Source organism: Microbacterium sp. NPDC012755 (genome assembly GCF_042901325.1).
GTDB classification, from domain to species: domain Bacteria; phylum Actinomycetota; class Actinomycetes; order Actinomycetales; family Microbacteriaceae; genus Microbacterium; species Microbacterium natoriense.
In genome coordinates, this window is sequence record NZ_JBIBCT010000001.1 from 2996613 (window position 1) to 3108531 (window position 111919).

Consider the following 111919-nt stretch of genomic DNA (forward strand, 5'->3'; position numbering starts at 1 on the left):
ATCCCCGAGGTGCTCGGACCCGTGGTGGAGAAGCGCGACGGCACCGAACGGGAGTTCGTCATGCCGGCGGACTGCCCGGAGTGCGGGACCCCGCTGCGTCCGATGAAGGAGGGCGACATCGACCTCCGCTGCCCGAACGCGCGCTCCTGTCCCGCACAGGTCCGCGGTCGCGTCGAGCACATCGGCTCTCGCGGCGCGCTCGACGTCGAGGTGCTCGGTGAGGTCACCGCCGCCGCTCTCACGCAGGCGGAGCCGCCGGCGGTCGCACCTCTCGACACGGAGGCGGGGCTGTTCTCCCTCGCGCTCGGCGATCTGGTGCCGATCTCGGTGGTCGTGCGCGACTCCGAGACGGGCGAGCCCAAGGTCGACGAGGAGACCGGTGAGCTCGTGCGTCGGGCGCCGTTCCAGAAGCTCGGCCCTGCGCAGTACCCGCCGGGCACGGAGGCGATGGATGCCGCGGAGCGCCGCCGCCTCGGAGTCAGGAAGGACTATCGCGAGGTGCTGCCGTCAGAGGCCGCCACGAAACTCCTCGCCGAGCTCGAGAAGGCGAAGACGAAGGAGCTCTGGCGTCTCCTCGTCTCGCTCAACATCCGCCACGTCGGACCGGTCGCGGCACGCGCCCTGGCGCAGTGGTTCGGGTCCCTGGATGCGATCCGTGCGGCTTCGCGTGAAGACCTGGCGGCTGTCGAGGGCGTGGGGGGCATCATCGCCGACTCGCTCCTCGCCTGGTTCGAGGTCGATTGGCATCAGGACATCGTCCGGAGCTGGGCGGACGCGGGCGTGCAATGGTCGACTCCGGGCCATCCGGGTCCTGGAGCCGCAGTCGTCGAAGGAGGTGTGCTCGACGGTCTCACGGTCGTCGCCACCGGCTCTCTCGACGGGTACACGCGTGACGGCGCGCAGGAGGCGATCCTCAAGGCGGGAGGCAAGGCCGCTTCGAGCGTCTCGAAGAAGACCGACTTCGTCGCCGCAGGCCCCGGCGCCGGATCCAAGCTCGCGAAGGCGGAGGAGCTCGGCATCCGCATCCTGGACGCGGCGCAGTTCCACCTGCTGGTGACCGAGGGCCCGTCGGCACTCGAGTGAAGCGCTACGGTCCACTGATCGCTCGAAGGCTCTGGTGAATCTCGCCGCCCGGCTCGCACGAGGCTGATGTAGCGCGACCGGGCGCTCAGGACTCCCTGAGCGCCCGGTCGGCGCCGATCAGGCCTTGTGGCGCGGCTTGCGGAACGGCTTGTCCTCGCGGGCCGGGCGATCGTCACGGAACGAGCGCTCTCCGCGGTCCTGTCGCGGACCGCGGTCGCCGTAGGACGGGCGGTCGCCGTCTCGGCGTGCACCGCCGCGCGGACCGCGGTCGGGCTTGATCTCGATGAGACGGCCGGAGATGCGCGTGTCGCGGAGCTTCTCCAGCACGGAGGCGTCCATGTTCGCCGGAAGCTCGACGATCGAGAAGTCGGGACGGATGTTGATGACACCGAAGTCGTCGCGGCCGAGACCGCCCTCGTTGGCCAGCGCGCCCACGATCTGGCGCGGCTCGACGCGGTGACGGCGGCCCACCTCGATGCGGTAGGCGGCGTAGTCGCCGCGTCCTCGACGCTCTGTGCGGGGCTCGCGCGCGTCACGCGCTCCGCGCTCGCGGGGAGGACGGTTGTCGGCCTCGACGGCCTTGGAGAGCGGGTCGTTCGACGGGTCGAGCAGCAGCGGCGTCTCGCCCTGTGCGACGATCGCGAGAGCGGCGGCGACATCGGACTCCGGCACGTCGTTGTTGCGCACGTAGTGGGCGATGATGTCGCGGAACTTCTCGATGCGTGCCGTCTCGCTCAGCGCCGCGGTGATGGCGTCGTCGAAGCGTGCGAGACGCGTGGTGTTCACGTCATCGGTGCTCGGCAGCTGCATCTGCGTCGGCTCCTGGCGCGTCGCGCGCTCGATCGACTTGAGCAGGTAGCGCTCACGAGGCGTGATGAAGCTGATCGCGTCGCCCTTGCGCCCGGCGCGTCCGGTGCGGCCGATGCGGTGCACGTACGACTCGGTGTCGGTGGGGATGTCGAAGTTGACGACGTGGCTGATGCGCTCGACGTCGAGACCGCGCGCCGCGACGTCGGTGGCGACGAGGATGTCGAGCTTGCCGTCCTTGAGCTGGTTGACGCTGCGCTCGCGCTGCACCTGCGCCACGTCGCCGTTGATGGCGGCGGCGGAGTAGCCGCGGGCGCGGAGCTTCTCGGCGAGGGTCTCGGTCTCGTTCTTCGTGCGGACGAAGACGATCATTCCGTCGAAGTTCTCGACCTCGAGGATGCGGGTGAGTGCATCGACCTTCTGCGCGTACGAGACCACGAGGTAGCGCTGGGTGATGTTCGTGCCCGTCGCGGTCTTCGACTTGATGCTGATCTCTTCGGGGTCGCGCAGGTACTGCTGCGCGAGCCGGCGGATCTGCGGAGGCATCGTCGCGGAGAACAGGGCGACCTGCTTCTCCTCCGGCGTCTGCGCGAGGATCTGCTCGACGTCCTCCGCGAAGCCCATCTTGAGCATCTCATCGGCCTCGTCGAGCACGAGGTACTGCAGCTCCGACAGGTCGAGCGTGCCCTTGGCGAGGTGGTCCATGATGCGACCGGGGGTGCCGACGACCACGTGCACGCCGCGACGCAGCGCCGACAGCTGGACGCCGTAGCCCTGACCGCCGTAGACGGGCAGCACGTGCACGCCCTTCATCTTCGACGCGTAGGACTCGAACGCCTCGCACACCTGGAGCGCGAGCTCGCGGGTCGGAGCGAGCACGAGCGCCTGCGGGGTCTTCTGCGAGATGTCGAGGCGCTCCAGCACGGGCAGGGCGAACGCAGCGGTCTTGCCGGTTCCGGTCTGCGCCATGCCGACGACGTCGCGGCCGGCCAGCAGGGTGGGGATCGTCGCCGCCTGGATGGGTGAGGGGGTCTCGTAGCCGAGGTCCTTGATGGCTTTGAGGACGGGCCCGGTGATGCCGAGCTCCTCGAATCCGGGGGTCGAGGGGGCGTCGGTGGGCACAGCGTCTTCTTCAGTCACTGACCAAGGGTAGCGTCTCCGACCCCATCGCGCCTGGGCGCGCAGTCAGGAACCGCTGGTCAGCGCCAGCAGCTTCTCCTTGACCTGGCGGCGGAGGACCTTGCCGATCAGCGATTTCGGCAGCTCGTCGACGACGAAGATGCGGCGCGGCACCTTGTACGGGGTCAGGATGCCGCGGGCGAACTCGCGGATGGCCTCGACATCCACGTCCTTCGCTCCGTCGACGACGATCGCGGCGACAACCTCCTCGCCGGAGTGATCGCTCGGAAGGCCGACGACGGCGGCATCCGACACATCGGGATGCTGCCGCAGGGCGTTCTCGACCTCGGTCGGCGCGACGTTGAAGCCGCCGGTGATGATGAGCTCCTTGATGCGGTCGACGATGCGGATGAAGCCGGCGTCGTCCACGGTGACGATGTCGCCGGTGCGGAACCAGCCGTCGACGAACACGGCGTCGGTCTCCTCCGGCTTGCCGTAGTAGCCGGAGAACACCTGCGGTCCGCGCACGATCAGCTCGCCGGGCGAGCCCTCCGGCACGTCCTGCGTCGGGTTCTCGGGATCGACGACGCGGCATTCCGTGCCGGGGAGCGGCAGTCCGACGGTTCCCGGGACCCGGTTCTCGGCGACCGGGTTCGCCATCAGCACGGGGGAGCACTCGCTCAGTCCGTAGCCTTCCACCAGATACCCGTGCGTGGCCTTCTCGAAAGGAACGACGAGCTCGTGCGGCAGCGCCATCGCGCCGGAGATCGCGACCTCGATGCCCTCCAGGGAGACGCCCTGAGCGTTCGCGGCAGAGAGCAGCCGGTCCGCGATCGGCGGGACGAGCGGGAGGAACGTCGCCGGATGCTTCTTCATGACGTCGAGCACGAGGTCGGGGTCGAACTTCGGGAACAGCACGAGGCGCGCACCCATCGACATCGCGAAGGTGAGGCACAGCGTAAGACCGTAGGCGTGGAACATCGGGAGCACGGCGTAGACGACGCAGCCCTTGCCGCGCTGGATCGACGGCACCCAGGCCTGGGCCTGTGCCGCGTTCGACAGCAGGTTCCGGTGCGTGAGTGCGGCCCCCTTCGGGGTTCCCGTGGTGCCGGACGTGTACTGGATGATCGCGAGGTCGTCGGTCTGCGGCTTCGCGTGTGACGCCGGGATCGGGGATGAGCCGACCAGTGTGTCCCACGTGATCGTGCCGCGCACGCTCTCCGTGAGGGCCGCGCGGGACTCGCGCGCCTTCGCGACGGGCAGACGCAGGGCGACGCGCGTGAGGAACGGCATGGCCCGCGTGACGTCGACGGAGATCAGGTTGGCTACGGCCAGATCGGCCGGGAACTCCTGCACGGTCGAGACGACCTTGTTCCAGACGATGGCGTGCTTCGCGCCGTGGTCCTCGAACTGCTTGCGCAGTTCCCGCGGCGTGTACAGCGGGTTGTGCTCGACGACCACCGCGCCCAGCCGGAGCACGGCGTAGAACGCCACGATGTGCTGGGGGCAGTTGGGAAGCACGATCGCCACGGGGTCGCCGGCCTTGACGCCGAGATCGCGCAGCCCCGCGGCGGCGCGGTCGATCGCATCCTGCAGCTGCGCATAGCTCGTCTCCCTGCCGAAGAACTGCAGCGCCGGGGCATCCGGGTAGTCCCTCGCGGATGCCGCGACGATGTCGATCAGCGAACCCTCGACGGGAGCGAGGTCTTCAGGGACGCCGGCTGCGTAGCTGGCGACCCACGGGCGAGGAGGCTGGAACGTGCTCACGTGCTCAGCATATGCCGGGTCCGCAGAGGGGCGCGGGAGCGGTGAGTGCGCTGACTAGACTTGAGGCGTGTCTGAAATCACCCCTGATCTTGTGCGCCATCTCGGCGTGCTCGCGCGCATCCAGCTGAACGACGACGAGGTGACGCGGCTCACGGGCCAGCTCGACGCCATCGTCGACAACATCGCGAAGGTGTCGGAGGTCGCCACCGCCGACGTCGCGGCGACGAGCCACCCGATCCCGCTGAGCAACGTCTTCCGCCCCGACGTCGTCGGGCAGACGCTCACGCACGAGCAGGTGCTCCAGAACGCACCCGACGAGGCCGACGGCCGTTTCCGCGTGACCGCGATCCTGGGAGAAGAGCAGTGAGCGACATCATCCGCCTTACCGCGGCGGAGCTCGCCGACAAGCTCGCCGCCCGCGAGGTGTCCAGCGTCGAGGCGACGCAGGCGCACCTGGACCGCATCGCGGCCGTGGACGGCGACGTGCACGCGTTCCTGCATGTGAACGAGGGCGCTCTCGCCGCCGCCGCCGAGCTCGACGCCCGCCGCGCCGCGGGGGAGGACCTCGGCCCCCTCGCCGGAGTGCCGCTCGCGATCAAGGACGTGCTGGTCACCACCGACCAGCCGACCACGAGCGGCTCGCGCATCCTCGAGGGCTACCGGTCCCCGTACGACGCGACCGTCGTCGCGCGTTCTCGCGCAGCGGGCCTCATCCCGCTCGGCAAGACGAACATGGACGAGTTCGCCATGGGCTCGTCGACCGAGCACTCGGCGTACGGTCCGACGCGCAACCCGTGGGATCTCGACCGCATCCCCGGCGGCTCCGGCGGAGGCTCCGCCGCTGCAGTGGCCGCCTTCGAGGCTCCGCTGGCGCTGGGTTCGGACACCGGCGGCTCGATCCGGCAGCCGGCGCACGTCACCGGCACGGTGGGAGTGAAGCCCACCTACGGCGGCGTGAGCCGCTACGGTGCGATCGCACTCGCGTCGAGCCTCGACCAGGTCGGACCCGTGTCCCGCACGGTGCTCGACTCCGGTCTGCTCCACGATGCGATCGGCGGACACGACCCCAAGGACTCCACCTCGCTGCGTGACCAGTGGCCGTCCTTCGCGGCAGCCGCTCGTGAGGGAGCCAGGGGCGACGTGCTCAAGGGCCTCAAGGTGGGTGTCATCCGCGAGCTGCCGGACAGCGGCTTCCAGACGGGTGTCGCCGAGTCCTTCCGTGCGTCGCTGGCGCTCATGGAGGCGCAGGGAGCCGAGATCGTCGAGATCGGAGCCCCGCACTTCGAGTACGGCGTCGCCGCGTACTACCTGATCCTTCCCGCGGAGGCGTCGAGCAACCTCGCGAAGTTCGACTCGGTGCGCTTCGGTCTGCGGGTCACCCCCGAGGGCAACCCGACGGTCGAGGACGTGATGTCCGCGACCCGTGACGCCGGTTTCGGCGACGAGGTCAAGCGCCGCATCATCCTCGGCACCTACGCGCTGTCGGCGGGCTACTACGACGCCTACTACGGCAGCGCGCAGAAGGTCCGCACCCTCATCCAGCAGGACTTCGCGAACGCCTTCGCGGAGGTCGACGTGATCGCCACGCCGTCGGCGCCGACCACGGCGTTCAAGCTCGGCGAGAAGATCGACGACCCGCTGCAGATGTACCTCAACGACATCACGACGATCCCGGTGAACCTCGCCGGGGTCCCCGGGATCTCGATCCCCAGCGGCCTCGCCGCCGAGGACGGCCTGCCCGTCGGCATCCAGTTCATCGCTCCGGCGCGTGAGGACGCCCGTCTGTACAAGGTCGGCGCGGCTCTCGAGGCCGTGCTGCTCGACTCGTGGGGTGCCCCGCTGCTCAGCCGTGCACCGCAGCTCGTGGGAGGGACCCGCTGATGGCCACCGCCAAGCTCATGGACTTCGACAAGGCGCTGGAACTGTTCGAGCCCGTGCTCGGATTCGAGGTGCACGTCGAGCTCAACACCAACACGAAGATGTTCTCGGACGCGCCGAACCCGGCGAACGAGGCCTATCACGCGGCCGAGCCGAACACGCTCATCGCGCCGGTGGACCTCGGCCTGCCCGGGTCCCTCCCGGTGGTGAACGAGACGGCCATCCGCTCGTCGATCAGCCTCGGTCTCGCGCTCGGCTGCTCGATCGCCGAGTCCAGCCGGTTCGCGCGGAAGAACTACTTCTACCCCGACCTCGGCAAGAACTACCAGATCTCGCAGTACGACGAGCCGATCGCGTACGAGGGGTCCGTCGAGGTGGAGCTCGAGGACGGGACGATCGTGCAGATCCCGATCGAGCGCGCGCACATGGAGGAGGACGCCGGCAAGCTGACCCACATGGGCGGCGCGACCGGGCGCATCCAGGGTGCGGAGTACTCGCTCGTCGACTACAACCGTGCGGGCGTGCCGCTGGTCGAGATCGTCACCAAGACGATCTTCGGCGCCGAGCACCGTGCACCGGAGGTCGCCAAGGCGTACGTCCAGACCATCCGCGACATCGTCCGCAGCCTCGGCATCTCGGAGGCTCGGCTCGAGCGCGGCAACCTCCGCTGCGACGCGAACGTCTCGCTGCGCCCCCGCGGTCAGGAGAAGCTCGGCACCCGCACCGAGACCAAGAACGTCAACTCGATGCGCTCGGTCGAGCGCGCGGTCCGCTACGAGATCCAGCGCCAGGCGCAGATCCTCGCCGACGGCGGGAGGATCACGCAGGAGACCCGTCACTGGCACGAGGACACCGGCACGACCTCGCCGGGCCGCCCCAAGTCGGACGCCGACGACTACCGCTACTTCCCGGAGCCCGATCTGCTGCCCGTCGAGCCCGCCGCCGAACTGATCGAGGAGCTGCGCGCCGCGCTCCCCGAGCAGCCGGTGGCACGTCGTCGTCGGCTGATGGCGGAGTGGGGCTTCACGGACCTGGAGTTCCAGGACGTCCGCAACGGCGGCCTGCTCGAGGTCGTCGAGGCGACGATCGCCGCGGGTGCGACGCCCGCCACCGCGCGCAAGTGGTGGACAGGCGAGATCACCCGCCTCGCGAACGCGCAGGAGAAGGATGCGTCCGACCTGATCAGCCCGGAGAACGTCGCTGCGCTCCAGAAGCTGGTCGACGCGGGCACGCTCACCGACAAGCTGGCCCGGCAGGTGCTCGAGGGCGTCATCGCCGGCGAAGGCACCCCGCAGGAGGTCGTGGACGGACGCGGACTCGCCGTGGTGTCGGACGACGGCGCGCTGATCGCCGCGATCGACGAGGCACTGGCCGCACAGCCCGACGTCCTCGCCAAGATCAAGGACGGCAAGGTCCAGGCCGCCGGGGCCGTGATCGGCGCGGTCATGAAGGCCATGAAGGGCCAGGCCGACGCCGCCCGCGTGCGCGAACTGGTCCTGGAGCGCGCGGCGCAGTAGTCGTCATCGTCTCCCGGGCCCGATGTCAGAGGCCCGGGAGACAATGGACTCATGGGACACGGCGACGGCAGAGGGCGCATCGTCTCGCCCGACGGCGCCGACGATACGGGCACGCGGATCCTCCACGTCGACATGGACGCGTTCTACGCCGGCGTCGAGGTTCTCGACGACCCGAGTCTTCGCGGTCTGCCGCTGATCATCGGGGCGCCGGACGGACGTTCGGTCGTCTCCAGCGCCTCCTACGAAGCCCGCAGGTACGGCGTCCGCGCCGCGATGCCCGTGTCGCAGGCGATCAGGCTCTGCCCGTCCGCACGCATCGTCCTGCCGCACTTCCACCGGTATCAGGAGGTGTCGAAGCAGGTGATGGCGATCTTCGAATCGTTCACACCGCTGGTCGAACCGCTGTCTGTGGACGAGGCCTTCCTCGACGTGCACGGCGTCAGAAGGCTCTGGGGGAGTCCCGCTCGCATCGCGCAGCTCGTGCGCGAACGCGTGCAGGACGAGGTGGGGATCACCTGCAGCGTCGGGGTCGCCGCGACCAAGCACGTCGCGAAGATGGCGTCGACGATGGCGAAGCCCGACGGACTGCTCGTGGTCGCCGCGGCCGACACCCTCGACTTCCTCGCGCCGCGGCCGGTCCGGGCGATGTGGGGTGTGGGGCCGAAAGCAGCCGAGGCACTGGAGGGGCGCGGCATCCGGACCATCCGCGACATCCGCGAGAGCTCTCAGGACATGCTGGACCGTGCCGTGGGGCCGGCGCTCGGCATCCGTCTCGCGCAGCTCGCTCGGGGCGAAGACGCGCGCATGGTCGAGACAGAGCGCATCGAGAAGAGCATCGGGCATGAGGAGACCTTCGAGACGGACGTGACCGATCGCGTGTTCCTGCGCGCGGAGCTGCTCCGACTCGCCGACCGTGTCGCCGCTCGCCTGCGACGCGCGGAGTGGGAGACCGGGACGGTGGCGATCAAGGTGCGCTTCGACGACTTCCGCACCCTGAGCAGATCGCAGACCCTCGCGGAGCCGACAGCGGTCGGTCAGCGCATCGGCGAGGCGGCGCAGACGCTGTTCGAGCAGATCGAGAGCCGGGATCCGGTCCGTCTCGTGGGGGTCCGCGCCGAGAAGCTGCGCCCCGCGGGCGGCGGAGGCATCGGCCTGTGGGATGACGATGAGGATTGGCGCAGGGTCGAGGGCGCCATGGACGACGCCGTCGCGAGGTTCGGCACGGCGACCATCACCCGCGCGCGCCACATCGGACGGGGAGAGGGGCGAGGAGCCGCGCGGCATCCGAAGGATCACGGCCTGGATTGAGGCCCATCCGTCCGATGGGTCGGCTAGCGTGGACACATGCCCCACATTGCACTGGAACTCGGTAAGCAGGCCGCCTCGTTCGGCGTGAAGAGCGCGTACGGCGAGCCCCAGGATGTCGACGGCGCGAGCATCACGCCCGTCGCCCTGGCCATCACCGGGTTCGCCGGCGGCAGCGCCGACGCGGGAGAGGGCGGAACGGGCGGCGGCATCGCGGTGCCCGTCGGCGTCTACATCCGCCGCGAAGAGGGCCTCCGGTTCGAGCCGAACATCATCACCCTCCTCGTCGTCGCCGGTCCGTTCGTCTGGATCGCCGGTCGTGCGATCACCCGCATCATCCGTGCTCTCAAGAAGTGACGATCCGGTAGCCGCTGCGCTCGACCGTGCGGCCGGGCTCATCGAGGCCGACATCCGCGCCCTCGCGGCAGCGAACCCCGTCGTCCTGATCGACGGCCGCAGCGGCGCGGGCAAGACCTCGCTTGCGCGTCGTGTCGCGTCGCGCTGGCCCGTCGCGGGGCCGGTGCAGCTGATCGCGCTGGACTCGATCTACCCGGGGTGGGATGGCCTCGACGCGGGCGCGGAACGCGCGCTCGAACGGATCCTGCGGCCGCACGGGCGGGGATACCACAGCACCTGGAACCGCTGGGACTGGGAACAGGGCGCAGAGGCCGAGAGCTACGCGGTCAACCCGGCACTCGGGCTGATCATCGAGGGAAGCGGCATCCTCACCGCGGCGAGCGCGGCGATCGCCGATGTGCGCGTGTGGGTGGAGTCCGCCGAGACCGGTCGCAAGGCCAGGGCGCTCGCGCGTGATGGAGAGACCTACCGTCCGCACTGGGAGAGGTGGGCCGCTCAGGAGTCGCGGCACATCGAGCGGGATGCTCCACGCGAGCTGGCCACGCGGATCATCGACGTTCCCTAGTCGGTCAGTCGAGAGACTCGTCTGCGGCCTCGATGAGCAGCTCGAGTCGGTAGCCCAGCCAGTCGTAGACGTGGAACCGTCGGTCCTCCGGATCGTGATGCTCATCGTCCACGATGCCGAGTCGGGTGGCGACGACGAGCCTCACCGCCGTGAGCGTCCGCAGCCACGCGTCGACGTCGCTCGCCTCGATGGCGAGATCGTGTTCGGCGAACGCCTGTTCCTCCGTGAGATCGGCGAACTCGGAGCGCAGCGGCTCCAGCGCGGCGCGGACGGTCGCGGTGTCCGCCGAGCGCCGGTCGAGCAGGTCGTCTCGTGTGGCCGCCGCGAACTCGTCAGCGGCATCCGCGTCGTCGGGGTACGCGTTCGGTGTCAACCGCACGACGGCGGGGTCGCTGAGGTCGCGCTGCCCGCCGACCAGATCGGCGAACTCGCCCAGGATCTCCGCGAGCTGGACCGCCTCGATCGGCGCCATGCTGATCCGCACCGTCGCCGCGCTCATGTGGGCGCCTTCCGGACCGTGGCCCAGAGCCCGAAGTCGTGCAACGCCTGCGCGTGCACCTCCATGGTCTCGCGAGGCCCGGTGGCGACGATCGCGTGCCCGTCGTGGTGGACGGCGAGCATGAGCTGGGTGGCGCGGTCGAGGGAGTAGCCGAAGTACGTGCGGAAGACGCGCACGACGTAGCTCATCAGGTTCACGGGGTCGTTCCAGACGACGACCTGCCAGGGCTCCATCGGAGCCGCGGACAGATCGAGCTGTTCATCGAGTTCGGGGGAGGCGGCAGGAGTGCTCATGCCCACCCCAGCTCGTGCAGCTGCTCGTCATCGATGCCGTAGAAGTGCGCGATCTCGTGGACGAGGGTCGTGTGCACCTCGTCGCGGAGCTCATCCAGGTCGTCGCACTCGGCGAGATGCGGCTCGCGGTACACGACGATGCGATCCGGCAGCTCTCCCATGCCGTACTGGCCGCGCTCGGTGATCGCGAGTCCGTCGTACAACCCGAGAAGGTCGAGGGTGCCGTCCTCGGGGCGGTCCTCGACGACGAACACGACGTTGTCGAGCCCGTCGACCATGTCGTCGGGCAGGCGATCGAGCTCGTCGATCACGAGCTCCTCGAAGGCGTCCGCATCCATCTCCATCTCGTCCAGCCTATTCGGCTAGAGGCGGATGTGAGTTCTCTCACGAACGGCGGCCTCTTTTCGGAGCGGATGGAGAAGCGCGGGGCGGAAGCTCGGTGCATGGTCGTTCTGGAGCGCGCAGCAGATGAGGTCCCGCGGATCCGTGATGCCGTCCGCGGTCCCCGTGCGCGGTGGCGCGCGCCGATCGCGATCGGCGTCGGCGTCACGCTCGTCACGTATCTGGGCGCCGGGGTGCCGTCCTACTGGGGAGACGAGGCCGCCAGCGTGCTGTCGGCCGAGCGCTCATGGCCGAGCCTCTTCGCCGAGCTGAGCACGGTGGATGCCGTGCACGGTCTCTACTACTCGCTGCTCCACCTGTGGATCGGCGTGTTCGGCAGCACCGAATGGTCGACGCGGGCGCTCAGCGCGCTCGGCATCGGTGTCCTCGCGGCCGGAGTCGTCGTCCTGGGCGAGCGCTGGTTCGATCGCCGCACCGGCGTGCTCGCGGGCATCCTGATCGCGGTGATCCCCCGGGCGGGGGTTCTCGCCATCGAGACGCGAGGGTACGCGATCGCCGCGGCCGCCGCCGTGTGGGTCACGATCCTCTTCGTCCGGCTCGTGGATCGAGACGGACGACGGCGCGGCTGGATCCTCTACGGCGTCGCCGTGGCCGTGAGCGCCACGTTCTTCCTTTATCTGCTTCTCATGCCCCTGGTGCACTTCACCGTCCTCCTCGTCGACCGCGCGTGGACGCGCCATCCTCGGGTCCTCCGCCGCTGGCTGGTGTCGATGGTGCTCGCCGCCGTCCTCGCGCTGCCGATCATGATGAGCGCCCAGCAGCAGAAGGGCCAGGTGGAGTTCCTCGCCCGCCGTGGGTACATGACGCCGACGGGCTGGTTCGTGACGCCGTGGTTCGGCCACGTCGAAGCGGCGGCGCTGCTGATCCCCGTGCTCCTGATCGGCATCATCGCCGTCGTGCTGCGGAGGCCGCGGAGGGAGGGCGCCGCCCCCGTCATCGTCTGGCTTCTCGCCCCCGGCATCGTGCTGGTGCTCATCGACGTCCTGATCTCGCCGACCTACAACCCCCGCTATCTCTCCTTCAGCCTCGGAGCCGTCGCGATGCTCCTCGCCTCAGGGGTCTGGGCGATCCTCGATCTGGCGCGTGGGGCGGCAGGCAGACGGGGCCTCCTGGGCTCGTCCGCAGTGTTGATCATCCTCGGAGCGCTCCTGCTCGCGCCTGAGTTCGTGCACGAGCGCGGCGTGTATGCGAAGGACGGCGGCGCCGACGGCAGGGCCGCCGCCGCGCAGGTCGCGTCGATCGGGCGACCGGGTGACACGGTTCTGTTCGGCACGGGCACCAGGCCCTCGCGTGCCCCGCGGCTCGTCTACCGCCTGTACCCGGAGGCGTTCCAGGGCATGAGCGATCCGCAGCTGATCACCGCCGCAGATGACACCGACGGGCTCTGGGATCGCCTGGCCACCGTCGAGTCCGTCGCTCCTGACCTCTCCGCCGGGACCGTGTGGCTCCTGGAGACCGGATCGACCGGGTCCGCTGACGCGGACGTCGCAGCTCTCCAGCGGGCGGGATTCACCGAGGTCTCGCGTACGGACATCAATCGCACCGTCGTCTACGAGTTCCAGAAGGGAACACCATCATGAACGAGCGCATCGTGGTCGTCCTGCCCACGTACAACGAGATCGAATCCCTTCCCGAGGTCGTCGGGCGGCTGCGTGCGGAAGCGCCCGACGTCGACGTGCTCATCGTCGATGACGCCTCTCCCGACGGCACCGGGGAACTGGCCGACCTGCTCGCGTCTCGCATGCCGCAGGTGAGGGTGCTGCATCGAGCGGAGAAGCAGGGCCTCGGCCCGGCATACATCGCCGGTTTCGCCGAGGCGGCCGCGCTCGGGTACGAGGTGATCGTCCAGTCGGATGCGGACGGCTCCCATCGCCCGGAGGACCTCCCTGCGATGCTCTCCGCGCTGGACTCGGCGGATGTCGTCATCGGATCGCGCTGGGCCGCCGGCGGCGCGGTAAAGCGCTGGTCCGCAGGACGGTATCTCCTCTCTCGAGCAGGGAGCCTCTACGCCGGCCTCCTCCTCCGCATTCCGAACAAGGACATCACGGGCGGCTATCGCGCATTCCGCACCGAGGCTCTCCGCCGCATCGCACCGGAACAGGTGACGAGCCGGGGCTACTGCTTCCAGATCGAGATGCTCGACCGTGCCGTGCGCACCGGATGCCGCATCGCCGAGGTTCCCATCACCTTCGACGACCGCCTGCACGGCGAGTCGAAGATGTCGGGTCGCATCGTGTTCGAAGCGCTGCGCCAGGTCACCCGCTGGGGCATCGAGAGGAGGTTCGGCAAGGGTGACCGCCTCGACACGACGCATGCGGAGGTGGCCCGTGTCTGAGGGCCGTCGGCCACGTCTCGGGGGACTGGCCGCGCAGATCGTGAAGTTCGCCGCCGTCGGCGGTGTCGGACTGATCGTCGACGTCGCCGTGTTCAACCTGCTCCTGCTGCATCCGATGCCGGTCGCGGCCTGGCCGATGGTCGCGAAGGTCGTGTCCACGGCCCTCGCGATCGTCGTGAACTGGGTCGGCAACAGGCTCTGGACCTTCCGGGATCGCCGCAGAGCGGATGCCGCGCGCGAAGCGGTCGAGTTCCTGATCGCCAGCCTCATCGGAAGCGGGGTCTCGCTGCTGTGCCTCGGTGTGTCGCACTACCTCCTGAACCTCACGACGACGGTCGATGACAACGTGTCCACGAACGTGATCGGCCTGCTCGCCGGCTCGGCCGTCCGCTTCGCGGCGTATCGTTGGTGGGTCTTCGCGGAGCGCGGAGATCAGACCCGGGAGGCCGTGAAGGTCACGACGACGGTCGCGCCGACGCCCTGACGGTTCTCGATGCGAGCTACCCCTCCCGCCTTCTGGGCGAGTCGGGCGACGATCGCGAGGCCCAGGCCGCTTCCGGGGTAGGTAGGTGCGCTTCCGCGCACGAATCGCTCGAAGGCGCGCTGTGCGACCTCCGGGTCGAATCCTCCCGCGTCGTCGCTCACGGAGAGCTCGATCGCGGCGAGAGACTGCGTGAGGGTGACGGTGACGCTCACCGGGCCGTCCGCCGCGCCGATCGAGTTGTCGACGAGGTTCTCCACGATCCTCCCGAAGTCGTCCGCAGAGATCGGGACGACGGCGGACTCCGCATCGACCACGACGTGGAAGTCGAGATCGAGCTCATGCTCAGGGCCGAGCTCCGAGGAGCGCAGACGCAGTCGGTCGATGCTGTCGGTCAGGGTCGAGGCGAGCTGAGACACGGTGGCCGCACCGGTGCCGTCGACGGAGTCGATCCGTGACAGCTGCAGAAGCGCATCGGCGGTTCTCGTCAGACGAGTGAGAGTCGCGCGGGCGTCGTCGAGGACGGCGGCGTCGGCGGCGGCATCGAACCCGTCGACGAGCTGGAGCTGCGCCTGCAGGACGGCGAGCGGGTTGCGGAGCTCATGGCTCGCGTCGGACACCATCTGGCGCTCCCGGTCGCTGGCCGCACGCATGCGTTCGAGGAGGTCGTTCAGAGTGCGGGCGAGATCGGCGAGCTCGTCGCGCGATGCTCCGACTGGAAGCAGCTCGCCGCGACGCGACACGACGAGGGACTCCGCACTGCGCCGCATCCTCTCCACCGGGCGGAGCGCGGCGCCCGTGACGAACCACGAGCCGAGAGCGAACACGAGCGCTCCGACGAGCAGGATGCCGGTCAGCAGGAGGATGACCTCGGAGAGCACGTCGTCGGCGATGTCCGCGTCCCTCGTCGCGAGCACGTACCAGGTGCCGTCTGCCGTCTCCACGGGGTCTACGTAGACGTAGAAGCCCTCCTGCGGCGTGCTGACGCTGTGCAGGCGGGGACCGTCGGCGATGAACTCGGCGACGCGGTCCGCGACGCCCTCGGGGAGCGTGTTCATCCGCTCGACGCCATCCGGAGCGACGATCGCGACGTGCTGGTTCGCACCGGGCTTCTCGAAACGCGCATCCGGATTGTCCTGGATCACCCCGCGGTAGACCTCGGTGATGCCGTGGAGGACCGCCTTCTCCTTCTGCTCGACGATGCCCGTCAACTGCGCGAACACGATGGCCGAGGCGATGGCGAGCACGAGCACGGCGGCCACGGTGGAGCCGATCGTGACCCTGGCGCGCAGGGAGAGTCGACGTCTCATCGATCGTCCTCTGCGAGCAGACGGAAACCGACTCCGCGCTCGGTCACGATCTGCGCAGCGGACCCCGCGGCCTCCAGCTTCCGGCGCACGTAGCCCACGTACTGATCGACCACGTTCGATTGGAAGTGCTCTGAGCCCCAGACCTCCGCGAGCAGCTCCGATCGAGCCACCGTCGACCCGAGCCGCTGGACCAGCGTCTTCAGCAGGTCGAACTCGCGCCTGCTCAGGAGCACCTCCTCGCCACCCACGGCGACCGTCCCCCGGTCGACGGCGAGCGTGAGATCGCCGGCCGTGAGGCGGAGCCGGAGGGAGGCGTCGCGGCGGGTCAGCACGCGGAGTCTCGCGAACAGCTCGGCGAAGTCGAACGGCTTGATCAGGTAGTCGTCGGCGCCGGAATCGAGGCCGTGCACGCGGTCGTCGATCGCGTTGCGCGCTGTCAGCATGAGGACCTTGATCTGCTCGTCATGCTGCTTCAGACGTCGGCACAACTCGAATCCGGTCATTCCCGGCATGTTCACGTCGACGATTGCGAGATCGAAACCCCGGGTCGAGGCCGCGGAGAGGGCGGCGATGCCGTCGGCGGCCGTCTCCGTCTCGTACCCTTCACGCTGGAGATGCCGTGCCACGAGGCCGGCCAGCAGAGGTTCGTCATCGACGACGAGCACCCGGGTAGACACAGCGCGAGTCTATGTCAGCGACCTCAGTGCAACAGCACCAGAAGCGCAGCGACCGCGATGAAGAGCACGCCGAAGACGGTGTTGAGCACGCGCTGACCTCTCGCGGACCGCGTGAGCCGCCGGAACGGACGGGCCGCCGCGGCGAAGAAGCCCCACATGACGATCACGTCGACGACGATCGATGTCGTGATGATCGTCAGGTACTGGGGGAGCTGGGGCTGGTCGAGACGGACGAACTGCGGGATGAAGGCGAGGAAGAAGACGATGGCCTTCGGATTCAGCAGATTGACCCAGAGGCCGCGACGGATCATCGACCAGCGGCCTTCGCGGGGGACCTCGGCGAGCGCGGCCTCGTCCTCGGAGGCGATCGTCGGCTTCGTCAGGATGAGCCGGATGCCGAGATACACGAGGTAGGCGGCGCCCGCGTAGCGGATGACGTTGAAGAGGATCTCCGAGCGGGAGACGATGAGGCCGACGCCCGCTGCGACGATCACCACATGGATGATGAGGGCGATCTGCTGCCCGATGATGCCCCAGATCGATCGCCGCCAGCCCTGACTGAGCGAGTTCGACATCGTGTTGATGGCACCGGCGCCGGGGGTGAAGCTGATCACGATGCACGCGGTGAGCAGCGAGATCCAGAGCGCGACAGACACGTCGTCATTCTAGGGCTCGCCGCCCACCGCGCTCCGCTCACCGCGACGGCTGCAGGTCTATGCGCCGGAGGAGCTGGGCGTTCAGAGCGACCACGATGGTCGAGAGCGACATCAGCACCGCGCCCACCGACATCGGCAGGACGAATCCCACCGGGGCGAGGGCGCCCGCGGCCAAGGGCACCGAGATCAGGTTGTATCCGGCGGCCCACCACAGGTTCTGCGTCATCTTGCGGAAGCTCGCCGCGGACAGGTCGATGACGGACTTCACGGTGCGCGGGTCGCTGCCCGCCAGGATCACTCCCGCCGAGGCGATGGCGACGTCGGTGCCTGCGCCGATGGCCAGACCGACGTCGGCCTGGGTGAGTGCGGGAGCATCGTTCACGCCGTCGCCGACCATCGCCACGCGCCGCCCTTCCTGCTGCAGTTCCCGAACGATCTTCGCCTTGTCCTCGGGACGGACGCCCGCATAGACACGGTCGATGCCGAGCTCGGCCGCGACGTGGTCGGCGACCGCCTGCGCATCGCCCGTGATCATCACGACCTGCACACCGCGAGCGTGCAGGTCGTCCACGGCCTGGTGGGACTCGGGGCGGACCTCGTCGGCGAGACGCAGCGCGCCGACGACCCGGTGGTCGACGAGAACGTGGAGGATGATCGCTCCTTCCGTGCGCCACTCGTCGGCGACCGGAAGCTCTGACAGGCCGTGCTCCTCCAGCAGGTGGGGACCGCCCACCTGGACCACGCGTCCGTCGACTCTGGCGCTCACGCCGATCGCGGGAGACGAGGAGAAGTCGGTGGATGCGGGCACAGCCAGCTCACGATCCTCAGCGGCACGGACCAGGGCCTTGGCGAGGGGATGCTCCGAGTCGCGCTCAGCGGCCGCTGCGAGAGCCAGCACCTCCTCGGAGGACAGGCCGCCAGACGGCGCGACTGCGGTCACGGCAGGAGTGCCCTTCGTGAGGGTTCCGGTCTTGTCGAACAGGACCGTGTCGATCGTGCGCATCGTCTCGAGTGCCAGCCGGTCCTTCACGAGGACCCCCGCCTTCGCCGCCCGCTCCGTGGCGATCGACACCACGAGGGGGATGGCGAGTCCCAGAGCGTGGGGGCAGGCGATCACGAGGACGGTGATGGTTCGCACGACGGCCTCGTCGGGCATGCCGACGGCTGTCCAGACCACCGCGGTGATCAGCGCGGCTCCGAGCGCGAACCAGAACAGCCAGGCCGCGGCGCGATCGGCGATGCGCTGCGCACGCGACGACGACGCTTGCGCATCGGCGACGAGCCTGCGGATGCCGGCGAGGGCGGTGTCATCGCCCACGGCGTCGATTCGCACCCGCAGCCCGGAGTCCGTCGCGACGGTGCCCGCCACGACACGGTCGCCCGTCTCACGGCGCACGGGCTTGGACTCTCCCGTGATCATCGACTCATCGATGCTGGCCGAACCCTGCACGATGATTCCGTCGGCCGGGAGGCGTCTGCCAGGACGGACGACCACGATGTCGTCGAGGCGCAGCTCTGCGGGCGAGACCTTCACGATGTGGTCGCCGTCGGCACGCTCCGCTTCGTCGGGGAGGAGAGCCGCGAGCGAGTCGAGCGCCGACGTCGTCTGAGCGAGAGACCGCATCTCGAGCCAGTGGCCGAGCAGCATGATGACGATCAGAAGTGCGAGCTCCCACCAGAACTCGAGTTCGTGGTGCAGGAGACCGAGGCTCGCACCCCAGGACGCGAGGAAGGCGACGGTGATCGCGAGCGCGATGAGCAGCATCATGCCGGGCTTCCGCGCCTTCAGTTCGGAGACTGCGCCGCTGAGGAAGGGGGCGCCGCCCCATACGAACATCACCGTGCCGAGGAGTGGGGCGATCCAGCGTGCCCAGCCGTCGATCTCGTAGCCGAGGATCATTCCGAACATGGGGGAGGTTGCGACGACCGGCGCCGCGACGACGAGCATCACCCAGAACAGGCGCCGGAAGCGCTCCGTGTGACCGGCGTGACCGGCGTGGGAGTCGTGGCCTCCGTGAGCGTGCTGGTCGCCGTGTGCCTGCTGGTCGGCGTGAGCGTGCTGGTCGTCGTCGGGCGTGTGGCTCTGCTCGTGGCGATGTGTGGGGGAACCGTGATCGTCCGGGGACTGCGGAGCCGAGTGATGCGTATGTCCCTGCGCGACATGCTCGTGACTGTTCATGCTTACTTCAACCGGAATACCCCAGGTGGGTATTCCGGAACAGAAGGAATCGGTAGGCTGACCCGATGAGCGTGAACCTGGACGACGGGCCCTTCTTCCATGGCACGACCGCGGATCTGCGGGTCGGAGACCTGCTCACCGCAGGCTTCCGGTCGAACTATCGACCGGAGATCGTGATGAACCACATCTACTTCACGGCCCTGCGCGACGGAGCAGGACTTGCTGCGGAGATCGCGGGGGAACTGGGCGACGGCAAACCGCGGGTGTACGAGGTCGAGCCGACGGGGGAGTTCGAGAACGACCCGAACGTCACCGACAAGAAGTTCCCGGGCAACCCGACGCGCTCTTTCCGCAGCACATCTCCGTTGCGTGTCGTGCGTGAGGTGACCGAGTGGACGCGACTGACCCCGGATGCGCTGCAGATGTGGCGCGAGCGTCTGGCGGCCATCCGCGCCGACGACCAGGCCGAGATCATCAACTGAGCGTCGAACAGGGAGCGGGAATGGCGAAGGCCCCGGCTCTATGAACCGGGGCCTTCGCAAGTGGGGTGAGTAACGGGACTCGAACCCGCGACATCCGGCACCACAAGCCAGCGCTCTACCAGCTGAGCTATACCCACCATGTGCCCGCCGTAGCAGGCAACCACTCGAGTGTATTACATGTTGGGAGCGAACTTTGACACGACGTCGCTCGCGATGTCGCGCGCCTCGTCGCTGGTGGGTCCTGGTTCGTCGATGAACACCGCTTCGCGGTAGTACTGGAGCTCGCGAATCGACTCGAGGATGTCGGCCAGGGCCCGGTGCCCGCCGTCCTTGGACGGAGCGTGGAAGAACACCCGCGGGTACCAACGGCGGGAGAGCTCTTTGATGCTCGAGACGTCGACGTTGCGGTAGTGCAGCCACTGGTCGATCTGCGGCATGTACTTCGCGAGGAACATCCGGTCGGTCCCGATGGTGTTGCCGGCGAGCGGCGCCTTCCGCTCCTGCGGGACGAACCGGCGGATGTACGCGAGCGTCTGCGCCTCGGCCTCGGCGAGGGGAACGCCCAGAGGGATCTCGTCGATCAGACCCGAGGTCTCATGCATCTTCGTGACGAAATCGTTCATGTTCGCGAGTGCTGCTTCGCTCGGCCGGATGACGATCTGGAAGCCGGGGTCCACCGGCTGAAGCTCGAAATCCGTGATGACGACGGCGATCTCGACGAGTTCGTCCACCGAGAGATCGAGTCCCGTCATCTCGCAATCGATCCAGACGAGTCGGTCGTTCTCGGAAGCAGATACCATGACGTCATCCTATCGACGGCACCGACATCGCCCGTCCGGCGCGGTACGGTAGGTGCATACGCCTCCGTAGCTCAGGGGATAGAGCAGGAGCCTTCTAATCTCTTGGTCGCAGGTTCGAATCCTGCCGGGGGCGCAACGATCCTCATCCGTTCCGGAGAGCGGCGACCGCATCGTCGGCACGCCAGAAGTCGCCGACGAGTCGAAACGATCCGGTCGCGAGGTGCAGCCGCTCGGCGCGATAGCGCATGCCGAGAGGGTCGGGCATGACCCTCAGGTGGCCGAGCACGCGCCCCGCGCGATCCTGCACACGCCACAGATGCGCGGAGGCTCGCACGAGGTGCTCCCTGGGGGACGCGAGTGCCGGGGTGGCGAACGGCACCTCGGGCAATGATGTGATCAGGCTGTGCGACATCGTCGACTCCTTTCTGAATCGAACATATGACCGACCTCGGACATTCGGTCCGGCGGCACCGGTCTGTGCGGCCCGCGCACGAGTCGAGTTCTCCTGCACATGAATGTGCGCTGCTCGGGTTCTCCACGGTTACTGGGTTTCCGGTGTCCGTCAGGGCGGAGGAGAGCGCACTCTGGAGCGATCCGGGCGATTCGACCCGGCGTACAGAGGAGACGACGATGACCGACACGCTGACCGTCATGGGGAAGGTCGCGACAGACCCGACTCACAGCCGGACCACGACGGGGATCCCCGTGACGAATTTCCGCCTCGCGACCACGCACAGGAGATTCGACCAGGCGACGCAGACCTGGGTGGATGCCGGTACCAACTGGTACTCCATCGCGGCGTTCCGCCAGCTGGGCGAGCACGTCAAAGCCTCGCTGAGGACCGGGGACAGCGTGATCGTGACGGGCAGGTTGAAGATCCGCGCCTGGGAGGCCAACGGCAAGCAGGGAACGAGCGTCGACATCGACGCGGAGTCGATCGGTCACGATCTGCGGTGGGGGACGAGTGCCTTCCTCTCCGCGTCACGGGCAGCCTCGGCTGAGCGCGCACGCGATCTCCCCGCCGGCGCAGCAACGCGCGGCGCGCTCGCACCGCCGACGGAGTCGGCGCCGGACGGCGACTCCGTCACCGATGACGGGGAGTGGGAAGCTCAGGACGGGGCTGACACGATGACTGTCGGGGCGTCGGTGCCGTTCTGAGCGGAGCGCGACGGATCTCTCGGCGGATGCTCAAGATCGGTGAGGTCGGCCCGTAGACTCGGAGTCGTGCTACGACGACCGGCCTCATCCGTTCCTAGGGCGGCGGTCGCGGGTCTCGCCGCGGCTCTGATCCTCCTGCTCACCGCTTGCGGCCCGACAGCCTCGCCGTCTCCTTCTGCTTCGGATGCCGGCCCGTCGCCGACGCCGTCGGCCACTGCTGAGGGGCCGGCCTACGTGCCCGACGGCACCGCAGAGGACAACCTCCCCGTGTTCACCGCGATCACGGAGCAGATCTGGGCGACGGATCAGCGGGGTTCGGGTCGCGCATACATCGACGCCCTGATCGCCGCCGGATTCGACCGCGCCGCGATGCAGGTGACCCAGGACCAATCCACAGTGGGGAACGCCGCGGAGAGCCTGCAGTTCTCCGTACGCTGGGGTGATGCCGAGTGCCTGATCGGGCAGGTCGGGCCGTCCACGGGTGCACCCGTGACCGCGGTGATGCCGCAGCTCGCCGAAGGGCGCTGCCTGATCGGGAACACTCGCCCGATCGATTGGTGATCGGTCGGCTGCGCACCGACGTGGGAAGCTGAGGATATGCGGCTGCGCGTTGAAGTGTTTCCAGTTGAGACGCGTCGCTGGGTTGCTGTCATCGATGCGCCCGAAGGCGCGTTCTCCACGGAGTGCGTGCGACCTGAGGATGCGCCGGCCGAGGTCGACGCGGTGATCAGTGGTCTGCTGCAGCTCCAGCCATTCGAGACCGAACTCGTCGATGATCTTGGACGCCCGTGGGAGCCGACAGGCAGTGAAGCGCAGTCCCAGCGCTTAGGAATCGTCGGACCGCCGCCCCGGAGGTAGTCTTTAGTGAGATTTCCCCGCGGCTTCCGCGGTGCGACTGCAGGTTCGGTTCTGATCAGCAAAGGTGTTTAAACGGTATGGCTGAGTACATCTACTCGATGGTCCGTGCGCGCAAGGCGGTGGGTGAGAAGCTCATCCTCGACGACGTCACGATGGCGTTCCTCCCGGGCGCGAAGATCGGCATGGTCGGTCCCAACGGCGCCGGAAAGTCGACGATCCTCAAGATCATGGCGGGGCTCGACACTCCGTCGAACGGCGAGGCGAAGCTGTCGCCCGGCTTCTCCGTCGGCATCCTGATGCAGGAGCCGGAGCTCGACGAGTCCAAGACGGTGCTCGAGAACATCCAGGACGGAATCGCCATCAAGGCGAAGCTCGACCGCTTCAACGAGATCTCCGCGCTCATGGCGGACCCCGATGCCGACTTCGACGCGCTCCTCGCAGAGATGGGCTCGCTCCAGGAGGAGATCGACGCGGCGGACGGCTGGGATCTCGACTCCCAGCTCGACCAGGCCATGGATGCTCTGCGCACGCCGCCGGGAGACGCGGCGATCGCCCCTTTGTCCGGTGGTGAGAAGCGCCGTGTGGCGCTGGCGAAGCTCCTGCTCCAGAAGCCCGACCTCCTGCTCCTCGACGAGCCCACCAACCACCTCGACGCCGAGAGCGTGCTCTGGCTCGAGCAGCACCTGCAGGCGTACAAGGGCGCGGTGATCGCGATCACCCACGACCGGTACTTCCTCGACCACGTCGCCGAGTGGATCGCCGAGGTCGACCGCGGGCGCCTGATCGGCTACGAGGGCAACTACTCGACCTACCTGGAGAAGAAGGGTGAGCGCCTCGAGATCCAGGGCAAGAAGGACGCGAAGCTCGCCAAGCGCCTCAAGGAGGAGCTGGAGTGGGTGCGATCGAGCGCCAAGGGCCGTCAGACCAAGTCCAAGGCACGTCTCGCCCGGTACGAGGAGATGGCGACCGAGGCCGAGCGGACGAGGAAGCTGGACTTCGAGGAGATCCAGATCCCCGCAGGTCCGCGCCTCGGCAGCATCGTGATCGACGCGAAGAAGCTCAAGAAGGGATTCGACGGGCGTTCGCTCATCGACGGCCTCAGCTTCAGCCTTCCGCCGAACGGCATCGTCGGCGTGATCGGCCCGAACGGCGTGGGAAAGACGACGCTCTTCAAGACGATCGTCGGCCTCGAGCCCCTCGACGGCGGCGACCTGAAGATCGGCGAGACCGTCAAGATCAGCTACGTCGACCAGTCGCGCTCCAACATCGACCCGAACAAGACCCTGTGGGAGGTCGTGTCCGACGGGCTCGATTTCATCACGGTCGGCAAGACGGAGATCCCCTCTCGCGCGTACGTGTCGAAGTTCGGGTTCAAGGGACCCGACCAGCAGAAGAAGGCTGGCGTCCTCTCCGGCGGTGAGCGCAACCGTCTGAACCTGGCGCTGACGCTCAAGGAGGGTGGCAACCTGCTGCTCCTCGACGAGCCGACCAACGACCTCGACGTCGAGACCCTGAGCTCGCTGGAGAACGCGCTGCTCGAGTTCCCCGGCTGCGCCGTGGTCATCACCCACGACCGGTGGTTCCTCGACCGCATCGCGACGCACATCCTCGCGTATGAGGGCACCGACGAGAACCCCGACCAGTGGTACTGGTTCGAGGGCAACTTCGATGCGTACGAGCAGAACAAGATCCAGCGTCTCGGGGCCGACGCCGCGAAGCCGCACCGTTCGACGCACCGCAAGCTCACGCGCGACTGAGAACACGATGACCGCGCCGACGCCGGGACCCCGCCTGCACATACCGATCCAGCTCCGCTGGGGCGATCTGGATGCGTTCAACCACGTCAACAACACCTCGATGCTGAAACTGCTCGAGGAGGCTCGTGTGCGCGCGTTCTGGCGTGCGGATCCCGGCGAACAGGCGCCGTCGACGGCGGTGCTCGACTCCGGTCTGGACGAGGGCATCCTGACCCTCATCGCCCGGCAGGAGATCGAGTACCTGGCACCGGTCCCGTATCAGCGTCGGCCGCTCGAGGTCCAGATGTGGTTCGGGAAGCTGGGCGGTTCCAGCGTCGAGGTCTGCTACGAGGTGCACAACGACCCCACGGCCGAACCTCGGACGATCTACGCGCGTTCGACCGCCGTGATCGTTCTCGTGGACGCCGCGTCCGGGCGACCGACGCGACTCACTCAGGAGATGCGCGACGCCTGGGAGCCGTACCTCGGACCGTCGATCGAGTACGCGCACCGCTGATCACGCTTGTGTACCGCTGATCACGCTCGTGCATCGCGGATCACGTTCCTGGACCGCTGAGCCAGCACACGCATCGCTGATCGAGGATTCGCACCACTGAGCGAGCGGACGCGTCACTGAGCGCGGAGCACACCCCGGATACGACGGCCCCGACTCAACGCGGCGCCTCGACTCGACGTGGCTTCCCGTCTCAACGCGGCACCTGGACTCAAGGCGGCCTCTCGACTCAACGTGGCGTCTCGACTCACCGAGGCGCCTCGAGCCACCTCGGCTTCTCGACTCAACGCGGCGCCTCGACTCACCGAGGCACCTCAAGTCACCGCGCTGCCTGGACTCAGCGCTGCCCCTCGGGTACGCGGATCATGATCTCCTGCGCGACGCTCGCCACCAGCTCGCCCGCGCGCGTGTAGATGCGTCCCTGCGCGAGACCGCGACCTCCTCGCGCATTCGGGGACTCCTGGACGTACAGCAGCCACTCGTCCACGCGCGCCGGTCGGTGCCACCACATCGCGTGATCGAGGCTCGCGACCTTGAGTCCCGGCAGGCCCCAGAACACTCCGTGGGCGCGCAGGATGGACTCCTGGATCGTCATGTCGCTGAGGTAGGCGAGAGCCGCCCGGTGCAGGCGCTGGTCGTCGGGGAGCGGGGCGCGCAGCCGCATCCACACCGCTTGACGCGGACGATTCGCATCGTCGCTCGGCAGGAAGAGCGGGGACTCCACGTGACGGACGTCTGCTGCACGATCGCTCAGCATCCGAGCCGTACCCGCGGGGAGGCCGTCGACGCGCGCCTCGTCCGGGAGCAGCGACTCCGGATCGGGCACGTCCGCGGGCATCGGGACCGCGTGATCGAGCCCCGGATCCTGATCCTGGAACGACGCGATCATCGAGAAGATCGGCACGCCGTTCTGATACGCCTGCGATCGGCGGGTGGAGAAGGACCTGCCGTCATGGATGCGATCCACGGCGATCGTGATGCCCTGGCTCGCGTCGCCCGGTCGGAGGAAGTAGCCGTGCATCGAGTGCACCGCGCGGTCCTCCGGCATGGTCCGCTCCGCGGCGATCAGGCTCTGCGCGAGGACCTGACCTCCGTAAATGCGCCCGCTCGGCATCGGATGCGAGGAGCCCGTGAAGATGTCCTCCGTGGTCCGCGCCCTGGTCTCGTCCAGATCGAGAACCGCGAGAAGCTGCTCGACGGTGCGGATCGCGTGCGTGTCGACGGTCATGTGTTCCTTCCCGCGCCGGGGCGGCCGCTGGCGTTGCTAGTTTAGAGGGCGTGCCGCATCCCCTTCTCCTCGCCGATGCCGAAACGTCCAAGGACGTCCTGACCTTCGCCGGACGCTCCGCCAGGATCTCCGACGAAGGCGTTCGGCTGCAGGCGTCGAACGGTGTTCTCGCCCTCACCGCGGCGGCGCTCTCACCCCACGGGCTCTTCGATCAGACGCCCACGATTCTCGCGATGCGCATCGTGCACGCCGACCCCGAGCTCGAATGCGACATCGTCGTAGACTCGCTCACCCAGAACACGGAAGATGCACGCGTGCTGGACCTCCCCGACACGGGACTCTCCCCGGCATGGGCGGGCATCGCTCCGCCCCGTGGCGCGTGGCAGCCGAGTGCGGAGCTGCCGGCATCGCTGATCGCTCAGCGCGCGCAGTGGGGGATCAGCGCGGTGGCGCACGGAGCGACACCGGGAGCAGGGGAGGAGGCCGTACGGGCCCTGCGCGCCGCGATCTGGGGCGAGCCCGACGAGGACCTCGGCGGCATCCCCCGGGGGGCCGCCTTCGCCGCCGACGCCTTCGGTTTCATCTCGGGCGAAGAGCAGGTCAAGGTGATGACCTCGGGCCGCTGGACGAGACTCGCGTTCCGCCGAGGTCACGTGCTGCTGAGGGGGCCGGTGGCCATGGGCCTCACCGCAGTCCGGGGCACCGGCGCCGCGGACTGAGGCCGCGACCCACCGAACAGACCAGCGCCCTCACCGGGACCGCTTGGGGGCGCCATGTCGAGGGGCGAATGGACGGATGCCGCGCACGACGGCTGTTCCGCCGCAACCCCGGACTCAGCCGGCCGCCGCACGTCCCGCCTGGCGGCCCGAGAACAGGCAGCCGCCCAGGAAGGTCCCCTCGAGCGCGCGGTAGCCGTGCACGCCGCCCCCGCCGAATCCGCTCGCCTCTCCCGCGGCGAACAGACCGTCGATCGGCGAGCCGTCCGCCCGCAGCGCACGGCCGTCGAGATCGGTGTTGATGCCGCCGAGAGACTTTCTCGTGAGCACGTGCAGCTTGACAGCCACCAGAGGGCCGGCAGCCGGGTCCTGCAAGCGGTGGGGAGCTGCAGTCCGGATCAGCCTGTCACCGCGGTAGCCCCGCATGGATCGCAGCATCCCGATCTGGGAGTCCTTCGTGAACTCGTTCTCCATCTCGAGATCGCGGGCGATCACCTCGCGGCGGACCCGATCGATGTCGAGAGACTCGCCACCCGAATGGTTGCTCATCTGCTCGAGCAGCGACTCCAGGTCGTTCTCCACGATGAAATCCTCGCCCTCGTCGAGGAACGCCTGCACGGGACCGGTGGGGCCCTTGGCGAGGCGCGATTTCAGCAGCAGGCCCACGTCCTTGCCCGTGAGGTCGGGGTTCTGCTCGCTCCCAGACAGGGCGAACTCCTTCTCGACGATCTGCCGCGAGGTGACGAACCAGGAGTGATCGTGGCCCGTCGTGCGCAGGTGGGCGAGCGTACCCAGGGTGTCGAAGCCGGGGAACAGCGGAACGGGGAGCCGGGCGCCGGTCGCGTCGAGCCACAGCGACGACGGACCGGGGAGGATGCGGATCCCGTGCGACGGCCAGATCGGATCCCAGTTCGTGATGCCCTCGACGTAGTGCCACATCCGGTCGCCGTTGACGAGCCGCGCGCCGGCGGCCTCTGCGACCGGGTGCATCGAGCCGTCGACGTACGCAGGAACGCCGGTGAGCATGTGCGCAGGGGGCGTGCCGAGCCGTTCGGGCCAGGCGGCGCGCACCATGTCGTGGTTTCCGCCGATGCCGCCCGAGCACACGATCGTCGCCGACGCGCTGATCTCGAAGTCGCCGATCTCCTCCCGAGACGAGACCTCTCCTCGCTCCGAACCGCTGCTGACGAGTATCGCGCCACGTGCGCCGGTGACGGCGCCGTCGGTCATGACGAGATCGGTGACGCGATGCCGCGGGAGGATCGTGATGCGGCCCTCCCGCTCTCCCTGCTCCACGCGGGCAGCGAACGGCGCAACGATCCCCGGACCGGTTCCCCACGTGATGTGGAACCTCGGCACCGAGTTGCCCGGACCGAGAGCGCCGTAACCGCCGCGCTCCGCCCACCCCACCACGGGGAAGAACCCGACGCCGCGCTCTCGCAGCCAGGAGCGCTTCTCCCCGGCGGCGAACTGGAGATAGGCCTCGGCCCAGCGCCGCGGCCACTCGTCCTCTGGACGGTCGAATCCGGCGGTGCCGAGCCAGTCCTGCGTGGCGAGCTCCAGCGAGTCCTTGATCCCCATACGGCGCTGCTCGGGGGAGTCGATGAAGAACAGTCCACCGAACGACCACCAGGCCTGACCGCCGAGGTTGGTGCGGGGCTCCTGATCGATCAGGATCACCTGCTTGCCGGCATCCAGAGCCTCGGAGGCCGCGACGAGACCGGCGAGCCCCCACCCGATCACCAGGACATCTGCGGACAGGGGCGTGTTCGTCATGAGTTCTCCGTTGATTCCTGACGTGAGCTGGTCTCGAGCGTCGGCCTGCCCGAGGCGGCGGGGCCGATTCCGGACGGTTCGAACGTGTTCACCATGGCATAGGCGGCGCGTTCGAGGTAGTCCCAGAGCGTCGCTTCGTGCAGAGGCGACAACTGAGCCTCTGCGACGCCGGTGCGCATGTGAGCCAGCCAACGATCGCGCGCATCGGGGTCGACGTGGAAGGGCATGTGGCGCATGCGGAGTCGCGGGTGTCCGCGGGTCTCGCCGTAGGTGGCGGGGCCGCCCCAGTACTGGACGAGGAAGAGCGTGAGCCGTTCTGCGGCCGGACCGAGATCCTCCTCGGGGTACATGGGCTTGAGGACCGGATCGAGGGCGACCTCGCGGTAGAACACCCCGACGATCCTCTCGAAGGTCTCGTAGCCGCCGACCTCGTCGTAGAACGTCATCGCTGCGGGGTCCCTTCGTCGCCGGTCTTCTTGTCATCGTCTGACTTCTTGCGCCGCCAGATCCCGCGCTCGGGAACAGCGGGGACGCCGGTGACGGCGTTCGGTCGGGTCTTCGGCGGGTTCGCGCCGCGCACGCGCTGTGCGCCTTCCAGCCCTGTCGGGATCACGCCGACCATGCTGGGGATCGTGACGTCCTTCTCGAGGAGCGCCGCTCGCAGGCGCTTGCGCAGCTCCTGCGAGACGTCGTCCTTCGCGTTGGCGCGCGCCTTGATGACGATGCGAACGACGAGAGCGTCGCCCCCGATGGACTCCAGTCCCCACAGCTCCGGCTTCTCGACGATGCGGGTGCGCCACTTCGGATCCTTCGCGAGACCCTGAGCGGTCTCGAGCATGGTGTGCTCGACCGCTTCCAGATCCGAGTCGGCTGCGACGCCGAGATCGATGATGACGCGGGCCCACCCCTGGGACATGTTGCCGATGCGGGTGACCTCGCCGTTGCGGACGTACCAGAGCGTGCCGTTGACGTCGCGAACCTGGGTGATGCGCACGCTGACGTACTCGACCACGCCGCTGGCGAGGCCGAGGTCGACGACGTCGCCGATGCCGATCTGATCCTCGGCGACGATGAACATGCCGTTCAGGACGTCCTTGACGATGTTCTGGGCGCCGAAGCCGAGACCGGCGCCCACCGCAGCGGTGAGGAGCGTCAGGGAGCCCAGGAGGCTGCTGTCGACCGCATTGACGATCAGCACGATCGCGATGATGACGAGCATCACGTTCACGATGTTCTGCAGGATGCTGCCGAGAGTCCGCGTCCGCTGCACGAGACGCATGTCCGCCAGCGGAGAGCGTTCGAGGGCTTGTGTGTCGTCGACCGCGGCCTTGCTCTTCGCGCTGTCGACGATGCGGTGCACCACGCGGCGGATGAGGACGCGCAGCACGAGGGCGATGAGCACGCAGCTCACGATGATGATGGCGATCGACAGGATGACCCCGCCGACGGGGAGCAGGACCGTCAGGACGCTCCGCAGCCACTCGGGCAGCGTCTGCAGCCACTCGGGAAGCGGCGTCTCGGCGGGGGGAGGGCTGACTTGGAAGGGGATCATCATCACTTCCAGATCCTAGCGATCAGGCCTCTGCGCGGGCTGGATGCACCGCGCAGAGGCCTGATCGAGAGGGGGAACGCTCGGATTCAGTCGTCGGCGTCGCGCGCCTGCGCCGCGAGGGCGCGCTCGACGTCGGCGAGGTTCTCCAGCACCAGGCGGCGCAGGGCAGGGGCGGCGTCCTGGTGTGCGGACAGCCAGGCGCGCGTCGCGTCCCGCAGCTCGGCGTTCGCCAGCGCGGTCGGGAACAGTCCGACGACGAGGTACTGGGCGATCTGGTAGCTGCGGGACTCCCAGATCGGCAGCAGCATGTCGAAGTACGCCGGGACGAACTCGGCGAGGGCCTCGACGCCCGCGGGGTGCACGAAGCCCAGAGCAGCGGAGCGCACGATCGTGTTCGGTGCGTCGTCGCGCTCGATGAGGGAGGCCCACGCGGCCTTCTTGGAGGCGAGGTCGGGAAGGGCGGCACGCGCCTGCGCCGCGAACTCGCCGCCCTTGGCGGTGTTGTCCGCTGCGAGGGCGGCGTCGATCGTCGCGGCGTCGGTCGCGCCGATCGTCGCCAGTCCGACCAGCAGCTGCCAGTTCAGGTCGGCGTCGATCTCCAGCCCGGGCAGCGTCTCCTCGCCCGAGCGGAGGCGGCCGATGACGCCGGCGTGCTCAGGGGTGACGAGGGCGCCGGCGAAGGCCGTGACGAACTGGAGCTGGCTGTCGCTGCCGGCCTCCGCGCCCTCGGCGAGAGCCCACAGGCCGTCGGCGATCTTCTGACGGGCGGCCAGGCGCTCGGCCGGCGTCACGTAGAGCGTCGCCGCCGTGCGCAGCTGCGCCAGAGTGGTGCGGACGGTCGTCGACTCGGTCTCGCGACCGATGTTGCCCAGTACGAGATCGATGTAGTCGGATGCCGCGCTCTCCGCGTCGCGCGTCTGATCCCAGGCCGCGCCCCAGACGAGCGAGCGGGCCAGCGGATCGCTGATGTCGGCGAGGTGCGCGATCGCGGTGGCGAGCGAACGGTCGTCGAGACGGATCTTCGCGTAGGCCAGGTCCTCGTCGTTCAGCAGGACGAGGTCGGGACGGGCGATGCCCTTGAGCTCGGGGACCTCGGTGCGGTCGCCGTCGATGTCGACCTCGGCGTAGTGGGTGCGCACGAGCGCCCCGTCGCGCAGCGTGTAGAAGCCGATGCCGAGGCGGTGCGGACGGATGGTCGGATAGTCGGCCGGCGCGGTCTGCGTCACCGCGAAGCGGGAGATGGTGCCGTCGGAGTCTTCGGCGATGACCGGCTCGAGCGTGTTGACGCCGGCGGTCTCCAGCCACTTCTTCGACCAGGTGCTGAGGTCGCGGCCGCTCGTCGCCTCCAGCTCGGTGAGCAGGTCGCTGAGCTCGGTGTTGCCCCAGGAGTGCTTCTGGAAGTACTGCGAGACGCCGGCGAAGAACGCCTCGATCCCGACCCATGCGGCGAGCTGCTTGAGGACGGACCCGCCCTTGGCGTAGGTGATGCCGTCGAAGTTGACCTGGACGTCTTCGAGGTCGTTGATCTCGGCGACGATCGGGTGCGTCGAGGGGAGCTGGTCCTGGCGGTACGCCCAGGTCTTCTCCATCGCGTTGAACGTCGTCCACGCCTCGGTCCACTCGGTGGCTTCGGCCGTGGCGATCGTCGATGCCCACTCGGCGAACGACTCGTTCAGCCACAGGTCGTTCCACCACTTCATGGTGACGAGGTCGCCGAACCACATGTGCGCCAGCTCGTGCAGGATCGTGACGACGCGGCGCTCCTTGACGGCATCCGTCACCTTGCTGCGGAAGACGTACGTCTCGGTGAACGTCACGGCGCCCGCGTTCTCCATCGCACCGGCGTTGAACTCCGGGACGAAGAGCTGGTCGTACTTGGCGAACGGGTAGGGGACGCCGAACTTCGACTCGAAGTATGCGAAGCCCTCGCGGGTCTTGTCGAAGATGTAGTCGGCGTCGAGGTGCTGCCAGAGGCTCTTGCGGCCGTAGACGCCGAGCGGGATGACATCGCCGGAGGAGCTGGTGAGCTCGGAGAAGGTTGACTCGTAGGGGCCGGCGACGAGCGCCGTGATGTACGAGGAGATGCGCGGGGTCGGCTCGAAGCCCCAGGTGGACACGGCGCTGTCGTCGTGCACGATGGGCTCGGGCGTGGGGGAGTTGGACACGACCTTCCACGCGGAGGGCGCGGTGACCGTGAACTGGAAGGTCGCCTTGAGGTCGGGCTGCTCGAAGACCGCGAACACACGGCGCGAGTCGGGGACCTCGAACTGCGAGTAGAGGTAGACCTCGCCGTCAACGGGGTCGACGAAGCGGTGCAGTCCCTCGCCGGTGTTGGTGTACAGGCAGTCGGCGTCGACGACGAGGACGTTCTCGGCCTGCAGGCCGGTCAGCGCGATGCGCGAGTCGGCGAAGACCTCGCTGGGGTCGAGCTGCTCTCCGTTGAGCGAGATCTCGCGCACTTCGCGGGCGATGAGGTCGATGAAGGTGAAGCTCTCGGGGGTCGCGGTGAAGCGCACGACGCTGCGAGAGCCGAAGACCTCGGCGCCCTTCGTCAGATCGAGGGCGACCTCATACGACTGCGTGTCGATGACGTCGCGGCGCTCCTGCGCTTCGATGCGGGTGAGGTTCTCTCCAGGCACAGCTGTACTCCCAGGGGTGAGGGGATGCTGCCGCGGTCCAGGCGCAGTTGGCGCCCACGGCAACCATGACAGCCTACGCCAGTCGTCGAGGGATGCCGCCAGGGCGACGCACCCGCGAGGAGATGGAAGGATGGAGGGGTGACTGCGACCGAGCCCCCCATCGTTCCCTTTGCCTCTCCGGCCGCTGCAGGCGGCGCCCCCTACGTGACGACGCCGGTCGCCTACGACGGGATCCTGCTCGCGGGATTCGGCGGACCCGAGGGGCAGGACGACGTGATCCCGTTCCTCCGCAACGTCACCAGAGGGCGCGGCATCCCCGACGAGCGTCTGGAGGAGGTCGCGCACCACTATCGCCACTTCGGCGGCGTGAGCCCGATCAACGGGCAGAACCGCGTGCTCAAGGAGGCGCTCGACGCCGAGCTGCAGAGACGCGGCATCGACCTCCCCGTCTATTGGGGCAACCGCAACTGGAGCCCCTATCTCGAGGAGGTCGTGACCGAGGCCTCCGCGAAGGGGCACAACACGCTTCTCGCCTTCGCCACCAGCGCGTACAGCTCGTTCTCCAGCTGCCGCCAGTATCGCGAGGACTTCGCGCGGATCCTCGAGGACACCGGACTCGGCGAGACCGTGACGATCGACAAGATCCGCCCGTTCTACGACCACCCCGGCTTCGTCGAGGCATTCGAGACCGGCGTCCGCGACGCGGTCGAGGCCTTCCTCGCCGACGGCATCGCCGCCGCCGACATCCAGATCCTCTTCTCGACGCACAGCATCCCCACCGCAGACGCGGAGCGCTCGGGCGCGCGCGACATCGAGTGGGGCGAGGGCGGAGCGTACGCGGCGCAGCACCTCGCGGTCGCGGCCTGGGTCATGGACCGGGTGCGGGAGAGCATCCCCGCGGCCGCCGACGTCTCCTGGGAGCTGGTGTACCAGTCGCGCTCCGGACCTGCGTCGCAGCCGTGGCTCGAGCCAGACGTGTGCGATGTGATCGGAGAGCTGCCCGAACGGGGGCGCAAGGCCGTCGCCGTCGTGCCCGTCGGGTTCATGAGCGATCACATGGAGGTCCTCTGGGATCTCGACACGGAGGCCGCGGAGGCCGCGGAGGACGCAGGGCTCGCCTTCACCAGGACGCCGACGCCGGGTGTGTCTCCGACGTTCGTCGCCGGCATCGTCGATCTGATCGAGGAGCGTCTCGAGGGGCGTCCCAACGAGGAGCGCCCGCACGTCACGTCGCTGCCCGGCGGGTTCGACGTCTGCCGCCCCGGCTGCTGCGAGAACATCCGCGCCGGCTTCAAGCCCGCCGCCGCCGGCATCGCGCCGTGAGACGGATTCGACGTCGGCTGCTCTGAATAGGATGGGAGCCATGCGCATCCACATCGCCACCGATCACGCCGGCCTCGACTTCTCCACGCAGCTGCAGGAGCATCTGCGTGCCGCGGGCCATGAAGTGGTCGATCACGGGCCGATCGAGTACGACGCGGTGGACGACTACCCCGCGTTCTGCATCAGGGCAGCGCAGGCCGTCGTCGCCGATCAGACGGCCGGTGTCGAGGCTCTCGGCATCGTCTTCGGCGGATCGGGCAACGGCGAGCAGATCGCGGCGAACAAGGTGCAGGGCATCCGCGCCGCGCTGGTGTGGAACGTCTCGACGGCCGAGCTGGCCCGCGAGCACAACGACGCGAACGTGATCTCCATCGGCGCCCGTCAGCACACGTTCGACGAGGTCACCACCTTCATCGACACGTTCATCTCCACGCCCTTCTCGAACGAGGAGCGGCACGTGCGCCGCATCGGCCAGATCGCCGACTTCGAGCGCGACGGCTCGCTGCTGCCGGACCCCCGGGCCTGACATGCCCGAGGGGCATTCCGTCCATCGCATCGCGCGGCAGTTCGATCGCAACTTCGTCGGCAAGTCGATGCGGGCGTCGAGTCCGCAGGGGCGATTCGCAGAGGGCGCCGCGGTGCTCGACGGTCGTGAGGCCGTCAGTGTGCAGGCCGTGGGCAAGCAGATGTTCCTCGAGGTGGAGGGCGACCTCTGGCTGAGGGTGCATCTCGGGCTCTACGGCGCCTGGGATTTCGCAGGGGAGATCCTCATCGATCCGACGATCGCCTCGGCGAACGGGCGCATGGGGCAGACCAACCAGCGTGGCACCGATCTGGGCGAGGCCATCCTCGACGATGCGGGAGAGAACTCGCTCGCATCGATCGGCGCGCCGAGGCGCACGCGAGTGCACGTCCGGATGTCGGAGCAGACCAAGGGTCTCGCCGACGAGGACGGGGAGTGGCCGCCACCGATCGTCGGGCAGGTGCGTCTGCGATTGATGACGGACATCACCGCTGCTGATCTCCGGGGCCCGACCGCCTGCGTGATCCAGACGCCGGAGGAGATGCTCGCCACCGTTGCGAAGCTCGGTCCGGATCCCCTCGTCGGCGACCCCGCGGAGAACGAGGAGCGCTTCGTCCGTGCGGTGCGCAAGAAGCAGACCGTCATCGCGCTGCTCCTGATGGACCAGGCCGTGGTCAGCGGAATCGGCAACGTCTATCGCGCAGAGATGCTCTTCCGACACCGGTTGAATCCGCACACGCCAGGGCGTGACATCCCCGAGGAGATCGTGCGCGAGCTGTGGCGCGACTGGGTTCGGCTGCTCGCGGTCGGCGTCGAGACCGGGCAGATGATGACGATGGACGACCTGTCTCCCGAGCAGTATCGTGCCGCGATGGCGAGTCGCGACGATCGTCACTGGGTGTACCACCGCGCCGGGCTTCCGTGCCGGATCTGCGGCACGGAGATCGCCCTGGAGGAGATCGGCGCGCGCAAGCTCTACTGGTGCCCGCGGTGCCAGGCCTGACGCGGTCCTCTCGCCGCCGTCGCTCCGACCTTCCGGTCTAGGCTCGATTCATGCGTCAGAACCCGAGCTTCACCCTTGCGGATGTGACCGAGATGCGTCGGGTGCTCGACGCCAGCCCGTGGGCGACCATCATGAGCGCCGGCCCCGAAGGCCTGGTCGCATCGCACTATGCCGTGCTCCTCGACGAGTCGCGCGACGACCTCACGATCGTCGCGCATGTGGGACGCCCGGACGATCTGATCCACGGTCTCGGCGACCGCGAGCTCCTCGTCGTCTTCCAGGGGCCGCACGGATACATCTCCCCGGGCTGGTACGGAGACGTGCAGGCGGTGCCGACATGGAACTACGTCGCCGTGCATCTCTCGGGGATCCCCGAGATCCTGAGCCCGGAGGAGAACCTCGAGGTGCTCGACCGTCTCGTCGACCGTTTCGAGGGGCGGATGCCGGAGCCGCGGCGCATGTGGGAGCGTCCCAACGATGAGAGCTTCGTGCAGCGTCTCGCCGCGGGGACGGTGGGGTTCCGGCTCACGCCCACGCGCGTGGTCGCGAAGCGCAAGCTCAGCCAGAACAAGGCCGCGGACACCGTGGAGACCGTGATCGCGGAACTGGAGGGCTCGGGCCCGTATGCGCAGCCCGACCTCGCCCGCGAGATGAGGAGAGCCCATGAGGCTCTCGCGGAAGGACGGCGATGATCGGCACCGATGTCAGCATGGTGAAGGGGGTTCGCATCGCCGGTCCCGGTCGCGAGTTCCTCATCGACGACGAGCCCGTCGACATCGTGATCGACGGCGGAGCGATCGCCGACATCGCCCCCACCGGTGCCCTGCGGCCCGCAGGGGAGGTCCTGGATGCCGGTGGCGCGTGGGTCGTCCCTGGGCTCTGGGACAACCATGTCCACACGGTGCAGTGGGCGCTGGCTGCGGAACGCGTGCCGCTGCTCGCGGTGGGATCGGCCGCCGAGGCCGCGCGGCTCATGACGGACGCGGAGCCGCTCCCCGACGGGCGACGGGTCGGGGCGGGCTTCCGAGACGCGCTGTGGTCGGATCAGCCGTCGCTCGCGCTGCTCGATGACGCGACGGGGGAGGTGCCGACCTATCTCATCAATGCCGACGTCCACAGCACGTGGCTCAACTCCGCGGCCCTGCGTCGCGAAGGGTTCAGTGCGCCGGACGGAGTCCTCCGCGAAGAGGACGCCTTCGAGATCTCGCGACGTCTGAATGCGGTCGACCCCGCCAGAGCTGATGACGCCGTACTGCGGGCGGGGGAGCGCGCGGCGTCGAGGGGCGTCATCGGCCTCGTGGATTTCGACATGGCCTGGAACGCCGATGCCTGGCCTCGGCGCGTGGCCGCCGGATTCTCCGCGCATCGGGTGGAGTTCTCGGTGTACCCCTTCGACTTCGACCGCGCGGTGGAGAGCGGACTGCGCACCGGCGAGAGCCACGGGAGCCCGCTGATCATGGTCGGCGCGCTCAAGATCATCACCGACGGATCCCTCGGCACGAGGACCGCCGCTTGCTCTCATCACTACCCGGGGGACCCCGCGAACTACGGCGTGCTCACGGTGCCGCCGGAGGAGCTGACGGATCTGCTCGTCGCCGCGACGGGGGCAGGCCTCGCCGTCGCCGTCCACGCCATCGGCGACCGCGCGGTCACCGCAGCGCTCGACGCGTTCACCGTGTCGGGCGCCGTGGGCACGATCGAGCATGCGCAGCTCGTCCGGCACGCCGATCTCTCACGCTTCGCTCGCCTGGGCGTCGTGGCGAGCGTGCAGCCGCAGCATGCCCTCGATGATCGCGACCTGGTCGAGACGCACTGGGCGGGGCAGACGTCCATCGGCTATCCGCTCGCCGCACTGCGCCGAGCGGGGGTGCAGCTCCGCTTCGGGTCGGACGCGCCCGTCGCCGAGCTGGACCCGTGGCAGGGGATCGGAGCAGCCGTGGATCGCACCGACGATGAGCGGGAGCCGTGGCATCCTGAGGAGCGGCTCACGATCGATGAGGCGCTCGAGGCGAGCGTGCGGTCCTCAGTGCGGCCAGGAGAGCCGGCCGATCTCGTTCTGTGTGGCGAGGATCCGCGAGCCGCGCACGGCGACGGACTGAGACGGATGCCGGTGGAGGCGACGTTACTCGCCGGACGCGTCACCCACCGCTCCTGAACACGACGAAGGGCACCGGAACGGATTCCGGTGCCCTTCGTCGTGTGGTGTGAGTAGTCAGGCTGCGATGTGCGAGACGAGGAACCAGCGGTCCTTGTCGAGTCCGCGCTTGATCTCGATCGCGACGTCCTGGCTGGTCAGGTCGACCTCGTCGAGGCCGTCGATCGCCGCCTGGACGTCGACGAGGATCGCGTCGATGTCGGCCACGACCGCGCGGATGAGGTCATCCGACTGCGTGAAGCCGGCGGGAACCGAGGTGGCGCCCGCCTTCTCTGCGACGGTGGAGATGCGGGCGTCGATCGGAAGGCCGAGGGCGACGATGCGCTCTGCGGCGGTGTCGGCGAAGTCGCCGGCGTGAGCGACGATCGTGTCGAGGAGCTCGTGGACGCCGACGAAGTTCGCTCCGCGGACGTGCCAGTGGGCCTGCTTGCCGTTGACCGTCAGGGCTTCGAGGCCGAGGACGAGCGGGGAGAGGAACTGTGCGGCCGCTGCGGCGACCGTCGGGTCGCTGGCGGTGGTGGAAACGGTCTGTGCCTTGCTCATCTTGTGCTCCTCCGAGATCATCTGTTTCTGTCGTGCTGGAGTCAACGCTACTCATCCTGAAACATTCCGCAAGCAAGCGAAGGCTGGGCTTAGTGGGGCAGAAATCCGCGGAAACACGCGGTAATGAGGGTAGTCTCGCCTTATGAGCATCGCGCAGGGAGCATCCGTCCTCGCCCTCCAGGATCGCGTGCCGTCGATCGCCGACGGCGCCTTCGTGGCGGAGGGCGCGCGCATCGTCGGAGCGGTCTCTCTGGCGGCCGGATCGAGCGTCTGGTACAACGCGGTGCTACGAGCCGATTCGGCGCCGATCGTGATCGGCCCCGGCAGCAACGTGCAGGACAACGTCTCGGTGCACGTGGATGCCGGGCACCCCGTCGTCATCGGTTCGAAGGTGTCGATCGGCCACAACGCGGTCGTGCACGGCTGCACGATCGGCGATGGTTCGCTCATCGGGATGGGTTCGGTGATCCTCAGTGGCGCGGTGATCGGAGCAGGCTGCCTGATCGCCGGGGGAGCCGTGGTGCTGGGCGGCACGGAGGTCCCCGAGGGATCGCTCGTCGCCGGTGTCCCTGCGAAGGTCCGCCGAGCGCTGAGCGATGACGAGCGCGCCGGCCTGATCGCGAACGCGGACACCTACCTCGGCCACCTGCTGACGCACTCGTCCGCGACCTCCGTCTGAGCCGACGCGCCCGCTAGGCTGGGTGCGTACGGGGCGGTGGCCAAGCTGGTTAAGGCAGTGGGCTCATAACCCAACGATTCGCGGGTTCAAGTCCCGCCCGCCCTACTCCTGTCCGGCATACTCCCGGTGTGCGCTGTTCGGACGTACCCAGTGAGCCAGGTACGCGCCGAGAGCGCAGCCTCGTGCGTCTCGCTCCTGGACTGACCCCGTTCGGGGTCAAGGTCTGGTGGAGTCGAAGGTCTGGTGCCACGATGACCTCGCGGTGATCGCGGAACAGCGAACCTCCACCGCAGATGCTCCCTCTCCTCTCCGAGCATCGATGGGGTCGAGCCCCCTGCGTCATCTCCCCAGTCCGCAGGGGGCTCGCTCGACTTCGACGATGTGTTCGTGCGATGCGATCGTGGGCCGAGAGGCGGCTCGCGGGTGATGAAAGCCTCTCCGGCCGTGGCACGAGTGTCGAGATGAGCCGGATTCTGACGTTCGGTCGCGCACGTGACCTCCGCCGGGGGTCATCGATACACCAATATGTCGCGATCGCCCATCTGACGCGAGGAGTTCCCTAACGTGGCGACCGGTCGTTGTCCGTCAACCCCAGATACGAAGGAGACTGCGAACCGTGATCCCCAAGAAGCCGTGCGAACGTCTGCAGCAGCAGCCGTCGCCTTCCTCGCACTCGCCGGTGCGGCACTCGTGCCGACAGCCGCTCAAGCCGCACCACCCACGCCGGCCGCCCCCGCCGACCCCTCGCTCGTGTTCGAGGAGACCTTCGAGAACGTCACCGGCGCCGACGTCGTCGGACTCGTCAACTACACCGGCGTGGACGGAGCCACGTACACCGCCTCGCCGTTCTGGCTGAACGCTGCAGCGTGCAACGGCTTCGTCCTGCAGGGGAACACCCCCATCCCGTTCGCAGGCGATGGCGCGGCCTGCAACGTCAACGCCTCCAATCGACTCGTCAACCTCGCCACGGTCCTCGGCGGCGGGAACGCCGACAACCGCGCCGTCGCGGCATACACCGAGGCCAACGGGGGCGCCGCAGACACGCTGCTCGCCCAGTCGATCGACAGCGGCATCGAACTGACCGAAGGCCGCTTCTACGTCGCGAGCATCGACACGGCCGAGGTCAACTGCGGCATCGGCGCTGTGCAGTCGACCCTCGACTTCGGTCTTTCTCTGCCCAACGGCGAGATCATGATCGCCGGCAACCCCGCCAGGGCGTGTTCTTCGCCGAACGTGCAGACGGTCAACGGGTTCGCCATCCGCAGCGGGCAGTTCTACAGCGGCGGCTTCCGCGCCGAGGAGTCGAGCTCGGCGGAGCTCCTCGTCCGCAACCGCGCGACGAGCGGTGGCGGCAACGACTTCGCTTACGACAACCTGCGCCTTTTCGACGCGACGCCGAGCATCTACAAAGCGTTCGATCAGGAGACCGTCGAGGTGGGGCAGCCCGTCACGATGTATCTGACGATCGTGAACACCAGCGAGCTGTCGGAGAAGACCGGCTGGTCCTTCACCGACGTGCTCCCCGAGGGCATGACGATCGCCGACGAGCCCAACGTCGACTCCAGCTGCTCTGCGGAGATCGACGCTCCCGCTGCCGGCTCCGAGGTCGTCGTGGACGCCGGATCGCTCGCTACCGGCCAGACGAGCTGCGAGATCGCCGTGAACGTCGTCCTCGGCGCGGGCGGCGACTACACCAACGTCATCGACGGCGCCTCGGGCCTGAACGGGGAGCCGTCGGCGTCCATCCGCGCTCTCGTCCCCTCGCTGTCGCTCACGAAGTCCGTGAACCCGGCACAGGTCACCAAGGCCGGCCAGGAGGTCGTGTACACGTTCGTCGTCCTCAACGACGGTGAGCTGCCCCTGCACGACGTCGAGGTGTCCGACCCGGGCCCCCTCGGCGGCACCGGGACCTTCGGCGACATCGACTGCGGTGAGGTCACCGAGCTCGCCGTCGACGAGAGCCTTACCTGCACCGCGACCTACGTCGCCGGTGCCGGCGACCTCACCGGGAAGCCCCTCACGAACGTCGCCTCTGCCACGGGCGTATCGCCTGGAGGCGTCACGGTCGATGCCGGCGCCACCGCTGACCTGACGACCGTCGTTCCTCAGCCGGCGACCACGCCGCCTCCCGCCCCGGTCGCCGGGAATCTCGCAGCCACGGGTGGTGACATTCCGTGGGGTTACGGTGTCACCGCAGGAGTCCTCCTGCTCGTCGGTGCGGGAGTCCTGCTCGTGACCCGGAAGCGCACCGCCTGAATCTAGTCGGCGCGTGAAGGGAAGGGCCCGGAGAAGGTGCATCTGCACTCTCCCCGGGTCCTTTCCCTGTCCAGGGGGATGCCTGCTCCGTCGATGCACTGACGCGCGAAGACGAGTCGCGCCGAAGAGAGTGGTGTGCGCCCTCCCGAGGGGAGGGAAGGTGCTGGGCGCGAGGAGAGCGCGGGCGCCGTCAGCTGTTGCGCACCGGCCAGGTGCCGTCGAGCGCATCCTCAGGATCGAGTCGTCCGACGCTGATGAAGTACTCCGTCAGGCTCTCGGCCTGAGAGCGCGCCCATCCGATCTGTCGCGTGTGCAGCTCGCTCAGGGTTTCGGGGAGGCGGAACTGTCGCGCAAGCGCCTGAGCGACGCGGCCTGCGGCCACCGCATCCGCCGAGGCGTCGTGCGCGCCCTCCAGGGGCACCGCATAGTGCGCGGCGACGACCTCCAGTGTGCGCTTGCCGCGGCGGTACCTGTCGTACGCCTTATCGATGACGAGCGGGTCGATGATGGGCGACGGAGAGACGAGCGGAGGGATGCCGTGGCGCACGCACTCGTGGGCGAGCAGCGAGAAGTCGTAGGAGGCGTTGTAGGCGACGATCGGGACGCCCTGGTCGAGCAGCGAGCGCAGGGCCGCGGTGACCTCGGCGACCACCTCGCGCACCGGTCTGCCGGCGCGACGGGCCTGCTCCGTGGTGATCCCGTGCACGGCGGTGGCTCCGTCGGGGATGGGGATCCCGGGGTCCGCGAGCCAGTCCCGCGCGGCGATCTCGCGCCCGTTCGCGTCGAGGACGCCGACGTGCGCGGTCACGACGCGGTCGCTCTCCACGTCGACGCCCGTGGTCTCGAGATCGAACACTCCGACGCGGGTGAGCCACGTCGGGAGTGCGGGATCTGCGGGCATGCCCTCACGGTAGGCGCGGCCTCGGACATTGCCAGGAAGGCGCACGGCGACTCCGTAGACTCGGATCATGACCGCATCCTCGCCCTACGCCGAACGACTCCGCCGCCTTCCGGTGGAGCGTCACGAGGTCGAGGTCCGCGACGGCGTCACCGCGTACTGGGAGTACGGGGCGGCCGACGCCGAGACGACCGTCATCGCCGTGCACGGCTTCCGCGGAGATCACCACGGCCTGGAGCCGGTGCTCGCCTTCCTCCCGGAGGCGCGGATCATCGCCCCCGACCTCCCCGGCTTCGGCGAGAGCACACCGGTGCCAGGGCGCACGTACGACCTCGACGAGTACGCGTCCTGGCTCATCGAGTTCGCCGCCCTGGTCGCTCCTGGTGCTGTCATCCTCGGGCACTCGTTCGGATCGATCGTCGTGTCGGCCGCGATCGCGTCCGGCCTGGAGACACCCCGGCTGATCCTGATCAATCCGATCGGCGCCCCCGCCCTCGAGGGGCCCAAGGGGCTGATGACCCGACTCGCCGTCTTCTATTACGCGATGGGGGCGCGCCTGCCGGAGACGCTGGGCACGGCTCTGCTGCGGAACCGGGCGATCGTCCGCATCATGAGCGTCACGATGGCGAAGACGCAGGATCCGGAGCTCCGCAGGTTCATCCACGACCAGCACGACACGTACTTCTCACGGTTCGCGGATCGTGACGTGCTGCGCGACGCGTTCGTCGCGAGCGTCTCCCATGACGTGCGGGAGTTCGCCCCGAAGATCCACGTGCCGACGCTGCTGATCGCGGCCGACCGCGACGACATCACGCCGATCGAGGCGGAGCGGGTGCTCGCGACGCTGTTCGACGATGCGGAACTGGTCGAGATCGCCCATGTCGGGCACCTCATCCACTACGAGACGCCGGCCGAGGCCGCCGGCGCGATCCGTCGCTTCCTCAGGATTCCCGTCGCGCGAGGCCGATGAGCCCCGCCACCCGGAAGGGGATGACCTCGCCCATGGCGAGTGACGTCTCCGTCCGCTCGACGCCGTCGATCGAGAGGATGCGCGCGTCCGTGTCGAACAGGTGACGCGCGTCGCGGCAGGCCACCCTGGCCAGCAGATCGATCGAGCCGCTCAGGCCGTGGGCCTGGACGACCTCGGGGATGCGTGCGAGCTCGTTGATGATGCGCGGCAGCTCGGTCTGCCTGACGCCGATGCTCACGAACGCCTGCAGGGGGAATCCGAGGACATCGGGGGAGAAGGACCGCTCGTACGAGAGGAACACCCCGGTCTGCTCCAGCCGCGCCATGCGCGCCTGGATGGTGTTGCGTGAGAGGCCGAGATTCTCGGCGAGCGCGACGATCGTGATGCGCGGGTCGTCGGCGAGGGCGGCGAGGAGTTCCAGATCGATGCGGTCAAGTCCAGGCATAGTGCCAAAGAGTAGCAGTCTCGTATCGACCCGGATTTAGCAACATGCTCAACAGCCTCGCAATTGCTTGAGCGTCGTGTTGAACAGACGTACGCTCAGGTCATCGGCGGAGCTGCCGATGACCGACGTGCAGAGCCCCACGAGGGCAGCCACGACAGAGGAGGACGATGATGTCACCGCAACTCACGCCCATCGCGGACGCAGCGCAGGATCTCGAGCTCTCCGAGCGCATCCTCGGCCCCGACGGCACGCGCATCGCGAACGCCCAGCTCGACCCCTATGTGGCCGATGTGGATGCCGAGCAGCTGCGCGCCCTGCACCGCGACATGGTCGTCCTCCGTCGCATCGACGCCGAGGGCGTCGCGCTCCAGCGCCAGGGCCAGCTTGGTCTCTGGGCGCCCTGCAACGGGCAGGAGGCGACGCAGATCGGCACGGCTCGTGTGCTCGCGCCGCAGGACTACGTGTTCCCGAGCTACCGCGAGACCGGCGTGATCTACGCGCGAGGAGCCCAGCCGGGAGACTACGTCCGCATGTGGCGCGGCGAAGAGGGAGCCGGTCACGACCCGGCGGCGCTGCGCGTGGCGCCGCTGCAGATCATCATCGGCGCGCAGACCCTGCACGCCGTCGGCTATGCGCTCGGGATCCAGCACGACGAGACGGACGAGGTCGCCGTGACCTACTTCGGCGACGGTGCGACCAGCCAGGGGGATGTGAACGAGGCGATGATCTTCGCCGCCTCGTACCGCGCTCCCGTGGTCTTCGTCTGCCAGAACAACCACTGGGCCATCTCGGAGCCCGTCGCCGTGCAGTCGCAGTTCCCGATCGCCGGTCGCGCACCGGGCTTCGGCATCCCGAGCCTCCGCGTCGACGGCAACGACGTCCTCGCCTGCATGGCCGCCATGCGCTGGGCGCTGGAGCACGCGCGCTCGGGCAAGGGGCCGGCCTACATCGAGGCGGTCACGTATCGGATGGGCCCGCACACCACGGCCGACGACCCGACGCGCTACCGCGACGAGGCCGAGCTTGAATCGTGGCGCCGCCGTGACCCGATCTCCCGTCTCGAGGCCCATCTGCGAGCGCGCGGAGAGCTGAGCGACGTGCATGTCGCAGAGACCCAGGCTGCGGCGGATGCCGTGGCCAAGGAGATGCGCGCCGCGTGCCTCGGCATGGTCACGCGTCCTCCGCTCGCGGTGTTCGACGGCGTGTACGCCGAGCCGCACACGGGACTCGATCGCCAGCGCGACGAGTACGCCGCGTACCTCGCGTCGTTCGACGGCGAGGTGTGATCATGACCGAGCTGACTCTGGGCAAGGCCCTCGGCGCGGGTCTCCGGCAGGCGATGCGCGACGACGATCGCGTCGTCCTCCTCGGAGAAGACATCGGCAAGCTGGGCGGCGTCTTCCGCATCACGGACGGACTCCTCGACGAGTTCGGGGCGAAGAGGGTCATCGACACGCCTCTCGCGGAGTCGGGGATCGTCGGTGCGGCGGTCGGCCTCGCGTTCCGCGGCTATCGACCGGTCGTCGAGATCCAGTTCGACGGCTTCGTGTACCCGGCGTTCGACCAGATTGTGGCTCAGGTCGCGAAGCTGCACTACCGCACGCAGGGCAGGGTCAAGATGCCGATCACGATCCGCATCCCCTGGGCCGGCGGCATCGGAGCGGCCGAACACCACTCGGAGTCGCCCGAGGCGTACTTCGTGCACACAGCGGGCCTCCGCGTGGTCGCCGTCTCGAACCCCGAGGACGCCTACCGCAGCCTTCGACAGGCGATCGCCAGCGACGATCCCGTGATCTTCTTCGAGCCCAAGCGGCTCTACCACCACAAGGGCGAGGTCGATCTCGAGGCGCCGCTCGCCGATGCGCCGCCGATGGGGCTCGCCCGCGTCGTGCGCGAGGGGACCGATGCCACGCTCATCACCTACGGCGCCATGGTGACGACGGCGCTGCAGGCGGCGGAGGCCGCGGAGGACGAAGGGATCTCCCTGGAGGTCATCGATCTGCGCTCCCTGTCGCCCGTCGACTACGACTCGGTCGCGGCATCCGTCCGCAAGACGGGTCGCGTCGTCGTCGCGCACGAGGCCTCTCGCGAGGCGGGGGTCGCCGCCGAGGTCATCGCGAGCATCACGGAGCGCTGCTTCGAGTACCTCGAATCCGCCCCGTTGCGCGTGACGGGTCACGATGTGCCCTATCCGCCCGCGAAGCTGGAGAAGTACCACCTGCCCGACCTCGATCGACTTCTCGACGCGGTCGACCGCGTGCTCGATCGCCCGCACAGCCTGACGGGGGCCGACGCATGATCGCCGAGTTTCGCCTGCCCGACCTGGGAGAGGGGCTCACCGAGGCAGAGGTGGTCCAGTGGCTCGTCGCGCCTGGCGACAGCGTGGCGTTGAATCAGAACCTCGCCGAGGTCGAGACCGCCAAGGCCATCGTCGAACTGCCGTCGCCGTACGAGGGCGTCGTCTCGACTCTGCACGCTGAGGCGGGGGAGACCGTCGCCGTCGGCGCACCGCTGATCGCCTTCGATGTCGCGGGCACGGAGGAGACACCTCCCGCGGGGGCATCGGATGCCGAGGAGAAGGCGCAGCCGAACCTCGTCGGCTACGGCGCAGCACCGGCCCGCTCAGGACGTCCCGCTCGGCGTGCACGTCGGGTCGGAAGCCCGTCGATGACCGCGGACACCGCCGTTCTTGAGGCCGCACCGCACGATGCGCGGCCCAGCGCGAGCGTCGAGACCGTGATCGAGCGTCCTCGGTCGACGCCACCCGTGCGCGCCTATGCCAAGAGGCTCGGCGTCGACCTCGTCCTGGTGTCCGCCGTCGTGGGCGACCGCGTCATCACCCGTGATGACATCGACGAGTTCGCGCGGCGCGCCGGCATCCGCGCGGAGGAGGCGGAGACGACCGTGTCGGCTCCGCTCACCGCTGCGGCCCTGGCTGACGATGACCGCGAACTCCGGATCCCCATCCGCGGCGTGCGCAAGCACACGGCGGCTGCGATGGTCGAGAGCGCGTTCACGGCTCCGCACGTCACGGTGTTCCACACCGTCGACGTCACTGCGACGATGGATCTTCTCGCGTCGCTGCGGGAGGACCGTTCCCTGGCCGCGCACAGGATCGGCCCTCTGGCCGTGATCGCGAAGGCCGTGTGCCTGGCGCTCGGGCGGAACCGAGGGCTCAACGCCCGGTGGGACGAGGCCGCGGGCGAAATCGTGCAGCGCAACTACGTCGATCTCGGCATAGCCGCCGCGACCGAGCGGGGCCTCATCGTCCCGAACATCAGGGACGCGGAGCGCCTGACGCTGACCGAGCTCGCCGACGCGCTGAAGGCCCTCGCGGAGACCGCCCGTTCGGGGAAGACGTCCCCCGCCGAGCTCGCCGGCGGGACCTTCTCGATCTCGAACATCGGCGTGTTCGGAGTGGATGCCGGGACGCCGATCCTTCCCCCCGGTCAGTCGGGCATCCTCGCCGTCGGCGCCGTGCGCCGTCAGCCGTGGGAGTACCGCGGCGAGATCGTGCTGCGCCAGATGATGACGCTGAGCCTGTCGTTCGATCACCGCCTCGTCGACGGCGCGGAGGGAGCGCGGTTCCTCAAGGACGTCGCCGACATCCTCGAGGAACCGGGGCGGGCGATGCTGCTCAGGTAGTCGCGCGGAGAGCGGCCTCCGCCATCGCGGCCAGGACGGACGCGGTGGCGGAGTGGCTTCTCGCCGCAGAGCGGGTGGAGTGCGGCGTCGAGTTGATCAGTCCGAAGCACGCCTGCACGCGCAGGCGGAGCTCATCGGACGACGTGTCGACGAGGGGACGCAGCGCCTCCATCCACAGTTCGATGTACGAGCGCTGCAGTCGACGCACGTCGGCGTGGTCGGACTCGGCGAGATGAGCGACGTCTCGATCCTGCACGCGGATGACCTCGGCGTTCCCCAACGCGAACTCGACGTGGAAGCCGATCAGCGCGCGCATCCGTGCCTCGCTGTCGTCGACCTCCTCGGAGACCCGGGTGCCGCCGGAGACGAGGTCCTGGCTGACCTTCACGAGGACGGCTCCGAGCAGCGCCTGCTTTCCGGCGAAGTGTCGGTAGACAGCGGGTCCTGACACGCCGACGGCCGCCCCGATGTCCTCGAGGCTCACGCCGTTGTAGCCGCGTGCGGCGAACAGCTGCGCCGCCTCGCGGAGGATGGCGTCGGAGCGCTCGGCCTTGGCACGGTCTCGGGCGGTGAGCGGGCTTGTCATCTCAGTTAATCCTCGCTAACCTGAATCATCGGGTTAGTGAACACTAACCGAGAATGCGTGCGGCGCGCCACCGTGTGTCGCATGCTCGCGTGGGTCGAGGAGGACGTCACGATGCAGATGACCCAGGAGTCCCTGGCCGAGGAGCTGCGCGAGCGGCTCGCCGCCGCGGCGCTCGGCGGCCCGGAGGCGTCGCGTGCGCGTCATCTCTCGCGCGGAAAGCTCCTGCCGCGAGACCGTGTCGCGCGGCTGCTCGACGAGGGGAGCCCGTTCATCGAGGTCGCGCCCCTCGCGGCAGACGGTCTCTATGGGGGAGAGGCGCCGGGAGCCGGGGTGATCGCCGGCATCGGACTCGTGCACGGGCGTCACGTGATGGTCGTCTGCAACGATGCCACCGTCAAGGGCGGCACCTATTACCCGCTGACCGTGAAGAAGCATCTGCGCGCGCAGGAGATCGCTCTGGAGAACAGGCTGCCCTGTCTCTACCTCGTCGACTCCGGAGGCGCATTCCTCCCCAAGCAGGACGAGGTGTTCCCCGACCGCGACCACTTCGGCCGCATCTTCTTCAATCAGGCGCGCATGTCGGCCGCCGGGATCCCGCAGCTGGCGGCCGTGCTCGGTTCGTGCACGGCGGGCGGAGCCTATGTCCCCGCGATGAGCGACGAGACGGTGATCGTCCGCGGACAGGGCACGATCTTCCTCGGCGGCCCGCCGCTGGTGAAGGCCGCGATCGGCGAGATCGTCAGCGCCGAGGAGCTGGGTGGGGGAGAGCTGCACGCTCGGCGCAGCGGCGTCGTCGACCACCTCGCCGAAGACGACGAGCATGCGCTGGAGATCCTCCGCGACATCGTCTCCACGCTGCCGGCGCCGCACGCCCCGGCCTGGGAGATCGTGCCGAGTCGTGATCCGGCGGAGACGTCCTCCCTGTACGAGGTCGTCCCCGTCGACGTGAACGCCGCCTACGACGTGCACGCGGTGATCGACCGCCTCATCGACGCGGACACGTTCCGGGAGTTCAAGTCCGAGTACGGAACCACTCTCGTCACCGGGTTCGCCCGACTGCACGGTCATCCCGTCGGCATCGTCGCGAACAACGGCGTGCTCTTCAGCGAGTCCGCCCTCAAGGGCGCGCACTTCATCGAGCTGTGCGACCAGCGCGGCATCCCTCTGCTCTTCCTGCAGAACATCTCGGGCTTCATGGTGGGGTCGGATGCCGAAGCCGGGGGCATCGCCAAGGACGGGGCCAAGATGGTCACCGCCGTCGCGAGCACCCGGGTGCCGAAGCTCACCGTCATCATCGGCGGCTCCTTCGGGGCGGGCAACTACTCGATGTGCGGGCGTGCCTACTCGCCGCGTTTCCTGTGGACGTGGCCGGCGAGCCGGATCTCCGTGATGGGCGGAGCACAGGCCGCGTCCGTGCTCGCGACCGTCAAGGAGGATCAGCTGACCGCTCGGGGGGAGTCGTGGAGCCAGGAGGAGCGCTCCGGGTTCGAGGCGCCGATCCGCGACCAGTACGAACAGCAGGGCGAGCCGTACTACGCCACGGCCCGCCTGTGGGACGACGGCATCATCGATCCCGAGAACACCCGCGACCTCCTCGGCCTCGCCCTGGACGTCGTGTCACGCAGCCCGCTGCCCGAACCGCACTTCGGCGTCTTCCGGATGTGAGACTCATGAGCGACCACCTCTTCGACACCGTCCTCGTCGCCAACCGCGGCGAGATCGCACGCCGGGTCATCCGCACCCTGCGCGAGCTCGGCATCCGCAGCGTCGCGGTCTACAGCGATGCGGACGAGCAGTCGCCGCACGTCCGCGAGGCCGACGCGGCCGTGCGGGTCGGCCCTGCGCCCGCAGCGGAGTCGTACCTCGACATCGACGCCGTCATCGCGGCCGCACGGACGGCGGGAGCCCAGGCGATACACCCTGGTTACGGATTCCTCTCCGAGAGCGTCGGTCTCGCCGAGGCCTGCGCAGAGAGCGGCATCACCTTCATCGGCCCCTCGGTCGAGGCGCTGCAGATCATGGGAGACAAGGCCAGGGCGCGTGAGCACGTGACGCGATACGGCGTGCCCGTCGTCCCCGGCTTCGACGCCACGGGTCTCTCCGACATCGAGATCGCCGAGGAGGCGGAGCGGATCGGATTCCCGCTCCTCGTCAAGCCCAGCGCGGGCGGGGGAGGGAAGGGCATGGAAGTCGTCGCCGACGCCTCCGCGCTCACCGCGGCCCTCGCGTCCGCGCGCAGGGTCGCCGCGTCCGCGTTCGGAGACGACTCGCTCGTCCTCGAACGCTTGATCCGCCGCCCTCGGCACATCGAGGTGCAGGTGTTCGGCGACGAGCACGGCACCGTGCTGGCGCTCGGCGAGCGGGAGTGCACGCTGCAGCGCCGGCATCAGAAGGTGATCGAGGAGGCGCCGTCCGCAGGCATGCCCGCCGAGACCCGCGAGAGGCTGCTCGCCGCGGCAGTGCGGGCCGCCGAGAGCGTCTCCTACGTCGGCGCCGGAACGGTCGAGTTCCTCATCGACGCGGATGAGCCCGATGAGATCTTCTTCATCGAGATGAACACGCGTCTCCAGGTCGAGCACCCCGTGACCGAGGAGGTCACCGGGCTCGATCTCGTCGCGCTGCAGCTCCGTGTCGCTGCCGGGGGACGACTCGATCCCGCGCCTCGAGTCCACGGACACGCGGTCGAGGCCCGCATCTATGCGGAGTCTCCGGAGCGAGGCTTCCTGCCGTCCACCGGACGGGTGCTGCTCTTCGATCCGCCGCAGGGTGTGCGGGTCGACGCCGCGATCGAGACCGGAAGCGAGGTCACCGGATTCTACGATCCGATGATCGCGAAGGTCATCGCCCTCGCCGCCGACAGGGTCACGGCGCTGCGCCGACTGGATGAGGCGCTGAGCCGGACGGTCGTGCTCGGCGTCGACACCAACATCGACTTCCTCCGGACGCTGTGCCGAAACGAGAGGGTCATCGCCGGCGATCTCGACACCGGGCTCATCGAGACCCTCCTGCCGCTGCCTGTGCCCTCTCCCTCTGCGCGCATGCTCGCCAGTGCGAGAGCCCGCGTGCAGGAGAGCGCGCCGACCGTCTCCGACGCGGGCGCCGTCTGGACCGCCCTCACGGAGAGGGATGCCGCAGACGTGGCGTTCCTCACGGATGACGACGCGCTGGTCGAGTCCGAATCGGGGACGCCGTCGCAGCTGCCGACGGCGCTCGATGCCGACGGCGCGGTCTGGGTCGCCGAGGGCGGCCGCACGATGCGTCTTCGTCCCCTCGATCGTCGGGCACGGATGCGGCGACGCCTCGCGACAGCGCAGCGGGCCGCCGTCGCCACAGAGCCCGAAGGCCGCGCCCCCATGCCGGGCAGCGTCGTGGCGGTGCACGTCGCCGACGGCGAGCGCGTCGCCGCAGGCACGCCGCTGCTGTCGATCGAGGCGATGAAGATGGAGCACCCGGTGCTCGCGCCGCACGACGGCACGGTGCATCTTCTGGTCGCCGTGGGCGATCAGGTGCGGCGCGACCAACCGGTCGCCCGCGTGACGACGAGTCCCCACGACGGGGCCGCAGAGGAGATCCGATGAGTGAAGATCTGAACGAGGACGAGCGCGAGCTCGCCGCCATGGTCCGGGAGTTCGCCGAGACCGTCGTCGCGCCGCAGTCCTACGAGGCGGACCGCACGCACACGCTTCCGATGGACGTGGTGGCGCAGATGGGCGAGCTGGGGTTGTTCGGCCTGCCCTTCCCGGAGGAGCATGGCGGTCAGGGCGGAGATTACTTCGCTCTGGGCATCGCGATCGAGGCGCTCGGGCGGGTCGATCAGTCCATCGCCATCACCCTGGAAGCCGGCGTCAGCCTCGGAGCGATGCCGGTGTTCCGGTTCGGCACCGAGGAGCAGAAGCGCGATCTGCTGCCCGATCTGCTGGCCGGCCGCGCCCTCGCCGGGTTCGGTCTGACCGAGCCGGAGGCGGGGAGCGACGCGGGCGCCACGCGCACCACCGCCCGCCTCGACGGCGATGAGTGGGTGATCGACGGCACCAAGCAGTTCATCACGAACTCCGGCACGCCCATCACACGATTCGTCACCGTCACCGCCGTCACCGGGAACGAGGGCGGGCGCAAGGAGATCTCCACGATCATCGTGCCCAACGGGACGCCGGGGTTCACCGTCGAAGCGCCCTACGACAAGGTCGGCTGGAACGCCTCAGACACCCACCCGCTCACCTTCTCCGGGGTGCGCGTGCCCGCGGGCAACCTGCTCGGCGAGCGGGGGAGCGGGTTCCGCAACTTCCTCAGCATCCTCGATGAGGGACGCATCGCCATCGCGGCCCTCTCGACCGGCGCCGCGGAGGGGTGTCTCGAAGCGGCCGTCGACTACGCGAAGAGCCGCACGATCTTCGGCAGCGCCCTGAGCACCCGGCAGAACGCGCAGTTCACGCTCGCACGCATGCGCGCACGTGTGCACACCGCCCGTCTCGCGTGGCACCACGCGGCCCGACTGCGCGATGCGGGGAAGCCCTTCGCCGAACAGGCGGCGATCGCCAAGCTCGTCGCGGGAGAAGCCGCGATGGACAACGCGCGCGACGCGACGCAGATCTTCGGCGGCAACGGCTTCATGAACGAGTTCCCCGTGGCACGGCACTACCGCGACTCGAAGATCCTCGAGATCGGCGAGGGGACGACCGAGGTGCAGCTGCTCGTCATCGCCAGGGCTCTGGGTCTCGCCGGGTAGCGTGTCAGCATGCCAGACGCACTGACCGACGGGAGGGCGGCGACGTGACCGCACGGGACATCATCCAGCGAGGTCTCTACTTCGAGGAGTTCGAGGTCGACGCCCGCTATCTGCATCGGCCGGGGCGCACGGCGACCGAAGCCGACAACGTGCTCTTCACGACCCTCACCATGAACACGCAGGCGCTGCATCTGGATGCCGCGTTCGCGCAGACCCAGGAGTTCGGCCAGCGGCTGATGAACTCCATGTGGACCCTGTCGACCATGGTGGGAGCATCCGTCGCCCAGCTCACTCAGGGGACCCTGGTGGCCCAGCTCGGTCTCGGCGACATCGCGTTCCCGCATCCGCTGTTCGCGGGGGACACGCTGTACATCGAGAGCACGATCGTCGCGAAGCGACCGTCGTCGTCCCGCCCCGGTCAGGGGATCGTCACGATCTCCCACACCGGGCGCAACCAGGACGGCATCGTCGTCGCGACCGCGAGCAGGACGGTCCTCGTCCGCTGCCGCCCCGAGGAGGAGAACCGATGACCTTCGATCTCGGACCCGCGCTGCTGTTCTGCCCCGCCGATCGCCCTGAACGGTTCCGCGGTGCACTGGAGAAGGCGGACGCCGTCATCCTCGATCTGGAGGACGCGGTCCTCCCCGAGGCGAAGGCGACGGCACGGGGCAACCTGATCGATGCCGACCTCGACCCCGACCGCGTCATCGTCAGGGTGAACGCTCCGGACACCGAGGCGTTCGTCTGCGACCTCGCCACCCTCGCTCAGACGGACTTCCGCACCGTGATGGTCGCCAAGACGGAGGATCCCGAGCGCCTCCACGCCTTCGACGAGCGCTACTCCCTCATCGCCCTGTGCGAGACCGCCCGGGGGATTCATGCGGCGGATCGCATCGCCGCGCATCCGCGAGTGGTCGCGATGATGTGGGGCGCGGAGGACCTGGTCGCCTCCCTCGGCGGCACGTCCAGCAGGACGCCCGATGGCGGCTACCGCGACATCGCCCGCTATGCCCGCTCCCGCGTGCTGCTGGAGGCGGGAGCGCAGGGCAAGGCCGCCGTCGACGCCGTGCACATCGCGATCGACGACCTGCCGGCCCTCGCTCGAGAGGCAGCGGATGCCGCAGCATCCGGGTTCCGCGCCACCGCGTGCATCCACCCCTCGCAGGTCGCCACCATCAGGGACGCGTACCGTCCCGATGCCGCGACGGTCGACTGGGCGCATGCGGTGATCGCCGCGGCCGAGAGCGAGCGGGGCGTGTTCCGCTTCCAGGGCCGCATGATCGATGAGCCGGTGCTCCGGCACGCCCGCTCGGTGATCGACCGGGCCGGTTGATCACCGCCAGAGTCCACGCTCGTCGATCCAGGTGTGCCACGGGCTGATGCGGTCGACGTGCAGGATCCCGTCGTAGGACGCGCGGACGTCTGCGAGCTCGACCTCGGGTCCGTTGTGTGTGCCCGTCACGAGGTCGACGGAGGCGGGAGCCCCGGCGAGGTCGACGAAGAACGACCCTTCCGCGCGCGTGCTCAGCAGTGCGTCGAGCGTCTCCGCGCGCGGCCGATCCAGCTGCTGCACGAAGGGCGTGGAATGCCCGGGGGCGTCTGTCGGAGCGGGGCGGTGCAGCCACGCGGCACCACCGCCGAACGTCGTGCCGATGACGCGCAGGTCGTCGCCAAGGCGTCCGCGGAGATGCGTGCCCACGGTCGCGAGAGGTTCGGTCACGAACGGCGGCGCGAGGTAGGGCGTCGTGCGGACGTGCCCGTTCGCCGCGAACAGGACCACGCGCTCCTCCCGCTGCAGGACCCACTCGACCGCGTCGGCCATCGCCGAATCGCGGATGTTCGCCGGCGCCCAGGTGCGTGACGCTCCCTCCGCCATCGCCGCGAGGAAGCCATCGGTGCTCCGTGCGAGTTCCGCGGCCCGCACGGCGACGTCGACCACGTCGGCGTCGGCTCCCGCCTGCACGTAGTCGGTCCTCCGAGCTCTGACCCGCTCCGTCATGCCCGAGATCGTCGAGGTCATCGCGCGGCGCCGTTCCTCGGCGAGACCCAGGTAGGCGTGCAGGGCGGTGGCCGCTCTCGCGAGGCCGGCGCGGTCGGCGGGCAGGTACTCGAACTCGGGCAGCAGGATGTCGCGCACGTGCCGGGCGTAGTGCGGATCCGCGGAGTCCAGGAACGTGACCACGTGCTGCAGAGCCGGGAGCGATGAGGATGCCGAGTCGGGCACGTCCATCCCGTAGAAGCGCACCGGTGCACCGGCGACCGTCTTCTCGCGCAGCCACACGACGAGGTCCAGCGTCTCCTGGCACTTGCCGAAGTGGTAGGTGACCCCGTCGTTCAGGACGTCGCGCAGGCGCCCTTCGCCGGAGCGCACCCAGTCGTCGACCGTGAGCCCCTCGACGACGCCGCTCTCCAGAACGATCGCCGTGAACCCCGCCCGCTCGACGAGGAATCGCAGCAGCCTGTTCCGCCAGGCGAGGAACTCGTGCGTGCGGTGCATCGATTCGCCGACAGCGACGACGTGTGCGTCGCCGACGAAGGACTGAAGCGGTTCCAGCTGCTCGTCCGGTATGTCGTCCGGATCGACCGCGTCGAAGGCGACCCGGCTGCGGCTGAGCCATTCCGTCGTCTCGTCGACGTCCATGACTCAGAGGACGTAGGCCTGCTCGAGCAGGCGCAGCGACCCGGGTGACGCCTCGAAGCGGTGGATAGAGCCGTTCGCGAGCACCTCTCCCTCCCGGGGCAGGGTGCCGCCGGAGACGTGGTCGATCAGCGAGCGGATCACGCCGCCGTGCGAGACCACGATGAGGGACTCCGCCACCGGGGCGGAACGACGACGGGCTTCGCGCGCGATCCGATGCAGCGCCGCCAGCGCGCGGACCCCGACCTCGTCGAGGGTCTCGGCCCCTGGCACCTCGGCGTGCCAGTCTCCGTAGGAGGCGATGTAGTCGGGCACCAGCATCCCCTCTCCCTCGCCGAACTCCCTCTCGCGGAGATCGGGCACGAGGGCGGGAGCGGGGAGGGCGAGCTCGGCGGCGATGATCTCCGCGGTCTCACGGGCGCGCAGCAACGGGCTGGCGTAGATCGCGTGATGCGTGGTCGCGCCGAGCTGCGACGCCGCCCACCGGGCATCCCCGCGTCCGCTCTCGTTGAGCGGGATGTCGGTGGATCCCTGGATGCGCTTCTCCAGGTTCCAGTCGGTCTGACCGTGGCGGACGAGGGTGATGAGGGTCACAGCAGAAGCTCCTGGATGGCGGGGAGCACGACGCTCGTGCCCGCCGCGAGCGTGATGTCCGCCCACGAATCGGCACGGGTGGGCTCGTGGTTGACGATGACGAGAGGGATCCCGCGGCGACGCGCGCGCTCCACCAGGCGGACGCCGGAGTTCACGACGAGGGAGGAGCCGGCGACGATCATCGCGGAGCTGGCGCGCAGCAGCGATTCGGCCGCCTTGAACCTGTCCTGCGGGACGAACTCTCCGAAGAAGACGACGTCGGGCTTGAGCATCCCACCGCACACCGTGCACACCGGCACCACGAATCCTTCCGTGGTCTCCGGGAGGACGTCGCCGTCGGGAGCGAGCAGGACGTTCTCCGGCACGGCGATCCAGGGATTGCTCTCCTCGATCTGCACGGCGATGTCGCGGCGGTCGAAGACCTGGCCGCAGTGCAGGCACGTCACCCGGCGCATCGTCCCGTGGACCTCGATCACGTGCGAGCTGCCGGCGCGCAGATGCAGGCCGTCGACGTTCTGCGTGATGATGCCGCTCACGACGCCGCCGGATTCCAGTTCGGCGAGGGCGATATGGCCCGCGTTCGGCTCGGCCTGCGCGAAGGCCCGCCAGCCGAGATGACCGCCCACCCAGTAGCGTCTGCGTGCGGCTTCGTCGCCGAGATAGCGCTGGATGGTCATGGGATCGGCGCGGGTGCGGGCGCCCTCGCCACGGTACGCGGGGATGCCCGAGTCCGTGGAGATGCCCGCTCCGGTGAGGAGCGCGACCTTCCGACCCCGGAGGAGATCGGCTGCCTGAGTGATCCGGGCATGCAGCTCGGTATCGGTCATCGCGGTCACGGCACCTCCCTGTGCGAGTCTACGACGCTCGGCGGAGGCGACGGCGTCGCACGTGCCACAGTGGAGGCCTATGGAACTCTTCGACGTCACCTCCGCAGCGGACCCCCGACTGGACGACTTCCGCGCCCTCACGGACACGGCGCTGCGGGCGGTGTCCGAGCCGGCGGGCGGCCTGTACATCGCCGAGTCCGCGAAGGTCATCGAGCGTGCGGTGCGTGCCGGCCACCGCCCGCGCTCCGTGATGGTGCAGAGGCGATGGGTCGACGGCATCCGCTCCCTCCTCTCGGAGCACGACGTCCCGGTCTACGTCGTCCCGGATGAGGTGGCCGAGGCGGTGACGGGATTCGCGGTGCACCGTGGAGCTCTGGCCTCCATGCACAGGCCGCCACTGCACTCTGTCGCCGACGTCGTGGCGGGCGCCTCGCTGGTTCTGATCCTCGAGGGGATCGGCGACCACACCAACGTGTGGTGTTCCAAAACACCACCAGCCAAGAATCGATCTCGCATCGCGATCTTGGAAGGCGTGACCGATCATACGAACGTCGGGGCTCTGTTCAGATCGGCCGCTGCGCTGGGCGTGGGTGCTGTTCTCGTCACGCCGGACTGTGCCGACCCGCTCTATCGCCGCTCCGTGCGGGTGTCGATGGGCACCGTATTCCAGGTCCCGTGGACGCGCATCCCTGAGTGGCCATCAGGCATGGACGTGCTCAAGGACGCCGGCTACGTGGTCGCCGGGATGACGTTGGGAGAGGGGGCGATCACGTTGGATGAGCTCGTTGCCGAGGACCATGAGAAGCTCGCGCTTGTCTTCGGTTCCGAGGGATTCGGGATCACGGCTCGAACTGATGCGCTGCTCGATCGCCGAGTGACGATTCCGATGATGGGCGGCGTCGACTCGCTGAACGTCGCAGCTGCTTCGGCAGTCACGTTCTATGCGACCAGGTGATCCCGACACGTCCACGAGTCAGTCCTGATCGATGCCCTGACCCGGCATTGGGACGTGGCGTCGTATGCGACGCTCTCAGAATGTGCTTCTCGCAGGACCTGGAGGAAGTGCATTGTTGTCGACGCTTCTCATTCCGCGAGCTCCTTGACCCGCCTGTAGAGCTCCCGAAGGGCTGTGTCCGAGAGGTCGATGATCGGTTCGTACATGAACGAGTTCACGTGGATGTTCTCTGGGGTCATGAGCACCACGTCGTCGAGAGCGCGGAGAGAGTCCGCGGTGCCGTGCTCACGGCTCTTGAAAGCCTGGAACAAGGCGTGGGTCTGGTTCCCCGTGATTCCATCGGTGAAGGCGAGGTCCGCCAGCTCCTCCACCATGTGCTTCTCCGCAACCATGCGTGTGGCGATCGAGAGCACGATCTTGTTTTCGAAGTTGATGCCCTCCGCAGCGACGAGCGCCGCTTCGGCCTGCTCGAGCAGAAGGTCGATCACCGGTCTGTCACCGGTATTCCACGACTTCTTCTCGCTCACCTGGAACGTCTCGTTGAAGATCCGGTCGAGCTCGGCGTTGTCGATGGACGCGGAATCTGCCTTCCAATGCAGCAGCGAGGTCAGCGTCAGGTAGTCGGGGTCGTCCTCGCCCCTCGTGTACTCGAGGATGTTGCGAACGAAAGGGATCGAGGCGATGCGCTGCATGCCGTCGTCGAAGAAATTCTGCTTGAAGCCGTTGATAAACGGGTTCCTAACGTGGCTGGCCTGGGCGAGCGTGACCTTACCTTCGCCCTTCTGCGCCATGAAACACTTGTTGTAACCGACAACGCCGCGGCTGAGCAGAGTGCGGAAGAAGTCGAAGTTGTGCGTCAGAAGAATCAGCTTGAAGTTGGCGTAATCAGACATCTCCTTCAAGTACTGGATGATGGCGTACTTGTTCTTGTAGTCGAAAGAGTCGGCGAGGTCGTCGATGACGAAGATTGTCTCTCGCCCCGACGCCTTGCGCGCCTCCATCTCGAAGAGAACGTTGAGGATGTAGAGCGCCTTCTTCTCCCCGTTGCTCAGCACTGATAGCAGTTCGTCCCGTTCGACGCCTGCGGATTCGTTGCCGTCGTTGAACTCGAAGACCAGCTTGAGCATGGTCTCCTGTCCGAGCGCGACACGGTGCTTGTTCTCCGCCCGGAGGGTGAAGGGCACGAAGAATCGCTCGTTGAAGATCCGAATGACGTTGTCCCACTGGGTGCTCTCGGTCGCCGCCTGCCGCTCGATCTCCTTGCGGCGCACCTCTGTCTCCTTGTAACACTCCACGACTCGCTTGAAGGCCTCTTCGTGTGCCTTGAGGTACGACTTCCACACGTCCTGGTGGAAGTTCTCGACGTTGGCGAACTCCGGAAGGAGATCTTCCCGATTGGCGATGAACTCGAAGAACTTCCTCGTGTCCTCGTTGCGCTGGACGGCGCGCTCGACGCCGTCCAGCTTCTTGCGCAGTGCGGCGTCGTCACTGATCCGAGCCTTTTCTTCCGTGATGAGCGCCTGCAGGTCGGCATCACTTGTGATCCGGCGCGGCTCGTCCTCGCCGTGCAGCAGCAACGAGTGCTGCGCTTGGAAGAAGCCGTTGGCTCCGAGGCTCTTGGTCACGTTGGTCGCGTTGTAGTACGAGAATGAAGTGCGGTTGAAGAATGTCGACTCGTCCAATAGCTGATTGAGCCTGGTCACGTAGTCCGCGAGTTGCGCCTGAACACCGGCACCCTTGAGCGCCGTGGCCACCTTGTCGTTGAAGAGGAGGTCGTGCGGCAGATCGGCGAACCGCGCGTCATCGAGCTGTTCGATCTCGTACTCGACGCGAATGAGTGCGTCGAAGAATTTTTCCTCGTTCTGCGTGAAGACGCGGGAGACAGTCGCGATGACGTCCTGCTTCGTCCCCGCCTGGGTGGCCAGTGCAACTACCAGAGCGTCCCTGGCGTCGAGCAGAGACACCTGGAGCGCCTCGTACTCCTTGCGCAGCGCCGAATTGACGAGCAGCGTCGACGTGGATTCCGTCGGCCCCAGTTCCTCGTCATAGGAGAGAACGACAGCAACGTCATCCGGGTCGGGCGACTGACCGTACTCATCGGTGATGGAGCGTGAGGATGCGCGGTCAGGGAACACATGGTCGACGGTTTCCTCGCCCTTGGCAAAGTCCTTGAAAGTACGGGCGAACGACGTCTTCATCGTGCCGTTGGGTGCGTAAATCGCAACCGCGTTCTTGCCGCCAAAGTCCAGCTTCGCGTCGAGCGATCGGATCCCGTGGCAGTTGGTCAGCTCAACCTTCAGCGTCTTCATGTCATCAGCGTATTGGCACTCACAGACTTATTGCCGGATACGTCGGCTGTCTGAATGAAAGCAGCCAGCGACCTTACCGACAGGCTACGCGACAAGGCCTGCGGATCATGCGCCATCACTGCCATGCCGCGTGGCGAACGGCGCTGTCGTCAGTCGTCGGTACCTACTCATCACCGGCACGCGCGACGGACGTCACTACGTCGGCAAGGCCGACGGGGCCGAGAACATGCGCCAACGCTGAAACCCCTAGGCGACAAACTGCCACGGCTGCAACGTCGAGTTACGTGGTCTTCGACGCATCGAGGTTCCGCTTCTCGTCGCTGCTCTGAGAGAACGTCATCCGTATGTTAGATGTCGTATTCCTTGCTCTGTGGTTCACCGTTCTCCATCCATTTCAGACGGACGCGTGGCACTCCGCCGCCCATGTGGAGCCAGTACGCTGCGGTCTGCTTCTGCCCGGCGTGCACCGTTCTTGGCTGCTCCCATCCCGGAAGCAGCATCCCGTCGCTCGCCGCTTCCATCACGACGTCGGTCACATCATCGGACCCTCGGTTTGTGATTTCGACCCAGCGGCGGGTTTCATACCGGACGCGGCCCTTGCCATCCACCTTGGGCTCACGTTCCCTCTGGCCCTGGATGAGGAACCGCTCACTTGGCGGAGCGGGCCGTGAGGGGGTCGTGTGGAGCGGCTGGATGATGTCTCGAAGGTCCATCTCGACCGCGCTCCAGACCTTCGTCAGGAGTTCGTCCTCGTTCTCGAAACTCCCGTACAGGCCCCTCTCCTGCAGCGCAGCGCGGAAGTCCCTCAGCGCCTGGAGCTGGGCGAGGTCGACATCGGCGGGATGGGGTGCTTCGGAGAAGTAGAGGTGCACTGGCTTCCCGTTCGCGACAGCGCCTTCGATCTCTTCGACGGTGCCGGAGATGCTGTTCGGCGTCTCGCTCCCGACGCGACTCCCGAAAAGCGCGATGACGATATCGGCCTTGGCGAGGAGCTGCTCATTGAGGATGGCTTGCGGGTGGTGCCCGAGCATCGGCACGGAGTCGGTCTCCCAGCGAAGTGGGTGCAGAACGAACCCGCGGCCAGGCGTGTTGGTGCTGTTCCAACTCCGTAGCGCCCGATCGACGGCGTCTCGTGCGGCGGGGATGTCCGATGGAGAGGCGATCATCACGTTCACGACAGTTGCGAGTTGGGTCACACAGACACTCTAGGGAGCGGTTCGGACATTGAACGTCGGAGGCACCGGCTAAGACGGAAGTATGGACGAGAAGGGCGACGCGGCACGGGAGTTCACAGTGACGCTTGAACATGTCGGAGAAAGCCATGTGCTCAACTTGGCATTGGGTCTTCTGATTGACAGGTACAACCTTCTCGGCGAGATCGCGACCCAGATTCTTGCGTTGATGCCCGATCCCAGCCGCTGGCGACTGATTCTGACCGGCGATCTGAGCGCCACTGTAAACGCACTGGATCATCGATCTCAGCAGTTTGGGTACACGACGACTCGCGGCGCGGGCTACGTCGGCGGCCTCACATTGCCTCAGGGAGATGGAACCTTCCTTTTCATCCTCGACGCGAGCAACCTGGCCTTCCCGCCCATCGAGTCGGACTCACTTGAAGAGGTGGTCGAACATGCCCTTGCCACCGCAAGGCATCTCGGGCGACATGAAGCTGGTCACGCGCTTCTCATGACTCGAGGCGAGAACGCCGAGGTGTATCGTGAGCTCGCTGACCTCGACCCCTCAGCGGCGGGGTGGTCGCACATCGTGGCTCGCGACATCGATGATTTTCGCATTGAGCGACATGTGCGTCAGAACATCCTCTCGCCGTACTCTCATGTTGAAGGTCTGCCAGGCGCACTCGATCACCTGTCATCCGCGCTGGCGGCCGCAAGCAGAGGTTGGCGTGCAGACATTGCCAAACACGCGGAGGCGAGCGATCATGCCGCCAGCGCGTTCATACGGGTCATCGCGTACCTGTCTGCGGAAGTCGGGCTGGATGACGCCGGCGCTCCGGTGGTTCCTCGACCGGTTCCTGAGAAGTGGGACCGATACCTGGCGGATCATTGGGCGAAATGGAGCGCGGCCTTTCATCGGTTGAGTCCAGCCGATCAACCCATGACGTTGGATCAGCTTGCGTCCACGACCGGCGAGCTCTGCGAGATCGCCGTCGGGTGGATGTCGGCTATCGGCTATCGAAGGGGCATTACGGATGCCGGCGAGCTGTACGCCTACTGGACTGCAGGCAGCTACTGACGTGGGTCGCCTCGCGGGCGAGCGACTCCTGAACTTCATCTACGGATCGATGCGTCCCCTGAATTGACGTTGACGCATGCGAAGGCGCGGTCTGAAGGCTGATTGAGGTCCGCGGAGCGTTGCCAACGTCTCTTCGCCCAAGTTGAAGGTTCGGGGCGTCGCGTTCCTGATGCGCTCCAGCTTCTCGCCCACGACCTGAATGTCTTTCCCGATGCGAATCAGCGGGTCCACCGGGAGCTCTATGCGCTTCTCGACGTCCAGATCCAAGATGAACGTGTCGTGGAAAGGTTTGTCCGATATCGTGCCGATGTACTCCGCCTCGACGGTCCAGCGACGGGGAATGTGCGCAGATTCTTCGAAGAGCTCGGGTGCGCGTCCCAGGAACCAGATGTAAGAGTTCCCCGGGTTCAGCGTCGGAAAGGCAGTTTCGCCGTTGAACACCCGGTTCACTTCCTCGAAGTGCTGGCCCATCATTCCGGGCTTGAAGAAGGTCTCCAAGGACGTGAACGGAGGCGACACGCGCAGCTTTACGTTAATCGCGGGGCTCACGCCGATGTTGCGTACGGCGATATACAGAGTCCCCGTGACGGGACCGCCTCGCTCTTTCAAGACGGTCCGGTCAGCGCGAAGCGCAACCTGAACGCGCGGTCTGACTGCTTCTGCGTTCACGTGCTGGGAATGTTCGTTGGAGGCGATCAGCGCCTTGTTGGATTGATCGACCTGGCGGATCTGGTACCAAGCGAACCCGAGAGCGATCAGCGCGGTCGCGCCGAAGAGCGCCGACCATTCTTCGGCGGTTGGCATTCCTGGAAATCGCCACCAGGATCCCCATAGCAGCACGCTCATGCAGAAGAGAGCAAAGGCAACAATGGCAGCGATCACTGTCCATGCGGCTCGTCGGTTCACGATTCGATCCTAGGGAACGCTAGCGGTCGGCCAATCCTGAGTCGCGCCGAGCCGTGCTCGGCTATTCTGCCGTCCTCGGACATTGGGATCCGGGAGTCGTGGACGACCGGCCGCGTGCTGCACCTGCGTGAGTTGGCCGATGCTGAAATCGACGGCTTGTCCACCCTGGGAGGATGAAGGCATGACGAGCACCCGTGTGAGCCTCGGACCCATCCATGTCGCGCTCGTCGCGTCCCGTCGCGAGACCCGTGCGACGCTCCGCGTGTGGACTCTGCGCCGGGAACGTCGTCGCGGCGCGTGGTTGCTCGCTCGGCTGCGACCGTTCCGGATCGCGGCAGGTCGGGATGCGACCGTTCAGCAGGTGGGCTGGCTCTGATGTGAAGACATGCCCTGACGTGCTCGTCGCTAGGCATTGGCTACGACGGCGTGAACGGTGCCCACGGAGACGCCGACGTTCCGCGCGATCGCGCGCAGCGCTGCGCCGTCGTGTCGCTGGTGCATGATCGCCAGCCGGACCTCCTCGTCCACGACTCGCGGACGGCCGATCACGGAGCCGCGCTGTCGAGCGGCCTCCATACCCCTCTTGATGTCGTCGCTTCGCATCTTCGCCTCCATCCGCGTGATCTCTCGTACATTTGCGTTGAACTCAGATTCCGCCCGGTAGCTGCCTGCGTCGCTTCCTTCCAGCACTCGAACCGGCGTATCTTGTCGAAGCAGGTCGAGCAGGACACGCCACCCATCGACGAAGTTCTGCGTGAGGTGCTTGACGCGCACGATCACGAGCACGTCGTCCGTCCCGAGCGCCCCCACAGCAGCTTGAAGCGCAGGGCGCGATCGGATCAGCAACCGCCGGCTCGCTTCTTCCTCGAAGACCTGCGAGCAAACCGCCTTCAGCGTCGCCCGCTGATGCTCGACCTCCTCCGCGACCTTTGTCACTCGAACCAGGCCGACGAACCTCACCATAGGAAACGGGATGAGGAAGGCGGGGAGGTCATGCCCTTATTGAACATGGCTCGCCAGGCATCCTGAGCACTGCCACGCGAAATGACCGACTGACCTGGGTAATCACCGCCGATGAGGAACCTCCCAACGTCCCGACCCCGGACCGACTTGCCTCAAATCTGAGGTAAAGGGAATTGCGACCCTTCTCAACATCGGCGCGGCGTTCCGTGCGGCGGCGGGGCTCGGTGCGGATGCCGTGCTCGTGTCGCCGCGCTGCGCGGACCCGCTCTACCGACGGAGCGTGCGCGTCAGTATGGGGACGGTCTTCCAGGTGCCGTGGACCCGCATCACGGACTGGGACGCCGCGGTCGCCGACCTGCGGGCAGCGGATATCCGCCTGGCCGCGCTCGCGCTGCGGGACGACGCCGTGTCTCTCGACGCCTACGCAAAGAACCGCCCGGAGAGGGTGGCGCTCATGATGGGCTCGGAGGGGGAGGGACTCTCCGCCGACGCGCTCGCGAACGCCGACGCGATCGTGACCATCCCGATGACGGGCGGCGTGGATTCGCTCAACGTCGCCGCCGCGGCCGCCGTCGCACTGTGGGCGATGAAGCCCTAGTCCTCGCGGCGGAGGAAAGGCGCAGGCTCCGGCCGCTTCGCCTCGACGTGGTCGCCCGACGACTGGTGACGCAGGCGACGGAGCACCCAGGGCACCAGGTGCTCGCGCGCCCACCCGAGATCTTCGGCCCTGGCCTCGCGCCAGGTACGCACCGGAAGCGGCTCCGGCTGCATGGCCTCGAGGTCGTTGGGCACGTTCAGCGCCCTGAGCACCATCCGGGCCACCTCATGATGACCCAGTGCGTTGTAGTGCAGTCGGTCGTCGTCGAAGAAGCGCATGTCCTGGACGACCTTGAGCGCCCACTGATCGGCGACGATGCAGTCGTGGCGGTCGGCGATCGCGCGGACGTTCTCGTTGTAGATGGCGACCTTGCCGCGGAACGGGCGGAACACGGGGGTGAAGCCGGTGTCGATGCCCGTGAACAGGACGATCGCCGCGCCCGTCGACGCCAGACGCGTGACGGCGTCCTCCAGCTGCACCGCGATCGCGTCGGGATCGGTGCCGGGGCGGATCACATCGTTGCCGCCCGCGCAGATCGAGATGAGGTCGGGCCGCAGCGCGACGGCGGGTTCGATCTGGTCCTCGGCGATCTGCGCGATGAGCTTCCCGCGCACGGCGAGGTTCGCGTACGCGAAGTCGTCGACCTGCTCGGAGAGCACAGCGGCCACGCGATCCGCCCAGCCCCGGTGGCCCCCGGGCACCGAGGGATCAGGATCGCCGATGCCTTCGGTGAACGAGTCGCCCACGGCGACGAAGCGCCGCCACGGATGCGAGGTCTCGTTGGCCACGTAGGGGGTCCGAGTCGAATCCTGGTCTGTCATCCAGCTCTCCTTCGCGAACGAGCGCCGTCCATTGATCGCGGCGGCGCAGTGTCCGAGCCTACCCGGCAATCGCTCGCCACGGCGGGCGCGCGTCGAGTGTCGGAGGCGGCGTTATCGTTGAAGGGATGCTTTCCCCCTCCTTTCCTCAGCGCGCCCCGTGGGGTACCGCGAACAAGCTGCGGGCCTGGCAGCAGGAGGCGCTGGAGCAGTACTTCCAGGCGGATCAGCGGGACTTCCTCGTCGCCGCGACGCCGGGCGCAGGCAAGACGACGTTCGCCCTCACCCTCGCGGTCGAGCTCATGCGCATCGGCGAGGTCAACCGGATCATCGTCGTGGCGCCCACGGAGCATCTCAAGACCCAGTGGGCCGACGCCGCGGCGCGCGTGCACATCCGGCTCGATCCGCACTTCAAGAACAGCCACTGGGCGCCGGCGCGGCACTATCACGGCGTCGTGGTGACCTACGCGCAAGTGGCCGCGAAGTCCTCCGTGCACCGGCATCTGACCGAGGATGCGAAGACCCTGGTGATCCTCGACGAGGTGCACCACGGCGGCGACGCGCTGAGCTGGGGCGACGCGATCCGCGACGCCTACGGACCTGCGAAGCGCCGTCTGCTGCTGTCGGGTACTCCGTTCCGCAGCGACACCGCTCCGATCCCGTTCGTCGAGTACCTGCCCGACGAGTCCGGAGCCCGCATCTCGAGCACCGACTACAGCTACGGGTACGGGCGCGCGCTGGCCGACGGCGTCGTGCGGCCGGTGCTGTTCCACATGTACGCGGGCAAGATGCGCTGGCGCACGAGCGCGGGGGATGAGCTCGAGGCGCACCTCGGGCAGGACAACACCAAGGACGTCAATTCCCAGGCCTGGCGCACCGCTCTCGATCCGGAGGGCTCGTGGATGCCCGCCGTGCTGTCGGCCGCGGATCGTCGTCTCACCGAGATCAGGCACCACATCCCCGACGCGGGCGGTCTCGTGCTCGCGACGGATCAGACCGTCGCACGCGCTTACGCGAAGATCCTGCACAGCATCACGGGTCGGCAGCCCACGATCGTGCTGTCGGACGACGCCTCCGCGTCCGAGCGGATCGAGAAGTTCTCCGCCACCGACGAGCGCTGGATGGTCGCCGTCCGCATGGTGTCGGAGGGCGTGGACGTGCCTCGCCTCGCGGTCGGCGTGTACGCCACGTCATCCTCCACGCCGCTGTTCTTCGCGCAGGCGATCGGTCGCTTCGTGCGCGCCCGCAGGCGGGGTGAGGCCGCGAGCGTCTTCCTGCCCAACGTCCCTGTGCTCATGGGGCTCGCCAACGAGCTGGAGAAGCAGCGCGATCACGCCTTGGACCGTCAGGACAAGGATGCCGACGGCCTCGACGACTCGCTGCTGGAGAGCGCGAACCGTGAGGACGACGCCTCCGACGCGCTGACGCAGGAGTTCAGCTACCAGGCGATCTCCTCAGTCGCCCACTTCGACAGGGTGGTCTTCGACGGCAAGGAGTTCGGCCAGCTCGCCGAGCCCGGCACACCGGAGGAGGAGGAGTTCATCGGATTCCCCGGGCTTCTCGAACCGGAGCACGTGCACGAGCTCCTGATGCAGCGCCAGGCGCGCCAGTCCCGTCTGCGGGAGACGCGCGAGGCGACGGCGGATCCGCTCGAGACCACGACGCTCCCCGCGCCCCTGCATCGCACTCTCAAAGAGCAGCGGCAGCTGCTGAACAGCCTCGTCGGCCTCTACGCGCGCCAGACAGGCGAGCCCCACGGATCGGTGCACGCCGAACTCCGTCGCATCTGCGGCGGCCCCGCGGTCGCTCAGGCCACGGTGACGCAGCTCCAGTCGCGTATCGAGGTGCTGCGCAAGCGGGTGCGCTCCTGACCTTCGGAAACCCGAAATCCTGGCAATCCTCGCCTGAGTGGGAGCCGCCGCCACCCTCCCGGATAGCGTGGAACGGTTGTCCCCGACCAGGAGGAAGCATGACAGCCCCCGCTGCCGCAGAGCCCACCACTGCCGATCGCCGCCGCTGGGCGCGCTACCTCGTGGAGGAGCGCGCCGAGGGCCTCGTGTACCAGAAGCTGGCCGCCAGGCGCACGGGCGAGGAGCGCGAGATCCTGCTCAGCCTCGCGGATGCCGAGCGTCGCCACGAGCAGCACTGGCTCGACCTGCTCGGTGCGGAACCCGCACGCCTGCCCAAGGCCGGTCTGCGCTCCCGCACCCTCGGCTGGATGGCCGGGCGGTTCGGCTCGATCTTCGTGCTCGCCCTCGCCCAGAGCGCAGAGGCCCGATCACCCTACGACACCGAGAAGTGGGCGACGCCGGCGATGCGCGCCGACGAGAAGGTGCACTTCGAGGTCGTCAGAGGGCTCGCCGCACGCGGCCGCCGACGGCTCTCCGGTTCCTTCCGCGCTGCGGTGTTCGGAGCGAATGACGGTCTCGTCAGCAACCTCGCCCTCGTGCTCGGCATCGGGGCGACCGGAGTCAGCTCCGGCTTCGTGCTGTTCAGCGGCATCGCGGGACTGCTCGCCGGCGCCCTGTCGATGGGCGCGGGGGAGTTCGTGTCGGTGCGCTCGCAGCGCGAGCTGCTGGCCGCCACGGAGGCGAACGAGGATGCCGCGGCTTCCGCCGGCGATCTCGACATCGACGAGAACGAGCTCGCCCTCGTGTACCGCGCCCGGGGCATGGAGCAGGAGGAGGCCCTGCGGCGCGCACATCGGATCGTGGCCGCCGCCCGCGCGGGCGTTCTGCGGACGACGACCGGACCGGTGCGCACCCAGGGAGACGACCACGAGATCGTGGGAAGCGACTGGACGGCCGCCATCTCGAGCTTCCTGTTGTTCGCATCAGGAGCGATCATTCCCGTGCTGCCGTGGATCTTCGGCCTGCAGGGGACGACGGCCGTCGTCGTGGCCCTGGTCCTGGTGGGCGTGGCGCTGCTCTCCACGGGCGCGATGGTCGGCATCCTGTCGGGCGGTCCGCCGCTGCGGCGCGCCCTGCGCCAGCTGGCGATCGGCTTCGGCGCCGCCGCCATCACCTATGTGCTCGGACTGGTGTTCGGAGTCGGCGCGGTCTGAGACCGCGCCGGCCCCGGCCGCATCGTTCTCGTGCACTTCGTCGCGCGACGAATCCGCACGCGCGACGAAAAGAAGAAGAGCCCCGATCCAACCGGATCGGGGCTCTTCTTCGTTCTGTGCGCGGAGGGGGACTTGAACCCCCACGCCCTTACGGGCACTACGACCTCAACGTAGCGCGTCTACCATTCCGCCACCCGCGCAGGTGTTGGATGTTCGTTGCCGAACGAAGATTTACATTAGCACGAGCGGAGGGGGACTCAGAAACCGGCGGCGACGCCCGGGCGCGCCTCAGCCGTTCGATAGCCTTGAACGCATGACAGATCCGTCGCTCCCCGAGGTCGTCCGCATCGCCAGCGATCTGATCCGCTTCGACACCTCGAACTTCGGCGGCGGCAACGCCAAGGGGGAGCGTGAGGCGGCCGAATACGTCGGGCGCTACCTGGAGGGTCTCGGACTCCATGTCGAGTACTACGAGCCGATCGACAGGCGCACCAACGTCATGGCCCGCGTTCCCGGCCGTGACTCCCGCAAGCCCGCGCTCGTCGTGCACGGGCATCTCGACGTGGTCCCCGCGATGGCCGAGGACTGGAGCGTCGACCCCTTCGCCGGCGTGGTGAAGGACGGCATGCTGTGGGGCCGTGGCGCCGTGGACATGAAGAACATGAACGCCATGATCCTCACCGCCGTCGCCGACATCCTCCGCGCGGGAGAGCAGCCGGAGCGCGACCTCGTGCTCGCGTTCTTCGCCGACGAGGAGAACGGCGGCGTCGAGGGCTCCGCCCTCGTCGTGCAGAACAGACCGGAGTGGTTCGCTGGGGCGACCGAGGCCATCAGCGAGGTCGGCGGCTACTCGATCACGGTCGACGACCACCGGGCGTACCTGCTGCAGGTCGGCGAGAAGGCGCTGATCTGGATCCGCCTCGTCGCCAAGGGGCGCGCGGGGCACGGCAGCCGTCTGCATGAGGACAACGCGATCATCAGGCTCGCGGAGGCTGTGTCGGCGATCGGGCGGACCCGCTGGCCGATCAGGCTCACCCCGACGACGGAGGCGCTCCTGGCGGGGCTCAGCGAGCTCACCGGACGCTCCGTGGAGGATCCGGACGCCCTCGCAGCGGCCGCAGGTCCTGCTGAGGCGTTCCTCCGCTCGACCTTCCGCACCACGACCAATCCCACCGTGCTGACGGCGGGGTACAAGCACAACGTCATCCCGGAGCGGGCCGAGGCGCTGATCGACGTCCGTGTCATCCCCGGCACCGAAGACGACGTGCTCGCCCAGCTCCAGCAGATCGTCGGCGACGAGATCGCCATCGAGATCGTGGTGCAGGACATCGGCATGGAGACGGGCTTCGAGGGCGACCTCGTCGACGCGATGGTGGCGAGCATCGGCGCGCACGACCCCGGTGTCCCTGTCATCCCGTACCTTCTGGGTGCAGGGACCGACAACAAGGCGCTCGCGTATCTGGGCATCACCGGGTACGGGTTCGCCCCGCTCAAGCTCCCGGCCGATCTCGACTTCACAGGCATGTTCCACGGAGTCGATGAGCGCGTGCCCGTAGAATCGCTTGTCTTCGGTCAGCGCGTGCTGGCCGATCTGCTGCGCTCGTACTGAGCCGACGCCGTACGGCGCATCCATGATCTGAAGGCCCTTCATGCACCTGCTCGAAGCACTCATCCTCGGCATCGTGCAGGGACTCACCGAGTTCCTGCCGATCTCGTCCAGCGCGCACCTGCGCATCGTCGGCAGCTTCCTGCCCTCTGGGGAGGACCCGGGCGCCGCGTTCACCGCCATCACGCAGATCGGCACGGAAGCGGCCGTGGTCGTGTTCTTCTGGCGGGACATCGTCCGGATCATTTCGCGATGGTTCCAGTCCCTCGCGGGCAAGGTGCCGCGGAACGATCCGGATGCGCGCATGGGCTGGCTGATCATCATCGGCAGCATCCCGATCGTCGTCCTCGGCATCGTGTTCAAGGATCAGATCGAGACAGTGTTCCGGTCCCTGTGGATCGTGGCCGTGATGCTTATCGTGTTCGGCGTCCTGCTCGGCATCGCCGACTACGTCGGAGCCAAGCGGCGCACCCTGAACGACCTGACCTACCCCCACGGCATCGCCTACGGTTTCGCTCAGGCGCTCGCTCTCGTCCCCGGAGTCTCGCGCTCGGGCGGCACCATCACGATGGGGCTGTTCCTGGGGTATGAGCGCGCCGCGGCGGCTCGTTACGCGTTCCTGCTCGCGATCCCTGCGGTGTTCGGCAGTGGCTTCTACCAGCTCTTCGACAAGTGGGACGAGCCGAACCAGCACTTCTCGTTCGGGGAGACGCTCGCGGCGACCGGCATCGCGTTCGTCGTCGCCCTCGGTGTGATCGCGTTCTTCATGAACTGGATCTCCAAGCGCAGCTTCATGCCGTTCGTGGTCTACCGGATCCTTCTCGGCACCGCGCTGCTCATCCTGCTCGGAACGGGCGTGATCAGCGCTTGAGGTCGCCCGGCCCGTCGCCACGGCGACGCAGGTAGCGCTCGAAGGCCTGCGCGATCGCGTCGCCGGAGGCGTCGGGGGAGTCCCAGGTGTCGCGGGTTCGCTCCAGCTGGCGGATGTACTCCGTCATGTCCTCGTCGTCGGCCGCGGCCGCGTCGATCGACGCCTCCCACGCGGCGGCCTCGGTGCGCAGGTGGTCGCGGGGAACGTCGACTCCGGTGAGCTCTTCGAGTCGATCCAGGAGCGCGAGCGTGACCTTGGGGGAGGGCGTCGCCGTCGCCACGTAGTGCGGAACGCTCGCCCAGAGGCTCGCGGTGGGGATCCCGGCGTTCTCGGCGAAGTGCTCGAACACGCTGAGGATGCCGACCGGCCCCTCGTACAGCGAGCGCTCGAGCCCGTGCGCCTCGCGGACCTCGTCGTTCTGACTCGACGCGAAGATCGAGATCGGCCGCGTGTGCGGGACGTCGGAGAGCATGGCCCCGAGCGTGACGAGACCCGAGACGTCGTCGCGCAGGGCGACGTCGATGAACTCGGAGGCGAAGGCCTGCCAGGTGCGAGCGGGCTCGACACCCGTGAGGAGCCAGAACTCCGGTCCGGGGCCCGGATCACGCGGGCGCCAGAGTCCTGCCTCGGGCCACGTGAGCTGTCGTCGGCCCTCGGCATCCATCTTCGTCGCGGGGCGCGTGTACTGATAGTCGAAGTACAGCTCGGGATTGATCGAGTGCACGAGGTCGTACTCGGTCATGTCGCGGAGTGCGGCGATGGCGCCGCTCGCTGCTTCGCCGGCGTCGTTCCAGCCGTCGAAGGCGGCGATGATGATGCGCGAGCCGAGAACATCCATCGTGAGCTCCCTTCGTGACGGTGGATGGGTATCCCTCAAGGCTAGTCCGAGGCGGCGGGTCCCGGGCGGAGCCACGGCTAACATGGACCGGTGAGCAGACAGCCGGGCGCAGTCCTCTGGGACATGGATGGAACACTCGTCGACACCGAGCCGTATTGGATGGCGGCAGAGACGGCGTTGATCGAGTCGTTCGGCGGCACCTGGACCCATGAGGACGCTCTGCAGCTCGTCGGCAGCGGCCTCATCGACAGCGCGATCATCATTCAGAACGCGGGGGTCGAGATGGATGCGGAGGCGATCGTCTCGCATCTCACGGATGCCGTGCAGGAGTCTCTGCGCACGCAGGGAGTCCCCTTCCGCCCGGGAGCGCGTGAGCTGCTCCAGGACCTCCGCGACGCCGGCATCCCGACGGCCCTCGTCACCATGTCGCTCCGGCGGATGGCTCTGAGCGTCGTCGAGCTCATCGACTTCGAGGCCTTCGACATCGTCGTCGCCGGTGACGACGTGGACAACGCCAAGCCGCACCCCGAGCCCTATCTGCAGGCGGCGGCGCTCCTGGGCGTCGACATCGCCGATGCGGTCGTGATCGAGGATTCCCCGACCGGTCTGCGCGCCGGAATCGCCTCCGGAGCGGTCGCCCTCGGGGTGCCGCACATCGTCCCGCTCGACGGGGTCGGCGCACACGAGCTCTGGCCCACGCTGGCCGACCGCGGCGCGACCGACCTCTCCGAGCTCTTCACCCGCATCACGTCCCTGACAGGAGCCACCCGATGACCCCCTCCAGCGCACAGCGCCCCAGCGGCCCTTTCCGCGAAGGCGACCGCGTGCAGCTGACGGGGCCGAAGGGGCGCCTGCACACGGTGACCCTCAAAGAGGACGGCGAGCTGCACACGCATCAGGGCGTCCTCCGTCACCGGGATCTGATCGGCCTGCCAGACGGCTCGGTCGTGGCGAACAGCTCCGGGCACGACTACCTCGCGCTCCGCCCCCTTCTGCGCGACTTCGCGATGTCGATGCCGCGCGGCGCGGCGATCGTGTACCCGAAGGATGCGGCGCAGATCGTCATGCAGGCCGACATCTTTCCCGGTGCCGTCGTGGTCGAGGCAGGGGTCGGCTCCGGCGCCCTGTCGCTCTCCCTTCTGCGGGCGATCGGCCCGGCCGGAAGGCTCGTGTCCTTCGAGCGTCGCGACGACTTCGCCGACGTCGCACGCGGCAACGTCACGACCTTCTTCGGCGAGACCCCGCAGACCTGGGACGTCGTGGTGGGCGACCTGGCCGAGGAGCTCCCCGTCCAGTTCCCCGCGGGGAGCGTCGACCGCGTCGTGCTCGACATGCTCGCCCCGTGGGAGTGCATGGATGTCGTGGCCGACGCACTGACCCCCGGCGGCGTGGTGCTCTGCTACGTGGCCACCGCGACGCAGCTGTCCCGCGTCGCCGAGTACATCCGCGGGACCGGGCTGTTCACCGATCCCGACGCCTCGGAGACGATGGTGCGCGGCTGGCACGTCGAGGGCCTCGCCGTGCGCCCCGATCACCGTATGGTCGCCCACACCGGCTTCCTGCTAACCGCTCGCCGCCTCGCACCCGGTGCTGTGGCGCCGTCGGTGAAGCGCAGAGCATCGAAGAGCAGCTACGGCGACGAGGACGTCGAGCTCTGGACGCCCGGCGCGGTCGGCGACAGGGAGATCAACGACAAGAACCTCCGCAAGCGCGCGCGTGAGGCCGCGAAAGCCGCGGACGGCGCGCGCCTCGCCGCGACATCGCGCGAATCGGACGCGCCGACGGAATAGACTTGAGCGCGTGCGTAAAACGTCCGCCGTTGTGGCCACTCTCAGCCTTGCCGTCCTCGCCCTGACCGGTTGCTCGTCGGCGCCGACGTTCAACGGCGCCTCGTGCGACCGGACGACGCACTCCTCCGGCATCGAGGACGCCGTCACCGTGAAGGGCGACCTCGGAACCGAGCCCAAGGTCACCGTCTACACACCGGTCAAGGGCACGAAGACGACGTACGCCGACACCATCACCGGCAAGGGGCTGCCGCTCGTCAACGGCCAGCAGGTGATGACGGCCGAGCTGTCGATCTTCAGCGGCAACACCGGCGACCTCGTCTATGCGACGTCGTACGACAAGAGCACGGGCAACCTGTCCAACATCGACACGTGGTCCGGTCAGGTGCCCGGGCTCGCCAAGGTGCTGGAGTGCGTCACCGGCGGCTCCCGTGTGATCGCCTCGCTCACCCCGAAGGACTTCGGCGCCGAGCAGCTGTCGAACTTCGGCCTCAAGGCCGACGACCACCCCGTCTTCGTGATCGACGTCGTCGACACGTTCCGCTCCAGGGCAGAGGGCGCCCTCCAGTTCAACGACGCCCGGGGCGTCCCGACCGTCGTGCGCGCCCCCGACGGCCGCCCCGGCGTGATCATCCCGGACGCCGCGGCTCCCACCTCGCAGGTCGTGCAGACCCTCATCGAGGGCGACGGCGACCCGCTCGAGAAGACGCAGACGCCCGTCGTCAACGTCACGGCGGTCAACTGGGACGACAAGTCCGTCCTCAACACCACGTGGGGCGCCAACCCGATGCTCGACCTCGCGTCCTCGGCGCCGGCCGTCGCGGAGGCCCTGGTGGGCAAGCCGGTCGGATCCCAGATCCTCGTCGTCACCCCCGCTGCGAACGGCGGAGGCGCCGTGGCGTACGTCGTCGACATCCTGGGCGCTGTGACGACCGCGGGGAAGTGATGGCCGCCCGCATCCCGGCAGAGGAGCGACTGACGAACCTCGTCGTCGCCCTGATGGCGACGGACATCGGGCTCACCAAGCAGCAGATCCTCGACAACGTCTCCGGATACCGTCAGCGCGCGGATGCCGGTGCGCGGTCCGATGCCCTCGAGAAGATGTTCGAGCGCGACAAGGACGAGCTGCGCACGCTCGGCGTACCGGTGGAGACGATCGGCGAAGCCGCTGACCCGAACGATCTGCGCGAGGCCCGCTATCGCATCCCGCAGGCGGAGTACGACCTCCCGAGCGACATCGAGTTCACTCCCGCCGAGCTCGCTGTCCTGCAGCTCGCCGGGAGCGTGTGGAGCGCGGAGTCGGTGTCGGGCGATGCCCAGGCCGGCGTCCGCAAGATCCGGGCGCTCGGCATCGACGGCGACGAGCCGATCATCGGGTTCGCCCCGCGGATCACGGCCCGTGACGCCGCGTTCACGCCGCTGCAGGACGCGATCGAGAAGAGCAGGGTCGTCTCGTTCGACTACCTCAAGCCCGGGGAGGACGCGCCCCGACGCCGCAGCATCCGTCCCCTCGCGCTCGTCGACTACGAGGCCAGGTGGCACGTTTTCGGCATCGACATCGACGCGGACGCCGATCGGATGTTCCTGCTCAGCCGGATCGTCGGCGCCGTCAAGATCACGAACACGTCCTTCGCCTCCGAGCTGCGGGAGGGTGCGGGGGAGCGGGCTCTGGCCGGTCTCGAAGAGGTCGCCGCGAGGAACTCTGCTCTGCTCGAGGTGACCCCCGGTACGGAGGCCTCCCTGCGACTGGGACGCCGCGCTCGTCCGGCGACCCAGGGCATCCGCGTGCCGTTCGTCGATCTGCACATCCTCGCCGATGAGCTCGCGTCCTACGGCCCCGAGGTGCGCGTGGTCGAGCCGGCCGCGCTCCGCGACGCCGTCATCGCACGACTGCAGGCGGTCGTCGACGCCAACTCGGAGAAGAGCGCATGAACGCCCAGCCGAAGCCCCTCCTCGCTGCGGAGCGCGTGCGTCTCTACCTCACACTCGTCCCCTACCTGCTGGAGCACGGTCAGGTGTCGCTCGATGAGGCGGCAGCCGAGTTCGGCGTGGGCCGCGACGAGATGCGCGCGATGGTCGAGAAGCTCACGGTGATCGGCCTGCCCGGGGACTCCGGGTACTGGCAGCAGCCGCAGGAGATGTTCGACATCAACTGGGATCTCCTCGACGACGAGGACGTCATCGAGATCACCAACGACGTCGCACTCCGTCGCGTGCCGAGATTCACCGCCCGCGAGGCCGCAGCGCTGCTGGCGGGCCTGCAGATGGTCGCCGCCGTGCCCGCGGTCTCCGACACCGGGCTGGTGAAGGGGCTCATCTCCAAGCTCTCGCGCGGTGCGGCGGATGCTCCGGCCGAGGTCGTCGTGGCGCCGAGCGCGGTCGACGAGGTGCGCGAAGTCGTCGCCCGCGGCGTGCAGGACGGCGTGGCCGTCTCGTTCACCTACCAGGCGCCGGATGCCACCCCCACGACGCGCACTGTCGACCCCGTGCAGATCCTGATCACCAACGCGCAGTGGTACCTGCAGGGCTGGTGCCATCTGCGTCAGGCGATGCGCACGTTCCACCTCGACAGGGTGAGCGACCCGCACCTGACGGACATCCCGATCACGCACGGGGGAGATCACCTTCCCGAGGCCTTCTCTACGGTGGCGGACGAGGGAGAGGTGACCGTACGCGTGCCCGAGCGTGTCGCCCCGCTGCTGGGCGCGTTCCTGTCGGCCGACAACGTCGCCGCGGACGCTGGACTCGTCACCGCGCAGCTGCATCTCGCAGACCCGCGCAGCATCAAGAGACTCGCCGCGCGGTTCGGGGGAGCGCTTGAAGTGATCGATCCGGGGGTCGCGCGCTGTGCGACCCGAGAGTGGGCCGCCGCAGGACTCGCGCTCTATCACCAACCTGCCGACGGCTTTGCCCGTTAGACTCAGTTAACCCCGACTTAAGGAGTTCCCCATGGCTGGCTTGACCGGTTGGCACCTGTTGGCACTTGTCGTCATCGTGCTGCTGTTGTTCGGGGCTGCAAAGCTCCCGGCACTCGCGAAGAGCATGGGGCAGTCTGCCCGCGTCTTCAAGGGCGAGATGAAGGCAATGCGCGAGGAAGACGCGCCCGCGGGGCAGGCGGATTCCACTGAAGCGCCGAAGAACAGCGGCTCGACGGCATCCGACAGCGGCACTGTAGCCGGGCCCGATCGCGTCAGCTGACCTTCGTGGCCGCCATCGAATCGGCCGCGCAGGCTGAGAGCGACGGGCGCGCCGAACGCCGCATGTCGCTCGGCGCGCATCTCGTTGAGCTGCGCAAGCGGTTGATCATCGCTGCCATCGCGCTGGTCCTCGGCATGGTGGTCGCGTTCCTTGTGACCGACCCCATCATCCATTTCATCACCGAGCCTGTACGCAAGATCGCCGAAGAGCGCGGCGACCAGATCGTGGCGCTGACGTTCTCCTCGGTGACCAGCCCGTTCGATCTCCGCATGCGGATCGCGTTCTCGATCGGGCTCTTCTTCTCTGCTCCCGTCTGGCTCTGGCAGATCTGGGCGTTCATCATGCCTGGGCTCACGAAGAAAGAGATCCGCTATACGGTCGGATTCGTCGGCGCGGCGATTCCGCTCTTCTTCGCCGGCTGCTACGTCGGCACGCTCGTCGTCCCGCACGTGATCGAGTTGATGGCCGGGTTCACCCCTGAGGGCGGAAACAACCTCTACGAGGCGTCGACGTTCTACGACTTCGTGTTCAAGCTGATGATCGTCGTCGGCGTCTCGTTCGTTCTGCCGGTGTTCCTCGTGGCGTTGAATCTCGCCGGCGTGATGACCGGTCGGGACATCCTCAAAGGCTGGCGCATCGCAGTCCTGGTGGCCGCGGTCTTCGGCGCCCTCGCGACGCCGGCGGCCGACATCGTGAGCATGCTCATGCTGGCGGGGATCCTCGTGCTCCTGTATTTTGCGGCGGCATTCGTCTCCCTCCTGTTCGACCGCCGCAAGCGCAAGCGCGACAAGGCGGCCGGTCTGCTGCCCGACGCCGCATGACGTCTCCTTCCGACCGCTACGCCGCGGCACGCGACGCATCGGAGCATCCGGAGACCCGTGCGTTCGCAGCGAAGCAGCGATTCGATCTCGATCCGTTCCAGGTTGCCGGATGCCATGCCTTGGAGCAGGGCCGCAGCGTGCTCGTCGCCGCGCCGACCGGGGCGGGGAAGACCATCGTGGGGGAGTTCGCCATCCACCTGGCGATGCAGACCCCCGGAGACAAGGCGTTCTACACGACGCCGATGAAGGCGCTGTCGAACCAGAAGTTCCGCGAGCTCGTCGATGTGTACGGTGCGGATCAGGTCGGCCTCCTCACCGGCGACACGAACATCAACGGCAACGCGCGCATCGTCGTCATGACGACCGAGGTGCTGCGCAACATGATCTACGCAGACTCACCCGCGCTGCGCGACCTGCGCTACGTGATCATGGACGAGGTGCACTACCTCGCCGACCGATTCCGCGGTGCAGTGTGGGAAGAGGTGATCATCCACCTCCCTCAGCACGTCCGCCTCGTCTCCCTCAGCGCGACCGTGTCGAACGCCGAGGAGTTCGGCGACTGGCTCGACACCGTGCGCGGCGACACCGAGGTCATCGTGTCGGAGATCCGTCCGGTCCCTCTCGAGCAGCACGTCCTCGTGCGCGACGACCTGCTGCCGCTGTTCGATGAGCGGGCCGGCCTCGCCACGACCACGGTGAACCAGGAGCTCATGCGCATCCGCTCCTTCACCGGCTCCAACTACGAGAACAACCGCCGCGCGCAGGCATACAACAGCAACCGGCACGCCGGGCGGAACGCCCAGCGCCCGCAACGCGGCGGGAGCCGACCCAACGCGCGGCGCATCGAGCGCATGGACCGGCCCGAGGTCGTGCACCTCTTGGATCGAGCGAACCTCCTTCCGGCGATCTTCTTCATCTTCAGTCGCGTCGGATGCGATGCCGCCGTGCAGCAGGTCCGCCGCTCCGGCGTGCGGCTGACGACCACGGAGGAGCGCGCGGAGATCAGGGCTATCGTCGAGGAGCGCACGCGGACCCTGCAGGACGAGGATCTCGGCGTGCTCGGCTACTGGGAGTGGCTGGACAACCTCGAACGCGGTGTCGCCGCTCACCACGCCGGCCTGCTGCCCGCGTTCAAGGAGGTCGTCGAGGAGCTCTTCCAGCGCAAGCTCGTCAGGGTCGTGTTCGCGACGGAGACGCTGGCGCTCGGCATCAACATGCCGGCGCGCACGGTCGTGCTCGAGAAGATGGAGAAGTTCAACGGCGAGGCCCGTGTCGCCATCACGTCGGGCGAGTACACCCAGCTCACCGGTCGCGCCGGCCGACGGGGGATCGACGTCGAGGGTCATGCGGTGGTGCAGTGGACCGAGGGCATGGATCCGCAGGCTGTCGCCGCTCTCGCCTCGCGACGGACCTATCCGCTCAACTCCAGCTTCCGCCCGACGTACAACATGGCCGTCAACCTGATCGATCTGTTCGGGAAGACCCGCGCGCGCCAGATCCTGGAGTCGTCGTTCGCGCAGTTCCAGGCGGATCGCTCGGTGGTCGGGCTGGCGAGACAGGTGCGCGAGGCCGAGGAGTCGCTGGCCGGATACCAGAAGTCGATGGCCTGCGATCACGGGGACTTCACCGAATACGCCGCGATCCGCCGCGAACTCAGCGACCTCGAGAAGAAGAACCGTCAGGACTCCCACGCCCCGCGAGGCGCACGGGAGAAGCGGATGAAGCGCATCCAGTCCCTCCGCGGGCAGATGCAGCGGCACGGATGTCACAGGTGTCCTGATCGGGAGGCGCACGCGCGCTGGGCGGAGCGCTACTGGAAGCTCAAGCGCCAGACCGACCGCATCCGCCGCCAGATCGAGACCCGCACGGGCACCGTCGCGCGCGTGTTCGACAGGGTCGTCGAGGTTCTCGAGACGCTCGACTACCTGACGGTCGACGCCGCGGGGGAGACGACGCTGACGGATGCCGGTCGGACGATGCGCCGCATCTACGGTGAGCGCGATCTCCTCGTCGCCGAGTCGCTCCGCCAGGGACTGTGGTCGGGACTCGACGCCCCCTCACTCGCCGCCATGGCGTGCTGCCTCGTCTACGAACCCCGTCGCGACGAGGCGAACTCGGGGGAGCGCGACCTCCCTCGGGGCGCCTTCCGGGTCGCCTACGAGAAGACGACCACGCTGTGGGCCGAGCTCGACGACCTGGAGAAGGACCACCACCTTCCCGGCTCCGAGCCGCTGGCGCCGGGACTCGCCGGAGCGATGCACTCCTGGGCGCGCGGAGGGATGCTCGATCGCGTGCTGATCGACGCCGACATGGCCGCCGGTGACTTCGTGCGATGGGCGAAGCAGACGATCGACCTGCTCGATCAGCTGTCGATCGTCGCAGAGGATGCCGCGCTCGCGCGCAACGCCCGCGCAGCCCTCGACGGCGTGCGCCGCGGCATCGTCGCATATTCGTCGATGTGAGAATAGGACCTGATGTCCGATTCTCCGGCGCGGCCGCGCCCTCTGCTCCCGCTCTGGGCTGCCGTCCTCTCGGCGGCCGGTGCCGCGGTGCTCATGCACCTCTCGTATCCCGGGGCCGCGATGTGGATACTCGCCTTTCCCGCCACGGCACTGCTGCTGCTCAGCGTGATCGGTCGACGCGCGGGGGGAGCCCTCCTTGTCGGTCTCGTGTACGGCATCCTGTTCTTCGCGCTTCTCGTGTCCTGGACCTCGCGCTACCTCGGACCGATCCCCTGGGGTGCTCTCAGCGTCGTCGAGGGCGGCCTCACGGCCCTCGCGATCGTTCCGCTCGCCCTGGCCTACCGGTGGCTTCCCCAGGCGTTCTCCGGGCCCACCGGGCGCCTGGTCCTGCTGCCCTCCGTCGTCGCGGCGCTCTGGGTGGGGCGTGAGCTCTTCCTCGGGAACTGGCCGTACGGGGGTTTCCCCTGGGCGCGTCTCGGCATGAGTCAGGCCGAGAGCCCGCTGGCCCCCGTGAGCTCGTGGGTGGGAGTCAGCGGCCTCAGCTTCCTGATGGTGTTGCTCGTCGCGATGCTCATCGAGGCTGTGAGGCTCCGGCTCTGGAACAGGCCGCTCCGTTTCGTCGTCCCCGCGGCGCTCGTGTTCGTGCTCCTGTTCACTCCGCTCTTCCCGACGGCCCCCAGCGGCTCGATGCGGATCGCCGCAGTGCAGGGAAACGGGCCCACCGGGTACTTCGACGACCGGGAGCCCTTTGCGGTGATCGACGCGCAGACAGCCGCCACCGAGCCGCTGTACGGCGAGGACGTCGACCTGCTCGTCTGGCCCGAGGGGTCTCTCGACGCCGATCCGTTCGAGTACGACGCCCTCGCGCGGAGGATGTCGTACGTGAGCGCCCGCATCGGCGCACCTCTTCTCGCGAACGCCGCTACGGGGCGCGGCGATCTGTTCTACAACACCTCCATGCTCTGGACGTCGGAGGGGAGCGCGGATCAGATCCACGACAAGCGCCATCCCGTGCCGTTCGGGGAGTACGTCCCCGACCGCGCGTTCTACAACGCGATCGTCCCCGACCTGATCGGACTGATCGGTCGCGAATACACGCCGGGCACGAATCCGCCGATCGTCGACATCGACGGCGTCAAGGTGGGATTGGCGATCTGCTTCGACGTCATCTACGACGACCTGATCCACGAGGGCGTGCAGGACGGCGCGCAGGTGCTCGTGTTCCAGACGAACAACGCCGACTTCCGGGGCACCGACGAGAACCTGCAGCAGCTCGCCTTCGCACGCATGAGGGCGATCGAGACGGGCCGCAGCGTGGTCAACGTCTCGACCGTCGGAACGAGTCAGATCATCAGGGCCGACGGGTCGACGGTCACGAGCCTGGACGCGGATGAGGCCGGTGCGATGCTCGAGGATGTCGAGCTCCGCACCGGCCTCACCGGGGGAGTGGTCGTGGGCCCCTGGCTGCAACAGCTGCTGCTCTGGGGCGGACTGGGCGCGCTCGTGGTCGGGTGGTGGCGCGCCCGGCGCTCTCAGGCGCCGATCTTCTGACGCGTCGGGTCTTCGCCGGCGCCGCGGCGGCCGCGGATGTACGCGAGACGCTCCTCGAGGAGCTCCTCGAGCTCTGCCCGTGTCCGTCGCTCCAGGAGCATGTCCCAGTGCGTGCGTGCGGCCTTCTCATCGGTGGCCTCGAGCGTGACGGCCTGGCCGTCGACGTTCAGGCGGGCCTCCGCGCCGCAGGAGCGGCATTCCCAGGTCTGCGGCGGCTCTGCATCGGCCGCGAACATCAGGTTCGTCACGTGGCCGCAGGTGTCACAGGTGTAGGTGGTCTCACGGCGCTCCATGAAAACGACGCCCTCTTCGCTCTGTAGGCTCTGGGCGCCGAGTCGGATGCCGCGTAGGCTGCGATCTGCCATTGTGTGGTCCTCTCGTCGCTGTCAGGTATAACGCTCCAGCCTGTGCGCTTCATCCGAGCGGACGCCTTCTGCTCAGGATTCACAGCCGAATCCCAGCGCAGAAGGCTATTCAGGCGCGAGAACCCGAAGAGCCACGTCGGCGCGGTCCGAGACGACGCCGTCGGCGCCGAGGGCGACGATGCGGGTCATGTCATCGGGTTCGTTGATCGTCCAGACGTGCACCTCCACGCCGTGGCGATGCGCCGCCCTGATCAGCGCCGGGCTCAACACCCTCAGACCGGCCTGCTTCTCCGGGATCTGCACGGCATCGATCTCCTGGAGGACCTTCGCAGGGGAGAGGCGGAGAGTCGACAGGGCGAGGAGCGACGCGATCGTCCCGCTGCCGGCCGACGTCGCCGGTCGGATGCTCGAGCCGGACCTGAGGACGGCCGCGACGGCCCTGCGCCGACGGGCATCCGAGAAGCTCGTGACGAGCACGCGATCGGCGTGCGGCGCGAGGATCGGTCCGAGCGGGTCGGCGGCGGCATCCGTCTTCACGTCGATGTTGAAGCGGATGCCCGGGAACGTGCTCAGCGCCTCTTCCACGGTCAGGAGACCGCCGTGGTCGGCGAAGAGCCGGCGCAACTCGCGGGTGGTCACGGTGGATATCGCACGATCGTCACCGGTGAGGCGCGTCAGGGTCGGGTCGTGGAACAGCACCACGTCACCGGACGCAGTGACGTGGCAGTCCGTCTCGATGTACTCCGCCCCGGCGGCGTGGGCGGCGGCGAAGGCGGCAGCGGTGTTCTCCCAGACACCGGAGTCCTCGCCCGCCGCGGTGATGAGGCCGCGGTGGGCGAGGACTCGGGGATGCCGTGCCTTCTCGAAGTACGGGTGGGTCACGCGCCCGGGAAGTTCGTCGGCGGCTGGCCGGGTTTGGGCGTGAACGCGCTGCCGATGCCCTTCAGGGCCTCGGTGAGCTCGCTCGGGATGATCCAGAGCTTGTTCGACTGGCCCTCGCTGATCTTCGGGAGCATCTGCAGGTACTGGTAGGCGAGGAGCTTGTCGTCCGGCTGCCCCTGGTGAATGGCCGTGAACACGTTCTGGATCGCCTCGGCCTCACCCTGTGCACGGAGCACGGCGGCCTGCTTGTCACCCTCGGCCTGGAGGATCGCGGCCTGCCGCTGCCCCTCGGCCTCGAGGATCTGCGACTGCTTGGAACCCTCGGCGGTCAGGATCGCGGCGCGTCGGTCACGCTCCGCGCGCATCTGCTTCTCCATCGAGTCCTGGATGGAGAGGGGCGGGTCGATCGCCTTCAGCTCGACGCGACCGACGCGGATGCCCCACTTGCCGGTGGCTTCGTCGAGGACGACGCGGAGCTGGCCGTTGATGTTGTCACGGCTGGTCAGCGCCTCCTCGAGGTTCAGGCCACCGACCACGTTGCGGAGCGTCGTGGTCGTGAGCTGCTCGACCGCGCCGAGGTAGTTCGCGATCTCATAGGTCGCGGCCCGGGCATCCGTCACCTGGAAGTACACGACCGTGTCGATCGAGACGACCAGGTTGTCCTCGGTGATCACCGGCTGCGGAGGGAACGAGACGACCTGCTCGCGCATGTCGATGAGCGGACGGAGCCGGTCGATGAAAGGAACCAGGAGGTTGAGGCCGGGCATGAGGGTCTTGTGATACTTGCCCAGCCGCTCCACGACCCCGGCCGTGGCTTGCGGGATGATGCGGATGGATCGAGCGAGGGTGACGATCAGGAAGATGATCAGTGCGATGAACACGATCCAGAGGATCGCGGTCGGAATGAACGATGTGTCATCCACGGAGGCTCCTAGTCGTTGACGGGACGGACGATGGCGGTGGCGCCGTTGATCTCGGTGACCGCGATCCTCGCGCCCTCCGGGATGGCGATCGGCGCGAACGTGCGGGCGGTCCAGGTGTCACCATTGCTGAGCTTGACCTGGCCCGAGATCTGCGTCACCTCCTGCAGAGCGAGACCCCGCAGATCGATGAGGGCATCGACGTTCGACTTCGTGGGGTCTTCACCTCGATGAAGACGCTTCAAGAGCGGCGGCCGGAGGAAGAGGATGAAGATCGCTGTCGCAGCGATCGCGATGATCACCTGCGCCCAGGCGGGGATGCCGAAGAGATCACTCACCAGGCCGACGGCGCTGCCCAGGCTGAGCATGAGGAAGGTGAAGTCGAGTGAGAGCATCTCGATGACGAGGAACACGGCGATCAGGATGATCCAGCCGACCCACGCCCAGTTCTCGATCAGGTCGATGAAGACGGAGAATTCGTTCATGCGGCCTCCTTTTCGGTCAACCTATCACGCGGCCGACGCCGCGGCACGGCGCGACGGAGGGCAGTTGGTAATGTGAGAGAGCCGCGTCATCGCGGCGTTCACGCATCATGAGGAGTCACCGTGACCGACGTTCTTCCCGCAGGTTCCCTCGATGGCAAGGTCGCCCTTGTCACCGGCTCATCGCGGGGCATCGGCGCCGACACCGTGCGCTACTTCGCCGAGGCCGGAGCCGACGTCGTCATCAACTTCCGCAACAAGGCGCCGCGTGCGGAGAAGCTCGCGAACGAGCTGCGCGCGCTCGGTCGTCGGGTGCTCGTGGTCGGCGCCGACCTGACCGACCCGGCGTCCGTCTCCACGATGTTCGACCAGGTGCGGTCCGAGTTCGGACGCCTCGACGTCCTCGTGCTCAACGCCTCCGGCGGCATGGAGTCCGGCATGGCCGAGGACTACGCGCTCACCCTCAACCGCGATGCGCAGCTCAACGTCCTGAACGCCGCGACGCCCCTCCTGGGCGACGGCGCGCGCGTCGTGTTCGTGACCAGCCACCAGGCGCACTTCATCCGCACCACTCCCACGATGCCGGAGTACCTCCCGGTCGCGCTCTCGAAGCGCGCAGGAGAGGACGCGCTCCGTGAGCTCATCCCCGTGCTCGCCGAGAAGGGCATCGGCTTCACCGTCGTCTCGGGCGACATGATCGAGGGCACCATCACCGCCACGCTCCTCGAGCGTGCGAACCCCGGTGCCATCTCCGAGCGCCGCGAGTCGGCGGGCAAGCTCTACAACGTCTCGGAGTTCGCCGCGGAGGTGGCCCAGGCCGCGATCGATCCCGTCCCGGCGGACAACACCCGTCTGGTCGGCGACACCAGCGGATTCGCCGCCGAGTAACCGTCTGCTCACGCAAAGAAGCGGCCCCGTCCTCGAAGGACGGGGCCGCTTCTGCGTGAGCGGCGTGACTACTCGCCCGCGACCGCCTGCGTGACGATCTTCGCATCGCGACCGAGGGTGAAGGCACGGATGATCTGCACCAGGCCGAGCACGACGAGCGAGACGCCGAGGAACACCCACAGCACGAGACCGGCAGCGAGCACGTTGAAGAGGACGTAGATGCCGGCGACGATGCTGAGGATCGCGTACAGCAGGGTCCAGACGCGTGATCCGTCGCTGCCGAGCAGCGTCAGGGACACGATGCCGTCAAACAGCCAGCTGACGCCGATGAAGATGACGGTGATGAGGGCGAGCGTGAGCGCCGCCTCCTTGAGGTTCGCGAACGCGATGACGCCGGCGACGACGTAGAGGAGACCGAGCAGGATGTGGCCGACGCGGGCCCAGCCGCCCTTCGCCTTCGAGAAGATCCCGAGGCCGACGTAGACGACGCCCGCGATGATCAGGTAGGTGGCGAAGATGCCGGTGACGATGACGGCCGACTTGACGGGCCAGACCAGGAGCACGATGCCGGCGATGAGCGACAGCACACCGGAGACGGCCAGGGAGACGCGGATGGCCTTGAAGGCGGATTTGGCGTCTGCGACGAGAGATTCGGACATGATGTGGATCCTTTCTGGGAAGATCCTGTGAGGGATGCCCAACACTTTAGCGCTGCCCGTTCCCCGCGCGGGGACGCGCGGCGGCGGGGCGTTGCACACGGTCATAGGCCGTGATCCGACGACATGGCAGTATCGGAAGGTGACCCCTGTGGACGATGCCCGGCTGCGCGAGCTCTCGGCCATGCGGCGCGTGCGCGACCGGATCGATCGCGAGTACGCCAGGCCGCTCGACGTCCCGGCCCTCGCGGCCGGCGTGCATATGTCGGCGGGGCACCTCAGCCGCAAGTTTCGCGAGACCTACGGGGAGTCACCGTACGCCTACCTGATGACGCGTCGGATCGAGCGCGCGATGGCTCTGCTCCGACGGGGCGACCTCAGCGTGACCGAGGTGTGCTTCGAGGTGGGGTTCCAATCCCTGGGCACCTTCAGCACGCGCTTCTCCGAGCTCGTCGGCCGGTCGCCGCGCGAGTATCGCCGTCATCCCGAGCCCGGACCCGGCATCCCCTCGTGGGTGGAGAAGCAGGCGACGAGACCGATCAGGAATCGAGAAGTGTCGGAGCGAGGGGATCGGTAGCGTCGTGGGCATGAACATCACCATCAACGCCAGCTTCCTCCCGCACACGGACGCCGAGGCATCCGTCGCCTTCTACCGTGACGTGCTCGGATTCGAGGTCCGCAAGGATGTCGGCTACGAGCAGATGCGGTGGGTCACCGTCGGTCCGGTCGGCCAGCCCGACACCGCCATCGTCCTCACGCCGCCCGCGGTCGATCCCGGCATCAGCGAAGGGGAGCGCGCCACGATCCTCGAGCTCATGGCGAAGGGCAGCTACGGCGGGATCGTCCTGGCGACGTCGGATGTCGACGCCGCGTACGCTGAGATCGAAGCGAGGGGCGCCGACGTCGTCCAGGAGCCGATCGACCAGCCCTACGGCATCCGCGATTGCGCATTCCGCGATCCGGCCGGAAACATGGTGCGTCTGCAGCAGACCGCCTGATCGAGAGAAGAGCAAGAGGATGCAGCAGCACGCCGCCGACACCCATGACCTGATCCGCGTGCAGGGCGCGCGTGAGAACAACCTCAAAGACGTGAGCGTGGAGATCCCGAAGCGACGCCTCACCGTCTTCACCGGGGTGTCCGGATCGGGGAAGAGCTCCCTGGTGTTCGACACCATCGCCGCGGAGTCGCGTCGGATGATCGATGAGACCTACAGCGCCTTCGTGCAGGGATTCATGCCGTCCGTGCCTCGTCCCGACGTCGACGTGCTCGAGGGGCTCACCACCGCCATCATCGTCGACCAGGAGCGCCTCGGAGCGAACCCGCGCTCGACGGTCGGCACGGTCACCGACGCGAACGCGATGCTGCGCATCCTCTTCTCCAAGCTGGGGCAGCCGTACATCGGCGGCCCGACCGCGTTCTCCTTCAACATCCCCACCCAGAAGGCCAGCGGTGTGATGACGGGCCCCGGCGGGGAGAAGAAGATCGTCAAGGACGCGATCTACCTCGGCGGCATGTGCCCGCGGTGCGAGGGGAGGGGAGCGGTCTCCGATCTCGACCTCGCCCAGATCGTCGACGAGTCGAAGTCCCTCGACGAGGGCGCGATCATGGTGCCCGGCTACACCGCAGACGGATGGATGGTGAAGGGCTTCTCGCAATCGGGGTTCTACCCGGCTGACAAGCCGATCGCCGCGTTCAGCGAGAAGCAGCGGCACCTCTTCCTCTACGGCGAGGTCACGAAGGTCAAGATCTCCGGGATCAACATGACCTACGAGGGTCTCATCCCCAAGATCACGAAGTCGATGCTCTCCAAGGACCTCGACGCGCTGCAGCCGCACATCCGCGCGTTCGTCGAGCGCGTCGCCACGTTCGCGGTCTGCCCCGAATGCGACGGCACCCGTCTGACGGAGGGCGCCCGCTCGTCGAAGATCGACGGCGTCAGCATCGCCGACGCATGCCGGATGCAGGTGACCGACCTCGCGGCCTGGGTGCGCGGGCTGGATCTGCCCGGTGCAGGGCCGCTGCTCGAGGCCTTGAGCGCGAATCTCGACGCCTTCGTCACTCTGGGTCTCGGCTACCTGTCGCTGGAGCGCCCGTCGGGCACGCTGTCGGGGGGAGAGGCGCAGCGCATCAAGATGCTCCGTCACCTCGGCTCATCCCTCACGGACGTGACCTATGTGTTCGACGAGCCGACCATCGGCCTGCACCCGCACGACATCCAGCGCATGAACTCCCTGCTGCTGCGCCTGCGCGACAAGGGCAACACGGTGCTGGTCGTCGAGCACAAGCCCGAGACGATCGCCATCGGCGACCACGTCGTCGACCTCGGACCAGGCGCAGGCAGCGCCGGCGGCGAGATCTGCTTCGAGGGCACCGTCGAAGGGCTCAAGGCGAGCGGGACCAAGACCGGGGCGCATCTCGACGATCGGGCGGCTCTCAAGGACTCCGTGCGCACGGGCGACGGCGCCATCGAGGTGAGGGGAGCGACAGCGAACAATCTGCAGGACGTGGACGTCGACATCCCCAAGGGCGTGCTCACGGTCGTGACCGGCGTCGCCGGCTCCGGCAAGAGCTCCCTCATCCACGGCTCCGTCTCGAAGCGCGACGGCGTCGTCGCCATCGACCAGGGGGCCATCAAGGGCTCCCGTCGCAGCAACCCCGCCACCTACACGGGCCTGCTCGAGCCGATCCGCAAGGCCTTCGCGAAGGCGAACGGCGTGAAGCCTGCGCTGTTCAGCGCCAACTCCGAGGGAGCGTGCCCCACCTGCAAGGGAGCGGGCGTGATCATCACCGAGCTCGGCTTCATGGACACCATCGAGACGCCGTGCGAGGACTGCGGCGGGAAGCGCTTCCAGGCCAGCGTGCTGGAGTACAAGCTCGCGGGCAAGGACATCACCGAGGTGCTCGACCTGCCGGTCGCCGAGGCGCGCGTGTTCTTCTCCGAGGGTGAGGCCAAGCTGCCGGCGGCCGCGGCGATCCTCGGACGGCTCCAAGACGTCGGACTCGGCTACCTCTCGCTCGGACAGCCGCTGTCGACGCTGTCGGGCGGCGAGCGTCAGCGGATCAAGCTCGCGATCCAGATGGGGGAGAAGGGCGACATCTACGTCCTCGACGAACCCACCACCGGACTCCACCTCGCCGATGTGCAGAACATCCTCGGGCTCCTGGATCGACTGGTGGAATCGGGCAAGACGGTCATCGTCATCGAGCACCACCAGGCTGTCATGGCTCACGCCGACTGGATCATCGACATCGGTCCCGGCGCAGGTCACGACGGCGGCCGGGTCGTGTTCGAGGGCACTCCGGCCGATCTCGTCGCCGGCAGGGCGACGGTGACGGGGGAGCACCTCGCCGAGTACGTCGGGGCGTGAAGGGTCAGTCGCGGCGCGCGATGATCGTATAGGTGCACGGGACGAGGTTCTGCTCCGCCTCCGGCCAGGCGAAGCCGCCCGGCACCTCGATCATCCGCTGACTGAACCGCCAGGGGAGTGTCTTCCCCTCGTCGAAGTGGAGGAGCCTCAGGCCTGCCCTGAGCAGGGAGCCGAGGATCTCGGAGAGCGGATGCGGCCACTCGTAGGTTCGCGGATGCGCGAGCGTGCCGTCGCCGACGTACGTGTACTCGTCGTCCCACTGCTGCGCGGTGCCGTCGCCGAAGTACGGGTAGCGGAGGGTCAGCGTTGGTGAGTCCTCATCAAGCGCATAGAGCTGAGGATGACCGTCTCGGATGAAGAACGTCCCGCCGGGCCGAAGGAGCGCGACGATCTGCGCCGCCCATCGGTCCAGGTCGTCGAGCCACGTGATGGTCCCGATGCTCGTGTAGACGACATCGAAGTCTCCGGTCACGACACGTCGGGCGTCGAGGACGTCGGTCTCGACCCAGGTCGCGTCGACACCTGCGCGCTCCGCGAGCTTCGACGCCGCGTGGAGCGCAGAGGGGGAGAAGTCCACACCCGTGACGATCGCGCCAGCGCGCGCCAACGAGACGGTGTCGGTGCCGATATGACACTGCAGGTGGCACAGGTCGAGCCCGGCGAGGCTCTCCGAAGGAAGGAACGGCGCCAGGGCGGCGAGATCTGTACGGACCACATCGCTCAGGTGCGCGGGATCGTCGTACGCATCCAATCCGTACGCCACTTCGTGCAGCGGTACGCGATCCTCCCAGTTCTCCCGGTTCGTCGCCCGGGCTTCCTCCCACCCGATCTCCGCGTTGGTCTCGTTCACGATGCGAGCCTATCCGCCGTGCTGCACGCCGGGCCGTCGGTGCAGCAGGACAATGGACGGATGTCCGTAGATCGCTCGTATATCCGCGTCAAGGCAATGCTCATCGCACCGCATCCCGATGGATCCCGGCACCTCGTCAGCAGAAACGCTCCGACCACGGAGAACCCGGACGGATATGACCGTCTCGTCGGCGGCAGTGTCGAGCTCGGAGAAACCCATCGTGAGGCGATCATCCGCGAGGTTCGGGAGGAACTCGACTCCGCGATCCTGGATCTGGTGCATGTGGGCGTCGTCGAGAACATCTTCCGGTTCAACGGTGAGCTCGGTCATGAGATCGTCGCGCTGTACACCGGACGTCTGGCATCCATGCCGCCCAGCGAAGGCGGCGCGCTCACGGAATCCGACGGCTCGACGGTCCCTGTCGTGTGGCGTCCGTTCGATGACGCTCAGCTCACGGTTCCGCTGTATCCCGCGGCCGCGAACGAATGGATACGCGACCTGCCCAGCGACCTCGTGAGGTAATGCCGATAATGCACATTATGTCAGTTCACGTGAGAGGCGCCCCCGGGACTGACCGGCACATCCTCCCCTGACGGCGCCGTCGGCTGCACCAACTGAAGTCACGCTCACAGCGCAGTGTGAGTCAACGGCGTGAAGTCGACACTTGAGTCACGGTGGCGTGCTCGAAGCCATTCGATCGCCTCGTGCAGGTCTCGGCCGATGTTCGTCAGCGAGTCGAATCGGGTCGTGTGATATATCGTCAGCTCATCATCGTCATCGCGGGCGCCGGTGTCCCAGGCGAGATAGTCGCCGTTCTCGCTCATGGCGAAGACCACAAGTCGCTGCGCGATCTCCCACGAGCCGTGGGGCTCGACCTTCCAGTCGTAGCCCTCTGTCTGGCCCTCATCGAAGTCCTCATGCAATCGATCAGTCAGGTGTTGGCCTCGACCCACCACGCCGTCACCGAATCCCGTGGGGGCCGGTGTGTAGATGAGCCAGAGACCGAACAGCCGCCCCCAGCCGAACGAGCGGACGAAAGAAACGTACGACGGCGGAAATCCTGCGCCGTCCGGCAGCCGGTGATTGGTGAGCGTGCCCTCATCCAGTGTCGGCTCGGGCAGCTCGCTGATGGAGAGCTTCCACGGATCCTCGTTGTCCACCCCTGAAGGGTATCCGTCGGCGGCTCAGTGGTTCACATCCCCGTGCGATGCGCCTCTCGCTGACGAGACGGTCCCGCTGCGTCCCGGTCGCGTGGGAGTCGCTCGTCTAGGCTCTCAGCATGACCAACGCCGATAGATGCGAGCGATGCGGTCACTCCGTGGATCTTCATGATCGTCACGTGCGGTTCGTCAAACCCGATCCCGTCGTGGATGCTGGAGAGATCCCCACATCCGATATCTGGATGACGGACGCCGATGCCAATGCATCGGTCATGATGCAGGTGAACAACGTCGGGGCGTTCGTACGCGCCCTGCTGCCGGTGCACCTGACCGCAGGACACACGGTCACGTATGGCATCTGGATCGCCATCGATCCCCGCGAGCTTCGCCGCGTCTTTGACGCGTGGTGGTCGGCGCAGTACGCCGACCTGGTCGTCGACGGGTTGGTGGCCAACGCCATCGAGCCGTGGGGCCTTCTGGGCACGCCTGTGCGACTCGCCGTACTCGATCCGGATCACACCCCGTACTGCGTCGGGAGTCGCGACGACCGGCTGCGATCGGTACTCACGGATGAGTGGGACCACGAGATCGTCCTGTCTGCACTCCCCTGAGCGGACGTGTCGGTGCATGGACGCTCAGTGAGAGCCGTCGACCCCGTAACCTGCGAGGAACAGTGCGACCGCTCGTGAGACGTCGACACCGGCGGGAGCGCCTCCGAGCAACTGCGCGTTCAGTGGGGCGCCGATCACGAGCCAGGTGAACTGCTCCGCAGCCGCGTGAGAATCCTCGATCTGAAGCCGCCCCTGCTCGCTGATCCCCTGCAGCGCTGCGGCGAGGTTCTCGATGTTCGCGTTCCAACTCTCCTCGAGGTACCGCTCCGCCACATCCGGGTGTGCCGTGGCCTCAGCCGTCACCAGCCGACGCATCTCCAGCACGGGGGCGCTGAGGATGCCCGCTCGCATCGTCTCCCCCAGTTCCACGAGCCCTGCCCTCACGTCACCGCTCTCCCCCAGGCGTGCCAACGCCGGCCGCATCGCATCCCTCCCTGCGTGCGCCCAATCGCGCACGACCGCGGCGAAGAGGGCCGGCTTCGACGAGTGCTCCCGGTACAGGGACGCCTTCGAGATCTTCGCGCGCTTGGCGACCTCATCCATCGAGGTCCCGGCGTATCCACGCTCCAGAAACACCCCTCGAGCGACCGCGACCAAGTCGGCACCGGAACTCCCCGCAGGTCGGCCGGGGCCGCGAACGCTGTCTGTCATGGTCACTACTTTAGTACTTGACAGTTCTAAAGTTGGCGGAATAGCATTCAGTACTAATCGGTACTAAAGGAGCGTCATGATCGTCATCGGAATCCTTGTCGCGTCGGTAGCCTCATTCCTCGCCAGCGCCGCCCTCTATGCGATACCCGCCGTCTCTGCGCTCATCGCGCGAACGGCGACGCCGAGACCCGGTCTCCCCGTCGTCGTCCAGATGCTCAGCGTGCTGCTGCGGAGCATCCTCGCCTCCGTGTTGATCGCCGGGCTGATGCTGGCTGCCGACTGGCACGGCCCCGCGACGGGCGCAGCGCTCGGCCTCACCCTTTCCGCACTCCCCCTCATCCTCCTCATGGGCGGCGTGGTGCATGAGAACACCGCCCTGTCGGCAGCCGGCGTGCATCTGCTCGACTGGATCATCAAGCTCACGCTCATCGGGGTCATCATCGGCCTCTTCCTCTGACACGAGTCCCGATCGGAGAACCTCATGACCAGCACGACCCCCTTGGACATCACCTTCACCGCGACACTGGGAAAGGTTCGCGCCGGAGACACGTGGACCTGTGTGCAGCTGCCGGACTCGGCGGAGATCTTCGCCACTCGGGGCCTGGTCAAGGTCGAGGGGACCATCGATGACGTGCCGTTCCGGGGCGCTTTCATGGCTCTCGGTGACGGAACCCACAAGCTGCCCGTCGCGTCCGCGATCAGGAAGAGGATCGGCAAGACCGATGGAGACGCCGTCACCGTCCATCTGACCGGTCGTCGGAGTTTGAGCGGCTCCGTCTGACCTCCTCCGCGGACGCCGACTCGTCGTTCCGCGACGTCGGGTGGCGCGATCCGAACCGCCGAGCAGGAGTAGCGTTGAACCGTGAAGCAGGTACACGTCTCCCCCGCAGCGACACAGGGATGGCGGGCCTGGCTCATCTGGTCCGTCGGCGTCGCCGCCTATGTCCTGGCCATCACGAATCGCACCTCTCTGGGCGCCGTCGGCGTCGATGCTGCAGACCGGTTCCAAGCCGACGCCTCGACGCTCGCGCTCTTCGCCGTCGTGCAGCTGGCGGTCTACGGCGGGATGCAGATTCCGGTCGGCGTCCTTCTCGACAAGTACGGATCGCGCCCGATCATGACCATCGGCATGATCCTGATGGCGGCGGGGCAGCTGACCATGGCGGTCTCCCCCAGCATCGGCATCGCGATCCTCGCCCGCATCCTGCTCGGGGCAGGCGATGCCGCGATCTTCCCTGCGGTGCTCCGTCTCGTGGCGACCTGGTTCCCGGCGCAGCGGGGGCCGCTGATGGTGCAGTTCACCGGCATCCTCGGGCAGGCGGGGCAATTGGTCGCGCTCGTTCCGCTCGCCGCGTTCCTGCACGCCACCAGCTGGACGATCACCTTCGGAAGCATCGCGGGACTCGGAGTGCTGTTCGCGATCCTCGTCTTCCTCGTCATCCGCAACCATCCGCCCGAGCGCGGTGCGGACGTCACCGTCGACACGGACACGGGGGTCATCCGCGTCGTCACCTCCGCCATCGACACCGGTGTCGGCATCCGAGCCGCATGGGCGCACCCGGGCACCCGCCTCGCGTTCTGGTCCCACTTCACCACGCCGTTCGCCGGCACCGCGTTCGTCCTGCTCTGGGGAATGCCGTTCCTCACCGCCGCACAGGGACTGGACACGGCGCATGCCGCGGCGATCATCTCGGTGTATGTCGTCGCGGGCATGGCACTCGGCCCGGTGATCGGCGACCTGTCTCGGCGCATGCCCAACCAGCGCTCTTTCGGGCTCGTCCTGCCCGCCGTCGGCATCCAGCTGGTCGCCTGGGTCGCGGTGATCGCGCTCCCCACACGAGCGCCCGAGTGGATGCTGTACGTGCTCGCCGTCGCGCTCGCGACCGGAGGCCCCGCCTCCATGATCGCCTTCGACCACGCCCGCACGCACAACCCGTCCCACCGGCTGAGCACCGCGACGGGCGTGACGAACGCGGGTGGCTTCATCGCGGCGCTCATCGCGATCTTCCTGATCGGACTCGCGCTCGATCTGCAGGGCGCGGGAACACCCGCCACCTACACGCTCGATGCGTTCCGCGTCGCATTCCTCATGCCGATCCCGTTGTGGATCCTCGGCACCGTGTTCATCCTCATCGAGCGCAAGCGCACTCGCATCCGCGTCGGCCTGGATCCCGACCGGCGTCGTTGACGGCCTCGAACGGCGACTCTGAGGCCGGACGAAGGTCACCGGGTGGGGCGTCTGAGCGGCGTCCACCCGAACGGCACAGGGCCGTCGACGACCGCTCTCTCCTCGTCCGCCCTCGCTGACCACCCCTGTGCTTCGCCAGGGGTGTCGAAAGCGCCTCTCGCGACCCGGAGACCGACGTCCTCATGATGCATGCGGGGCGCTCCCCCGCGTCGGACCGATGCGCGCACGCTCCATGCATCATCCGCGAAGCCGCCCCCGCGGAACACGCGGTAGTCGTCGTAGCGCGCAGGGTCCAGCAGATCCCAGCACCACTCCCAGACGTTGCCGAGGGTGTCGAACAGGCCATTGAGGTTCGGGAGCTTCCCGCCGACATCCTGAGGAGAGGCGACCCCGTCCGCACCGGTCCACGCCGCATCGGCGAGAGGCGCGTAGTGGGGGCCCGTCGAGCCCGCGCGGCAGGCGAACTCCCACTCCGCCTCGGTGGGCAGCCGGTATCCCTCTGCGGTCACATCCCAGCTGACGTCCTCTCCGTCGAACCGGTAGACGGGGTCGAGTCCTTCCCACTCCGATGCGGCGTTGCAGAAGTGCACCGCTCTCAGCCAGCTCAGGTCGGACGCCGGACGACGCGGATGCCGTGACGGCACCGGCAGCACCTCGGCGAACTGCTCCTCGGTGATCGGGAAGACACCGATCTCGAAGGGTTCCACCTCGACGAGACGCTCGACCTTGCGTCGCGCGTCATGCAGGGTGACGGCGCCGCCGGCGATCCGCCGCATCTCGATGTCGGTCACGGCGTCCGTGGCGTCCGCTCGACCCAGTCGGGGTACTTCGCGGTGCGCCCATCCCCCGACGACGTCCCTGTCACGCGCCGTTTGACCCACGGCCCGACGAATTCGCGATAGTAGGCGAGTCCACCCGGGCCCATTGCCCGCTCCTCCCGCGGCGCCCACCAGCTCTCCGGCGGCTCGAATCCGAGCGCGTGCAGAACGCGAGCGGCCACGCGATGATGCCCGGCCGCGTTCATGTGAAGACGATCCTCCGACCAGTACTGCGGTCGGTAGAGCTCGTGATCGCCCCAGTTCAGCGCCGTGACGACGTCCGGACGCTCGGCGACCCGCCGCAGCACGGCATCCGACAGGAGATCTCCGCGCTTCTGGAACACCTTGCCCATCGGCAGCTGCCCGCTCGGGTTCGCTCCGGAGAGCAGGATGAGGGTCACGCCCTCTTCGTCGCAACGTCGCAGCACGCGGCTGAAGGCGTCGGCGATGTGCTCGACATCGGCTCGAGGCCGGAGCACGTCGTTGCCTCCGCCGTTGAACGAGAGGTGCGTCGGACGCAGGGCCAGCGCAGCCTCGAGCTGCTGCTGGACGATCGGCCAGGCGAGCTTGCCCCGGATCGCGAGATTCGCGTACTGGATCGGGTGCCCCGCGGCATCCGCCCAGCCCTGCGCGGTCAGGTCTGCCCAGCCGCGCTCCCGCCCGTCGGGGAGGACGTCGCCGACACCCTCCGTGAAGGAGTCGCCGATCGCCACGAAACGTACATCTGCCACCCCCTCAGCCTATGGCCGGGTGGCGACATCGGCGCTCAGCGGTCGTCCAGCGACTGCCCCTTCCGGTCGCTGAGACCCCAGGCCGCCAGCGCGGCGACGAGGAAGCAGATGCCGAAGATCACGAAGACGAGGGGCGCGCCTCCCATGAGCAGCAGTGCCGGAACCGCGAGCGGCGCGATGATCGACGCCACCCGCCCGATGCCGGCCGCCCATCCTGCGCCCGTCGCCCTCAGAGACGTGGGGTAGACCTCCGGAGTCACGGCGTAGAGCGCACCCCATGCACCGAGAGTGAAGAAGGACAGCGCCATCCCCGCGGCGATGATCGTGCCGGCCGTGCTCGCCGTGCCGAAGAACACCGCGGAGATCGCAGCCCCGACGAGGAACACCGAGAGCGTGCTGCGCCGCCCCCATACCTCGATCAGCCAGGCGGCCACGGCGTACCCCGGAAGCTGGGCGAGTGTGATGATCAGCGTGAACCCGAACGACCGGACCAGATCGAAACCCGCGTCGACGAGGATGCTCGGTATCCAGATGAAAGCGCCGTAGTAGGCGAAATTGACTCCCAGCCACACCACCCACAGGCAGACCGTACGGAGTCGGAACTCCGGATGCCACAGCGTCGTGACGCGTGACCTCGTGGTCGCGGTGATCGCCCTGGACGGCGGTTCCCTCCTGATCGCCGGACCCGCCACGATTCCCGCATCGAGCTCGAAAGACACGACGATCCGCTCGGCCTCCGCGATGCGGCCGCGCATGGCGAGCCACCGCGGCGACTCCGGCATGCCCCACCGCACGAACAGCGCGTACGCCGCGGGGATCGCCCCCAGCGCGAAAGCCCAGCGCCAGCCGTCGTCGGATGCCGGGATCACGAAGAAACCGATCAGCGCCGCGGCCGTCCACCCGACCGCCCAGAACGCTTCGAGGATCACGATCAGGCGCCCGCGGATCTTCACCGGAGCGAACTCGCTCACGTAGGTCGACGCCACGGGCAGCTCAGCACCCAGCCCGAGTCCCACGAAGAAGCGCAGCACCAGGAGCATCGCCAGGCCGCCGACGAGCGCGCTCGCCCCTGTCGCAAGCCCGTATATCAGCAGGGTCATGGCGAACACCTGGCGGCGCCCCAGGCGGTCCGCCAGCAGCCCTCCGAGCGTCGCGCCGACGGCCATTCCGATGAAGCCCACCGAGGCGACCCACCCGGCTTCGGGCTTCGTCAGCTCCCACTGCTGCGTGAGCGCCGCGATGATGAACGAGATGAGTCCGACATCCATCGCGTCGAGTGCCCAGCCCAGACCCGAACCGGTGAGGAGCCGCAGATGCCTCCTGGTGAACGGCACCTCATCCAGGCGCTGGGCGAGAGACGCACGACTCGGCAGAGAGGTGTTGGCCATGTCCTTCATCGTAGGGCCGGCGCCGCCCCTCCCCCGTCAGTCGGCGAGGAGTCTGCGCACGCGCGGCATGACCTCGGTGCCGTAGAGCTCGATGCTGCGCATCATCGCCTCGTGCGAGAGGGTCCCCGTGGCGTACTTCAGGTCGAAGCGACCCAGGCCGAGAGTCTTGACGGTGTCGGCGATCTTCGTCGCCACGCGGTCGGGCGAGCCGACGTACAGCGCGCCCTCGGGGCCGACGTCGTTCTGGAAGCGCGCCCGGCTGTACGGAGGCCACCCGCGCTCGCGTCCGATCGTGTTGTTCATCGCCTCGAAGCCGGAGTATGCGGCATCCCATGCCTCGTCGTCGGTGTCCGCGATGTGGCCGGGCGAGTGCACGGAGACGGGGTGCGACGTCGTCCCGAAAGATGCGACGGAGCGGTGGTACAGATCGACGAACGGCTTGAACCGCACAGCGGGCCCGCCGATGATCGCCAGCATAAGCCCGAGTCCGTGCCGAGCCACGCGCACGACCGACTCAGGGCTGCCGCCGACGCCGACCCATGTGCGCAGGCCCTTCTCCGTCTTCGGGAAGACATCCGCGTTCTCCAGCGACGCGCGCATCGTGCCCGACCAGGTGACGGGCTCCTCCTTCAGGAGCTGGACGAACAGGTCGAGCTTCTCCTCGAAGAGAGCCTCGTAGTCGCGCAGGTCATACCCGAAGAGGGGGAAGGACTCGATGAACGAGCCGCGACCGAGAACGACCTCCGCGCGGCCGTTCGAGACGGCATCCAGCGTGGCGAAGCGCTCGAAGACACGGACAGGATCGTCCGATGACAGCACGGTGACGGCGGTGCCCAAGCGGATGTTCTCGGTCTTCCCGGCGATCGCCGCGAGAACCATCTCGGGTGCGGACACGGCGAACTCCGGACGGTGGTGCTCCCCCACGCCGAAGAAATCGACGCCGACGGCGTCTGCCAGCTCGGCCTGCGCCACGACGTTCCTGATCGTCTGCGCGCCGCTGAGGAGGTCGCCGCCCGCGTCTCTGGTGATGTCGCCGAAGGTGTCCAGCCCGAACTCGATGCTCATGTCATCCCTTTCCATTCAGATGCATGAACACCGGTGCGGGCCGGACCATTCCCGCTACTTCTCGAGCAATGCGGTGCGCAGCGTGTCGAGACCGACTCCACCCATGTCGAGCGCCCTCTTGTGGAACTCCTTGACGTCGAAGTCTGCACCGCGCTCGGCCTGGTACGCCTCACGAACCTGCTCCCAGATGCGCTGCCCGACTTTGTAGGACGGCGCCTGCCCCGGCCAGCCGAGATAGCGGTTGACCTCGAACTGGACGAACTGATCCGACATGTTCACGTTCTTGCGCATGAAGGCGAGAGCGTAGTCCGCATCCCAGACCCCATCGCCCTCGAGCCGCGGCTTGCCCAGGTGCACGCCGATGTCGAGGACCACACGCGCCGCACGCATGCGCTGGCCGTCGAGCATGCCGAGACGGTCGGCGGGATCGTCGAGATAGCCGAGCTGCTGCATCAGGCGCTCGGCGTACAGAGCCCATCCCTCGGCGTGGCCGGAGGTGCCCGCGAGCAGGCGCCGCCAGGAGTTCAGCTCCGCGCGGTTGTACACCGCCTGCGCGATCTGCAGGTGATGACCAGGGACGCCCTCGTGGTACACGGTGGTCAGCTCACGCCAGGTGTCGAACTCGGTGACGCCCTCGGGGACGGACCACCACATGCGACCGGGGCGCGAGAAGTCATCGGTCGGGCCGGTGTAGTAGATCCCGCCCTCCTGCGTCGGCGCGATCATGCACTCGAGGGTGCGGATCGCTTCGGGGATGTCGAAGTGGGTCGCACCGAGCTCGGCGACGGCACGATCGCTCGTCTCCTGCATCCAGCGCTGGAGCGCGTCGGTGCCCACGAGCTTTCGCGACGGGTCGGACTCCAGGTGCGCGACGGCTTCCTCGACCGAGGCTCCGGGGAGGATCTCATTCGCGATCGCCGTCTGCTCCGCGACCATGCGCGCGAGTTCCTCGCGCCCCCACTCGTACGTCTCATCGAGATCGATCGTGGCGCCGAGGAAGCGACGCGAGTTCAGCGCGTAGAGCTCCCGGCCCACGGCATCGACCTCGCTCGCCACCGGCGCGAGTTCCTCAGCGAGGAAACGACGCAGCTCGTGGTAGGCGACGCGGGCCGCTGCGGAGTTGTCGGCGAGGGTACGGGCGAGGGATGCCGGGAGGTTGCCTTCCTCGGGGCCGCCGTTCGCGACGAACTCGGCGAAGAAGCCGTCATCGGCCGTGTAGCGATCGATCTGCGTGGCGACCTCGGTGACCTGACGGCGTGCGGGTGTGACGCCCGCCGCGATACCGGCGCGGAGCGTCTCGGTGTAGCCGCGGAGCGCATCGGGGACGGCAGCGAGTCGCGTGGCGATCACCGACCAGTCGTCGCTCGTCGCGGTCGGCATCAGGTCGAACGCGGCACGGACATCCTGTGCGGCAGACGCGATCACGTTGAGATCGCGCAGGTGCCAGTTCGCCTCGTGGAGCTCGAGATCGAGGCTCAGCTCGGCGCTGAGATCGGTCTTGGTCACCTCATCGATGGCATCGACCGGCTCGAGGGCGGCCAGCTTCGCGAGCGTCGCCCTCGTCGCTGCGGCGACCTCCTCGTGACCCTGCGGGCTCAGATCGCCGAAGCGATCGTTCACCTCGGAACGGCCGATGTAGGTGCCGAGGGTCGGAGCGAGGACGGCGATCGTGTCGACCCACTCGTCGGCGACCTTGTCGATGGCTGACGGGGTGCGGGGTGCGGAAGTCATCCCTCCAGCGTAGCCCGCGGCACCCCGTCGCAACATATCGGGAACCGGGTCGCCGCCGAGATCAGTGGGCAGCCTCGTTCCAGTCCTGGCCCCGACCGACCTGCACATCGAGCGGAACAGTCAGCGCTGCAGCGTCACCCATACGGGCGCGGACGATGCGCTCTGCGGCATCCCACTCCCCCGGGGCGACTTCGAGCACGAGTTCGTCGTGGATCTGCAGCAGTACCCGCGACCCGAGCCCCTCTGTGCGGAGATCGTCGTGGATGTGGAACAGCGCGATCTTCATGATGTCGGCTGCGCTCCCCTGGATCGGTGCGTTGAGGGCAGCACGTTCGGCGTTCTCGCGGAGCACGCGGTTCGGGCTCGCGAGGTCGGGGAACGGCCGACGCCGTCCGAAGATCGTCTCGGTGTAGCCGACCTCCTTGGCCTTGAGCACAGAAGCCCGCAGGTAGTCGCGGACGGCGCCGAAACGGGCGAAGTACTCCACCATCAACTGCTTCGCCTCGGACTGCTCGATGCGCAGCTGCTTCGAGAGACCGAACGCCGAGAGGCCGTAGACGAGCCCGTAGGACATGGCCTTCACCTTCGTGCGCATGGCAGAGGTGACATCGCTCGGCTCGACCCCGAAGACCCGGGCGCCGACGAAGCGGTGCAGGTCCTCGCCGCTGTTGAAGGCCTCGATGAGCCCCTCGTCTCCCGACAGGTGCGCCATGATGCGCATCTCGATCTGCGAGTAGTCGGCGGTGAGCAGCGACTCGTATCCCTCTCCGACCTGGAAGGCGCTGCGGATGCGTCGAGACTCCTCGGTGCGCACGGGGATGTTCTGCAGATTCGGGTCTGTGCTCGACAGACGGCCCGTCTGGCTCCCCGTCTGCACGTACGTGGTGTGGATCCGGTGATCGTCGCCGATCGCCGTGTCGAGGGACTCGATGATCTGGCGGAGTTTGGTCGCCTCGCGGTGCTGCAGCAGCAGTCCCAGGAACGGATGCGGGTTCGACTCCTGGAGATCGGCGAGCACCGCGGCATCCGTCGAGTATCCGGTCTTGGTCTTGCGCGTCTTGGGCAGCTGCAGATCGTCGAACAGCACCTCCTGGAGCTGCTTCGGCGAACCGAGGTTGAACTCGCGTCCGACGAGAGCGAACGCCTCCTGCGCGATGCCCTCGGCCCGGATTCCCAGTTCGCCCGAGAACGTGGACAGGACGTCGTGAGAGACGGCGACGCCGGCGACCTCCATGTCGGCGAGCGTGAGCAGGGTCGGCAGCTCGATGTCCGTGAGGACGGCCGCGACCGAGTCCGGGATGTCCTCCCGCAGTGCCGCCGCGACGCGGAGGGCGAACCATGCCTCCTGCGAGGGCGTCGCGCCCTCGGTCTCGGGGACGAGCTGCGAGGGATCCGCCTCGGGCAGCTTCTCTCCCAGGTACCGCTCCACGAGGTCGCTGAGGGACTTGTCGGGGAAGCTCGGCCGCAGGAGCCATCCTGCGAGGCTGGTGTCGTACACGAGCCCGCCGAGGCGGACGTCGCGACGGAGAAGAGCCTTCACCTGCGGCTTCGCGTCGTGGATGATCTTCGGAGCGTCGGACTCGAGCCAGCCGCGAAGAGCCTCCTCGGCTTCGGCGCTCCAGTCGAGCTCCCGGAGCTCGGTCTCCGTCGCGGCACCCAGGCGTGACGGAGCGCCCGACTGCGTGGTGAGGGTGAGCGCGATGTCGCCCTGCACGCCCGTCGCCCATGCGACGAAGGCCGCCGGATCGACCTCGACCGGTTCGGGGAGCACGACGACGGATGCCGGGTCGTCTGCCACCTCTCCTGCGCCGACGGCCTCGAACACGCGCGGAAGGAGCGTGCGGAACTCGAGTCGGGCGAAGATGTCGCGCACGGCCTGCGCATCGATCGGCGTGACCGCCAGGTCGTCAGGTGCCACGGGCAGCTCGACGTCGGTGAGCAGCCTGTTCAGCTTGCGGTTGCGTCGAACATCCTCGATGTGATCTCGCAGGTTGCCGCCGACGACGCCCTTGATCTCCCCGGAGCGCTCGAGGAGATCGTCCAGAGACCCGAACTGCGTGAGCCATTTCACGGCGGTCTTCTCACCCACCTTCGGCACTCCCGGCAGATTGTCGCTCGTCTCGCCGACCAGCGCCGCGATGTCGGGGTACTGCTCGGGGCGGACGCCGTAGCGCTCCTGCACCGTCGTCGGGTCGTAACGCTTGAGCTGGGAGACGCCCTGCACCGACGGATACAGGAGGGTGACGTCATCGGTGACGAGCTGGATCGTGTCGCGATCTCCGGAGACGACCAGCACGTCGTAGCCCTGGGCGGCGCCCTGCGATGCGAGGGTGGCCAGGATGTCGTCGGCCTCGATGCCCTCTTTGGTCAGCACTGGGATCGACATCGCGGCGAGGCAGTCCTGCAGCAGCGGGATCTGGCCTCGGAACTCCTGAGGCGTCTCGGACCGCGTGGCCTTGTACTCGGGGTACTCGTCGGTGCGGAACGAGTGCCGCGACGTGTCGAACGCGATGGCCATGTGGGTGGGCTGCTCGGCCTTGATGAGGTTGACCAGCATCGACAGGAAGCCGTAGATGGCATTCGTGTGCTGGTTGTCCTTGGTCGTGAAGTTCTCGACCGGAAGGGCGAAGAAGGCACGATAGGCGAGCGAATGGCCGTCGACGACCATGAGGGTAGGCTTTGCGGAGTCCGTCACCCTGTCAGCCTAACGAGGACGACAGACACCCGCTGAGGAGGATTCATGAGCGACGTCACGACGAGCGAAGGACTCGAGTGGGCGACCGCCCGCGGCATGGGCGCATTGGCCGAGAAGATGGGCATCGAGTTCACCGAGTTCTCCGTCGAGCGCTCCGTCGGCACGATGCCTGTCGAGGGCAACACCCAGCCGGTTGGGCTCGTCCACGGAGGTGCGTACGTGGTCCTCGGCGAGTCGCTCGGATCGATGGCGGCGAACCTCCATGCCGGACCGGGACGACTCGCCGTCGGCGTCGATATCAACGCGACGCACACCCGCTCCGCGACCTCGGGCACGGTGACCGGCGTATGCACGCCGATCCACCTCGGCCGTAGCATCACCGTGCACGAGATCGTCATCTCCGATGATCAGGGTCGTCGGTGCTCCACGATTCGCATCACGAACATGATCAAGGATCTCCCCGCCTGATCAGGGACGGCTCTTCAAGAGACTGAGCACCTCGGTCATCTGAGACGACAGCCCGTCGAGGCGACCATCGATCCCGTCCAGGCGACCGTCGATCCCGTCCAGACGACCGTCGAGCCCGTCCAGACGACCATCGATCCCGTCCAAGCGGACGCCGATGCTGCCCAGCTGCAGATCATGCCCGGCGAGCCGTGCATTCATCTCCTCGAGCAGTTCGTAGATCGCGGAGATGTCGTTGGTGTTCTGCTCCATCCGGAGGTCTGCCTGCGTGGGTGTCATCGCCATGCGTCGAAGATACGCCGCCCGCGCAGGCCACCGCGCCCGGTGACCGGCACCAGTGGAGGGATCCCCCACAATGACGTGTTGGGGAGGGAGAGTCAGGCTTCGCCGAGGACTCGCTGGAACAGCAGATGATCCTGCCACTCCCCCGCGATGCGGAGGTATCGAGGGGCCATCCCGATCTGAGCGAACCCGTTCCCGAGCAGCACGCGCTGCGAGCCGGTGTTGTGCACCAGTGTGGCGGCCTGCACGCGGTGCAGATGGAGTTCTTCGGCCGCGTACGCCATGACCTGCGCGACCGCTTTCGATGCGAGTCCTCGTCGCAGCCGGGTCGCGTCGATCCAATAGCCGAGATCGGCGCTCCAGAATGCTCCCCGGACGATGTTGTTGAGATTCATGCGTCCGCGGATCTCGCCGTCGCCGGACACGATCACGAAACGCGCACTCCGTCCGGCAGCGGCCTCCTCGACGCTCAGCCGGGAGTGGTTCTCCTGCCAGGCCTCCGTGAAGAACTCCGCAGGCCGCAACGGATCCCACGGAGCCAGATGGCTCCGATTGGAGGTGTAGGCGCGAGCCAGCGCGGCGCCATCACCGATCCGCACCGCCCGCAGAGTGTGCTCCGCGTCAAGCGGACGCACTGCTACTTCTTCGGCGCGAGCTGCTCGATGATGGCCTTGGCGACATCCTGCATGGTCAGACGACGGTCCATGGACGCCTTCTGGATCCAGCGGAACGCCTCCGGCTCGGACAGCCCCATCTTCTCGTTGAGGAGTCCCTTGGCACGGTCGACGAGCTTGCGGGTCTCGAAGCGCTCGACCATGTCGGCGACCTCGGCCTCGAGCGTGATGATCTGCTCGTGACGAGCCAGAGCGATCTCGATCGCGGGAAGCAGGTCGTTCGGCGTGAACGGCTTCACGACATAGGCCAGGGCGCCGGCCTCGCTCGCGCGCTCGACGAGCTCCTTCTGGCTGAATGCGGTCAGCAGCACGACGGGGGCGATGTTGCCCTTGTGCAGCTTCTCGGCGGCGCTGATGCCGTCGAGCTGCGGCATCTTGACGTCCATGATGACGAGGTCGGGGCGAAGCTCCGTGGCGAGTGCGACGGCCGTCTCGCCGTCGCCCGCCTCTCCGACGACGTCGAAGCCGTTGTCGCGGAGGATCTCGACGATGTCGAGGCGGATCAGCGATTCGTCCTCGGCGACGACGACGCGTCGGGGTGCGGATGCCGTGGGCTGCTCAGCCTGCTCTTGCTCAGTCACAGGTCTATCCTATCGAACCAGGCTCCGGCGCTGGCCGCGGGGCGATGCCGTGCCGCGATCCGCCGTGTCGAGCGCTTGTCGCGAGCGACGTTCGGACCGCTCGCGATTCTGGGTGCCGGCGGTGGGACTCGAACCCACACGCCCTTTCGGACAAAGCATTTTGAGTGCTCCGCGTCTGCCATTCCGCCACGCCGGCCCACCGTAGACCCTATCGCACGCCCGATAGACGACTGCGCGCCGCACCCCGATGAGGGGGTGCGGCGCGCAGTGTACGAAAACGTCAGACGCCGGCCTTGTAAATCGGCGCCGCACCGCGGATCGCGTCGCCGACCTTGTGGACGCGGAGGTCGTTCGTCGACCCGATGATCCCGGGAGGGGAACCGGAGATCACGACGACCCTGTCCCCTTCCTCTGCGAGCTTGTTGCCGAGGAGGTACTCGTCGACCTGGTGGTACATGAGGTCGGTGTGCTGCACCATCTCGACGAGGGTCGAGTGGATGCCCCAGGTCAGCGCCATACGGCGGCGGATGCCGGGCTCTGGCGTGAACGCGAGCATCGGGATGCGCGAGCGCAGCCGCGACAGTCGGCGAGCGGAGTCACCGGACTGGGTGAAGACGCAGAGGAACTTCGCCTCGACGAACTCCGCGACCTCCAGAGCCGCGAGGGTGATCGCGCCACCCTGCGTGCGCGGCTTGGTCGTGAGCGGGGCGACGCGCTCCAGGCCGTGCTCCTCGGTCGACTCGACGATACGGGCCATGGTCTCCACGACCACGACCGGATACTCGCCGACGCTGGTCTCTCCGGAGAGCATGACCGCATCCGCGCCGTCCAGCACGGCGTTCGCGACATCGGACGTCTCTGCGCGCGTCGGAACCGGGCTGCTGATCATCGACTCCAGCATCTGCGTCGCGACGATGACGGGCTTCGCCATGCGGCGAGCGAGTTCGACGGCGCGCTTCTGAACGATCGGCACGGCCTCGAGCGGGAGCTCGACGCCGAGGTCGCCTCGGGCGACCATGATGCCGTCGAACGCGTCGACGATCTCCTCGAGAGCATCCACCGCCTGCGGCTTCTCGATCTTGGCGATGACGGGGACCTTCACGCCCTCTTCGGCCATGATCTCGTGGACCCGGTCGACGTCGGCGGCGTTGCGCACGAACGACAGCGCGATGAGGTCGGCGCCTGTGCGCAGACCCCAACGCAGGTCGTCCTCGTCCTTCTCGCTCAGCGCGGGGACGTTCACGGCGACACCGGGCAGGTTGATGCCCTTGTTGTTCGACACCGCCCCCGCGACGATCACGCGAGTGGTGACCGTGACGCCGTCGGTGTCGACGACCTCGACGCGCACCTTGCCGTCGTCGATCAGCAGGAAGTCCCCCGCCTTGACGTCCTGGGGCAGACCCTTGAAGGTCGTACCGCAGATCTCCCTGTTGCCGATGATGTCCTCGGTCGTGATCTTGAAGATGTCCCCGACCGCGAGCTCGTAGGGTCCGGCCTCGAACTTGCCGAGGCGGATCTTCGGCCCCTGCAGGTCGACGAGGACCGCGACCGCCTTGCCTGCGTCATCCGCAGCGCGGCGGACGTTGGCGTAGTTCGCCTCGTGCACGGAGTAGTCGCCGTGGCTGAGGTTCAGTCGGGCGACGTCCACACCAGCCTCGATGATCGCTCGCACGGTGTCATACGTAGAGGTGGCTGGGCCCAGGGTGGCGACGATTTTCGCGCGTCTCAACAGATTCTCCAGGGTAGAGGGGGGGATTAGAAATCAGGCGACGGTGCCGCGCTCAGCCTACGCGGGCTGGAGTCCGATCGCGACATCCGTGGGCCGCACCGGCTCAGGGAGGACCGTCTCGCCCATGAGGAAGCGATCGACGTTGGCGGCCGCCGCGCGGCCCTCGGCGATCGCCCACACGATGAGCGACTGTCCGCGGCCTGCGTCCCCGGCGACGAACACGCCGGACACAGTGGATTCGTAGGATGCGTCGCGCTGGAAGTTGCCGCGGTCGGTCACCTGCGGACGCGTGTCCTCGGTGAACCCGTCCTGCTCGGGACCGGTGAATCCCATGGCGATCAGGACGAGATCGGCCGGGATCTCCCGCTCGGTACCGCTCTTGGGCACGCGACGTCCGTCGACGTACTCGGTCTCGGCAACGCGCAGCGCGCGGACCTCACCGACCTCGTTGGAGAGGAACTCGACGGTGGAGGCGAGGAACACCCTCTCACCGCCCTCCTCGTGCGCGGAGGACACCTCGAAGACGGTCGGCATCATCGGCCAGGGCTGGTGGCCCGGACGCTCCGCACCCGGCTGCTGGCCGATCGCCAGGTTCGTGACGCTGAGCGCGCCCTGGCGGTGGGCGGTTCCGATGCAGTCGGCACCGGTGTCACCGCCGCCGATGACGATGACGTGCTTGCCTTCGGCGGTGATCTGGTCCGTGACCTTGTCGCCGGCGACCGCGTGGTTCGACTCCACGAGGTACTCCATCGCGAAGTGGACGCCGTCGAGGTCTCGACCGGGGATCGCGAGATCGCGAGGAACGGTGGAACCGGTCGCGATGACGACCGCGTCGTAGCGCGCACGGAGGTCCGCCCAGGTGATGTCCTTGCCGATCTCGACTCCGGCGCGGAACCGGGTGCCCTCCTCCTGCATCTGGCGGAGGCGGGACTCGAGCTGCGACTTCTCCATCTTGAAGTCCGGGATCCCGTAACGGAGCAGGCCGCCGATGCGGTCGTCGCGTTCGAACACGGCCACGGTGTGGCCGGCGCGGGTGAGCTGCTGCGCGGCCGCGAGCCCGGCGGGGCCCGACCCGACGACGGCGACCGTTTTGCCCGTGAGACGCGCCGGCGGCTGCGCCTCGACCCAGCCCTTGCTGAAGGCCTCGTCGATGATCGAGACCTCGATCTGCTTGATCGTGACGGCGGGCTGATTGATCCCCAGCACGCAGGCGCTCTCGCAGGGAGCGGGGCACAGACGTCCCGTGAACTCGGGGAAGTTGTTCGTCGCGTGCAGTCGGTCGATCGCCGCGCGGCCCTCGCCGCGCCACGTGAGATCGTTCCACTCCGGGATCAGGTTGCCCAGGGGGCATCCCTGGTGGCAGAACGGCACGCCGCAGTCCATGCAGCGGCTCGCCTGGCGGCGGAGCACGGCCTGGTCGCCGGGCTCGTACACCTCTTTCCAGTCCATGATCCGGACCGGCACGGGGCGCCGGGCGGGGAGCTCGCGCTCCGTGACCTTCAGAAAACCTTTGGGATCAGCCACCGGTCACCTCCAGGATGCGGTTCCAGACGACGTCGCCGTCGGGGTCGATCCCCTCGGCCACTGCTTCCTCTCTCATGCTCCGCACGGCGGCGAAGTCACGCGGGAGGACCTTCACGAACTCTGCGGCGGTCTCTTCGAACCGCGACAGGATCTCCGATCCGAGCGGGGACGCGGTGCGCTCCACGTGCTCGGAGATCAGGCCTCTCAGCACTTCGAGATCTGCGCGGTCCAAGGGCATCAGCAGGAGTTCGCCGCTGCCGAGGGACTGCGCGTTGACCTTCGCGGTGTCGAGGGAGCGGACGTACGCCACTCCCCCGGACATTCCGGCGCCGAAGTTGCGTCCGGTCGAGCCGAGGATCACCGCGACGCCTCCGGTCATGTACTCGAGCGCGTGGTCGCCCACGCCCTCGACCACGGCGGTGGCGCCAGAGTTGCGCACGAGGAACCTCTCTCCGACCACGCCGGAGAGGAACATCGAGCCGGAGGTCGCGCCGTAGCCGATCACGTTGCCCGCGATCACGTTGCGATGCGGTTCGATCGAGGAGCCGCGAGGCGGCCTGATCGTGATGTCGCCACCGGACAGGCCCTTGCCGACGTAGTCGTTGGCGTCGCCTTCGAGCCGCAGCACGATGCCCGATGGCATGAACGCGCCGAGAGACTGCCCGGCCGTGCCGTGCAGCGTCACGTCGATCGTCTCGCGCGGGAGCCCGGCGGCGCCGTATCGGGCGGTGACCTGATGGCCCAGCATCGTGCCGACCGCTCGTTCGGTGTTCGCGATCGGGAGCTCGATGACGACGTGCTCGCCGTTCAGGAGCGCGCCCTTCGCGATGTCGATCAGCTGCACGTCGAAGTGCTTCTCGAGCTCGTGATCCTGCTCGCGGCCACTGCGACGGGGCTCTCCCGCCGGGAAGGCGGGGCCGTCGAGGATCGGGCTGAGGTCGAGGCCCTCCGCCTTCCAGTGGTCGACGGCCGCGTTCACCTCGATGAGCTCGGCACGGCCGACGATCTCGTCGAGCGAGCGGAAGCCCAGCTCGGCGAGCAGCTCGCGGACCTCCTCCGCGATGAACTCCATGAAGTTCACCACGAACTCGGGCTTGCCGCTGAAGCGCTCGCGCAGCAGCGGATTCTGCGTCGCGACGCCCACCGGGCAGGTGTCGAGGTGGCACACGCGCATCATGATGCAGCCGCTGACGACCAGCGGCGCCGTGGCGAAGCCGAACTCCTCGGCGCCGAGGAGGGCGCCGATGATCACGTCGCGACCGGTCTTGAGCTGGCCGTCGACCTGCACGACGACGCGGTCGCGCATGCCGTTGAGCATGAGCGTCTGCTGGGTCTCGGCGAGGCCGAGCTCCCACGGCGTCCCGGCGTGCTTGAGGGAGTTCAGCGGGCTCGCGCCCGTGCCGCCGTCGTGACCGGACACGAGGACCACGTCGCTGAGCGCCTTGGCGACGCCCGCCGCGACGGCGCCGATGCCCGACTGGCTCACCAGCTTGGTGTGGATCCGCGCCTCGGGGTTCGCGCGCTTCAGATCGAAGATGAGCTGCTTGAGGTCTTCGATCGAGTAGATGTCGTGGTGCGGCGGCGGCGAGATGAGGCCCACCCCCGGTGTGCCGCCGCGTGTGCGGGCGACCCACGGGTACACCTTCTGCGGGGGCAGCTGACCGCCCTCGCCCGGCTTGGCGCCCTGGGCGAGCTTGATCTGGATGTCGTCCGCCTCGGTGAGGTACAGGCTCGTGACGCCGAAGCGACCCGACGCGACCTGCTTGATCGCGCTGCGGCGCTCGGGGTCGAGAAGGCGGTCGGCGTCCTCTCCGCCCTCGCCGGTGTTCGACTTGCCGCCGATCCGGTTCATGGCGATCGCGAGGGTCTCGTGCGCCTCCTTGGAGATCGAGCCGTAGCTCATCGCACCCGTCGAGAAGCGCTTGACGATCTCCGAGACCGGCTCCACCTCGTCCAGCGGGACGGGCTTGCGGGTGCCGGTGCGCAGACGGAACAGGCCACGCAGGGTCTTGAGCTCCGCAGCCTGGTCGTCGACGAGCCGCGTGTACTCGCGGAAGATGTCGTAGCGGCGCTCGCGGGTCGAGTGCTGCAGCTTGAAGACCGTCTCCGGGCTGAACAGGTGCGGGGAGCCGTCGCGGCGCCACTGGTACTCTCCACCGGTCCACAGGCGCTCGTGCGCCCTGGCCGCTGCATCCTCGGGGTAGGCGTAGTCGTGCCTCGCCTGGTTCTCCGCGAAGATGTCCTCGATGCCGATGCCGCCGAGCTTGGACTCGGTGCGCGTGAAGTACGCGTCGATGAGCTCCTGGCTGAGGCCCACGGCCTCGAACACCTGCGCTCCCGCGTAGGACGACACCGTCGAGATGCCCATCTTGGACATGATCTTCAGCACGCCCTTGCCCAGGGCGTAGATCAGGTTGCGGACGGCCTTCTCCGGCGAGATGCCGGTGATGTAGCCGGTGCGCACGAGATGCTCGACGGTCTCCATCGCGAGATACGGGTTGATCGCGGATGCTCCGTAGCCGATGAGCGTCGCGACGTGGTGCACCTCCCGCACGTCTCCGGCCTCGACGATCAGACCGACCTTCATCCGGTTCTCACGGCGGATCAGGTGGTGATGCACCGCGGAGAGCATGAGCAGCGACGGGATCGGCGTGAGGTCCTTGTTGGAGTCGCGGTCGGAGAGGATGAGGAACTCCGCCCCCTGCTCGATGGCCTCGTCGGCTTCGGCGCACATCTCCGTCAGCCGATCTTCGAGCGACTGGGGTCCGGCGTCGAAGTGGTAGAGCCCCTTGATGGTCACGCTGGAGCGGCCGGGGAGGGCCTTGTCGATGTGGCGGATCTTCGCGAGCTCGTCGTTGTCGATCACCGGGAAGTCCAGCGACACCGTGCGGGTGTGCTCCGGCCCCCAGCTCAGGAGGTTCGCCTCAGGGCCGAGTCCGAGCTTGAGGCTGGTGACGACCTCTTCGCGGATCGAGTCCAGCGGCGGGTTCGTCACCTGGGCGAACTGCTGCGTGAAGTAGTCGAAGAGCAGGCGCGGGCGCTTGCTGAGCACCGCGATCGGCGTGTCCGAACCCATGGCGCCGAGCGGTTCCACACCGGTCTGCCCCATCGGGGTCAGCAGGATGCGCACTTCCTCCTCGGTGTACCCGAAGGTCCGCTGACGGCGGGTGATCGACGCGGGCGGATGCACGATGTGCTCGCGCTCGGGGAGATCGGCGAGCCGGACCGCGCCGGCATCCAGCCACTCCTGCCACGGGTGCAGCGTCGCGAGATCGCGCTTGATCTCCTCGTCTTCGATGATCCGGCGCTGCGCCGTGTCGACCAGGAACATCTTTCCCGGCTGGAGACGGCCGCGGCGCTTGATGCGCTCGGGCTCGAACGTGAGCACGCCGGTCTCGGAGCCGATGACGATGAGCCCATCGGTGGTCTCCGTCCAGCGACCAGGACGCAGACCGTTGCGGTCGAGCGTGGCGCCGACGAGGGTGCCGTCGGTGAAGATGAGCGCGGCGGGGCCGTCCCACGGCTCCATCTGGTTCGAGTGGTACTCGTAGAAAGAACGCAGCTCCGGGGAGATGTCGGACTGCTTCTCGTACGCCTCCGGCACCATCATCATGATGGCGTGAGGCAGGCTGCGGCCGGTGAGGGTCAGCAGCTCGAGCACCTCGTCGAAGGAGGCCGAATCGCTGGCCCCGTCGGTGCAGATCGGCAGGAGAG

107 protein-coding genes, 5 tRNA genes and 1 pseudogene (2 of these 113 only partly in view) are annotated in these 111919 nt (G+C 67.9%); 61 read left to right on the top strand and 52 right to left on the bottom strand.

Annotation, left to right across the window (positions count from 1 at the left end):
* On the top strand, window positions 1–1083 hold the 3' portion of the coding sequence (gene ligA / locus ACFY5A_RS13970) for an NAD-dependent DNA ligase LigA (protein ID WP_105674917.1). Its footprint begins 1284 nt before the window's first position; 1083 of the gene's 2367 nt are visible here — the last part of the coding sequence; the start codon falls outside the window, past its left edge; it ends in the stop codon at window positions 1081–1083.
* Window positions 1084–1200: 117 nt separating this feature from the next.
* Here ligA and ACFY5A_RS13975 read toward each other — a convergent pair whose 3' ends face one another.
* Both ACFY5A_RS13975 and ACFY5A_RS13980 read right to left on the bottom strand, forming a co-directional pair.
* A complete protein-coding gene (locus ACFY5A_RS13975) occupies window positions 1201–3030 on the bottom strand; it encodes a DEAD/DEAH box helicase (RefSeq protein ID WP_181155903.1) in 1830 nt (609 codons plus the stop codon).
* A gap of 45 nt (window positions 3031–3075) precedes the next feature.
* Entirely contained in the window at window positions 3076–4776 is a 1701-nt protein-coding gene (locus tag ACFY5A_RS13980; RefSeq protein WP_341942224.1) for a long-chain-fatty-acid--CoA ligase, read from the bottom strand.
* 67 nt (window positions 4777–4843) lie between these two features.
* Here ACFY5A_RS13980 and gatC point away from each other — a divergent pair, with 67 nt between their 5' ends.
* From gatC to ACFY5A_RS14010, 6 genes are read left to right on the top strand one after another with little or no spacing between them, the layout of a single operon-like run.
* The gene (gatC, locus tag ACFY5A_RS13985) at window positions 4844–5143 is read left to right on the top strand and encodes an Asp-tRNA(Asn)/Glu-tRNA(Gln) amidotransferase subunit GatC (RefSeq protein WP_341942223.1); all 300 of its coding nucleotides are present in this window, start codon (window positions 4844–4846) and stop codon (window positions 5141–5143) included.
* Window positions 5140–6657 (top strand): Asp-tRNA(Asn)/Glu-tRNA(Gln) amidotransferase subunit GatA, encoded by a 1518-nt coding sequence (gene gatA, locus ACFY5A_RS13990; RefSeq protein WP_105674927.1) that lies wholly within the window; start codon window positions 5140–5142, stop codon window positions 6655–6657. The genes gatC and gatA overlap by 4 nt, the downstream gene beginning before the upstream one ends.
* The gene (gene gatB / locus ACFY5A_RS13995; protein WP_387234874.1) at window positions 6657–8171 is read left to right on the top strand and encodes an Asp-tRNA(Asn)/Glu-tRNA(Gln) amidotransferase subunit GatB; all 1515 of its coding nucleotides are present in this window, start codon (window positions 6657–6659) and stop codon (window positions 8169–8171) included. The genes gatA and gatB overlap by 1 nt, the downstream gene beginning before the upstream one ends.
* Window positions 8172–8222: 51 nt before the next feature.
* On the top strand, window positions 8223–9479 hold the full coding sequence (dinB, locus tag ACFY5A_RS14000) for a DNA polymerase IV (protein WP_387234877.1): 1257 nt from the start codon (window positions 8223–8225) through the stop codon (window positions 9477–9479).
* A gap of 36 nt (window positions 9480–9515) precedes the next feature.
* On the top strand, window positions 9516–9833 hold the full coding sequence (locus ACFY5A_RS14005) for a hypothetical protein (RefSeq protein WP_387234880.1): 318 nt from the start codon (window positions 9516–9518) through the stop codon (window positions 9831–9833).
* Entirely contained in the window at window positions 9817–10398 is a 582-nt protein-coding gene (locus ACFY5A_RS14010) for a hypothetical protein (RefSeq protein WP_387234883.1), read from the top strand. The genes ACFY5A_RS14005 and ACFY5A_RS14010 overlap by 17 nt, the downstream gene beginning before the upstream one ends.
* A gap of 4 nt (window positions 10399–10402) precedes the next feature.
* Here the strand turns inward: ACFY5A_RS14010 and ACFY5A_RS14015 are convergent, their stop codons facing one another.
* Genes ACFY5A_RS14015 through ACFY5A_RS14025 form a run of 3 tightly spaced genes read right to left on the bottom strand, consistent with a single transcriptional unit; the run spans window position 10403 to window position 11534 of the window.
* Complete coding sequence (locus tag ACFY5A_RS14015; RefSeq protein WP_387234886.1) at window positions 10403–10897, bottom strand: DUF2017 family protein; 495 nt, start codon at window positions 10895–10897, stop codon at window positions 10403–10405.
* Window positions 10894–11190: an ATP-dependent Clp protease adapter ClpS gene (clpS, locus tag ACFY5A_RS14020; protein ID WP_387234889.1), complete on the bottom strand. Its 297-nt coding sequence runs from the start codon at window positions 11188–11190 to the stop codon at window positions 10894–10896. Before clpS ends, ACFY5A_RS14015 begins: the two co-directional genes overlap by 4 nt.
* A complete protein-coding gene (locus ACFY5A_RS14025; RefSeq protein WP_105674937.1) occupies window positions 11187–11534 on the bottom strand; it encodes a metallopeptidase family protein in 348 nt (115 codons plus the stop codon). Before ACFY5A_RS14025 ends, clpS begins: the two co-directional genes overlap by 4 nt.
* 99 nt (window positions 11535–11633) lie before the next feature.
* Between ACFY5A_RS14025 and ACFY5A_RS14030 the strand changes: the two genes are divergently transcribed.
* From ACFY5A_RS14030 to ACFY5A_RS14040, 3 genes are read left to right on the top strand one after another with little or no spacing between them, the layout of a single operon-like run.
* On the top strand, window positions 11634–13172 hold the full coding sequence (locus ACFY5A_RS14030) for a glycosyltransferase family 39 protein (RefSeq protein ID WP_387234892.1): 1539 nt from the start codon (window positions 11634–11636) through the stop codon (window positions 13170–13172).
* The gene (locus ACFY5A_RS14035; RefSeq protein ID WP_387234895.1) at window positions 13169–13927 is read left to right on the top strand and encodes a polyprenol monophosphomannose synthase; all 759 of its coding nucleotides are present in this window, start codon (window positions 13169–13171) and stop codon (window positions 13925–13927) included. Before ACFY5A_RS14030 ends, ACFY5A_RS14035 begins: the two co-directional genes overlap by 4 nt.
* Window positions 13920–14411 carry a GtrA family protein gene (locus ACFY5A_RS14040; RefSeq protein WP_387234898.1) on the top strand — a complete coding sequence of 164 codons (492 nt, stop codon included), beginning with the start codon at window positions 13920–13922 and terminating at the stop codon, window positions 14409–14411. The genes ACFY5A_RS14035 and ACFY5A_RS14040 overlap by 8 nt, the downstream gene beginning before the upstream one ends.
* On the opposite strand, the gene ACFY5A_RS14045 is transcribed toward ACFY5A_RS14040, so the two are convergent.
* The 4 genes from ACFY5A_RS14045 to ACFY5A_RS14060 are packed head-to-tail and all read right to left on the bottom strand — an operon-like array spanning window position 14360 to window position 19230.
* Window positions 14360–15718 carry a HAMP domain-containing sensor histidine kinase gene (locus tag ACFY5A_RS14045; protein WP_341942214.1) on the bottom strand — a complete coding sequence of 453 codons (1359 nt, stop codon included), beginning with the start codon at window positions 15716–15718 and terminating at the stop codon, window positions 14360–14362. The genes ACFY5A_RS14040 and ACFY5A_RS14045 overlap by 52 nt on opposite strands.
* The gene (locus ACFY5A_RS14050) at window positions 15715–16395 is read right to left on the bottom strand and encodes a response regulator transcription factor (protein ID WP_387234901.1); all 681 of its coding nucleotides are present in this window, start codon (window positions 16393–16395) and stop codon (window positions 15715–15717) included. The genes ACFY5A_RS14045 and ACFY5A_RS14050 overlap by 4 nt, the downstream gene beginning before the upstream one ends.
* A 23-nt stretch (window positions 16396–16418) precedes the next feature.
* Window positions 16419–17051 (bottom strand): LysE family transporter, encoded by a 633-nt coding sequence (locus ACFY5A_RS14055; RefSeq protein ID WP_387234904.1) that lies wholly within the window; start codon window positions 17049–17051, stop codon window positions 16419–16421.
* A 37-nt stretch (window positions 17052–17088) separates the two neighbouring features.
* Window positions 17089–19230: a heavy metal translocating P-type ATPase gene (locus tag ACFY5A_RS14060; protein WP_387234907.1), complete on the bottom strand. Its 2142-nt coding sequence runs from the start codon at window positions 19228–19230 to the stop codon at window positions 17089–17091.
* Window positions 19231–19295: 65 nt separating this feature from the next.
* Here ACFY5A_RS14060 and arr point away from each other — a divergent pair, with 65 nt between their 5' ends.
* Window positions 19296–19712: an NAD(+)--rifampin ADP-ribosyltransferase gene (gene arr / locus ACFY5A_RS14065; RefSeq protein ID WP_341942210.1), complete on the top strand. Its 417-nt coding sequence runs from the start codon at window positions 19296–19298 to the stop codon at window positions 19710–19712.
* A 61-nt stretch (window positions 19713–19773) separates the two neighbouring features.
* Here the strand turns inward: arr and ACFY5A_RS14070 are convergent.
* Together ACFY5A_RS14070 and orn are read right to left on the bottom strand one after the other, a co-directional pair.
* Window positions 19774–19849 (bottom strand) — tRNA-His (locus tag ACFY5A_RS14070).
* Window positions 19850–19885: 36 nt separating this feature from the next.
* Complete coding sequence (gene orn / locus ACFY5A_RS14075) at window positions 19886–20512, bottom strand: oligoribonuclease (protein ID WP_341942209.1); 627 nt, start codon at window positions 20510–20512, stop codon at window positions 19886–19888.
* A gap of 60 nt (window positions 20513–20572) precedes the next feature.
* Between orn and ACFY5A_RS14080 the strand changes: the two genes are divergently transcribed.
* Window positions 20573–20645, top strand: a tRNA-Arg gene (locus tag ACFY5A_RS14080).
* A gap of 9 nt (window positions 20646–20654) precedes the next feature.
* Here ACFY5A_RS14080 and ACFY5A_RS14085 read toward each other — a convergent pair.
* Complete coding sequence (locus tag ACFY5A_RS14085) at window positions 20655–20924, bottom strand: hypothetical protein (protein ID WP_105674955.1); 270 nt, start codon at window positions 20922–20924, stop codon at window positions 20655–20657.
* Window positions 20925–21142: 218 nt separating this feature from the next.
* Between ACFY5A_RS14085 and ACFY5A_RS14090 the strand changes: the two genes are divergently transcribed.
* From ACFY5A_RS14090 to ACFY5A_RS14105, 4 genes are all read left to right on the top strand, one after another.
* Window positions 21143–21670 (top strand): single-stranded DNA-binding protein, encoded by a 528-nt coding sequence (locus ACFY5A_RS14090; protein WP_387234910.1) that lies wholly within the window; start codon window positions 21143–21145, stop codon window positions 21668–21670.
* A gap of 66 nt (window positions 21671–21736) precedes the next feature.
* A complete protein-coding gene (locus ACFY5A_RS14095) occupies window positions 21737–22231 on the top strand; it encodes a DUF6993 domain-containing protein (RefSeq protein WP_341942207.1) in 495 nt (164 codons plus the stop codon).
* A gap of 374 nt (window positions 22232–22605) precedes the next feature.
* Window positions 22606–24285 carry an energy-dependent translational throttle protein EttA gene (ettA, locus tag ACFY5A_RS14100; protein WP_105674959.1) on the top strand — a complete coding sequence of 560 codons (1680 nt, stop codon included), beginning with the start codon at window positions 22606–22608 and terminating at the stop codon, window positions 24283–24285.
* A gap of 7 nt (window positions 24286–24292) precedes the next feature.
* A complete protein-coding gene (locus ACFY5A_RS14105; RefSeq protein ID WP_387234914.1) occupies window positions 24293–24781 on the top strand; it encodes an acyl-CoA thioesterase in 489 nt (162 codons plus the stop codon).
* Window positions 24782–25115: 334 nt separating this feature from the next.
* On the opposite strand, the gene ACFY5A_RS14110 is transcribed toward ACFY5A_RS14105, so the two are convergent.
* On the bottom strand, window positions 25116–26006 hold the full coding sequence (locus tag ACFY5A_RS14110; RefSeq protein ID WP_341942206.1) for an acyl-CoA thioesterase II: 891 nt from the start codon (window positions 26004–26006) through the stop codon (window positions 25116–25118).
* Between the two features lie 50 nt (window positions 26007–26056).
* Here ACFY5A_RS14110 and ACFY5A_RS14115 point away from each other — a divergent pair, with 50 nt between their 5' ends.
* Entirely contained in the window at window positions 26057–26725 is a 669-nt protein-coding gene (locus ACFY5A_RS14115) for a hypothetical protein (protein WP_105674965.1), read from the top strand.
* A 114-nt stretch (window positions 26726–26839) separates the two neighbouring features.
* Here ACFY5A_RS14115 and ACFY5A_RS14120 read toward each other — a convergent pair whose 3' ends face one another.
* From ACFY5A_RS14120 to pepN, 4 genes are all read right to left on the bottom strand, one after another.
* The gene (locus ACFY5A_RS14120) at window positions 26840–28498 is read right to left on the bottom strand and encodes an FAD-binding dehydrogenase (RefSeq protein ID WP_387234918.1); all 1659 of its coding nucleotides are present in this window, start codon (window positions 28496–28498) and stop codon (window positions 26840–26842) included.
* Window positions 28495–28944: a globin gene (locus tag ACFY5A_RS14125; protein WP_341942204.1), complete on the bottom strand. Its 450-nt coding sequence runs from the start codon at window positions 28942–28944 to the stop codon at window positions 28495–28497. Before ACFY5A_RS14125 ends, ACFY5A_RS14120 begins: the two co-directional genes overlap by 4 nt.
* On the bottom strand, window positions 28941–30053 hold the full coding sequence (locus tag ACFY5A_RS14130; protein ID WP_387235953.1) for a mechanosensitive ion channel family protein: 1113 nt from the start codon (window positions 30051–30053) through the stop codon (window positions 28941–28943). Before ACFY5A_RS14130 ends, ACFY5A_RS14125 begins: the two co-directional genes overlap by 4 nt.
* Before the next feature lie 83 nt (window positions 30054–30136).
* A complete protein-coding gene (pepN, locus tag ACFY5A_RS14135) occupies window positions 30137–32689 on the bottom strand; it encodes an aminopeptidase N (protein WP_387234921.1) in 2553 nt (850 codons plus the stop codon).
* Window positions 32690–32827: 138 nt separating this feature from the next.
* Between pepN and ACFY5A_RS14140 the strand changes: the two genes are divergently transcribed.
* Genes ACFY5A_RS14140 through ACFY5A_RS14160 form a run of 5 tightly spaced genes read left to right on the top strand, consistent with a single transcriptional unit; the run spans window position 32828 to window position 37693 of the window.
* Complete coding sequence (locus ACFY5A_RS14140; RefSeq protein ID WP_387234924.1) at window positions 32828–34012, top strand: ferrochelatase; 1185 nt, start codon at window positions 32828–32830, stop codon at window positions 34010–34012.
* A 40-nt stretch (window positions 34013–34052) separates the two neighbouring features.
* Entirely contained in the window at window positions 34053–34538 is a 486-nt protein-coding gene (locus ACFY5A_RS14145) for a ribose-5-phosphate isomerase (RefSeq protein ID WP_387234927.1), read from the top strand.
* A 1-nt stretch (window position 34539) separates the two neighbouring features.
* Window positions 34540–35538: an Fpg/Nei family DNA glycosylase gene (locus tag ACFY5A_RS14150; RefSeq protein WP_387234930.1), complete on the top strand. Its 999-nt coding sequence runs from the start codon at window positions 34540–34542 to the stop codon at window positions 35536–35538.
* 50 nt (window positions 35539–35588) lie between these two features.
* Window positions 35589–36230, top strand: a complete 642-nt coding sequence (locus ACFY5A_RS14155) for an FMN-binding negative transcriptional regulator (protein ID WP_387234933.1) — start codon at window positions 35589–35591, stop codon at window positions 36228–36230.
* Window positions 36227–37693, top strand: a complete 1467-nt coding sequence (locus tag ACFY5A_RS14160) for an amidohydrolase (protein WP_387234936.1) — start codon at window positions 36227–36229, stop codon at window positions 37691–37693. The genes ACFY5A_RS14155 and ACFY5A_RS14160 overlap by 4 nt, the downstream gene beginning before the upstream one ends.
* Window positions 37694–37750: 57 nt before the next feature.
* Here the strand turns inward: ACFY5A_RS14160 and ACFY5A_RS14165 are convergent, their stop codons facing one another.
* Window positions 37751–38236, bottom strand: a complete 486-nt coding sequence (locus tag ACFY5A_RS14165; RefSeq protein ID WP_105675066.1) for a Dps family protein — start codon at window positions 38234–38236, stop codon at window positions 37751–37753.
* A 142-nt stretch (window positions 38237–38378) separates the two neighbouring features.
* On the opposite strand from ACFY5A_RS14165, the gene ACFY5A_RS14170 reads away from it, so the two are divergent.
* The 3 genes from ACFY5A_RS14170 to ACFY5A_RS14180 all read left to right on the top strand — a co-directional run bounded on the left by ACFY5A_RS14170 (window position 38379) and on the right by ACFY5A_RS14180 (window position 41171).
* On the top strand, window positions 38379–38915 hold the full coding sequence (locus ACFY5A_RS14170; RefSeq protein WP_387234939.1) for a gamma carbonic anhydrase family protein: 537 nt from the start codon (window positions 38379–38381) through the stop codon (window positions 38913–38915).
* 30 nt (window positions 38916–38945) lie between these two features.
* Window positions 38946–39020: transfer RNA gene (locus ACFY5A_RS14175), tRNA-Ile, on the top strand.
* Window positions 39021–39548: 528 nt separating this feature from the next.
* Complete coding sequence (locus tag ACFY5A_RS14180; protein ID WP_387234942.1) at window positions 39549–41171, top strand: hypothetical protein; 1623 nt, start codon at window positions 39549–39551, stop codon at window positions 41169–41171.
* 190 nt (window positions 41172–41361) lie between these two features.
* Here ACFY5A_RS14180 and ACFY5A_RS14185 read toward each other — a convergent pair whose 3' ends face one another.
* Complete coding sequence (locus tag ACFY5A_RS14185) at window positions 41362–42072, bottom strand: 3'-5' exonuclease (RefSeq protein ID WP_181155906.1); 711 nt, start codon at window positions 42070–42072, stop codon at window positions 41362–41364.
* 67 nt (window positions 42073–42139) lie between these two features.
* On the opposite strand from ACFY5A_RS14185, the gene ACFY5A_RS14190 reads away from it, so the two are divergent.
* Window positions 42140–43039, top strand: coding sequence for an alpha/beta fold hydrolase (locus ACFY5A_RS14190; RefSeq protein WP_387234945.1), 900 nt, complete (start codon window positions 42140–42142; stop codon window positions 43037–43039).
* Here ACFY5A_RS14190 and ACFY5A_RS14195 read toward each other — a convergent pair.
* The gene (locus ACFY5A_RS14195) at window positions 43011–43484 is read right to left on the bottom strand and encodes an Lrp/AsnC family transcriptional regulator (protein WP_105674993.1); all 474 of its coding nucleotides are present in this window, start codon (window positions 43482–43484) and stop codon (window positions 43011–43013) included. The genes ACFY5A_RS14190 and ACFY5A_RS14195 overlap by 29 nt on opposite strands.
* Window positions 43485–43654: 170 nt before the next feature.
* Between ACFY5A_RS14195 and pdhA the strand changes: the two genes are divergently transcribed.
* The 3 genes from pdhA to ACFY5A_RS14210 are packed head-to-tail and all read left to right on the top strand — an operon-like array spanning window position 43655 to window position 47129.
* Window positions 43655–44770: a pyruvate dehydrogenase (acetyl-transferring) E1 component subunit alpha gene (gene pdhA / locus ACFY5A_RS14200; protein WP_387235956.1), complete on the top strand. Its 1116-nt coding sequence runs from the start codon at window positions 43655–43657 to the stop codon at window positions 44768–44770.
* Window positions 44771–44772: 2 nt separating this feature from the next.
* Complete coding sequence (locus ACFY5A_RS14205; RefSeq protein WP_105674995.1) at window positions 44773–45783, top strand: alpha-ketoacid dehydrogenase subunit beta; 1011 nt, start codon at window positions 44773–44775, stop codon at window positions 45781–45783.
* Window positions 45780–47129 carry a dihydrolipoamide acetyltransferase family protein gene (locus ACFY5A_RS14210; protein WP_387234948.1) on the top strand — a complete coding sequence of 450 codons (1350 nt, stop codon included), beginning with the start codon at window positions 45780–45782 and terminating at the stop codon, window positions 47127–47129. The genes ACFY5A_RS14205 and ACFY5A_RS14210 overlap by 4 nt, the downstream gene beginning before the upstream one ends.
* Here ACFY5A_RS14210 and ACFY5A_RS14215 read toward each other — a convergent pair.
* Window positions 47122–47715, bottom strand: a complete 594-nt coding sequence (locus ACFY5A_RS14215) for a TetR/AcrR family transcriptional regulator (RefSeq protein ID WP_387234951.1) — start codon at window positions 47713–47715, stop codon at window positions 47122–47124. The two genes, ACFY5A_RS14210 and ACFY5A_RS14215, sit on opposite strands and share 8 nt — an antisense overlap.
* Before the next feature lie 81 nt (window positions 47716–47796).
* On the opposite strand from ACFY5A_RS14215, the gene ACFY5A_RS14220 reads away from it, so the two are divergent.
* Genes ACFY5A_RS14220 through ACFY5A_RS14240 form a run of 5 tightly spaced genes read left to right on the top strand, consistent with a single transcriptional unit; the run spans window position 47797 to window position 53774 of the window.
* Window positions 47797–49380, top strand: a complete 1584-nt coding sequence (locus ACFY5A_RS14220) for a carboxyl transferase domain-containing protein (RefSeq protein ID WP_387234954.1) — start codon at window positions 47797–47799, stop codon at window positions 49378–49380.
* Between the two features lie 5 nt (window positions 49381–49385).
* Window positions 49386–51293, top strand: a complete 1908-nt coding sequence (locus ACFY5A_RS14225; protein ID WP_387234958.1) for an acetyl/propionyl/methylcrotonyl-CoA carboxylase subunit alpha — start codon at window positions 49386–49388, stop codon at window positions 51291–51293.
* Window positions 51290–52441: an acyl-CoA dehydrogenase family protein gene (locus tag ACFY5A_RS14230; protein WP_105675005.1), complete on the top strand. Its 1152-nt coding sequence runs from the start codon at window positions 51290–51292 to the stop codon at window positions 52439–52441. Before ACFY5A_RS14225 ends, ACFY5A_RS14230 begins: the two co-directional genes overlap by 4 nt.
* Before the next feature lie 44 nt (window positions 52442–52485).
* Window positions 52486–52971, top strand: coding sequence for a MaoC family dehydratase (locus ACFY5A_RS14235; protein WP_387234961.1), 486 nt, complete (start codon window positions 52486–52488; stop codon window positions 52969–52971).
* Window positions 52968–53774 carry an HpcH/HpaI aldolase/citrate lyase family protein gene (locus ACFY5A_RS14240; protein WP_387234964.1) on the top strand — a complete coding sequence of 269 codons (807 nt, stop codon included), beginning with the start codon at window positions 52968–52970 and terminating at the stop codon, window positions 53772–53774. The genes ACFY5A_RS14235 and ACFY5A_RS14240 overlap by 4 nt, the downstream gene beginning before the upstream one ends.
* On the opposite strand, the gene ACFY5A_RS14245 is transcribed toward ACFY5A_RS14240, so the two are convergent.
* The 3 genes from ACFY5A_RS14245 to ACFY5A_RS14255 are packed head-to-tail and all read right to left on the bottom strand — an operon-like array spanning window position 53775 to window position 56500.
* Window positions 53775–55082, bottom strand: coding sequence for an erythromycin esterase family protein (locus ACFY5A_RS14245; protein WP_387234967.1), 1308 nt, complete (start codon window positions 55080–55082; stop codon window positions 53775–53777).
* A 3-nt stretch (window positions 55083–55085) separates the two neighbouring features.
* Complete coding sequence (locus ACFY5A_RS14250) at window positions 55086–55673, bottom strand: histidine phosphatase family protein (RefSeq protein ID WP_223586433.1); 588 nt, start codon at window positions 55671–55673, stop codon at window positions 55086–55088.
* Complete coding sequence (locus ACFY5A_RS14255; protein ID WP_341942187.1) at window positions 55670–56500, bottom strand: Sir2 family NAD-dependent protein deacetylase; 831 nt, start codon at window positions 56498–56500, stop codon at window positions 55670–55672. The genes ACFY5A_RS14250 and ACFY5A_RS14255 overlap by 4 nt, the downstream gene beginning before the upstream one ends.
* Window positions 56501–56579: 79 nt before the next feature.
* Between ACFY5A_RS14255 and ACFY5A_RS14260 the strand changes: the two genes are divergently transcribed.
* Window positions 56580–57455: a TrmH family RNA methyltransferase gene (locus ACFY5A_RS14260; protein WP_387234971.1), complete on the top strand. Its 876-nt coding sequence runs from the start codon at window positions 56580–56582 to the stop codon at window positions 57453–57455.
* Window positions 57456–57583: 128 nt separating this feature from the next.
* On the opposite strand, the gene ACFY5A_RS14265 is transcribed toward ACFY5A_RS14260, so the two are convergent.
* Window positions 57584–59764, bottom strand: a complete 2181-nt coding sequence (locus ACFY5A_RS14265; protein WP_387234974.1) for a hypothetical protein — start codon at window positions 59762–59764, stop codon at window positions 57584–57586.
* Window positions 59765–60111: 347 nt separating this feature from the next.
* The gene (locus tag ACFY5A_RS14270) at window positions 60112–60960 is read right to left on the bottom strand and encodes a DUF4062 domain-containing protein (RefSeq protein ID WP_378887253.1); all 849 of its coding nucleotides are present in this window, start codon (window positions 60958–60960) and stop codon (window positions 60112–60114) included.
* 61 nt (window positions 60961–61021) lie between these two features.
* Here ACFY5A_RS14270 and ACFY5A_RS14275 point away from each other — a divergent pair, with 61 nt between their 5' ends.
* Window positions 61022–62017, top strand: a complete 996-nt coding sequence (locus ACFY5A_RS14275) for a hypothetical protein (RefSeq protein WP_387234977.1) — start codon at window positions 61022–61024, stop codon at window positions 62015–62017.
* A gap of 39 nt (window positions 62018–62056) precedes the next feature.
* Here the strand turns inward: ACFY5A_RS14275 and ACFY5A_RS14280 are convergent, their stop codons facing one another.
* Window positions 62057–62923: a hypothetical protein gene (locus tag ACFY5A_RS14280; RefSeq protein ID WP_387234980.1), complete on the bottom strand. Its 867-nt coding sequence runs from the start codon at window positions 62921–62923 to the stop codon at window positions 62057–62059.
* Between the two features lie 181 nt (window positions 62924–63104).
* Between ACFY5A_RS14280 and ACFY5A_RS14285 the strand changes: the two genes are divergently transcribed.
* Window positions 63105–63299 (top strand): hypothetical protein, encoded by a 195-nt coding sequence (locus ACFY5A_RS14285; RefSeq protein WP_387234983.1) that lies wholly within the window; start codon window positions 63105–63107, stop codon window positions 63297–63299.
* A gap of 29 nt (window positions 63300–63328) precedes the next feature.
* On the opposite strand, the gene ACFY5A_RS14290 is transcribed toward ACFY5A_RS14285, so the two are convergent.
* Complete coding sequence (locus ACFY5A_RS14290) at window positions 63329–63886, bottom strand: recombinase family protein (protein ID WP_387234986.1); 558 nt, start codon at window positions 63884–63886, stop codon at window positions 63329–63331.
* Window positions 63887–64022: 136 nt separating this feature from the next.
* On the opposite strand from ACFY5A_RS14290, the pseudogene ACFY5A_RS14295 reads away from it, so the two are divergent.
* Window positions 64023–64484, top strand: a pseudogene (locus ACFY5A_RS14295) (TrmH family RNA methyltransferase); the annotation flags it as partial.
* Here the strand turns inward: ACFY5A_RS14295 and ACFY5A_RS14300 are convergent.
* Window positions 64481–65305, bottom strand: coding sequence for an SGNH/GDSL hydrolase family protein (locus ACFY5A_RS14300; RefSeq protein WP_341942180.1), 825 nt, complete (start codon window positions 65303–65305; stop codon window positions 64481–64483). The pseudogene ACFY5A_RS14295 and the gene ACFY5A_RS14300 overlap by 4 nt on opposite strands.
* Before the next feature lie 125 nt (window positions 65306–65430).
* Between ACFY5A_RS14300 and ACFY5A_RS14305 the strand changes: the two genes are divergently transcribed.
* Both ACFY5A_RS14305 and ACFY5A_RS14310 read left to right on the top strand, forming a co-directional pair.
* Window positions 65431–67173, top strand: a complete 1743-nt coding sequence (locus ACFY5A_RS14305; protein ID WP_105675019.1) for a DEAD/DEAH box helicase — start codon at window positions 65431–65433, stop codon at window positions 67171–67173.
* A 98-nt stretch (window positions 67174–67271) separates the two neighbouring features.
* Window positions 67272–68366, top strand: a complete 1095-nt coding sequence (locus ACFY5A_RS14310) for a VIT1/CCC1 family protein (RefSeq protein WP_387234990.1) — start codon at window positions 67272–67274, stop codon at window positions 68364–68366.
* Window positions 68367–68483: 117 nt separating this feature from the next.
* Here the strand turns inward: ACFY5A_RS14310 and ACFY5A_RS14315 are convergent.
* Window positions 68484–68566: transfer RNA gene (locus ACFY5A_RS14315), tRNA-Leu, on the bottom strand.
* A gap of 113 nt (window positions 68567–68679) precedes the next feature.
* Here ACFY5A_RS14315 and ACFY5A_RS14320 point away from each other — a divergent pair.
* Both ACFY5A_RS14320 and ACFY5A_RS14325 read left to right on the top strand, forming a co-directional pair.
* Window positions 68680–69975, top strand: coding sequence for a M20/M25/M40 family metallo-hydrolase (locus ACFY5A_RS14320; RefSeq protein ID WP_341942179.1), 1296 nt, complete (start codon window positions 68680–68682; stop codon window positions 69973–69975).
* Window positions 69976–70015: 40 nt separating this feature from the next.
* Window positions 70016–70843 carry an undecaprenyl-diphosphate phosphatase gene (locus ACFY5A_RS14325; RefSeq protein WP_387234993.1) on the top strand — a complete coding sequence of 276 codons (828 nt, stop codon included), beginning with the start codon at window positions 70016–70018 and terminating at the stop codon, window positions 70841–70843.
* Here ACFY5A_RS14325 and ACFY5A_RS14330 read toward each other — a convergent pair.
* On the bottom strand, window positions 70833–71681 hold the full coding sequence (locus tag ACFY5A_RS14330; protein WP_387234996.1) for a PAC2 family protein: 849 nt from the start codon (window positions 71679–71681) through the stop codon (window positions 70833–70835). The genes ACFY5A_RS14325 and ACFY5A_RS14330 overlap by 11 nt on opposite strands.
* Before the next feature lie 90 nt (window positions 71682–71771).
* On the opposite strand from ACFY5A_RS14330, the gene ACFY5A_RS14335 reads away from it, so the two are divergent.
* The 9 genes from ACFY5A_RS14335 (at window position 71772) to lnt (ending at window position 81500) form a co-directional block, all read left to right on the top strand.
* Window positions 71772–72455, top strand: coding sequence for an HAD family phosphatase (locus tag ACFY5A_RS14335; protein ID WP_341942177.1), 684 nt, complete (start codon window positions 71772–71774; stop codon window positions 72453–72455).
* A complete protein-coding gene (locus ACFY5A_RS14340; protein ID WP_387234999.1) occupies window positions 72452–73471 on the top strand; it encodes a tRNA (adenine-N1)-methyltransferase in 1020 nt (339 codons plus the stop codon). Before ACFY5A_RS14335 ends, ACFY5A_RS14340 begins: the two co-directional genes overlap by 4 nt.
* A gap of 10 nt (window positions 73472–73481) precedes the next feature.
* Window positions 73482–74414, top strand: a complete 933-nt coding sequence (locus tag ACFY5A_RS14345) for a hypothetical protein (RefSeq protein WP_341942175.1) — start codon at window positions 73482–73484, stop codon at window positions 74412–74414.
* Window positions 74414–75400: a helix-turn-helix transcriptional regulator gene (locus tag ACFY5A_RS14350; RefSeq protein ID WP_387235002.1), complete on the top strand. Its 987-nt coding sequence runs from the start codon at window positions 74414–74416 to the stop codon at window positions 75398–75400. The genes ACFY5A_RS14345 and ACFY5A_RS14350 overlap by 1 nt, the downstream gene beginning before the upstream one ends.
* Window positions 75397–76386, top strand: a complete 990-nt coding sequence (locus ACFY5A_RS14355; RefSeq protein WP_341942174.1) for a WYL domain-containing protein — start codon at window positions 75397–75399, stop codon at window positions 76384–76386. Before ACFY5A_RS14350 ends, ACFY5A_RS14355 begins: the two co-directional genes overlap by 4 nt.
* Window positions 76387–76417: 31 nt before the next feature.
* The gene (locus tag ACFY5A_RS14360; RefSeq protein WP_344010131.1) at window positions 76418–76666 is read left to right on the top strand and encodes a twin-arginine translocase TatA/TatE family subunit; all 249 of its coding nucleotides are present in this window, start codon (window positions 76418–76420) and stop codon (window positions 76664–76666) included.
* 62 nt (window positions 76667–76728) lie between these two features.
* Window positions 76729–77487 (top strand): twin-arginine translocase subunit TatC, encoded by a 759-nt coding sequence (gene tatC / locus ACFY5A_RS14365; RefSeq protein WP_341942571.1) that lies wholly within the window; start codon window positions 76729–76731, stop codon window positions 77485–77487.
* Window positions 77484–79949: an RNA helicase gene (locus ACFY5A_RS14370; RefSeq protein WP_105675042.1), complete on the top strand. Its 2466-nt coding sequence runs from the start codon at window positions 77484–77486 to the stop codon at window positions 79947–79949. Before tatC ends, ACFY5A_RS14370 begins: the two co-directional genes overlap by 4 nt.
* A gap of 12 nt (window positions 79950–79961) precedes the next feature.
* Window positions 79962–81500, top strand: coding sequence for an apolipoprotein N-acyltransferase (gene lnt, locus ACFY5A_RS14375; protein WP_341942172.1), 1539 nt, complete (start codon window positions 79962–79964; stop codon window positions 81498–81500).
* On the opposite strand, the gene ACFY5A_RS14380 is transcribed toward lnt, so the two are convergent.
* From ACFY5A_RS14380 to ACFY5A_RS14395, 4 genes are all read right to left on the bottom strand, one after another.
* Window positions 81482–81865 (bottom strand): RNA polymerase-binding protein RbpA, encoded by a 384-nt coding sequence (locus ACFY5A_RS14380; RefSeq protein WP_105675046.1) that lies wholly within the window; start codon window positions 81863–81865, stop codon window positions 81482–81484. The two genes, lnt and ACFY5A_RS14380, sit on opposite strands and share 19 nt — an antisense overlap.
* Window positions 81866–81970: 105 nt before the next feature.
* On the bottom strand, window positions 81971–82747 hold the full coding sequence (locus tag ACFY5A_RS14385; protein ID WP_341942171.1) for a glycerophosphodiester phosphodiesterase family protein: 777 nt from the start codon (window positions 82745–82747) through the stop codon (window positions 81971–81973).
* On the bottom strand, window positions 82744–83670 hold the full coding sequence (locus ACFY5A_RS14390; RefSeq protein ID WP_341942170.1) for an SPFH domain-containing protein: 927 nt from the start codon (window positions 83668–83670) through the stop codon (window positions 82744–82746). Before ACFY5A_RS14390 ends, ACFY5A_RS14385 begins: the two co-directional genes overlap by 4 nt.
* A gap of 8 nt (window positions 83671–83678) precedes the next feature.
* Window positions 83679–84152 carry an NfeD family protein gene (locus ACFY5A_RS14395; protein ID WP_105675053.1) on the bottom strand — a complete coding sequence of 158 codons (474 nt, stop codon included), beginning with the start codon at window positions 84150–84152 and terminating at the stop codon, window positions 83679–83681.
* Between the two features lie 120 nt (window positions 84153–84272).
* On the opposite strand from ACFY5A_RS14395, the gene ACFY5A_RS14400 reads away from it, so the two are divergent.
* Entirely contained in the window at window positions 84273–85037 is a 765-nt protein-coding gene (locus ACFY5A_RS14400) for an SDR family oxidoreductase (RefSeq protein ID WP_387235008.1), read from the top strand.
* A 68-nt stretch (window positions 85038–85105) separates the two neighbouring features.
* Here ACFY5A_RS14400 and ACFY5A_RS14405 read toward each other — a convergent pair whose 3' ends face one another.
* Window positions 85106–85696, bottom strand: a complete 591-nt coding sequence (locus ACFY5A_RS14405; RefSeq protein WP_386952489.1) for an HdeD family acid-resistance protein — start codon at window positions 85694–85696, stop codon at window positions 85106–85108.
* A 181-nt stretch (window positions 85697–85877) separates the two neighbouring features.
* Between ACFY5A_RS14405 and ACFY5A_RS14410 the strand changes: the two genes are divergently transcribed.
* The 3 genes from ACFY5A_RS14410 to ACFY5A_RS14420 are packed head-to-tail and all read left to right on the top strand — an operon-like array spanning window position 85878 to window position 89062.
* Window positions 85878–86270: a helix-turn-helix transcriptional regulator gene (locus tag ACFY5A_RS14410; protein WP_223587462.1), complete on the top strand. Its 393-nt coding sequence runs from the start codon at window positions 85878–85880 to the stop codon at window positions 86268–86270.
* A 10-nt stretch (window positions 86271–86280) separates the two neighbouring features.
* Complete coding sequence (locus tag ACFY5A_RS14415; RefSeq protein ID WP_223586423.1) at window positions 86281–86691, top strand: VOC family protein; 411 nt, start codon at window positions 86281–86283, stop codon at window positions 86689–86691.
* 19 nt (window positions 86692–86710) lie between these two features.
* Window positions 86711–89062, top strand: a complete 2352-nt coding sequence (locus tag ACFY5A_RS14420) for an ATP-binding cassette domain-containing protein (RefSeq protein WP_387235011.1) — start codon at window positions 86711–86713, stop codon at window positions 89060–89062.
* A gap of 4 nt (window positions 89063–89066) precedes the next feature.
* Here ACFY5A_RS14420 and ACFY5A_RS14425 read toward each other — a convergent pair whose 3' ends face one another.
* The gene (locus tag ACFY5A_RS14425; protein WP_387235014.1) at window positions 89067–89912 is read right to left on the bottom strand and encodes a class I SAM-dependent methyltransferase; all 846 of its coding nucleotides are present in this window, start codon (window positions 89910–89912) and stop codon (window positions 89067–89069) included.
* A gap of 60 nt (window positions 89913–89972) precedes the next feature.
* On the opposite strand from ACFY5A_RS14425, the gene ACFY5A_RS14430 reads away from it, so the two are divergent.
* Window positions 89973–90434 carry an NUDIX domain-containing protein gene (locus ACFY5A_RS14430; protein ID WP_387235017.1) on the top strand — a complete coding sequence of 154 codons (462 nt, stop codon included), beginning with the start codon at window positions 89973–89975 and terminating at the stop codon, window positions 90432–90434.
* Between the two features lie 104 nt (window positions 90435–90538).
* Here ACFY5A_RS14430 and ACFY5A_RS14435 read toward each other — a convergent pair whose 3' ends face one another.
* Window positions 90539–91072, bottom strand: a complete 534-nt coding sequence (locus ACFY5A_RS14435; protein ID WP_387235020.1) for a hypothetical protein — start codon at window positions 91070–91072, stop codon at window positions 90539–90541.
* A 119-nt stretch (window positions 91073–91191) separates the two neighbouring features.
* On the opposite strand from ACFY5A_RS14435, the gene ACFY5A_RS14440 reads away from it, so the two are divergent.
* Complete coding sequence (locus tag ACFY5A_RS14440; protein ID WP_341942161.1) at window positions 91192–91683, top strand: hypothetical protein; 492 nt, start codon at window positions 91192–91194, stop codon at window positions 91681–91683.
* 24 nt (window positions 91684–91707) lie between these two features.
* Here ACFY5A_RS14440 and ACFY5A_RS14445 read toward each other — a convergent pair whose 3' ends face one another.
* Window positions 91708–92334: a TetR/AcrR family transcriptional regulator gene (locus tag ACFY5A_RS14445; RefSeq protein WP_341942160.1), complete on the bottom strand. Its 627-nt coding sequence runs from the start codon at window positions 92332–92334 to the stop codon at window positions 91708–91710.
* Between the two features lie 76 nt (window positions 92335–92410).
* Between ACFY5A_RS14445 and ACFY5A_RS14450 the strand changes: the two genes are divergently transcribed.
* From ACFY5A_RS14450 to ACFY5A_RS14460, 3 genes are all read left to right on the top strand, one after another.
* Window positions 92411–92791: a DUF1761 family protein gene (locus ACFY5A_RS14450; RefSeq protein ID WP_387235023.1), complete on the top strand. Its 381-nt coding sequence runs from the start codon at window positions 92411–92413 to the stop codon at window positions 92789–92791.
* 24 nt (window positions 92792–92815) lie between these two features.
* Entirely contained in the window at window positions 92816–93115 is a 300-nt protein-coding gene (locus ACFY5A_RS14455) for a DUF1905 domain-containing protein (RefSeq protein ID WP_387235026.1), read from the top strand.
* An 81-nt stretch (window positions 93116–93196) separates the two neighbouring features.
* Window positions 93197–94522: a nitrate/nitrite transporter gene (locus ACFY5A_RS14460; protein ID WP_387235029.1), complete on the top strand. Its 1326-nt coding sequence runs from the start codon at window positions 93197–93199 to the stop codon at window positions 94520–94522.
* Window positions 94523–94557: 35 nt separating this feature from the next.
* On the opposite strand, the gene ACFY5A_RS14465 is transcribed toward ACFY5A_RS14460, so the two are convergent.
* The 6 genes from ACFY5A_RS14465 to polA all read right to left on the bottom strand — a co-directional run bounded on the left by ACFY5A_RS14465 (window position 94558) and on the right by polA (window position 102950).
* Complete coding sequence (locus ACFY5A_RS14465; RefSeq protein ID WP_387235959.1) at window positions 94558–95298, bottom strand: formylglycine-generating enzyme family protein; 741 nt, start codon at window positions 95296–95298, stop codon at window positions 94558–94560.
* An 11-nt stretch (window positions 95299–95309) separates the two neighbouring features.
* Window positions 95310–96071, bottom strand: a complete 762-nt coding sequence (locus ACFY5A_RS14470; RefSeq protein ID WP_341942156.1) for an SGNH/GDSL hydrolase family protein — start codon at window positions 96069–96071, stop codon at window positions 95310–95312.
* Between the two features lie 35 nt (window positions 96072–96106).
* Window positions 96107–97459, bottom strand: coding sequence for an MFS transporter (locus ACFY5A_RS14475; protein ID WP_341942155.1), 1353 nt, complete (start codon window positions 97457–97459; stop codon window positions 96107–96109).
* A gap of 36 nt (window positions 97460–97495) precedes the next feature.
* On the bottom strand, window positions 97496–98524 hold the full coding sequence (locus tag ACFY5A_RS14480; protein ID WP_341942154.1) for an LLM class flavin-dependent oxidoreductase: 1029 nt from the start codon (window positions 98522–98524) through the stop codon (window positions 97496–97498).
* 54 nt (window positions 98525–98578) lie between these two features.
* Window positions 98579–100255 (bottom strand): DUF885 domain-containing protein, encoded by a 1677-nt coding sequence (locus ACFY5A_RS14485; RefSeq protein WP_105677423.1) that lies wholly within the window; start codon window positions 100253–100255, stop codon window positions 98579–98581.
* A 61-nt stretch (window positions 100256–100316) separates the two neighbouring features.
* Entirely contained in the window at window positions 100317–102950 is a 2634-nt protein-coding gene (gene polA / locus ACFY5A_RS14490; RefSeq protein ID WP_223586412.1) for a DNA polymerase I, read from the bottom strand.
* A gap of 45 nt (window positions 102951–102995) precedes the next feature.
* On the opposite strand from polA, the gene ACFY5A_RS14495 reads away from it, so the two are divergent.
* The gene (locus ACFY5A_RS14495; RefSeq protein WP_105677426.1) at window positions 102996–103418 is read left to right on the top strand and encodes a hotdog fold thioesterase; all 423 of its coding nucleotides are present in this window, start codon (window positions 102996–102998) and stop codon (window positions 103416–103418) included.
* Here ACFY5A_RS14495 and ACFY5A_RS14500 read toward each other — a convergent pair whose 3' ends face one another.
* The 7 genes from ACFY5A_RS14500 to gltB form a co-directional block, all read right to left on the bottom strand.
* Entirely contained in the window at window positions 103419–103667 is a 249-nt protein-coding gene (locus ACFY5A_RS14500) for a hypothetical protein (RefSeq protein WP_387235036.1), read from the bottom strand.
* A 125-nt stretch (window positions 103668–103792) separates the two neighbouring features.
* On the bottom strand, window positions 103793–104332 hold the full coding sequence (locus tag ACFY5A_RS14505; protein ID WP_387235039.1) for a GNAT family N-acetyltransferase: 540 nt from the start codon (window positions 104330–104332) through the stop codon (window positions 103793–103795).
* Window positions 104333–104334: 2 nt separating this feature from the next.
* Window positions 104335–104952 carry an ANTAR domain-containing response regulator gene (locus tag ACFY5A_RS14510; RefSeq protein ID WP_025103469.1) on the bottom strand — a complete coding sequence of 206 codons (618 nt, stop codon included), beginning with the start codon at window positions 104950–104952 and terminating at the stop codon, window positions 104335–104337.
* Window positions 104953–105065: 113 nt separating this feature from the next.
* Window positions 105066–105148, bottom strand: a tRNA-Leu gene (locus ACFY5A_RS14515).
* Window positions 105149–105232: 84 nt separating this feature from the next.
* On the bottom strand, window positions 105233–106681 hold the full coding sequence (pyk, locus tag ACFY5A_RS14520) for a pyruvate kinase (RefSeq protein ID WP_223586409.1): 1449 nt from the start codon (window positions 106679–106681) through the stop codon (window positions 105233–105235).
* Window positions 106682–106738: 57 nt separating this feature from the next.
* Complete coding sequence (locus ACFY5A_RS14525; RefSeq protein WP_387235042.1) at window positions 106739–108205, bottom strand: glutamate synthase subunit beta; 1467 nt, start codon at window positions 108203–108205, stop codon at window positions 106739–106741.
* Window positions 108198–111919, bottom strand: partial view of a glutamate synthase large subunit gene (gene gltB / locus ACFY5A_RS14530; RefSeq protein WP_387235044.1) — the 3' portion only. It continues 802 nt past the right edge of the window; the window shows 3722 of its 4524 coding nt (coding positions 803–4524); its start codon lies beyond the right edge, outside the window; its stop codon occupies window positions 108198–108200. The genes ACFY5A_RS14525 and gltB overlap by 8 nt, the downstream gene beginning before the upstream one ends.

Excerpts from the sequence above, each read along its gene's own strand:
- ACFY5A_RS14465 (WP_387235959.1), bottom strand. The coding sequence starts at position 95,298 with ATGCGGCGGATCGCCGGCGGCGCCGTCACCCTGCATGACGCGCGACGC.
- ACFY5A_RS14445 (WP_341942160.1), bottom strand. The coding sequence starts at position 92,334 with ATGACAGACAGCGTTCGCGGCCCCGGCCGACCTGCGGGGAGTTCCGGT.
- ACFY5A_RS14090 (WP_387234910.1), top strand. The coding sequence starts at position 21,143 with ATGACCGACACGCTGACCGTCATGGGGAAGGTCGCGACAGACCCGACT.
- lnt (WP_341942172.1), top strand. The coding sequence starts at position 79,962 with ATGTCCGATTCTCCGGCGCGGCCGCGCCCTCTGCTCCCGCTCTGGGCT.
- ACFY5A_RS14395 (WP_105675053.1), bottom strand. The coding sequence starts at position 84,152 with ATGAACGAATTCTCCGTCTTCATCGACCTGATCGAGAACTGGGCGTGG.
- ACFY5A_RS14485 (WP_105677423.1), bottom strand. The coding sequence starts at position 100,255 with ATGACTTCCGCACCCCGCACCCCGTCAGCCATCGACAAGGTCGCCGAC.
- ACFY5A_RS14455 (WP_387235026.1), top strand. The coding sequence starts at position 92,816 with ATGACCAGCACGACCCCCTTGGACATCACCTTCACCGCGACACTGGGA.
- ACFY5A_RS14300 (WP_341942180.1), bottom strand. The coding sequence starts at position 65,305 with ATGACAGACCAGGATTCGACTCGGACCCCCTACGTGGCCAACGAGACC.
- ACFY5A_RS14480 (WP_341942154.1), bottom strand. The coding sequence starts at position 98,524 with ATGAGCATCGAGTTCGGGCTGGACACCTTCGGCGACATCACCAGAGAC.
- ACFY5A_RS14275 (WP_387234977.1), top strand. The coding sequence starts at position 61,022 with ATGGACGAGAAGGGCGACGCGGCACGGGAGTTCACAGTGACGCTTGAA.
- ACFY5A_RS14380 (WP_105675046.1), bottom strand. The coding sequence starts at position 81,865 with ATGGCAGATCGCAGCCTACGCGGCATCCGACTCGGCGCCCAGAGCCTA.
- ACFY5A_RS14145 (WP_387234927.1), top strand. The coding sequence starts at position 34,053 with ATGCGCATCCACATCGCCACCGATCACGCCGGCCTCGACTTCTCCACG.
- ACFY5A_RS14155 (WP_387234933.1), top strand. The coding sequence starts at position 35,589 with ATGCGTCAGAACCCGAGCTTCACCCTTGCGGATGTGACCGAGATGCGT.
- ACFY5A_RS14305 (WP_105675019.1), top strand. The coding sequence starts at position 65,431 with ATGCTTTCCCCCTCCTTTCCTCAGCGCGCCCCGTGGGGTACCGCGAAC.
- ACFY5A_RS14475 (WP_341942155.1), bottom strand. The coding sequence starts at position 97,459 with ATGGCCAACACCTCTCTGCCGAGTCGTGCGTCTCTCGCCCAGCGCCTG.
- ACFY5A_RS14215 (WP_387234951.1), bottom strand. The coding sequence starts at position 47,715 with ATGACAAGCCCGCTCACCGCCCGAGACCGTGCCAAGGCCGAGCGCTCC.
- ACFY5A_RS14030 (WP_387234892.1), top strand. The coding sequence starts at position 11,634 with ATGGTCGTTCTGGAGCGCGCAGCAGATGAGGTCCCGCGGATCCGTGAT.
- ACFY5A_RS14150 (WP_387234930.1), top strand. The coding sequence starts at position 34,540 with ATGCCCGAGGGGCATTCCGTCCATCGCATCGCGCGGCAGTTCGATCGC.
- ACFY5A_RS14060 (WP_387234907.1), bottom strand. The coding sequence starts at position 19,230 with ATGAACAGTCACGAGCATGTCGCGCAGGGACATACGCATCACTCGGCT.
- ACFY5A_RS14240 (WP_387234964.1), top strand. The coding sequence starts at position 52,968 with ATGACCTTCGATCTCGGACCCGCGCTGCTGTTCTGCCCCGCCGATCGC.
- ACFY5A_RS14225 (WP_387234958.1), top strand. The coding sequence starts at position 49,386 with ATGAGCGACCACCTCTTCGACACCGTCCTCGTCGCCAACCGCGGCGAG.
- ACFY5A_RS14015 (WP_387234886.1), bottom strand. The coding sequence starts at position 10,897 with ATGAGCGCGGCGACGGTGCGGATCAGCATGGCGCCGATCGAGGCGGTC.
- ACFY5A_RS14170 (WP_387234939.1), top strand. The coding sequence starts at position 38,379 with ATGAGCATCGCGCAGGGAGCATCCGTCCTCGCCCTCCAGGATCGCGTG.
- ACFY5A_RS14430 (WP_387235017.1), top strand. The coding sequence starts at position 89,973 with ATGTCCGTAGATCGCTCGTATATCCGCGTCAAGGCAATGCTCATCGCA.
- ACFY5A_RS14500 (WP_387235036.1), bottom strand. The coding sequence starts at position 103,667 with ATGGAGCAGAACACCAACGACATCTCCGCGATCTACGAACTGCTCGAG.
- ACFY5A_RS14350 (WP_387235002.1), top strand. The coding sequence starts at position 74,414 with ATGGCCGCCCGCATCCCGGCAGAGGAGCGACTGACGAACCTCGTCGTC.
- ACFY5A_RS14165 (WP_105675066.1), bottom strand. The coding sequence starts at position 38,236 with ATGAGCAAGGCACAGACCGTTTCCACCACCGCCAGCGACCCGACGGTC.
- ACFY5A_RS14035 (WP_387234895.1), top strand. The coding sequence starts at position 13,169 with ATGAACGAGCGCATCGTGGTCGTCCTGCCCACGTACAACGAGATCGAA.
- ACFY5A_RS14285 (WP_387234983.1), top strand. The coding sequence starts at position 63,105 with ATGACGAGCACCCGTGTGAGCCTCGGACCCATCCATGTCGCGCTCGTC.
- ACFY5A_RS14310 (WP_387234990.1), top strand. The coding sequence starts at position 67,272 with ATGACAGCCCCCGCTGCCGCAGAGCCCACCACTGCCGATCGCCGCCGC.
- ACFY5A_RS14110 (WP_341942206.1), bottom strand. The coding sequence starts at position 26,006 with ATGACCGTCGACACGCACGCGATCCGCACCGTCGAGCAGCTTCTCGCG.
- ACFY5A_RS14130 (WP_387235953.1), bottom strand. The coding sequence starts at position 30,053 with ATGATGATCCCCTTCCAAGTCAGCCCTCCCCCCGCCGAGACGCCGCTT.
- ACFY5A_RS14190 (WP_387234945.1), top strand. The coding sequence starts at position 42,140 with ATGACCGCATCCTCGCCCTACGCCGAACGACTCCGCCGCCTTCCGGTG.
- clpS (WP_387234889.1), bottom strand. The coding sequence starts at position 11,190 with ATGAGCACTCCTGCCGCCTCCCCCGAACTCGATGAACAGCTCGATCTG.
- ACFY5A_RS14370 (WP_105675042.1), top strand. The coding sequence starts at position 77,484 with ATGACGTCTCCTTCCGACCGCTACGCCGCGGCACGCGACGCATCGGAG.
- gatB (WP_387234874.1), top strand. The coding sequence starts at position 6,657 with ATGGCCACCGCCAAGCTCATGGACTTCGACAAGGCGCTGGAACTGTTC.
- ACFY5A_RS14410 (WP_223587462.1), top strand. The coding sequence starts at position 85,878 with ATGCGGCGCGTGCGCGACCGGATCGATCGCGAGTACGCCAGGCCGCTC.
- ACFY5A_RS14495 (WP_105677426.1), top strand. The coding sequence starts at position 102,996 with ATGAGCGACGTCACGACGAGCGAAGGACTCGAGTGGGCGACCGCCCGC.
- ACFY5A_RS14025 (WP_105674937.1), bottom strand. The coding sequence starts at position 11,534 with ATGGAGATGGATGCGGACGCCTTCGAGGAGCTCGTGATCGACGAGCTC.
- ACFY5A_RS14005 (WP_387234880.1), top strand. The coding sequence starts at position 9,516 with ATGCCCCACATTGCACTGGAACTCGGTAAGCAGGCCGCCTCGTTCGGC.
- ACFY5A_RS14340 (WP_387234999.1), top strand. The coding sequence starts at position 72,452 with ATGACCCCCTCCAGCGCACAGCGCCCCAGCGGCCCTTTCCGCGAAGGC.
- ACFY5A_RS14330 (WP_387234996.1), bottom strand. The coding sequence starts at position 71,681 with ATGGATGTTCTCGGCTCGCGCATCATCATCGCCGCCTTCGACGGCTGG.
- ACFY5A_RS14085 (WP_105674955.1), bottom strand. The coding sequence starts at position 20,924 with ATGTCGCACAGCCTGATCACATCATTGCCCGAGGTGCCGTTCGCCACC.
- ACFY5A_RS14255 (WP_341942187.1), bottom strand. The coding sequence starts at position 56,500 with ATGACCGATACCGAGCTGCATGCCCGGATCACTCAGGCAGCCGATCTC.
- ACFY5A_RS14265 (WP_387234974.1), bottom strand. The coding sequence starts at position 59,764 with ATGAAGACGCTGAAGGTTGAGCTGACCAACTGCCACGGGATCCGATCG.
- ACFY5A_RS14450 (WP_387235023.1), top strand. The coding sequence starts at position 92,411 with ATGATCGTCATCGGAATCCTTGTCGCGTCGGTAGCCTCATTCCTCGCC.
- ACFY5A_RS14325 (WP_387234993.1), top strand. The coding sequence starts at position 70,016 with ATGCACCTGCTCGAAGCACTCATCCTCGGCATCGTGCAGGGACTCACC.
- ACFY5A_RS14290 (WP_387234986.1), bottom strand. The coding sequence starts at position 63,886 with ATGGTGAGGTTCGTCGGCCTGGTTCGAGTGACAAAGGTCGCGGAGGAG.
- pdhA (WP_387235956.1), top strand. The coding sequence starts at position 43,655 with ATGTCACCGCAACTCACGCCCATCGCGGACGCAGCGCAGGATCTCGAG.
- ACFY5A_RS14260 (WP_387234971.1), top strand. The coding sequence starts at position 56,580 with ATGGAACTCTTCGACGTCACCTCCGCAGCGGACCCCCGACTGGACGAC.
- ACFY5A_RS14185 (WP_181155906.1), bottom strand. The coding sequence starts at position 42,072 with ATGCCCGCAGATCCCGCACTCCCGACGTGGCTCACCCGCGTCGGAGTG.
- ACFY5A_RS14205 (WP_105674995.1), top strand. The coding sequence starts at position 44,773 with ATGACCGAGCTGACTCTGGGCAAGGCCCTCGGCGCGGGTCTCCGGCAG.
- orn (WP_341942209.1), bottom strand. The coding sequence starts at position 20,512 with ATGGTATCTGCTTCCGAGAACGACCGACTCGTCTGGATCGATTGCGAG.
- ACFY5A_RS14195 (WP_105674993.1), bottom strand. The coding sequence starts at position 43,484 with ATGCCTGGACTTGACCGCATCGATCTGGAACTCCTCGCCGCCCTCGCC.
- ACFY5A_RS14420 (WP_387235011.1), top strand. The coding sequence starts at position 86,711 with ATGCAGCAGCACGCCGCCGACACCCATGACCTGATCCGCGTGCAGGGC.
- ACFY5A_RS14355 (WP_341942174.1), top strand. The coding sequence starts at position 75,397 with ATGAACGCCCAGCCGAAGCCCCTCCTCGCTGCGGAGCGCGTGCGTCTC.
- ACFY5A_RS14245 (WP_387234967.1), bottom strand. The coding sequence starts at position 55,082 with ATGGACGTCGACGAGACGACGGAATGGCTCAGCCGCAGCCGGGTCGCC.
- ettA (WP_105674959.1), top strand. The coding sequence starts at position 22,606 with ATGGCTGAGTACATCTACTCGATGGTCCGTGCGCGCAAGGCGGTGGGT.
- ACFY5A_RS14415 (WP_223586423.1), top strand. The coding sequence starts at position 86,281 with ATGAACATCACCATCAACGCCAGCTTCCTCCCGCACACGGACGCCGAG.
- ACFY5A_RS14405 (WP_386952489.1), bottom strand. The coding sequence starts at position 85,696 with ATGTCCGAATCTCTCGTCGCAGACGCCAAATCCGCCTTCAAGGCCATC.
- ACFY5A_RS14125 (WP_341942204.1), bottom strand. The coding sequence starts at position 28,944 with ATGACGTTCTACGACGAGGTCGGCGGCTACGAGACCTTCGAGAGGATC.
- arr (WP_341942210.1), top strand. The coding sequence starts at position 19,296 with ATGAGCGTGAACCTGGACGACGGGCCCTTCTTCCATGGCACGACCGCG.
- ACFY5A_RS14230 (WP_105675005.1), top strand. The coding sequence starts at position 51,290 with ATGAGTGAAGATCTGAACGAGGACGAGCGCGAGCTCGCCGCCATGGTC.
- ACFY5A_RS14220 (WP_387234954.1), top strand. The coding sequence starts at position 47,797 with ATGCTCGCGTGGGTCGAGGAGGACGTCACGATGCAGATGACCCAGGAG.
- ACFY5A_RS14105 (WP_387234914.1), top strand. The coding sequence starts at position 24,293 with ATGACCGCGCCGACGCCGGGACCCCGCCTGCACATACCGATCCAGCTC.
- ACFY5A_RS14440 (WP_341942161.1), top strand. The coding sequence starts at position 91,192 with ATGACCAACGCCGATAGATGCGAGCGATGCGGTCACTCCGTGGATCTT.
- ACFY5A_RS14045 (WP_341942214.1), bottom strand. The coding sequence starts at position 15,718 with ATGAGACGTCGACTCTCCCTGCGCGCCAGGGTCACGATCGGCTCCACC.
- ACFY5A_RS14160 (WP_387234936.1), top strand. The coding sequence starts at position 36,227 with ATGATCGGCACCGATGTCAGCATGGTGAAGGGGGTTCGCATCGCCGGT.
- dinB (WP_387234877.1), top strand. The coding sequence starts at position 8,223 with ATGGGACACGGCGACGGCAGAGGGCGCATCGTCTCGCCCGACGGCGCC.
- ACFY5A_RS14120 (WP_387234918.1), bottom strand. The coding sequence starts at position 28,498 with ATGACGAACACGCCCCTGTCCGCAGATGTCCTGGTGATCGGGTGGGGG.
- ACFY5A_RS14210 (WP_387234948.1), top strand. The coding sequence starts at position 45,780 with ATGATCGCCGAGTTTCGCCTGCCCGACCTGGGAGAGGGGCTCACCGAG.
- tatC (WP_341942571.1), top strand. The coding sequence starts at position 76,729 with ATGTCGCTCGGCGCGCATCTCGTTGAGCTGCGCAAGCGGTTGATCATC.
- ACFY5A_RS14360 (WP_344010131.1), top strand. The coding sequence starts at position 76,418 with ATGGCTGGCTTGACCGGTTGGCACCTGTTGGCACTTGTCGTCATCGTG.
- ACFY5A_RS14320 (WP_341942179.1), top strand. The coding sequence starts at position 68,680 with ATGACAGATCCGTCGCTCCCCGAGGTCGTCCGCATCGCCAGCGATCTG.